Source organism: Microbacterium sp. PA5 (genome assembly GCF_049860775.1).
GTDB lineage: Bacteria > Actinomycetota > Actinomycetes > Actinomycetales > Microbacteriaceae > Microbacterium.
Map to the genome: position 1 here is coordinate 3,107,269 of NZ_CP187567.1, position 110,330 is coordinate 3,217,598.

The following is a 110,330-nucleotide window of genomic DNA, read 5'->3' on the forward strand; positions in this document are numbered from 1 at the left end:
CCCCCACAGAAGGGCACCCCCCATGCTCCGTTCGCTCTACGCCGGCATCTCCGGCCTCCGCTCCCACCAGACCATGCTCGACGTGACCGGCAACAACATCGCCAACGTCAACACCATCGGCTTCAAGGCGGGCTCCGTCCAGTTCCAGGACACGCTCTCGCAGATCGTGCAGAACTCCCGCGCCCCGCAGGAGGGTGCCGCGGGCTCCAACGCCGCGCAGGTCGGTCTCGGCACCCAGATCGCCGCGATCCGCACCAACTTCGCGCAGGGATCCGCGCAGACCACCGGCGTCCCGACCGACCTGATGGTCGCCGGCGACGGATTCTTCGTCGTCCGCAAGGGCGCCGAGACGCTCTACACGCGCAACGGCGGCTTCTCGTTTGACTCCGCCGGCCGCCTCGCGACCGCCGACGGCGCGCTCGTGCAGGGATGGACGGCCACCGACGGCGTCATCGCGACCGGCTCCCCGATCGGCACGGTCGCGCTCCCGGTCGGCGCGACCTCGCCCGCCGTCGCGACCGGCGGCGCCACGGTCACCGGCAACCTGCCCGCCGACGCCGCCGCCGGCGAGCAGATCGTCCGCGACATCACCGTGTACGACGCGGACGGCGCCGCGAGCCAGCTCACGCTCACCTTCACGCGCACCGCCGCCGGCTGGGACGTCACCGACGGCACCGCGACGACCTCGCTCGCCTTCACGAACGGCGCGCTCACCGCCCCGGCGTCGCTCACGGCAGGGGCCGTCACCGTCGACCTGTCGGCTCTCACCGGCTTCGCCAACCTCCGCACGGTCGCGATCACCGGGCAGGACGGTCGCGCCTCCGGCGCCCTCGTCTCCTACACGCTGACCGCCGACGGGAGTCTCGTGGGCTCGTTCAGCAACGGCGCCACCGAGGTGCTCGCCCAGATCGCCCTGGCATCCTTCGACAACCCCGAGGGGCTCGAGAAGGCAGGCTCCTCGCAGTACCGCGTGGGCGCGAACTCCGGCGCCGCACAGGTCGGCGTCGCCGGCAGCGACGGACTCGGCGACCTCGTCAGCGGCGCGCTCGAGATGTCGAACGTCGACCTCTCGCAGGAGTTCACGAACCTCATCGTCGCCCAGCGCGGCTTCCAGGCGAACGCCCGCATCATCACGACGAGCGACGAGGTGCTGCAGGAGCTCACCAGCCTCAAGCGCTGACCCTTTCCGGGATCCCCCCAGGTCCCGGCTGGATCCCCGGCGATCTCCCCCAGATCACACACCGGGGATCCCCCCGCGAGCCGACACGATCCGTACGAACCCACACGCTCTGTGCGGTTCGCATCGTGTCGGCTCGCGCATTTCGTGTCGGTTCGCGGGTTGGGCGGGGTGCTACGGCGAGGGCGTGGGGCCGGCGTGCTCCCTGTCCGTGGGAGGGTCTCCCTCGGCCTGCCGAATGAGGTCGCGATCGAGCCAGACGGAGCCGAGATAGACGAGCCCTCCAAAGACGAATGGCCCGGCAAGGGTGATGATCCACCACGGGGCGAAGGGCGCCACCCACGTCGAGGCGAGGTAGTAGGCCGCCAGGACTCCAGCGACGATCAGGATGCGAGGGAGGCTTCCGAACAGAGCACGTGCCGCTGCGAGGCTGACGATTCTTCTCATCGCGATGTCCTGCTCATATGTGAGTCGGCTTTCATAGCGGCTCAGACTAGTCGCAGCGGCGCCTCGACCGCCGCGCGCCCTGTGGATAGCCCCCCCGCACCCGCCGGCAAACCGCGGCCTCCACACGCCGACCTAACGCATCCGGCGCACTGGCCGACAGTGCTCCTCGAGCCGAAGACACGATGTCGCAGGCCCGCCGTCAGCGCTCCGCGCCTCGGCTGCATCGACCAGGGAAGGGGTGCTCGTGATCGTCCTCACACGGCTGAACCGCACCCCGTTCGCGGTCAACCCCGACCTCATCGAACGCATCCAGGCGACGCCCGACACCACACTCGTGATGGTCGACGGGGCGACGTTCGTCGTCGCCGACACGATGGACGCCGTCATCGACGCGGTCGTTGCCTTCCGCGCGCGCGTGCTCTCCACCGCGCTGCGGGGCCCGTCCGCCGACCCCGCCGCGGGCGCCTCAGACAGCGCGGGGGGTGAGCGCTGATGCTCATCATCGGCGTCCTGCTCGCCTTCGCGGGCCTCTACGCGATGATCACGCTCGAGGGCGCGCACGTCGAGGCGCTCCTGCTGCCCGCGCCGATGATCCTCGTCTTCGGCGCGACGATCGCGATCGGCCTCGCCGGCGGCACGGTCCACGACGCGAAGGAGGCCGTCCGCGCGCTGCCGCGTGCGCTCCGCGGGCTCAAGGGATCCGCCGAGGACCTCATCGTCACCGTCGTCGGCTACGCCGAGAAGGCCCGCGCCGAGGGCCTGCTCGCCCTGGAGGACGCGGTCGCCGACGAGAAGGACCCGTTCCTGCGCCAGGCGCTGCAGAACATCGCCGACGGCACGGATGCCGAGGACCTCCGCGTGCTCATGGAGGATCAGGTCGCCACGGTCGCCGCCGAGCGCCGCACGGCCGCCCGGTTCTACAGCACCCTCGGCGGCTACGCGCCCACCGTGGGCATCGTGGGCACGGTGGTCTCGCTCACCCACGTGCTGGAGAAGCTGGACGAGCCCTCCACCCTGGGACCGCTCATCGCCGCGGCCTTCGTCGCCACCCTCTGGGGCCTGCTGTCGGCCAACTTCATCTGGCTGCCGATCGGAGCGCGGCTCCAGCGCCTCGCCGAGCTCGAGGTCGACCGCATGACCCTCCTCACCGAGGGGATGCTCGCCGTGCAGGCCGGAAGCCCCCACCACCTCGTCGAGGAGCGCCTCCGTGCGCTCACCCCGGACACCGGCGGCAAGCGGCGCCGCGAGAAGCCGGCGCCCGCACCGGTCGAGGAGCCCGCATGAGCGTGCCGCGCCGGCGCCGCATCCCCGCCCACAGCGGCCACGACGGCCCCGACGAGCGCTGGATGGCGTCCTATCTCGACATGATCACGGTGCTCATGTGCATGTTCATCGTGATGTTCGCCATGTCGACCGTCGACCAGGAGAAGTTCGAGGCGCTGCGCGCGTCGCTGGCCACCGGCTTCGGCGCGGAGGAGTCCGCGGCCGTCGACGTGTCCGAGGGCGTCGTCGTGCCCGCCGACCTGGTCGACGACGAGGGCGAGGCGTTCTACGAGCTCCCCCCGAACGCCGCCGAGGAGGAGTACGACAGCCTGGCGCTCCTGCGCGAGCGCCTGCAGGATGCGCTGGACGAGGAGGGCCTCGGCGACACCGCGACCTTCACGATCGACGAGCGAGGGCTGACAATGGGGCTGAAGAGCGCCGAGACGTTCTTCGCGACCAACAGCACCGTGCTCAGCGCCAAGGCCCGCGCCGTCCTCGACGCCGCCGCCACCGTGCTCGCCGACGACACGCACGACATCTCGGTGGAGGGTCACGCCGACTACCGCCGGCCCGCCCCGCCGTTCCGCGACAACTGGGAGCTGTCCTCCGCACGCGCGACGGGGGTGCTGCGCTACCTCGCGAACGAGGGCGAGGTCGACCACGGGCGCATCAGCTCCGTCGGATACGGCTCCTCGCGCCCGCTCGCGAAGGGCACCAGCGCGGCCGCGCTCGCCAAGAACCGCCGCGTCGACATCGTGGTCCTCTCGTCCGCCGCAGAGGAGGTGCGCGAAGAGCTCCCCCGCCTCGACGCGGTCGCCGCCGGCCGCTGAACCGCCGTACCGCCTCCCCGGCGCCGCCGGACCGCCCGCACCCTGCGACGCGGCCCTTACGCGGTCGCACGGGCGACCGATAGTCCCGCTCGTGCAGATCGAGGACAGCGTGCGGACGGACGACGGTGCGTCGACGACCGATGCCGGCCCCGCTGTGCCCGAGCGCTACGACTTCGGCCGCCCGGCCGCGCTGTCGCGCGAGCACACCCGTGCGCTGGCCGGGGCGTTCGACGCGTTCGCGCGACTGTGGGCGATGCAGCTCACGTCCAAGGCCCGGCTGCGCTCGCACATCACCGTCGAGCGGGTGACCCTGGAGACCTACGACGAGTACGTGTCCACGGTGCCCGCCACGACGACGCTCGTGCTGTGCAGCGACGAGGATGCCGACGCCCGCGCGATCATCGAGTTCCCGGTCTCGACCGCCCTCCTGTGGATCGTGAAGATGCTCGGCGGCGACAGCGCCCGCCCGCTCGAAGCCCGCTCCCTCACCCCCATCGAGTTCGCCCTGCTGCGCGCGCTCATGGACGAGACGCTCGGCCATCTGCGGGGATCGCTGGGCGGCCTGCTGTCGGAGCGGCTGGCCGTGACCGCCGTGCAGTACAACGCCGCGTTCGCCCAGATCGTGTCGGCGCAGGAGCTCGTCGTGGTGGCCCGCTTCTCCATGCGCCTCGCCGACCACACCGAGTCGGCGAGCATCGCGCTGCCGGCGGCGGTGCTGCTGGAGCGCCTGACCGACACGACCTCCGCACCGCACGCCGCGCCCGATCCCGACGTCGTCCGCCACCACGTCGAGGAGGCGCCCGTCGAGCTCACGCTGCGCCTCGCGTCCCGCGCCATGCTGCCCGGCGAGGTCCTCGACCTCGCCGTCGGCGACGTCCTCACGCTGCCCCACGGCGAGGACCGCCCGCTCGAGCTCGCGATCGGCGACCACGTCGTCGCCGCCGCGGCCGTCGGCGCCAACGGCGCCCGCCTCGCCTGCGTCATCACCTCATCCGACCTTTCCCGCTCCCTCGTCGAGGAGACCCCATGACCAGCACCACGACGCACGAAGCCGCCGCGGCCGCCGCGTTCGCCGATCGCCTTCCGACCACCAGCCGCACGACGGCACGGCCGAGCGCCGGGTCCGGCGAGACCGGCGACGCCCTCATGGTGTCGTCGGTGGGAGACACCAGCGCCGCCCTGGCCGTCGTGATCCTCGACGAGTCGGCCCTGCTGGGCGACCCGTCGGCGTCGCTCGCCGACCGCCTGCGGGACGCCCTCGACGCCGCGGCGGCCGCGTTCGGCCCGAGCGTGCTCGGCGAGCCCGTCCTCGGCGACGCGTCGGCGCTCTTCTCGCACCCGTCTGCACAGGTGTTCGACCTCGTCGAGGAGTCCGGTCGCACGCTCGGCCGCCTCGCGGTGCGCATCTCCCAGACGCGGGCGGCCTCGCCGCGGCGCCTGCAGCGGATCGCCGGCGTCGAGATGGACCTCACGGTCGAGGTCGGCCGCACCCGCATGACCGTGCGCGACGTGCTCGACCTCGAGCCCGGCCGCATCATCGAGCTCGACCGCTCGGCGGGCGCCCCGGCCGACGTCAAGCTCAACGGCCGACTCATCGCGCACGGCGAGATCGTCGTCGTGGATCAGGACTACGCCGTGCGCATCACGCGCATCATCGAGAGCGCGGAGGCCTGAGCTGGACGATCTGCTTCTCGGCGTCCGCGTCGTCGTCTCGCTCGCGGCGGTCCTGGCGGTCGTCTGGCTGCTGCAGCGCCGTGTCGCCCGCGGCGCGGCGAAGGAGCGCGCGCGCGACGCGGTGCGGGTGATCGCCCGGCGCGGCCTCGGTGCCAAGGCGCAGGTCGTCGTGGTCGAGATCGACGACGTCCGCTACGTCCTGGGCATCGGCGACGGTGCCGTCTCGGTGATCGACCGCGCTCCGGCGGAGGCCGCGGCCGGCGCCGCCATCGCGCCGCTCACCGCGCTCCCGGCCCGGCCCGCGCCGATCGCCGCCGCCGATCCTGCCGCTCCCCTGCCGGCGCGCCGCAGTCTCCGCGCCGAGCAGCGCACGGCCTCCCGCGCGGCCTCCCGCACGCCGTCGCTGCCGCGGGATGCCGCCCAGGCGCTGCGCCGGGCGCTCGGCGCCTGATGGGTGCCGGGCGCGTGAGGACTCCGGGGCGCCGAACGGCCGCGCGGGCCGGGATGGCCACGGCGCTGTCGCTCGGACTGATCGCGCTGCAGGCGGTGACCGTGCCGGCCGCCCACGCCGACGCGATCGATCCCACCCCGGCGCCCCCGACCGGGGTGACCGTCGACATCAACGGCATCGACGGCACGCCGTCGGCGTCGATCCTCACCCTCATCGGCATCACGCTGCTGTCGGTGGCGCCCGCGCTCCTGCTCATGATGTCGTCGTTCACGAAGATCTTCGTGGTGCTCGCGATGACGCGGAACGCCCTGTCGCTGCCCACGATCCCGCCGAACCAGGTGCTCGCCGGGCTGTCGCTGTTCCTGACGCTGTTCATCATGTGGCCGGTCCTCACCGAGATCAACACGATCGCCGTCCAGCCCTACACCGACGGCGGCCTCACCTTCACAGACGCCGTCACGGCCGCCTCGGATCCGCTGCGCACCTGGATGCTGGCCTACACGCGCGAGGAGGACCTCGCCCTGATGACGAGGTTCTCGGGCGGCGAGAACCCGGACGACCCGGCGAGCACCCCGCTCATCACGCTCATCCCGGCGTTCATGATCTCGGAGCTGCGCGCCGCCTTCATCATCGGGTTCGTCATCTTCGTGCCGTTCCTGGTCATCGACCTCGTCGTGGCCGCCGCGCTCATGTCGATGGGCATGATGATGCTGCCGCCGGTCATGATCTCGCTCCCCTTCAAGATCCTGCTGTTCATCCTGGTCGACGGCTGGGGCCTGATCCTGCGCACGCTGATGCAGAGCTATGCGGGGGGCGGATGAACCCCGAAGCCGTCCTCGACATCGCCCTCGAGGGCGTGATGATCACCGCGAAGCTCGCCGCGCCGCTGCTGGTCACCGCGCTCGTCGTCGGCTTCGCGATCTCGCTCCTGCAGTCGATCACGCAGATCCAGGAGGTCACGCTCTCGTTCGTCCCGAAGGCGATCGCCGTCGGGGTCGCCCTCGTGGTGTGCGGCAACTGGATGATCACCGAGGCCGTCACCTTCACCCACGCCCTGTTCGACCGCATCCCGCAGCTGCTGAGCGGCGGATGACGGGTCGATGACGATGCGACAGATGACGGGCCGATGACGTGGACATCCCCATCGACTTCGCGTGGCTGGAGGCCACGGGCCTCGCCGCCGCACGGATCACCGCGTTCCTCTGCCTCGCACCGCCCTTCTCGTACCGCGGCTTCCCGACGCGCATCAAGGCGGCGCTGGGCGTGGGCCTGGCCGTCGCCATGAGCGGCACCGTCGCGCCGGGCTACACGCCGCTGGACTCGGGCGCGTTCCTCCTCGCCCTGCTCGCGCAGCTCGTGACGGGCGCCCTGCTCGGCTTCCTCGTGACCGTGTGCTTCGCGGCCGTCCAGTCGGCGGGCGGCCTCATCGACCTGTTCGGCGGATTCCAGCTGGCGCAGGCGTTCGATCCGCAGATGAACGTCAGCGGCGCGCAGTTCACCCGGCTGTTCCAGATGGTGGCGCTCGCGCTCCTCATCTCCTCGAACGGCTATGCGCTGATCCTCGCCGGACTCGCCCGGAGCTTCTCGGCCGTCCCGGTCGACGGCATGCTCGCCCTGGAGCGGCCCGCCGAGCTGCTGATCGACACCGCCGCGCAGCTGCTGCTGGCCGCCGTCCAGATCGCCGGGCCGCTCCTGCTGGTCCTGTTCCTGGCCGACATCGGCCTGGGCCTCGTCAGCCGGGTCGCCCCGGCCCTGAACGCGTTCGCCATGGGCTTCCCCGTGAAGATCATGCTCACCCTGGTGCTGGCCGGCACCGTGATCCTCGCGCTCCCCGCCGTCGTCAGCGCGCTCACCGAGGATGCCGTCGGGCTGCTGATCGGGGGTGCGCGATGAGCGATGCCGACAGCGGCGAGCGCACCGAGATGGCCTCGCGCCGGCAGCTGCGCGAGGCCTACCGCAAGGGCCGGATCACCCGGAGCCAGGACATGTCCGCGTGGATCGCGATCGGCGCGTTCTGCGTCATGCTGCCCGCCCTGATCGGCGCGGGCGCCGACGCCGGCACCGAGCAGTTCGTGGGGATCGCGTCGATCATCCGCAGTCCCGACGTCGACGACGCGCTCGCGCTGCTGTCCTCGGCCCTCGGGCACATCCCCGCGATCATCGGCACGACGCTCGGGACCGTCTCGATCGTCGTGCTGATCATCTCCGTGGTGCAGGGCGGGGTGCACCTGCGCGGCGTGCCGGCGCGGTTCGAGCAGTTCAATCTGATCACGGGGATCCAGCGGCTGTTCGGGCTGCAGGCCCTGTGGGAGGGCGTCAAGGCGCTGCTGAAGACGGCGGCGATCGGCCTCGCGCTCTACGTCGTCGTCGCGGGCCTCATGCCGCTGCTCGTCACCAGCGGCGCCGCGCCCGTCAGCCGCCTCCTCGAGGTGGCCGCCTCGGGCATCGCGGGCCTGCTGATGACGGCTGTGGCGGTCGGCATCGCCCTCGCCCTCGCCGACGTCCTCGTCGTCGCCCGCCGCAACCGCAAGCACACGCGCATGACCAAGAAGCAGGCGCGCGACGAGCACAAGAGCAGCGAGGGCGACCCCCTCATCCGCAGTCAACGCCGCGCGCGGCAGATGGCCATGAGCCGCAACCGCATGATCGCCGCCGTCGGGGACGCCGACGTCGTGCTCGTGAACCCGACCCACGTCGCGGTCGCCCTGCGCTACGAGCCCGGCAAGGCGGCGCCCCGCGTGGTCGCGAAGGGCAAGGGCGTGGTGGCCGAGCGCATCCGCGATCGCGCGACCGAGGCCGGCGTGCCCCTGGTGCGCGACATCCCGCTCGCCCGCGCGCTCCACAGCGCGTGCGAGCTCGGCCAGGAGATCCCGGCCGACCTGTACACCGCCGTCGCACGCATCCTCGTGTTCGTCGACGGCCTCAAGCGTCGCGGCTCGGCCCGCGGCGTGCACACCGTCCCGGAGAGGAAGGCGCCATGAAGGGCATCCTGAAGAAGTCCGCGATCCCGGTCGCCGTCGTCGGCATCATCATGCTGCTGATCGTGCCGGTGCCCCCGCCGGTGCTCGACGTGCTGATCATCACGAACATCCTGTTCGCGCTGCTGATCCTCCTCACGACGATGTTCGTGCGGAAGCCGCTCGACTTCTCGGTGTTCCCCTCGCTGCTGCTGGTCGCCACGCTGTTCCGGCTCGGGCTCAACGTCGCCTCCACCAAGCTCGTGCTCGGCGAGGCGCACGCCGGCCAGGTGATCGACGCGTTCGGCGCCATCGCCGTCGGCGGATCGCTCGTGATCGGCATCGTCGTCTTCCTCATCCTCATCGTGATCCAGTTCGTCGTGGTCACCAAGGGCGCTGAGCGCGTCGCCGAGGTGGGTGCGCGGTTCACCCTCGACGCCATGCCTGGCAAGCAGATGGCGATCGACGCCGACCTCAACGCCGGACTCATCACCGACGCCGAGGCCCGCGCCCGGCGCGCCGAGATCGCCGCCGAGGCCGACTTCTACGGCGCGATGGACGGCGCATCGAAGTTCGTCAAGGGCGACGCGATCGCCGGCCTGGTGATCATCGTCATCAACCTCGTCGGCGGCATCGCCATCGGCCTCATGTCGCACGGCATGGAGATCGACGAGGCGCTCAGCACCTACGCGATCCTGACGATCGGCGACGGCCTGGTCACCCAGATCCCCGCGCTGCTGATGGCCGTCGCGACCGGCATGATCGTGACGCGCTCCAACGCCGAGGCCGACATGGGCACCTCGGCGGCGGGCCAGCTCGGCCAGTCGCGCACGGCGCTCCTCATCGCCGGCGGCGCCGCGATCGCCATGTCGTTCATCCCCGGCATGCCGATGCTCGCCTTCCTCGTGATCGGGGGTCTGCTGCTGCTCATCGCCCAGCGCGTCGGGGCGGCGGAGCAGCGGGCGCAGGAGGAGGCGCCGGCGGCCGAGACGCGGGCCGCGGACGCGCCGGAGGAGCTGGCCGAGCGCATGCGCGTGCACACCCTCGAGATCCTGCTCGCGCCCGACATCGTCGACCTCGTCACCGGCGGCCCCGACGACCTGCTGGGTCGCGTGAAGTCGCTGCGGCGCAAGACCGCCGTGGAGATGGGGCTCATCGTCCCGCCGGTCCGCACGCGCGACAGCATCGAGCTTCCCGCGTCGACCTACGTCATCCGGGTCGCCGGCGTCGAGGCCGGTCGCGGCGTGGCGCCGCGCGGATCGATGCTCGCGCTCGGCACCGCGCTCGACGCGCTCCCCGGCGCCGCCGCCCCCGACCCGGTCTTCGGCATCGAGGGCAAGTGGGTCCCGCTGCAGATGCGTCACACCGCCGAGCTGTCGGGCGCCACGGTCGTGGACCGCGCGAGCGTGATCATCACGCACCTGTCGAGCATCATCCAGGCCCACGCCTCCCGGCTCCTCAGCCGCGAGGACGTGCGCCAGCTCACCGAGGGCTTGCGCCAGACGAGCCCCGCCGCCGTCGAGGAGCTCACCCCGGCGCTGCTGTCGCTGGCGGAGATCCAGCGCGTGCTGCAGGGGCTGCTCGCCGAGCGCGTCGCCGTCAACGACCTGGTGCGGATCTACGAGGCGCTGGCGCTGCGCGCCAAGACCTCCACCGAGCCGGAGGGGCTGATCGAGGCGGCGCGCGCCGCCCTCGGCCCGGCCGTCGCCGCCCGCTTCGCGGAGAACGGGCGTCTGCGCATCGTGATGATCGATCCGCTGCTCGAGCAGTCGATGCTCGAGTCGCTGCGGCCGGCCGAGGACGGCATGCACATCGCCCTCGACCCGCGCCGGCTCGAAGCGGTCATCGCGTCGACGAAGGCGGCCGTCGAGGGCGCCGGCCCCGGCGCCGAGCCGGTGCTGGTGTGCGCGCCGTCGCTGCGCACCGCCGTGCGCCGACTGGTGTCCACCCAGACCGACGGTCTGCCGGTGCTGTCGTACACCGAGGCGACCGCCGGGGGTCTCGCGATCGACACGATCGGGATCGTCCGCGACGCGGTCCCCGAGCCGCACGCGATCGAGGCGGGATCGTCGGCGGGCGCGGTGGGAAAGTAGTCTGATCGAGTGCTGGTTCTGACGAGACGGATCGGTGAGCGTGTGCTCATCGGCGACGACATCGAGCTCACGGTGGTGGAGATCCGCGGCGACAGCGTGCGCCTCGGCATCCAGGCCCCCCGCGAGACGCGCATCCAGCGCGCCGAGATCGTCGCCGCGGTCGAGACCGAGAACCGGTCGGCGGCCGAGGGCTCCGCGGAGCAGGAGCAGGCGCTGCTCCAGGCCCTCGCGGCACGACGAAGCCCCGCCGCAGACGCCGACTGACGTCCGCGGCGGGACCGCGCCCAAGGGGGTTCCGGCTCAGCCGGCCAGCACGCCCGCGAGCTCGTCGATGTTGTTCGCCATCCAGGTGAGGTAGCTCTCGCCCTCCGGCAGGATCTCGGAGAACTCGATCACCGGGATGCCGTCGGCCTCGGCCGTCTGGATCACCTGGGTCGTCTCGGCTCCGCCGGTCTGGGAGTTCGCGATCAGCACCCGCACATCGCCCGCGCCCAGCAGGGTGGTGGCTTCGAGCAGCGTCGCCGGCGGCACGTCCTGTCCCTCCTCGACGGCTTCGCTGAACGCCTCGGGGGTCACGTTCTCGAGCCCCGCGGCCGCCGTGAGGTACAGCGGCACGGGCTCGGTGACGAAGACCTTCTCGCCCTCGTGGGCCGCCGCGATGTCCGAGAGCGAGGTCTCGAGGCCCGCGACGCCGTCGACGAAGGCGGCCAGGCCGCTCTCGAAGGTCGCGGCCTCGTCCGGGACCAGCTCGGTCAGCTCCTCGGCGATCGCCTCGGCGACGTGCTCGATGGTGTGCGGGTCGTACCAGACGTGCTCGTTGAAGCCCTCGACGTGGTCGTGCCCGGCGTGATCGTGGTCGTGGTCCGCCTCTTCGGTGGCCTCGGCATCCTCGTCCGCGTGATCGTGGCCCTCGTTCTCCGGCCAGTCGTGCGAGTACTCGGCGGCGGTGATGACGTGCGCCTCCGAGCCGGAAGCCTCGATCAGCGAGTCGATGAAGGAGTCGTAGCCGCCGCCGTTCTCGACGATGAGGTCGGCGCGCGAGATCGTCAGCTGGTCGCTCGCCGACGCCTCGTAGGAGTGGGGGTCCTGGCTGGACGAGGTGACGATCGAGGTGACCTCGACGGCGTCGCCCGCGATCGCCGACACGATGTCGCCGTAGACGCTGGTCGAGGCGACCACCTGCACGGCGTCGCCGTCCGCGGCGTCCGTCGGCGTCGACGCGCAGCCGGCGAGGACGAGGGCGGTCGCGCCGAGCAGCGCGCTGATCGTGAGGGTCTTCCGTGCCATGCTCCGAGTTTAGGGGCTAGTGATAATCATTCTCAAATCCACCCCGCGTGCCTCACCCCGCGAGGCGACATGCTGCCGCCGAGCCGACACGCTGCGCCCGCGCATAGCGTGTCGGCTCGCGCGGGGCGTGTCGGCTCGGCGAAAGGGGCGTCGGCTCGCGCAGGACGCCGCGCATGGGGAGCCGATCTCTGCGGCTCCCGAACTGGTGTCCTCGCATGGCGCGAGGCCCAAAACTCTTGGCACATATGATGTATGATCTTCTCAAACGAGGGGGTTTCATGCGTCAGCGAGCCATCGCCAGCTTGTCGGTGTCCGAGGTCGGCTTCGGCGCGGCGCAGCTGGGGAACCTCTACCGGGAGACCTCGGACGACGAGGCCTCCGGAGCCGTCGACGCCGCCTGGCAGCGGGGCATCCGCTATTTCGACACCGCGCCGCACTACGGCGTGGGCCTCTCCGAGAGACGATTGGGCGCCGCGCTGCGCACCCGTCCGCGCGACGAATTCGTCGTGTCGACGAAGGTGGGCCGTCGGCTGGTGCCGACGCCCGAGCGCGCCGCCGCTGGCATCCTCGACCTCGACGACGGCTTCGCCGCCCCCGCGACACACCGGCGGGAGTGGGACTTCTCGAGGGACGGCGTGCTCCGCTCGATTGAGGGGAGCCTCGACCGCTTGGGCCTCGACCGCATCGACATCGCCTACCTCCACGACCCCGACGACCACTGGGACGACGCCTCCTCCACAGGAGTCAGTGCGCTCATCGAACTTCGCGACCAGGGGGTCGTGCGGGCGGTCGGGGCCGGGATGAACCAGGCGGCGATGCTGGTGCGCTTCATCGAGCGGTGCGACATCGACGTCGTCATGGTCGCCGGCCGGCACACACTTCTCGACCGGAGCGCGCAGGATCGACTCCTCCCTCTCGCGGCGGAGCGCGACGTGGCGGTCGTCTCGGCGGCGGTCTACAACTCGGGCCTTCTCAGCAACCCCGTTGTACGGGACGACGCGACCTACGACTACGGCCCTGCGCCGGCCGACGTGATCGCTCACGGCCGGCGGCTGGCCGAGGTCTGCACCCGGCACGGCGTCACGCTGCCGGAAGCCGCCGTCCAGTACCCGCTCCGTGACGCGGCCGTCGCCTCGGTCGTCGTCGGGATGCGCACGGCCGACCAGGTGAACAGCACGGTCGACCGGTACGAGGCCCCGATCTCCGCGGAGACCTGGCAGGAGCTCGAGCGCGCATGATCGTCGACGCGCACCTCCATGTCTGGGACCCCTCCCGGGCCTCGTACCCGTGGCTCACCGCCGCGCTCCACCCGCTCGATCGCACCCTCCTCCTCGACGACGTCTCCGCCGAGCTCGAGCGTGCGGGAGTCGACCGCGTCGTGCTCGTGCAGGCCGTGGACAACGCGGGCGACACCGCCGTGATGCGTGCGGAGGCGGAGCGGCATCCGGAGCGCGTCGCCGGCATCGTCGCGTGGCTTCCCCTCGACGATCCCGACGCCGTCGCGCGCGGCCTCGAGGACGCGGGAGGCGACCCGCTCTTCGTGGGCGTGCGCAATCTCATCCACGACCGGGAACCGGGGTGGCTCTCGCAAGCCAGGCAGAGCGAGTCCCTGGGTCTCCTCGCCCGCGCCGGCGTGCCACTGGATTTCGTGACGGCGTCGGCCGATGCCCTCGCGGAGATCCCCGAGATCCTCGATCGGCATCCTGACCTGCGGCTCGTGATCGACCATCTCGGCAAGCCCCCGATCGGCGGCTCCGACGCCGACCGGACCGCGTGGCGCCAGTCGCTGCGCGTGGCAGCCGCGCACCCGCTCGTGCACGCCAAGGTCTCGGGCCTCTATCCCCCGGTCGGCGATCCGCGCGCGTGGGTGGCCGACGATCTGCGCCCCTTCCTCGACGACGCGGCCGCTGAGTTCGGCGTCGACCGGCTCATGTACGGCAGCGACTGGCCGATCGTCGAGCGCGCAGGCGGTCACGGACTCGTCCACGCCGCCCTTGTGGAGCTCACGCGGGGATGGAGCGTCGCCGAGCGCGACGCGCTCTTCGCGGCAACAGCCACGACCTTCTACCGGCTTCAGCCCCCTATCCCCGAGAGGACCGCATGAACGGCATCGCCTACGTCGGAGACCGCCGCCTCGACCCCGTAGAGCTCACCTGGACCGCGCCGGCCGCCGGCGAGGTCCAGGTGGAAGTCGCCTACACGGGCCTCTGCGGAACCGACCTGCACATCTTCCACGGCAACATGGACGCGCGCGTGAACAAGCCCCTCGTGTTCGGCCACGAGATGAGCGGCACCGTCGCGGCTCTCGGCGAAGGCGTGACGGGATGGTCGGTCGGGGATGCGGTCACGGTGATGCCCCTCGACTGGGACGGCACGTGCCCCGCATGCCTCGCGGGCAACGAGCACATCTGCCAGAACCTCGACTTCATCGGGATTGACTCGCCCGGTTCGCTCCAGCAGCGATGGAACGTGCCCGAGCGCACTCTTGTACGGGTGCCGGCCGGCACCCCGCTCGACCACGCGGCCCTCATCGAGCCCGTCGCCGTCGCGGTGCACGACGTGCGTCGCAGCGAGCTGCGCGAGGGGGACAAGGCCGTCGTCATCGGCGGCGGTCCGATCGGGCTCCTGATCGCCAGCGTGGCCAGACACTTCGGCGCCGAAGTGCTCGTCGTCGAGCTCGACGAGCGGCGCCGCGCCCAGATCGAGTCGCTCGGTTTCGCCACCCTCGACCCGCGCGAGCGGGACCAGAAGGCCGTGGTGGAGGAGTGGACCAGCGGCGCCGGAGCAGACGTCGTCTTCGAGGTCTCCGGAGCCGCGCCCGCCGTCCTCGGGGCGACCGACCTCGCCAAGGTGCGGGGCACGCTCGTCGTCGTCGCGATCCATCCGACGCCGCGTCCCCTCGACCTGCAACGCGTGTTCTGGCGCGAGCTCCGCATCCTCGGCGCCCGCGTCTATCAGCGCGTCGACTTCGAGACCGCCGTCGAGCTCGTGGCAGAGGGAGTCATACCCGCCGACGAGCTCATCACCCGCGTCGTGCCGCTCGGAGCCACCGCCGACGCGTTCGCCGACCTCGAAGCCGGCCGTGCGATGAAGATCCTCGTCGATGTGGCGGGCACGGCATGAGCGACCTGTTCGACCTCACCGGAGCGACCGCTGTCGTCACCGGTGCACGGCGGGGCATCGGCTTCGCGATGGCCGTCGCCCTCGCCGAGGCGGGCGCCGACATCATCGGCGTGAGCGCATCGCAGTCGGCGGACGGGAGCGAGATCGAACGTGCCGTGACGGCCGCCGGCCGATCGTTCGACGGCATCCCGTGCGACTTCTCCGACCCGGATGCCGTCGCCGCTCTCGGGCGCACGCTCGCCGAGCGCCGCATCGACATCCTGGTCAACAACGCGGGGACCATCGAACGCGCTCCGGCCGCCGAGCACCCGTTGGCAGCCTGGGATCGTGTCCTGCAGATCAACCTCACGAGCCAGTTCGCGCTCACGCAGGCCGTCGCCGCGCAGATGCTCGAGCGCCGGCGCGGGAAGGTCATCTTCACCGCGTCTCTGCTGAGCTTCCAGGGGGGAATCAACGTTCCCGGCTACACGGCGGCGAAGTCGGGGATCGCGGGACTCACGAAGGCGCTGTCGAATGAGTGGTCGGCGCGCGGCGTCAACGTCAACGCGATCGCGCCCGGCTACATCGCCACCGACAACACGGAGGCCCTCCGCGCCGACCCCCACCGCGCCGGTGCGATCCTCGATCGCATTCCGGCCGGTCGGTGGGGCGAGCCCGGTGACCTGGCCGGTGCGACCGTGTTCCTCGCCTCCCGCGCCTCGGACTACATCGACGGGATCACCCTCCCCGTCGATGGCGGATGGCTCGGCCGGTGAGCGGCGAGCGCGACGTGCTCGAAAGGGTCGAGCGGATCGGGATCGTCCCGGTGGTCGTGGTCGACGACCCGGCCCACGGCGCTCCGCTGGCCGAAGCCCTCCTCGCCGGCGGCATCGCCTGCGCCGAGTTCACGATGCGGACCCCCGCCGGCCTCGGGGCTCTGCAAGCCGCTGCGAGGGTCGAGGGATTCCTCGCCGGTGCCGGCACGGTGCTGACTCCCAGCCAGGTCGATGCGGTGGCCGCGGCGGGCGCCCGGCTCCTCGTCACTCCCGGGTACGCCCCGAGCGTGAACGCCCGCGCCCGGGAGCACGGCGTCGTCGCGGTCCCCGGTGTCGCCACGCCCACCGAGGTGCAGCGCGCACGCGAAGACGGCTACTCCCATGTGAAGCTCTTCCCCGCCGCGTCGCTCGGCGGCCCCGCGTACGTCGACGCGCTCGCCGCGCCCTTCGCCGACGTCCGGTTCCTCCCCAGCGGCGGTCTCACTCCCGAGAATCTCGGCGCGTACCTGCAGCGCCCCTCGGTCTTCGCCGGCAGCGGCAGCTGGATGGTTCCCCGCGCCGCGATCGCAGAGGGCGACTTCCGCGCGATCCGCGAGCTTGCCCGCGCATGCCGAGATCTGTGCGACGCCGTCCGGAACGACGCATGAGCGCCGCCGTGCGCGTGCTGACGCTCGGGGAGAGCATGGGGGTCATCCGCGGGGATGCCGTCGGCGGCTTCGAACGGCTCGCGTCGGCATCCGTCGACACGGGCGGGGCGGAGGGCAACACCGCGGTGGGGCTTGCCCGGCTCGGCGTCGACGTCACGTGGCTCGGCCGTGTGGGAGACGACGCGCTCGGCAGGCGCGTCGTCGGCGACCTGCGGTCGGAGGCCGTCGATGTCGTCGCGGTCACCGACGCCGCCGCGCCGACGGGGCTTCTGCTCAAATCGACGCCCCGCGCCGGCGCCACCATCGTCCACTATTACCGTGCCGGGAGCGCCGGCAGCCGACTGACGCCCGGCGACCTCGACCGGGTGGACATCGCCGCATTCGGCATCCTCCATGTCACGGGCGTCACGCTCGCGCTGTCGACGAGCGCGCGCGCCACGGTCCTCGAGGCGGTCGCTCGTGCGCGCACCCTGGGCCTCCTGGTCTCGTTCGCGGTCAACCACCGCTCGAAGCTCTGGACCGCCCCGGAAGCACGCGACGCATATGAGGAGCTGTTGGCCCTCACGGACATCCTCTTCGCCAGCGAGGACGAAGCCCGCTTGGTCACCGCGGCCGAGACGGCGGTCCCCGCCGAGGACCTCGCCGGGCTCCTCGCGCGGCGCGGACCACGCGAGGTCCTCGTCACGAGGGGAAGCCTCGGCTGCGTCGCGGCGATCGACGGAGGCGTGCGGCACGTCGCCGCAGAGCCCATCACGGCCGTCGACACGGTCGGTGCGGGCGACGCCTTCGCGGCGGGTTATCTGGCCGCACGCGCGTGGGGCGAGCCGGTCGTCGAGCGACTCCGAGTCGCGACGCGGTGCGGCGCCTACGCATGTCTTCACCCGAGCGATTGGCAGGGCGCGCCCCGCCGCGCAGACCTCGGACTCGCGCACGGCGACGCCGTCGCACGCTGATCCCCCGGCTCCCGATCCCCCGACCCCCGCCCCCGCCCCCTCGACCCCTCCAGGAACAGCCCATGAGCATCGCACGCCTCGGCCCCGTCGGCCAGGAGATCCCTGTCCTCTGGCACGACGGCGCCGCCCTCGACCTGCGACCGCTCACTGCCGACATCGACGGCGCATTCCTCGCCGCCGGCGGCGTGGCGCGAGCTCGCGGCGCCGGGCGCGCGGGAGAGCTCGCTGCGCTCCGTGATGCGGAGTCCCTCCGCGTCGGGGCTCCGATCGCCCTCCCCGGCAAGATCGTGTGCGTCGGGTTGAACTACCACGACCACGCGGCAGAGACGGGCGCGACCCCGCCGACCGAGCCCGTCGTGTTCATGAAGGACCCGAGCACGATCGTCGGCCCCTTCGACGACCTGGTCCTCCCGCGGAGGTCGGTCAAGACCGATTGGGAGGTGGAGCTGGGGGTCGTGATCGGATCGACCGCGCGGTACCTCGACTCCCCCGACGAGGCGCTTCGCCACGTCGCCGGCTACGTGGTCTCGCACGACGTCTCCGAGCGGGAGTTCCAGCTGGAGCGCGGCGGCCAGTGGGACAAGGGCAAGAGCTGCGAGACGTTCAATCCGCTCGGTCCCGTGCTCGTCCCTGCCTCCGACGTCGCCGATCCGCAGGAGCTCGGACTGCGACTCTGGGTCAACGGCATCGCCCGGCAGAACGGGTCTACGGCGCAGCAGATCTTCTCCGTCGCCCACGTGATCTGGTACCTCTCACAGTTCATGGTGCTGCGTCCCGGGGACCTCGTGAACACCGGCACCCCCGCGGGCGTCGCGCTCGGCCTGCCCGGCCATCCGTATCTCCGAGCGGGCGATCTCGTCGAACTGGAGATCGACGGTCTCGGCCGTGCCGCCCAGCGGGTGGTGTCGGCATGAGCGCGGGCGAGTTCGACGGCCTCGTCGCCGTGGTGACGGGCGGCTCCTCCGGTATCGGCCTCGCGACGGTGCAGGCGCTCGCGGCCGCCGGTGCGCAGGTCGCCGTCCTCGACCTGACGCGGGGCGACCTGCCGGACCATGTGCTGCACCGCGTGGCGGACGTGACCGATCGCGCCTCCGTCGATGAGGCCATCGATGCCGCGGCCCGCCACTTCGGCGGCATCGACGTGCTCGTCAACAGCGCCGGCGTGAGCTGCGTCGGAACGGTCGAGGAAGCGACCGAGGCCGACTGGGATCGCGTGCTCGACATCAACGTGCGCGGCACCGCGCGTGCCAGCGCCGCAGTCCTCCCGTTCCTGCGTCGCTCCGCGCACGCCGCGATCGTCAACGTCTGCTCGATCGGCGCCCTCAACGGCCTCCCGCAGCGGGCGGTGTACAACGCTTCCAAGGGCGCGATCCTCGCGCTCACCTACGCGATGGCGACGGACCACGTCGGCGAAGGCGTGCGGGTCAACTGCGTGAATCCCGGGACGGTGTCGACCCCGTTCGTGGACCGAATGCTCCGACAGTTCGCCGACCCTGTCGCCGAGCGCGCCGCGCTGGACGCTCGGCAGGCCACGGGCCGCATGGTCACCCCCGCGGAGGTGGCTGGCGCGATCCTCTATCTCGCCAGCCCGCGCTCCGGATCGACGACGGGGACGGCGCTCGATGTCGACGGCGGCGTCACCCACCTGCGAGTGCGCAGGGGTCAGACCTGACTCCCCGCTCATCGTTCATATGATGTATGCTCTTTGTGAGAGTTCTCCGAGAATGTCAAGGTTGATATGAAGATCACGGGCTACCGCACGGTTCGCACCCACCGCGACTGGGGGCGACCCGTCGGCGACGTCAACGGATTCATCGCCTCCGGCATCACCGAGGTGCCCATCGTGATCGTCGAGACCGACGAAGGAGTCGAAGGTGTGGCCATCGGGTCGGACCACGACATCGACCGCATCTTCCCCGCTCTGGAGGGGCAGGATCCCCGCGGAGTCTCATCGCTGTACGACGCCATGCTCGCCCATGTGTTCAAGGCGGGCCACAACGGCGCGACCTTCGGCGGTGTCGCCACGCTCGATGCGGCGCTCTGGGACATCAAGGCGAAGCTCCTGGGCGAGCCGCTGTGGCGCTTGCTCGGTGCGCGCGAGCGGTTCGTGCCGGGCTACGCCTCCGGACTCGACATCGCTCTGACCGACGAGCAACTCGCGACGTTCTACGCGACGATGGCCGACCGCGGCTTCACGAGCGGCAAGCTCAAGGGCGGGCGCGACCTGGAAGCGGACCTGCGCCGGCTCGAGATCGTGCAGTCGTCCCTGTCGCGCAACTCGCCGCATCCCGCACTGATGCTCGACGCGAATGAATCGTGGAACCTCAAACAGGCCGTCCGCTACGTCTCGGCGGTCGAAGCGGAGCTCGACCTCGCCTGGATCGAAGAGCCCCTGCGTCGCTGGGACGCCCACGGCCACGCGCGTCTCACCCGTTCCGTCAAGGCCGCTGTCGCGACCGGCGAGAACCTCACGGGCCTCGAGCAGTTCCGCACGCTCTTCGATCTCGGCGCCGTCGACATCGTCCAGACGGGTGCCGTGTGGGGCATCACGCACTTCCTGCGACTCGCTTATGCGGCGCATGCGCGCGATCTCCCCATCAGTCCGGTCGGGCTCACGAGCAATCCCGCCGTGACCCACGCCGCTGCCGCGGTTCCGAATCACCTCACCGCCGAGGTGCAGGACCTCGGCGCCCCGTTCGGCGTCTCCCTCGACGAGCACATCGCGGACGGCGGCATCGTCCTGGGCGACCTGCCTGGCGCCGGCGTCGCGGTCGACGAGGCTGCCATCTCCGCCGCCCGGCACGACGGCAACTGGCTGCAGTCGGCGGGCCCGCACGTGCGCCCCCTGCGCGCCGGCCTCACCCTGACCGGCGGCGCGACCCCGGCGCTCCCCGGCGCGCCCGCGCACAGCGCCTAGAATGTTGCGATGAATGATCTTCTTCGCGCGACCGACTCCCCCGCGCGCGTCTTCGATCGACAGTCCGCACGAACCCCCGTCTCGCGCCTCGGTGTCGCCGTCGTTCACGATCTGGTGACCGCGGTCATCACCGCGGAGATCGCAGAGGGAGCGATGCTCCCGCCCGAGATCGAGCTGAGCGCTCACTTCGGCGTCAGCCGAACGGTCATCCGCGAGTCGATCAAGCGCATCGAGGAGAAGGGGCTGGTCGCCGTCGTCCAGGGCAGCGGCACCACCGTGCGCGCGCGCGAGTTCTGGAACGTCCTCGACCCCGTGGTCCTCCAGGTGATGCTGGAGAACGACGCCTCGCTGGGCGTTCTGGACGATCTCGCCATCGTGCGCGGCGCGCTGGAGGGAGCCATGGCGGCGGCGACGGCCGGGCGCCGCTCCGAAGAGGAGCTTGCGGCGCTGCGGACCGCGTTCGGGCGGATGGTGGAGACGATCGACCACGAGGACGAGTACAACGAGGCCGACATGCAGTTCCACCTCGTCGTGATGAACCAGTCGCAGATCCCGCTCGCAGAGAGCATCACCCGCACCCTCTACTCCCGCGCCCGCGAGTCCGCGCGGTTCACGACCAACCCGTCGAAGGACGTCTTCCACCAGACTCTGGAGGAGCACCGCCGGGTGCTCGAGGCGATCGAGCAGGGCGACAGCGCTGCCGCCGAGGCCGCGATGCGCGCGCACATCCTCGATGCGTGGCAGCGCCGTCGTCAGCCCACGTCCCGCAAGCCCTGAACGCGCCGCGGAGGGTCACCCGCCGCCGGCTCGAGTGAGCTGCCCGCGCGTCAGTCCTGGTGCCACACCTCGTCGAACTGCTCCCAGTTCGGGCTGTCGGAGCCCTCACGGAACGGAAGCTGGCACGGTGCCGTGTACGACCACCACTCACGGGTGACGGGATCTTCTGCCATGCGTGCCTGGTCGGCGTCGTAATCGTCGCCGACATATTCGTAGTAGCCGAGGATCACGTCGTCGAGCACGAAGATCGTGAAGTTGCGGATGCCGCAGCGCGTGATCGTCGCTTCCACCCCCGGCCACACGTTCGCGTGCAGTTCGAGGTACTCGGCACGCTTCTCCGGCGCGAGCCTCGCCGCCATGCCGAACCGGCGGATGGCCGGCGAGTCGGACGCGCTCACTCCTTCGTCCCACCTGCCGTCATGCCCGTCACGAGGAATCGCTGCGAGAACAGGAAGATGATGAGCACGGGGCCGACCGACACCAGGGTCGCCAAGGCGAGCACGGGGAGCGAAATGGTGATGGATGCCGAGCTTGTCGGATTGAACAGGGGAACGTTCGACAGCAGCTCTGCCAACCCCACCTGCACGGGCGACTTGCGGCCGGGCGCCATGACGAACGGCAGGAAGTAGTTGTTCCAGTTGCCGACGAGGTTGAAGAACCCGACGAGAGCGATCACCGGCGTCGCGAGCGGCATGGCGATGCGGCCGAACACCCGCCACTCCCCCGCGCCGTCGATCCGAGCGGCGTCCAGCAGGTCTTTGGAGACACTGGTGGAGAAGTAGATGTAGGTGAGGTAGACGCCGAACGGGAAGAACGAGAACGGCAGGATGACCGCCAAGGGGTTCCCGACGAGCTTCAGCGCCGACATCTCCAGGAACACGGGGAGCACGAGGGCTGTGCTCGGGATGAGCATGACCACCAGGGTGATCACCAGCAGCGCTTTGCGCAGGCGGAACTCGGTCATCGCCAGTGCGTAGCCTGCCGGGATGGTGACGATCAGCGTGAGGATCAGTGCCGCGCCGGTGTAGAGCACCGAGTTGCCGATCCATGTCCACACGATGCCGTTCTGGAACTGGACGAGCTCGTTCCAGTTGCTCGCCAGGGTGCCGAAGCCGCCGAAGCTGAATGGTCCGTCCAGGAGCAGCTGACGAGCGGTCTTGGTCGGCGCCAGCAGCAGCCACACGATCGGCACGGCGAAGAAGAGCACGAAGGCGATGAGGACGACCGTCACGAGCGCCCGACTCATCCAGCCTGCGGGCGAGGGCTGCCGTTCCTTCTTCGCACCGACGATGGTGCGGGTGTCAGTCGCGCTCAAAGAGTCCTCCTCGGAAGACGAAGATCGCCGACAGCACTGCGGCGACCACCAGCAGCAGCAGCGAGATCGCGGCGGAGCCGTTGAAGTCGCCCTGTCGGAACGCGTAGAGATACGCGAGCTGGTTGATGGAGTAGTCCGGCGGCACGACGCCCTTCGACGCCTGCGACAGCACGCGCGGCTCGACGAAGAGCTGAGTCCCGGCGGCGAGCGACATGATCGCCATGTACGAGATCCACTTGCGCAGCAGGGGGATCTGGATGTGGATGGCTGTCTGGAGCGCGCCGGCGCCGTCGATGCGCGCCGCCTCCAGCACGTCGGCCGAGATGTTGTTGAGCGCGCCGTACATGATGACGATCCAGCCGCCCGCGCCGGTCCAGAAGGCGATGACGGTGAAGATGATCGGCAGGTTGTCGATCGAGACGGTCTGGACGAAGTTCTCGAAGCCGAACGCCCTCAGGAGGAACGCCACCGGGCTCACCGTCGGGTCGAGCAGGAACAGCCAGAGCATCACGCTCGACGCCCCCGCCAGCGCTCCCGGAATGTAGAAGACGAATCGGTAGCTCGTCGAGAGCCAGCGGCGGCCGATCGCGTGCACGAGCAGCGCGAGGAGCACGACGAAGAAGAGCAGCGACAGCAGGTAGAAGACCAGGTAGACCGCGACGTGCATGACGGCAGGCAGGAACCGGTAGTCGCTGAAGATCCGCACGAAGTTGTCGACGCCGGAGAAGGCGCCGTCCTTCGTGAAGGACAGGTAGACGGCGTACAGCGTCGGGAGGATGCCGAAGGCCAGCAGCAGCAGTCCGTATCCGGAGATGAAGACGTAGCCGATGCGGCTCTGCGAGCGATCGAGGCGACGCTTGACGCGAGGCTCCCGCCCCCGCCGGGCCTCCGAGGAGGCCGCGGCGGCGGCGGGAGCGGTGAGCGAGGTAGTGATGGGAGTTTCCTTTGCTCGCGGGGGCGGCTTTGCCGACCGCGTGGACCGGACTACTTGACGGTGTAGCCCTGCACGGTGGCCTGGTTCTGGTACTCCTTCTGGAGCGCCGGAACGAGGTCGGCCATGGTCTTGCCGGCCGAGATCCCGGGGATGACGATCGAAGCGTACGCTGTCTCGGCGCTGAAAGAGGGGTAGCTCCACCCGCTCCAGACGCTCGCTGCGGCCGTCGAGACCGCAGCCGCGAAGTCGCCGACGTAGTATCCGGAGCTGGCCTGCTCGGAGAGCCAGGTCTTGGCGGCGGAATCGTACGCGGGCAGGCCGGAGGCCAGCTTCACGGCGTCATCGGAGCTGGTGACGAACTCAAGGAACTTCGCCACTGCGGCAAGGTTGGCAGAGTGGCTGGAGCCGTACCAGACGCCGCCGCCGACATTGCCGGTGACCTTCTCGCCTCCCTCCCAGTACAGCGGTGCCGACGCGCCGATCGTGCCTGCGGGGGCGTTGAGGCTGTCCTTGTTCTGGAACAGGGCCCCCGAGTACCAGGCCGGGCCGGGCATGCCGAGCACTTTGTCGCCGTACTTCTGCACGAACTCGGCTCCGAACACGCTGTCGTTGACGAGGGTCTTGTTCGCGATCATGTGGTCGAGCAGCGCCGTGACCTTCTCGGACTTGGGGTCGGAGAAGTTGCTCGAGAACGTGTCACCGTCCACCTGGAAGACGGGCGCCTCGCCACCCCAGTAGTAGATGTACGGCCCCTGGAAGCTGTCACCCACGGAGCCGAGGATGTAGCCGGGGTGCTCCGCGGCGACCTTGTCGCTAAGAGCCTGGTAGTCCTCCCACGTCTCGGGGATGTCGTAGCCGAACTCCTTCATGAGCGCGTCGTTGTACCAGTAGACGACGGGAGCGAGGTCGTTGCGCACGCCGTAGACGTTGCCGTCGACGGTCATCGGACCGAGCGCCCCCGTGGTGAAGCCGTTCAGGAAGTCCTCGGAGAGCAGGCCCTTGTTGAGCACGGCCGCGAACGGCTGGCCGCCGTTGTTGGACACGCTCGCCCACGAGGTGTCGTTCTGCTGCGTCGAGAAGACGACGTCGGGCCAGCCGGAGCCGGACTGGTCGAACAGGGCGATCTTCGTCTTGAACGAGTCGCTTCCGCCCGAGTTGCCGTCGTACGTCTCGACGTTCACGGTGATGTCGGGGTTGGCATCCTGGAACGCCTTGGCGATGGGCTCGCGGGACGAGTCGACCCAGACGGTGATGGGAGCGTCGGCGTCCTGCTCGACGGCGTCGAAGCCGTACTCGGAGTCGGAGGTGCCTTCTGGTGTCGCGCCCGGCGAGCAGGCGGTGAGCGCCACGACTGCGGCGATACCGGTGGCGAGGGCGATGGTGCGGGGAACGAGGCGTGAGCGTCGGAGCTGTGATGCCATTGCGCGTCCTTTTCTGGTCGGCGTCCTTGACGACAGGGCCGTCGGGCGACGGCGAGTGCTAGTACATCATACATCTCACCTAATCGCAATCCACGCAGCCGGCCGAGCCGACAAGCTGCGCGCGAGCCGACACGCTGCGGACGCGCATAACGTGTCGGCTCGCGCAAAGCGTGTCGGCTCGGCGCAGGGGCGCGTCGGCCCAGCCACTGCGCATGCAGCCCCCACCGGCGACTAATCGAGGTGGATCGTCTGGACGTCGCATCCTTCGTTACGCACTGTGCGGTCTGCGTCTGCATACAGCTGTCTGCACAGAACGATCCCCAATGGGTAGTCGATCGTTGAGGTCACACCATGTGACTCATAGGTCACGCGGACTCCCCTCATGGTGCCCGCATCCGGATCGGCCCTTGAGACTTCGAATCCGAACACGGCTTGCCCCTCGCCATCCGACCATGCCGCGTCATCGACGGGGCATCGCAGGTTCACAACCGCCGGGCCTTCAACGGGAAAGCCGGCGTCAGCCAGCGACTGATCTGATCCTTCGAGGTAACCGCTGCTGTCTGCATCAGAGGGCAAGACGGCGAAGCGTGTGATCTCCATCCCACCGGTTGGATCTATGGGCTCCGCGTCCACGACCGTGACAGTGCCGTCGTCCTCGACGCACATGCGTATGTCGTCGAAGGAGTAGTTCGCGTCAGAAGTCGTCCGGTCCAGGGCGATGCTCCCGCCCGATCCTGGCGGATACTCTGCGAGTTGCGCGCCCCCTCCTGCGCAGCCGCTCAATGTCATGACGATCAACGCGGAAGCAAGGACAGGAAGACGACGCACGCTGCCAATCATCCACGTGATTCATCTATCGAGCGCTCGGCGCCGTGCGGGCTCCGGCCCGAGCGTACAGAGAGCACGCTGTCGCCCGCCGCCTGCCACCGGTGCGATGCGCGGCAGGCGACGGGTCTCTGCATCGTGGAGCAGTCGGCGCCTACCGCGCTGCCTGGCGGATGACGGACAGCACCGAAAGCGGTTTGCTGATCATCGGTACGTGCGACGAGTTCACCTCGACGGTCCTGGAGCCCGCGCGACTCGCCATTGCCCGCTCCGCGACGGGCGGAATCGTCCGGTCCTGCTTCGCGACGATGTACCAGCTGGGAATCGTCTTCCACGCGGGAACGCCCGATGGTGTGCCGAACGCGGCAAGTGCGGCGGGTCGCTGAGACGCAGCCATGACGGCCGCCAACGGCCGCGGGACGTCCTGGGCGAAGATCGAGCGGAAAGCTCTCACGTCGATGTACGCATCCGCATCCCCTTCCGAGGCCCCAGGGAACGGGCGGATCACGAGGTTGGCGCCGAGATCCGACTGGCCGCCGCCCAGAGTGTTGGCGTCCTGCACCGTTTCTCCTTCATCGAGCGCGTACGCCGCGACGTAGACCAGCGACTTCACATCCGGGTCTCCGGTGGCGGCGTTGGTGATCACCGCCCCGCCGTAGGAATGTCCCACCAGCACGATCGGTCCGGCGATCGTGTCGAGGAATCTGCGCAGGTACTCGCTGTCGTATTGCAGGCCCCGCAGAGGGTTCGGGAACGCAAGAACCGGGTAGCCCTCGGCCTGGAGCGCCGGGGCCACGAGGGACCAGCCACTGGAGTCCGCGAACGCACCGTGGACGAGAACGACGGTCGGCTTCGGCGACGAGCCGCCATGCGGGCGCACGTCGGACGGCGGCGTGGCACCTGCGGGAAAGCTGACCACGCCGATGCCGAGCACGGCGACGGCAAGGGCAGCGATGGTCAGTCGGAAACTCCTCCGCTTGTACATATCTCTTCTTCTCTCGCGAAAGGCGCAGCGTCAGGCGTGCAGCGCGCGGACGATGAATGCCGCGACGGCGGCGGGCTGTGCGATGAAAGCGACGTGGCTGCCATCGATGTCTTCCACGGTCGCGTTCATCCGCCCCGCCATGAACCGCTGGGCGTCGGGTGAGATGGCGCGGTCCTCGTTGGAGACGAGGTACCACGTAGGGCTCTCCGCCCACCCCGAATGGGTGAGCGGCTCGCCGGCGGCCGCGGCGGCAAGCGGACGCTGCGAGACGGCCATCACCTCGGCGATGTCCTCAGGAAGGTCCGCGGCGAACGTCTCCTGGAACTGGCCAGGGTCGATGACGAGGTCAGGTCCTCCCACGGCTCCGACCGCGTCGAAGGGTGTCGGCCGGACGGTGCTCGCCAGCAGAGGCGCCGGGAACGGCTCCTGGACGCTGCTCACGCTCTCGCCGGCAGCGGGAGCGAAGGCGGCGATGTAGACGAGGCCGGCGAGGTTGGTCAGTCCGTCGGCGGCTTCGGTGATGACGGCGCCACCGTAGGAGTGACCGACAAGGAGGACGGGACCGTCGATAGCGGCGGCGACCGAGCGGATCGCGCGGGCGTCATTCGAGATCCCTCGCAGCGGATTCGCCGGTGCGACGACCGTGATGTCGGCAGCCTTCAACTCGCGGATGATGCCAGCCCAGCCTGACGCATCGGCGAAGGCGCCGTGAACGAGGACGACGGTGGGAGTGGGACTGTCGGACATGATCTTCCTTTCAGATGGTTGTCGGCTCGTCGGGCGACGATGCCGACCTGTGCGGCGGAGGCGCGCGCCTCCGAACGGCGATGAAGGGCGAGACCCGGGCGCGTCAGCCTGGCTTACGGGCGCCGTCGAGTAGCCGCAGTGCGCGCGGTGTCGTGACCGCGAAGATGAGCAGGCCGAGGATCACGAAGATCAGTCCCACCCACGAGGTGGCGAGCACACCGAAGCCGGCGGTGAGCGCAAAGGCGCCACCGACCGCTCCCAGCGCATTGGCCAGATTCAGCGCTGAGAGGTTCAGGGCGCCGACCAGGGTGGGGGCGTCGGGGGCGAAACGGGCGAGCAGGGTCTGAATGGTCGGGATGGCCATCATCGCGCTCGCGCCGACGCCGAACAGACCGACGAAGAGGACCGGGAGCGAGGCGCCGCCGAGGGCGACGACGACGAGGAACACGCTGACGAGCGCGAACCCGCCGGTCAGTCCGCGTGAGGTGAACTGGTCCGCCAGACGGCCGCCCACAGCATTGCCAACCGCCATCCCCACACCGAATATGGCCAGAGCGACAGGGACGACGACCGGGGCCGCCTGGGCTGCGTCGGTGACGATCGGAGCGATGAAGGTGTACACCGCGAAAATGCTCGAAATGCCCAGAGCCGCGACGGAGAAGATGACCCAGACCATGGGTCGAGCCAGCGCGCGCAACTCTGTCGTGACGGGGCCGCCTGCGAGGTCCGCTGTTCTCGGCACCCACATCAGAATGGCGACGCCCGCAAGGAGTCCGAGAATCGCCACCGCCACGTATAGCCACTGCCATCCGAAGACCTGTCCGACGAAGGTCCCGGCCGGTGACCCGAAGATGGTCGCGATGGTGAGGCCCGTCATGACGGTTGCGAAAGCCTGCCCGCCGCGACCTGGGCCATAGGTGTAGGCCGCGACGACGGCGCCGGCGCCGAAGTAGGCGCCCTGAACGGTTCCGGTGAGGAAGCGGGCAGCGATGAGCACCGCCATGTTCGGCGCGAGAGCGGAAACGAGATTGCCCACGAGGAACACGATGATGAGCCCCAGGAGCAGGGTTCGCCGGTTCAGTCGGGCGGCCGCGATGGTGATGAGGGGAGACCCGATGACAACGCCGAATGCGTATGCGGTCACCGCCCACGTGGCGAGAGGGATCGTCGCGTCGAAGTCCTCGGCGTACAACTCGATGATCCCGTTGGTGCCGAACTCGCCGGTGCCGATGGCAAACGTGCCGAACGCCAGCGCGAAGAGCGTCAGCGCCTTGTTTCTGCGCGACGCTGCCGCCGGAGTGTGTGTGGTTTCCGCGGCCACACACTGGGCCGCGTACGCGGTCTCTTGCATCAAGGCTTCTGCCCTTTCCACTGCGGGGGCTGGGTCGCTTGTGAGCTGAGCGACTCGAGGATGGGTGTGCGGCTCACGCTAGGTACCGCCGAGGCCCGGCGGTGTCGGGATGCGACGGCACCGTGTTGCGTTCAGGTCTCCCTCACTTGGGCGGGAACCCGCCGGCGGCGGCGACGGCGACGGTGGTGATCACTGCGGCGAGAATCACCAAGACGCTGATGATGATGCCCGCGATCGCCAGCTTGTTGCTCACGTTCGCGCGGCGGCTCTGGTTCACGGCGATGATGCCGAAGATCAGGCCCAGCACCGGAAAGACGAAGGCGAGCACGAAGGCCCATATGCCCAGTGCACGGCCTGGTGGGACGACGGTGTCGGCTCGATAGTTCATCGTTCTGCTCCCTGGGGTCGGTGTTGCCCCACCGTGGACCGGTTTTCGAGGGAACGCGATGCGCGGCCGGCTATCAGCGCGGATCGCGACAGGAGTCCGGCGGAACTCGACATCTCGGCGCCGCACAGCATGGAAGCGTGAACACCGTCGAGGGAGGGCGTCGTCATGTCGCAGAGTCACGAAGCGCGGGAGGTCACGCAGGAATTGGCGGCGGGGGTCCCGCAGAGGGCGGTGTCGCTTGCGTACGGGCCCACGCGCAGCGTGAACGGCGCCGAGCTCATTCCCGTCGCGCTGGTCACCTACGGTTTCGGCGGATCGGACGAATCGCAGCGTTGGGGAGTCGGCGGCGGCGGAGGAGGAGTGGCGATACCGCTCGGCGCCTACGTCAGCGGTCGGGACGGTCTGCGCTTCCGACCGAACCCCGTGATGCTGCTGGGCGTGGCGATCCCGCTGGTGCTCGCCGTCGGACACGTGCTCCACAACCTCGTCCGTCGCCGCTGATCCGTGGCGAATCCTTCGAAGCGGCCGTGACCAGATAGGGGAGGAACGTTCATGAGTCGAACGCCCGCGCTGACTGCGCGACGGACCTGGTTGATGCCCATCATCCTCATAGCCGTGCTGGCAGCCGCCTTGCCCGCGGTGTATCTCGCGGCCACCGTGGATCCGCGCGGGAATCTCTCGGGCATGCCCGTTGCCCTTGTCGTCCAGGAACAGCAGTCGACGGGTGGCGGGTACGCGGATGCGGTGGGCGACGCGGTCGCCGCGAGTCTGGGGGATGCAGTCACACTGCTGAGGATGACGAGCGCAGAACTCGATTCCGCGATGGCCGAGGACAGGGTTGCCGGAGCGATCGTGATCCCGGACACGTTCGACGCCGGCATCATGAGTCTCCTGCCTGAGGGCGCGGATCCCTCTGTACCGACGGTGCGTATCGCGACGAATGCCGGCGACGGGGGGCTGAGCAACGGACTGGTCGTCTCCACCGTGACGCCCGTGCTCGCCGAGATCTCAGGCGAGCTCGGCGCGCGGATCACCGGCACCCTGACGTCCGAGGTGACGCCCGAGGAGAGCACTCTCCTCTCCGAGCCGTTCGCTATCGCGTCGGGACCGTACGCCGAGCTGCCCTCCCCCTCCGGTCTGGGAACGAGCGCCTTCTACTACGCACTGATCCTGGTCCTCCTCGCGTTCATCGGCGCGTCTCTCGTGAATCCGCTGGTGGATACGTCGCTGGGGGTCATCCCCGGGGAGGTCGGGCCGCTGGTTTCGCGGGCGCCGTACACGTCGGTCAGCCGGGTGAGAACATTCCTCGTGAAGGCCGCCATCCTCACGACGGCATCGCCCGTGGCCGCGACCATCCTGCTGGGCCTAGCCGCCTGGTTGGGTGTCACGGCACCCGACCCTTTCATGCTGTGGCTTTTCTCGGCGGCAGTCATCGCCGCCATCGGAACCAGCGCTCTGGCGATCTTCGCCGCCCTCGGATCGGGTCTCGGATCGCTCGTGAACACGTTGTTCTTCGTGGCGCTGGCCATGGTGTCCTCCGGCGCCATCGTCCCTCTGGAAGCCACCCCGCCCTTCTTCCAGCTCGTGTCGTGGCTTGCCCCGTTCCGGCACGTGGTCGACGGCACACGGGCGTTGCTCTACTTCGACGGCAACATGGCAGCGGGCCTCGGTGAAGCGTGGTGGAGCGTCCTTCTCGGTGGAGTTGCAGGGGTTGCCCTCGGCGTTGCCGTGACCTCCCTCTACGGGCGGTTCCGCCGCTTCACGCGTGATCCGCGCCCTCTTGCAGAGCCGGCAGCCTTCGACGCCGTCGTCGCGCCACCGGAGGGCACTGCTCGGTGAGGACCGGGAAGTGGCCCTACGCCCGATGAACGACCTCGTCCTCAGCCCCTCGCAGTTTCGTCGACTCGCGGCTTACGGCGCCCGGACTCCGGTCGAGGAGGGGCATGTCCTCTACCACTCCGGAGACGCGGACTACGATCTCTTCTTGGTCGACACCGCCCGCGTGGCCGTCAGCCGCGACCGCTCGACTGCCGACGATGAGCACATCGTGTACGAGCGTGGACCAGGGGACTTCCTGGGCGAGTTGAGCTTGCTCACGGGGCAGCAGGTATTCCTCTCGGCTCGCGTCGTTCAGGCGGGGGAGGTCATACGACTCACTCGCCCGCGGTTCCGTCAAGTGCTCCAGGAGGAGCCGGATCTTGCGGATGCGTTGCTCGAGGAACTGGTGCGCCGGCGACAGCTGATGTTGTCGGCGGCGACAAGCGCTCTCGAGATCGTCGGGGAGTACGACGACTCGCGTACTCGGGACATCCTGGCCTTCGCGGAGAGAGCGGCGCTCCCCCACCGCCACTACGACCCGGCATCGGCCGAAGGGGAGGCGCTCCTCGCCGCACACGGCGCGCCGTACAGCCGGCTGCCCGTCGCCTTCGTGAGTTCACGCGCCGTTCGGGACGCCACTCCGGCGAAAGTCGCCGGAGAACTCGGTCTCGCAGGCCGTCTCCCGGACGGGGAGGTCGACGTAGCCATCATCGGAGCGGGGCCCGCGGGACTCGCGGCGGCGGTGTACGGCGCATCCGAGGGGCTCTCCACACTCCTCATCGATGGCATCGGCGCGGGCGGCCAGGCGGCGACGAGTTCGCGGATCGAGAACTATCTGGGGTTCCCGATGGGCGTCAGCGGGTCAGCACTCGCGCATTCCGCCATGCTCCAAGCACTGAAGTTCGGAGCGCATTTCACCGCGCCCTGCGTCGCGACCGCCATCGAGACCGACGACCACGGGGTGCGCATCACGCTGTCCGATGGGGCCACGGCGCGTGCACGCGCCGCCATCCTCGCGCTCGGCGCGCAGTATCGAAGATTGCCGTTGCAGGGATTGCCCGCGTACGAGGCCACCGGGTGCGTACGCTACTCGGCGACCGAGCTGGACGCGCGGGACGTCCGGGGTCGCCGAGTCGCCGTCGTGGGAGGAGCCAACTCCGCGGGACAGGCCGCGCTGTTCCTTGCGTCCCGTGGAGCAACGGTGGAGTTGCTGGTGAGGGGCGGGCGGCTACAGGACCGTATGTCGGACTACCTCCTCCGCCGCATCGTGGCGGAGCCGGGTATCACGGTGTCGGTGCGCTCTCACGTGCGGGAGCTCATCGGCGACGGCCATCTCCGCGGCATTCGAGTCGAAGGCCCTGACGGAGTGCGACACCTCGCGGTCCAGAACCTCTTCAGTTTCGTAGGAGCCACCCCTGTCACCGAATGGCTGAACGGACCAGAACTCGACGAGCATGGATTCGTCCGCACCGATTCCGCGCTGCGATCGCACGTCAAGGCATTGCCGTATCAGACGTCTGTCCCCCGGGTCTTCGCCGCAGGCGACGTCCGCTCCGGATCTATGAAGCGCGTGGCCTCCGCCGCCGGCGAAGGTGCCGGCGCCATCGCCTCCGTGCACGCATACTTCGCGCAGCAGTAGTCCTCACGCCGACATCTTGACAGCCGGGGTCGGCCCCGCTCCGCGAGCCCCCCTGCTCTCGGGCGAGCCTGTGCGCGACTGGCGCCGATCCCGGACGGCGTAACTGCGTGGGGTGACGCCGTGCCGGGCACGAAATTGGCTGATGAAGTGTGAAACGCTCGAGTATCCGACCCGGTGCGCCACCGTGGTCACGTCAAGATCTGTGTCCTCCAACAGCTCACGCGCTCTCTCCAGCCGGCGGTCCTTCACGAACTGGTACGGCGGTCGACCGGTCGCCGTAGTGAAGAGTGCGGTGAGGGCGGACACACTGAGCCGCGCGACCGCCGCGAGGTCTGCGACGGCGATCGACTCGTTCAGGTGATGATCGATGTAGTCGAAGACCGCCGTCAAAGGCTGCTCCGATCTGCAACCTCGCGCCATGTCGAGGAGACGGTGACGCTGGTCCCCCTGCAGCAGCCGATAGAGCACCTCGTAGCGATAGATGGGCACCAGCACCGCTCGGTCCCGCGGGCTGCGGGTGGCCTCCAGCATCCGCGTCAGAGCGCCCTGCAGGTCAGGGTTCGAAAGCGAGGGCCCCGCGCCCACCGCCACCCCCGTGCTCGCGCTGACTCCTACCACGCTCGCGATCTTCTGAACCTCCACGCCGTCCAGCGCGAGGGCGACGGACACGAACGGCTGCGCGGGAGATGCGTCCGCTATGCGCCCCCGGGGTCGACGCCGTCCGTCGACAACCACGTACTCGGATTCCCGGATGAGACGGTCCTCGCCAGACACCATCAGGCGAAGGGAACCCTGAACCACGAAGATGACGCACATCGAGGATCCGTCGCTGAGCAGCAGTTCCGTGCGGGCCCCCTGTACGCGCACACTGAGCCCGTCGATGCTGGGCCTGCGGGCTGCGCTCATGGCGCTGACTGCCAGTCCGGTCGCGAGGCCTCGCCCAGTGACTCCCATCGGTGTTCGACTTTGCGGGACGTCACCGACTCGCATCTCCGTCTCCCGTCTCACTTCTGCTCCGCAGCTCCGCCGAACGCCTTGCCCGCGTATCCGGCTCAGCTTCCTTCATACGCATCCGTTGTGGAGCGGCTCTGGAAACGGTGTGGAACACCACGCGCGCGATGGCTCACTCCATCGCCGATCACTAGAGCGTGACTCTAGTTACAATGGGGGGACTCTATCCACTCGTTTGCAGCATCGCGGAGCCCGGTTCAGCCATGGCGTCTCGCTGGCTACAATCCCGGACAAGAAGCTCATCCGAGGGATCTCCCGGCTGGCGTCACGGCGCTCGGCCACTGATGTGAGCGGACTATCGACATGGCGCCGACCCCCGAGACCGACCCCGCGACGCGGGAGTCGACCCTCCCCCCGGCCCTCAGGGTGCACGTCCTCGGCGCCGTACGAGCGTGGCGAGATGGCAGTGAGGTCGATCTGGGCGGTCCGCGATGCGCTGGACTCCTCGCCGTTCTGATCGCTCGCGCGCCGCACCCCGTCAGCACCGCGGAGCTGGTCGCGCTGTTATGGGGCGAGGCGCCCCCGGCGAGCGCGGTCAACACGATTCATCGCTACGTGGGTACCCTCCGCCGGGTGCTCGAACCGGGTCTCCCGCTTCGAGCGACCGGAACTCTCCTGCGGGGCCGAGCCGGAGGCTACTCGTGGGCGGGAGACGATGACCACCTCACGAGCGACCTCCGCTCGTTTCGCGTCGCCGTCCACCGCGCGGCGAGGGCGGCTCAGTTGGGGGAACGTCGGGATGCTCTCGCCGACTACGCAGCCGCACTCGAACTCTGGAGCGGTCCGGCGGGGGATGACGTCAGGTCGGGCGCGCACATCCAGACCCTGTTCGCGACCATCGACAACGAGCTGTACGACGCCGCCGTCGCTGCGACTCGGATAGCCGTAGAAGTGGGGAGACCACAGGACGTCGTGCAGAGTGTCAGCTTTGCCGCTTCTCTGTCGCCCCTGCACGAGCCCTTGCAGTCGAGCCTGGTCACGCTCCTGGCAGCAGCCGGTCTGCAATCCGAGGCACTGGCGCTCTACCACCGCGTCCGCGACAGGCTGAAGGACGACCTGGGGGTGGATCCGAGTCCGGTCCTGCAAGCGGCCTTCAAGGAGGTCCTCGCTGGCGCGCCGACGGCGACAACGCGAGACCGCAACGACGTGCGGGTCGCGCGCAGCATCGTGGGCCGAGAGGCAGAACGAAGCGCTGTTCGATCCGCGGTCGACGATGCTCTTTCGGGCGCGTCGAGCATCCTCCTGTTCGAGGGCGAGCCCGGGATCGGGAAGACCCAGCTGCTGGATTTCGCCGCCGAGCTGGCGCAGCGTGAGGGCGCCACTGTTGTCAGGGGCCGCTGCATCGAGGGAGCGGGCGCGCCCGCGATGCACCCGTGGCTGCAGATCACCGAGTCGCTGCTTCGGGACCCGACAGCCGGCCAGGAGACGCGGGCGGGTCTGGCCGGAGTCCTCCGTCTTCCGGAGGACGCTGCGCCCCTCGCGTTCGTGCTGCCGGACCTCGGCACGCAGTTCCGGCTGTTCGAGGCGATCACAGCCCTGTTGACTCAGGCCGCCGCCCACCGTGCCGTCGTGGTCATCCTCGACGACCTTCATTGGGCGGACACCGCGACGTCGGAGATGCTGACGCACCTCAGCAATCAGCTGCCCACCGGTGTCGCGATCTTCGGCGCATTCCGCGACCGGGCCCCTGCACCCGACTGGGAGCTGGTCCGGACCCTGGCGCACATCGGTCGGCATCCGCGTAGCCGGAGGTACAAGCTCGCTCCCTTCCAGCCCTCGGAAACCGCCTCGCTCATACGGCAGGAGGCCGGTGACCAGAGTGATCCTTCGGTCACCGAGCGGATCCATGCTCGAACCGGCGGCAATCCCTTCCTCGTGCGAGAGTTGGCGCGGATGCTCGGCGACGGCAGGCTCACCGAGCCCGCGAGCCCCGAGTGGGAGCTTCCCTCGAGCGTCGTAGACATCGTGCGAGACCGCACGCGCAATCTCCCGCCCGACGCCAGGCGCATGCTCGAAGTGGCAGCACTCGTAGGTCGCGTGGTCGACATTCAGCTGCTGGCTGCGGTCTGCGCGATCGACCTGGAAGCATGCCTGAAGCACCTCGACCTCCTGAACGCGGAGGGTCTGATCCACCTGCCGATTGCGGACCCGCGCATCTTCGAGTTCACACACGACCTGTTCCGCGAAGCAGTCCTCCAGGCTGCGGGTCGGGAGGGCACGGCCCGGCTTCACTTGGCGATCGCTGCCGCTCTGCCGCAGACGGACGCCGCCGGGGAAGCCATCGCCGACCATCTCTGGCAAGCCGGCCCGCTAGCCGACGAGCAGCGGACGGTGTCGGCTCTCATCCGCGCCGCTGAGATCGCGACGTCGCGGTCTGCGTTCGATACCGCAGATCGGCGACTGAGGGATGCGGCACGCCTCGCAGAGCGCAGCGGTCTCCTCGAACTCGAACTGACCGCTCTTTCTCGCCTCACGGCGATCGTCGGAATGCGAGCGGGGTACGTGGGTGCGGCCGTCACCTTGCTCGAACGCGCAGAAGCGCTGGCGCGACAACTCGGTCGAGAGCGCGCTTCGGCTGACTTCCTCTTCTCCCGCTGGGCGGCGTACTCGCAGGGCATCGATCTGACGAGGGCAGAACCGCTCGCCGAGAGGCTGAGGGAGTGGGGTCGGTCGTCCGCCGATCCGATCGTCCAGGCCTACGGCTGGCACGCGTGGGGCTTTCACCAGTGGGATCTCGGCAACATCGATGCCGCGTTCGAATATCTCAACCGTGCGAACGCTGCCGCCTTCGAGGACGACAAGGACGACACACCCGACCCGCTTCGTCGTGACTTGCAGCTCCTCTGGCCGGTGATGCTGGCGCTGGTCACGGGACTGCACGGCGATGTCGCCGGCGCGAAGAAGCAGTTCGAGCGAAGCGAGCACGCCGCCGGCGATGACCCCTACGCCGTAACCGTCTGGTCCGCCTTCTCGGTCATGACCGCCGCGCTCGCCGGTGACGTGGCGTGGGTGAGACGGGCATCGGCACGGGGGATCGCGGCCGATCCCGACCATTCCTTCACCTTCCTCGGGAGCTACCAGCGGTTGGGCGCGCTGTGGGCTGCGGCAATGCTCGATGACGACCCCGGCGGCGCGTCCCTTCGAGCTGAGGCGATCATCGAGTCGGTCTTCGCCGACCCGCCGAGGTCAGGCCTCGCGACCTGGTACTGCCTCCTCGCGGAGATGATGCTCCGAGCGGGAAGGGTGGATGAAGCCGAACGAGCTCTGGAGCGCTCCGCGGAATTCATGGAACGGTTCGATCAACGTTACGCGGAGGCGTTGCTGCTGCTTCTTCGCGCGGAACTACTCGCGGCGCGAGGCGAGACGTCGGATGTGGTGCGCACCGCCATCCTGCGGGGAAGGGAGCTCGCCACCGCGCGAGGCGCCCATCTCTTCGTCCACCGCGCCGACAGCATGCTGAGTCGGCGCCACCTCAGGCCGGCCGACGACAACCGATAGGCTCGATCTCCCATGTCAGCCCCCGCAGAAGATGGCCCGGCACCCAGCCGGCGCAGCGAGTACGCAGCACAGACGCGCACGGCGATGGTAGAGGCCGCACGCAAGCTGTTCGTCCGAGACGGTTACGCGGATACGACCGTCGAGGCCATCGCGCGCGAGGCTCGCGTCTCGCCCGCCACGGTGTATGCACAAGCCGGCGGAAAGCAGGGCCTGCTCAGGAGCCTGCTGCTGGAGTGGTCCCTCACCGGCAATGTGCCGAGCGCGCCCGAGCGCTGGGCTCAGATCACGGACCCCCGCGCAAAGCTCGCACAACTGATTCGCGGCACCTTCGACGTTTACCGCACACATGGTGACGTGATTCTCATCGGGCGGCGGGCGGCGGACTCCTCCGCAGACGCGTCTGAGTTCGTGTCGATGACGAGTCACCTCTTCCGAGAGCTGCTCGAAGAGTTCGTGGGTCAACTCCGCAAGACGGGCGACGTCGCCGCTGACCTCGACGACAAGCGCGCCGCCGATCACCTGCAGTTCTTCCTGCGATTCGAGCAGGTTCGTCTCCTCCTCGCGGATTTCCGCTGGAGTGAGGAGGAGGCTCAAGGCTGGCTCGAGGCGACTTTGGCCGGGGCGGTACTGCGCGACCCGGGCCACACGACCAGCGCGTGAACGGCCCTTCGAGGTCATGGCTGCACGCGGCGAGGAGGGCCGGGTAAGCGGCGAGGATTCCGACACAAAGCGATTGGATTCAGACACTGGAGGACGTGCCTCCATGGGACCGTCGATCAGATCGAGTACGCCGCCGATGTCGAGTCGAGAATCCAGCACCTACTGAAGGGAACCATGGTGGCCCGCCCGCAGCCTGAGTCCGACGACGACCGCAATGTGACATACGACCCGGCGGAGTCTGCGTACCCGCGCTTCATCGCCCTACCGCTGTTCCTGATCGGCATCCCGACACCGCGGCGCCGGAAGAGTGCTGAGAACTCGCAGGGCGAGGGGTAGCCCGGCCCCGACCCGCCGTGCCGCATCGCACGCGCCCCGCCCGCACCCCGCCGAAGCACCGCCGCCGAGCCACCGCCGCCGAGCCGACACGCTGCCGCCGAGCCGACACGCTGCGGACGCACATAGCGTGTCGGCTCGCGCATAGCGTGTCGGCTCGGCGAAAAGGGGCTCGCGCCGCAACGCAGCGGGGCGGGAACTGCCGCGCGCGGCACCCGGCTTGTCGCGCGGTCGGCTACTCGCCCGTGTCCAAGAAGTGGACGACGGTGTTCTCGACGTCCATCACGGACAGGGTGCTGCGGTCGGCCGACACGCGGAGGTGACGCAGGTACCCCGGCAGCACGTGCTCGTCGGTGATCGCGCCGCTGGAGGCGACCATCTTGGCGACGCCGTCGTTCGGCACTCCGGCGACGTAGAGGCTGCGACCGTCGCCGGCGGCCACGACTCCCCGCGGCTGCCCGACGCCGCGGACGTCGATCGTGCGGGCGAGGGTCGCCTCGGGGATGCGGTAGACGAGGATCCGGTCGTTCGCGACGGCGTCGCCCGCCGGGATGTACAGCGCTTTTCCGTTGCGCGAGAAGGTCGCGCCCGCGTCGATGTTGCCCGTGCCACCCTGGGTGAGGTCGATGCGCTTGCCGATCGCGCCGGTCTTCGCGTTGATGGCCCACAACCGCGGCTTGCCGTCCATCCAGCTGCAGTCCGTGACGTAGAGGCGGCGTCCGTCGCTCGTCGGCAGGACATCGCAGGGGCTGTCCACGGCGAACTTCGGGAAGCTCGTCAGATCGCGGACCGTGCCCGTGCGCGTGTTGAGCAGGCGGACCTTGTCGGTGGCGGCCACGTAGACGCCGACTCCTCCCGGTCCGAAAGCGAGCACCCCGGACTTGGCGACGGAGGCCGTCCGCACGATCTTGTTGGTCGCGGTCGAGATGATGTGCACCCGCGCCTTGCCGGCGGAGGAGAAGCTGGCCACGAGCACCCGTCCGTCCGGAGACAGCGCGGTGCTGCCGACCTTCGGCATCGCGATGCGTCCCGACATCTCGCCCGTCGTCGTGTCGACGATGTCGATGCCGCCGCGCGAGGTCGCGAGGTAGGCCGTCGTGCCGTCGTTGCTCAGCTCGGCGTCGATCAGGTCGGTCGGCTGAGGCAGCGCGTACGAGGCGCGAGGCTGGATGCCGTCAGCCGCAGGAGCCGCGGCCTGCGCCGGGATCACGCCCGCGCACAGCAGCACCGCGGCGGTCGTGGCGATGATCGATCGGGTGCGGACGTGCATCGGTGAACTCCTTCGTCGGGGGTTCCTTGCAGGGTAGCCGACAGCCCTGCGCATCCGAGACACCCCGGAGGCCACGCACGGCAGTTCCCCTTCCCCCTGCCTGCTGTCATCTCAGTCGAGGAGCAGTGCGGGCTCTTCCAGGATCGAGGCGATGTCGGCGATGAAGCGGCTCATGCCGTCGCCGTCGATCACGCGGTGGTCGAACGAGCCCGAGACGGTCGTGACGAAGCGCGGGCGCACCTCACCGTCGACGACCCACGGCTTCTGCCGGATCGTGCCCATCGCGACGATCCCCGACTCCCCCGGGTTGATGATGGGCGTCCCGGCATCCATCCCGAACACCCCGATGTTCGTGATCGTGATCGTGCCGCCCTGCTGGTCGGCGGGGCTCGTCTTCCCCTCGCGGGCGGTGAGCGTCAGCTTCTCGAGCGCCTTGGCGAGCTCGCGCATGTTCATGTCCTGCGCGTCCTTGATGTTCGGCACGAGGAGCCCGCGCGGCGTCGCGGCGGCGATGCCGAGGTTGACGTAGTTGCGCACGCGGATCTCGGCGGTGCCGTCCTCGCGGTCGATCCACGCGGCGCCGACCAGCGGCGTGCGGCGGACGGCCCAGATGACGGCGCGCGCCATGATCAGCAGCGGCGACACCTTGATGTCGGCGAAGTCGGGCGACGCCTTGAGCCGCTTGACGAGCTCCATGGTGCGCGTGGCGTCCACGTCGGTCCAGACCGACACGTGCGGTGCGGTGTAGGCGGAGCGGACCATCGCCGACGACGTCGCCTTGCGGACGCCCTTGACGGGGATGGCCTCCTCGCGGCCCTCGACGAGCGCCGGGGCGGGAGCGGATGCCGCGGGCACCGGCGGCACGGGGATCGTCTGCTCCCGCTCGACCGGCCGGTCCGGGGTCGCGATGTTGCGGAAGACGGAGGCCTGGTCGGCGTGGCGCACGACGTCGTCTCGCGTCACCTCGCCGGCGGGTCCGGAGGGCACCACCTGGGCGAGCTCGACACCGAGATCGCGCGCGAGCTTGCGCACCGGCGGCTTCGCCACCACTCCGGCCGAGGCGCGGACGGCCTCTTCGCGCGGAGCGGGCTTGCTGCGACGGGACTTCACCGCGCCGCCGGTGCCGTAGCCGACGAGCACCGCGCCCCCGGCGTCCGCCTCGGCGGGCTTCTCGCCGTGCTCGCTCTGCCCGGCCGACACGTCGGCGGCGCCGCCGCTGATCGTGATGATCGGCGCGCCGACGGTGACGGTGTCGCCCTCGGCGACCAGCAGCTCGCCGATCGTCCCCTCGAACGGCGACGGCAGCTCGACGAGGGACTTCGCGGTCTCGATCTCGACGATCACGTCGTTGACGGCGATGGTGTCACCGGGGCCGACGCGCCACTGCACGATCTCGGCCTCGGTGAGGCCTTCGCCGACGTCCGGCAGGTGGAAGGTCTGAGTGCTCATGGCAGCTCCTTCGTCAGGCCTCGGTGGTGGACCGAGAGTACGACATGTCAGTAGGCGAGGGCGCGATCGACGGCCTCGAGGATGCGGTCGGCGTCAGGGAGGAACAGCCCCTCGAGCTTGGCCGGCGGGAACGGGGTGTCGAAGCCCGAGACGCGCAGCACGGGCGCCTCCAGTGCGAAGAACGCCTTCTCCATGACGGTCGCGGCGACCTCCGAGCCGACCGACGTGAAGCCCGACGCCTCCTGCGCGTAGACCATGCGGCCGGTGCGGCGCACGGAGTCGAGGATCGGGCCATAGTCGATCGGCGAGATCGAGCGCAGGTCGATCACCTCGCACGAGGTGCCCTCGCCCTCGGCGAGCGCGGCGGCCTGCAGCAGGGTCGTGACCATCGCGCCGTGGCCGACGAGGGTGACGTCGGTGCCGCGGCGGACGACGCGCGAGGCGTGCAGCGGCAGCGCGCGGGCGGAGGTGTCGACCTCGCCCTTCATCCAGTACTTGGCCTTGGGCTCGAGGAAGATGATCGGGTCGTTCGAGGTGATCGCGTCCTGGATCATCCAGTACGCGTCGTTGGGCGTCGACGGCGACACCACCCGCAGACCCGGGGTGTGCGCGAAGTACGCCTCGGGGCTCTCCTGGTGGTGCTCGACGGCGCCGATGTGCCCGCCGTAGGGGATGCGGATGACCACCGGGAAGGGCAGGGCGCCTTCGTGCCGGTTGGTCAGCTTCGCCAGCTGCGAGGTGATCTGGTCGAAGGCCGGGAAGACGAAGCCGTCGAACTGGATCTCGCACACCGGGCGGAATCCCGCCATCGCGAGGCCGATCGCGGTGCCGACGATGCCCGACTCGGCCAGCGGGGTGTCGAGCACCCGCTCGGCGCCGAACTCGGCCTGAAGCCCCTCCGTCACCCGGAACACGCCGCCGAGCGGGCCGATGTCCTCGCCCATGAGCAGGACGTGGTCGTCGGCGGCGAGCGCGGCGCGCAGCCCCGCGTTGATCGCCTTGGCGAACGGCATGGTGACGACGGATGCCGGGGCGGCGCTGGTCTCCTGGTCGACGACGCTCATGCCTTGCCTCCCTCGAAGGACGCCTCGTAGTCGGCGAGCCAGCGGCGCTGCTCGTCGATCAGCGGGTGCGGCTCGCTGTAGACGTGCCCGAACATCACCTCGCGGTCGAGGTCGCCGAGCGCGTTGGTGCGGATGCGGACGTCGTCGGCGTACGCCGCGGCGTCCTCCTCGACTCCCGCGAAGAACTCGTCCGAGGCGCCGCGTGCGCGCAGGTACGCGTGCATGCGGGCGATCGGGTCGCGCCGCGCCCACGACTCCTCCTCATCGGAGGTGCGGTACTTCGTCGGATCGTCGCTCGTGGTGTGGGCGCCCATCCGGTAGGTCAGGGCCTCGATCGCGCGGGGGCCGCCGCCGGCGCGCGCCTCGTCGAGCGCGGTCTTGGTGACGGCGTAGCTCGCGAGGACGTCGTTGCCGTCGACCTGGATGGAGGGCATGCCGTAGCCGGCGGCGCGCTGGAAGAGCGGCGTCCGCGACTGGGTGCTGACCGGCACCGAGATCGCCCAGTGGTTGTTCTGCAGGAAGAAGACCTGCGGCGCACGGTAGCTGGCGGCGAAGACCATCGCCTCGTGCACGTCGCCCTGGCTCGACGACCCGTCGCCGTAGTAGACGATGAGCGCCTCGTCCTTCTCGGGGTCGCCCGTGGCGGTGCGCTTGTCGAAGACGAGGCCCATGCCGAAGCCCGCCGCGTGCAGCGTCTGGGAGCCGAGCACGAGCGTGTAGATGCGGGTGTTGCCGTTCTTCGGGTCGGTCGGGTCCCAGCCGCCGTGAGTCAGGCCGCGCATCAGCCGGATGATGTCGATCGGGTCGACGCCGCGGATCGTGCACACGACGTGCTCGCGGTACGACGGGAAGAGGTGGTCCTGGGGGCGAGCCGCTCGGGCGGAGCCGACCTGCGCCGCCTCCTGCCCGAAGGACGGCGGCCACAGGGCCAGCTGCCCCTGGCGCTGCAGGTTCGTGGCCTGCCGGTCGAAGGCGCGCACCACGACCATGTCGCGGTAGAAGGTCTCGAGCTCGCTGTCGGCGAGCGCGTCGATGAGCGGCAGGTAGCGCTCCGCTCCGGGCGTGGGGGCGAACGTCCCGTCCGCCGCCAGGACGCGCACGAGGGCCGGATCGTCAGGCGGGGTCATGTACCCACGCTAACGCTCCCCGCATGCGTGCCACTGCATGAGTTCGACAACGGATGCCGCGATTCGCGGTGCCGCCGAGACAATCGGGCCGGGAGAAATCCGCCTCGGCGGGGGCTCACGGCGCGGGGAGGACGTTCTCCTGCGCCAGCGCGCCCAGCCAGGCGAGGCTCGGCTTCGGGGTGCGGACGAACGTGTCGCGGTCGACGCCGATGAGCCCGAAGGTCGGGCGGAACGAGCCCCACTCGTAGTTGTCGAGCAGCGACCAGTGCAGGTACCCGCGCACGTCGCAGCCGTCGGCGACGGCCGCCGCCAGCCCCTGCAGGGCACCGGTCGTGTAGTCGATCCGCCGACTGTCGTCGGCGGTCGCGATGCCGTTCTCGGTGACGAGCATCGGGATGCCGCCGGTCACCTCGTGCGTGTGGCGGAGCGCGTGGCCGAGGGCCTCGGGGTAGTACTCCCACCCGGTGAGGGTCCGCTCGACGTCGTCGGGGAACGGCACAGGGCCGTCCGGGCCGATGATCGTGCGGAGGTAGGACTGCACGCCGATGAAGTCGTCGCCGCGGGACTGCTCGAGGTAGAAGTCCTCCCGCCAGTAGCCCCACTCGTCGCGCTCCTTCTCGTACCCCGGCACCGCCTGGTACACCTGGTTCGCGACCGTCCAGCCGGACTTCACGTGGCCGAGACCACGCAGCACGTCGACCGAGGCGTGGTGGGCGTCGGCGATGACCCGGGCCACGTGCGGCGAGGGCCCCGGGAAGTTGACGCCGTTCTCGGTGTCGATCTTCGCCTCGTCCTGGTTGACCATCATGTTGGGCTCGTTGATGGTGACGACCCAGTCGACGTCGTCGAGGATGCCGGTGGCGACCTCGGTGTAGCGGCGGAAGCGGTCCACGACGTCGGCCGCGTACCAGCCGCCGTCGCGGAACTGCCAGCGCGGCACCGTGAAGTGGTGGAGCGTCACGATCGGCTGCACCCCGGCATCCCGGCAGGTGTCGATCATGCGGCGGTAGTGGTCGAGCTGCGCGCGCGAGACGACGCCCTTCTCGGGCTCGATCCGGGCCCACTCGATCGAGAAGCGGTACGCCGTCAGGGCGCCCGCCGCGAGGAGGGCGATGTCCTCGGGGAAGCGGTGGTACGAATCGAGCGCGTCGCCGGAGGGCTCCTCGACGGTGGTCCCCTCGGAGTGCTCGTACTCCCAGTGGCTGGTGTTCACGTTCCCGCCCTCGACCTGGTGGGCGGCCGTCGCGGCTCCCCAGATGAAGCCCTCCGGGGCGGGGATCGTCTCGAACGGTCGGTTCGTCGCGGTCATGCGCGGCTCCTCTCGGGAGTGGTCGGTGACGGGGGTGGTCAGCGTTCGGTGGGGGTCGGCACGGGCGCGAGGTCGACGACGGCGCAGCCGAAGGCGTCCAGGCGCAGGATGCCGCCGGCGATCTCGGCGCGGAAGGCGACCGGGAGGGTCGCATCGGTGTCGCCGATGTCGCCGGAGAGGTCGACCTCGCGCGGGGTGTCCGACGGATTCAGTGCGACCAGCAGCGAGCCGCGCGTGAAGACGAACGGGTATCCGGTCGTTCGCACCGCGACGGGAGCGCGCGCCGAGAGCCGCTCGTCGGCGCGGCGCACCGCGATCGCGGCACGCACGAACCGCAGGAGCGACTCGGGGTCCTCGAGCTGGTCGGCGACCGTCGGCCGCAGCGGGTCGGGGTCCTGCGGCAGGTAGCGGGACTCGAAGGCGGGCGCAGCCGTGCCGGGAAGCTCGCCCCACTGCATCGGCGTCCGTGAGCCCGCGCGCTCGTAGGTCGGCCCGAGCGATGAGCCCTCGAGCGAGGCGAGGCCCGGCACGTAACGCATCCCGATCTCGTCGCCGTAGTAGATCGACGGCAGCGCCGGCCACGTGAGCGCGAGCAGCAGCGCGCTCCGCGCCTGCTCCGCGTCCCTCCCGCCGGCGACCAGGCGCGTGAAGTCGTGGTTGGCCGTCGGCAGGCCCGGGATGCCGGTCGAGCCGGCCGCGGCGATGGCGGCGGCGGCACGCTCCCAGGCGGCGACGAAGACGGCGGCGTCGCCGGTGCCCGCGGCATCCGCCCACGCGGCGGGCTCGCCCCAGGCCTCGTGGACGGTCCCGGCGCCGTTGTTCCACAGCGACTTGAGGGGCGCTCCGTCGTCGTCCCCGCCGAACTGGAGGAAGAAGTCGACGTCGAAGCCGGCGGGCACCGCGCGGGCGGGGTCGCCCCACTCCGAGATGAGGATGTTGCCCGGATGCCGGGCGTCGAGCCGCGCGCGGACCTCGGCCCAGAGCCGGCCGGTCTCGACGTGGCCGGGGTCGTCCTTCACGAGCGAGGCGGCCATGTCGACGCGGAAGCCCTGCACGCCCCGGTCGTACCAGCGGGAGATGATCTCGACGAGGGCGTCGCGATTGCGGCGCGGCCCGGCGGCGTCGACCGGCTGCCGCCAGGGCTCGGACGGGTCGGTGCGGGCGAATCCGAAGTTGAGCGCGGGCTGGAACTCGAAGAAGTTCGGCTTGTAGAAGTGTCCCCGCGCGCCCGGACCCGCCACGAACCCCGGCGCCGGCGTGGGGCTCCAGACGTAACGGTCGTCGGCGGGATCGTCGGCGGAGGCGAGGAACCACGGATGCCGGTCGGAGGTGTGCCCCGCGACGAGGTCGAGCACGATCGCGATCCCGCGCTCGTCGGCTGCCGCGATGAGGCGATCGAGGGCCGCGTCGCCGCCGTAGCGCGGGTCGACGTGATCGAAGTCGGCGACGTCGTAGCCGGCGTCGCGCATCGGGGACACGAAGCACGGATTGAGCCACACGGCGTCCACCCCGAGCCAGGCCAGGTAGTCGAGCCGCGCGGCGACGCCGTCGAGGTCTCCCATGCCGTCGCCGTCGGCGTCGGCGAAGCTCTGCGGATAGGCCTGATAGAGCACGACGCGGTCGAGTCGATCCCGCAGCGTGAGCATCGTCGGTGATGCGGTCATCGGAGACTCCTCTTGATGTAACCGGTTACACTGCGTTACAGTACCCGATGTATCCGGTTACATCCACCAGGATCACCGCGATTCACCGACACCGACCCGCCGCAGACGACGGGCGACGAGGAAGGGAGGGCGACATGGCGAAGCGGCCGACGAACCCCGGCAAGCCGACCATCCGCGACATCGCGCGCGAGGCCGGTGTGTCCGTCGCGACGGTCTCGCGCGTGACCCATGACGATCCCCGCGTCACCGTCGACACCAAGCTCCGCGTGCAGGAGGCGATCGACCGCCTCGACTACCGTCCCTCCGCGCTCGGCCGCGCGCTGTCGTACCAGCGCACCAACACGCTCGGCATCGTCCTCCCCGGCCTCGGCGGCCCCTACTTCGCGCAGCTCATCGAGGGCGCCGAGTCGGTCGCCGTCGCCCGTGGCGTCGTCATCAACGTGCTCGGCACGCACCTGCGCCCCGATGCCGTCGCCGCCGTCCGCCAGCTCGCCGAGCGCACCGACGGCCTGATCATCGCCGGCGGGACGATCCCGGACGACGAGCTCGCCCGCCTCGCCCGGACCGTGCGCGTCGTCCTCGTCGCCGGCGAGGCGCCCGGCGTGCCGTGGGTCCGCACCGACGGCCGCACCGCCGCCGCCGAGATCACCGCGCACCTGATCGAGACCCACGGCCACCGCCGCCTGCGCTTCGTCGGCGAGCCGACCGGCTCCCCCGACACCACCGAGCGCTACGCCGGCTTCCGCGCCGCGCTCGCCGCGCACGGCCTCGAGGAGGCGGGCGAGCCCCTCCGCTACGGGCTCGACGTCCCGAGCGGTGCGGTCGCCGCCCGCGACCTCGACCGCTCCGGCGCCCTGCCCGACGCCCTCGTGTGCGCCAACGACGAGCTCGCGATCGGCCTGCTGGCCACCCTTCCCGGGCTCGGGCACCGCATCCCCGCCGACGTCGCCATCACCGGCTTCGACGACACGGCGCTGGCCGAGCTGGCCTCCCCGCGTCTCACGACGGTCCACCAGCCCATCGTCGAGCTCGGCGCCCGCGCCGCCGCCGGCGCGCTCGACGACGCCGCATGGGGAGAGCCCCTGGCCGATGGCGCCGCCCCTGTCAACCTTCTGGCCACGACCCTGGTGATCCGCGAATCTTGCGGATGCGCCGCTGAGGGAGTGGCCGGCTGAAGCCCCCCGCCGGGTGCTTCCCGGCCCAACGGAACGAGGAGGTTCCGATGAAGAAGCGAACGAGGACGATCGTGTGCGCCGCCGCGCTCACGTCGCTGGTCGCCACGTCGGGCTGTGCCAACATCGGGCTCGAGCCGCCGCCCCCGGCGGAAGAGGGCTACATCGCCGAGATCCGGATGCCGTCCGAGGCGACCTCGTCGGTGCAGGGGCTCATCAACTACAACTACCTCGCCCCGAACGCGACGGTGCAGACGTGGCTGTTCGAGCCGCTGATGATCCGCGACCGGTTCACGTGCGAGGCGGTGCCGTGGCTCGCGACCTCGTACGAGTGGCCGAGCACCGACCGGATGATCGTGCACCTGCGCGAGGGGGTGGAGTGGAACGACGGCGAGCCGTTCACGGCCGACGACGTCGTCTACACCTTCAACGCCGGCAAGGAGTTCCCCGCGGCGGACCGCAACGGGGTCTGGGGCGAGTTCTACGGCGCCGCCGCGACGTCGGTCACGGCGCTCGACGAGCTCACGGTGGAGTTCCGCTTCGGCGGCCCCGCCGTGCCGAAGACCGACGACATCCTGCAGAACACGAAGATCCTCCCCGAGCACGTCTACGCCGATCAGGGCGACCCGACGGCGTTCGTCGACACCGAAGGCGTCGGCACCGGGCCATTCGTGCCCAGCGAGTACAACGGCCGGCGCCTCGTCATGGAGCGCAACGACAACTACTGGGATGCCGAGAACCTGAAGATCCAGCGGATCTCGATGGAGGGGCAGTACGACGCCAACTCCGGTGCGCTGAAGATCCGCTCGGGCGCGCTCGACATGTACCGCGGCGACATCCCGAACCCGCCGCGCTCGATCGTCGCGGCGGACCCCGACAACGCGCACTACTTCTTCCCGCCGGACTCCTCGACGGTCATCGCGATCAACAACGAGCGACCGGTCCTGAGCGACCCCGCGTTCCGCGAGGGCATCGCGTACGCGCTCGACCGCGAGGCGCTGAGCGAGCGCGCCAGCTACGGGATCATGGAGCCCGCCAGCCAGACGATGCTCCTCCTCCCCTTCCAGGAGGCGGAGGTGCCCGAGAAGTGGAAGGGCAAGGAGTACATCCCCTACGACCCCGACGAGGCGAACCGCCTGCTCGACGAGGCCGGGTACGAGAGGAACGCCGACGGCTGGAGGGTCGACGAGAACGGCGAGCCGCTCTCGTTCGTCTTCAGCGTGCAGGCCGGGTGGATGGACTTCATCGCCATGGCCGACGTGATCGTGCGGAACCTCCGCGACGTCGGCGTGCAGATCAAGATGGTCGCCACCGACCCCAACGCGGTCGACGGCATGCAGCGCTCGGGCGACTTCGACATGGTGCTCGACTTCGTCGGCGGCGGATGCCAGCGCGCCCGCGATCTCGGCTCGCGCCTCGTGTCGACGCAGATCTCGCACGACCAGGAGCTGCTCCTGAACCGCGCGCGCTTCGAGGACCCCGCCATCGACGCCCTGGTCGCCGAGTGGTCGAACACGACCGACGAGGCCGAGGCGAAGGCGTACCAGGACCGGATCATCGACGTCTTCATGACCGAGTTCCCCTACATCGCGCTGCAGTACGCGCCGAGCCGCCTGATCTACCGCACCGACAACGCGGTCGGGTGGCCCACCGAGGAGGAGCCGTACCCCGTCGACCAGCCCCTGCGGCTCGCGACGAAGCTCCGACCGCCCGCCGACGGCGCGGATGCCGCGCAGAGCGGGGAGTGAGCCATGGTGTACTACGCGAGGAAGATCGGCTACTTCGTCCTCACGCTGTGGGCCGCGGTCACGCTGAACTTCATCATTCCACGCCTGCAGCCCGGAGACCCGGCCGAGATCATGGTCCGCCAGCTCACCGGGAAGGGCGAGGTCGACCCCGCCCAGGTCGCGGCGATCCGCACGATGCTCGGCTACGGCGACGAGAACGTGCTCGTCGCATACGTCAAGTACCTCGGGCAGATGATCCGGGGCGACTTCGGCATCTCCTTCACGTACTTCCCCTTCCCGGTGACCGACGTGATCTGGAAGGCCCTGCCGTGGACGCTCGTGCTCGTCGGACTGACGCAGCTGCTGTCGTTCGTCCTGGGGACGCTCCTCGGCGCGATCGCGGCGTGGCGCCGCAACAGCCGGTTCGACGCGACCATCTCGGTCGGCTCCACCTTCGTCGGCAACCTGCAGTCGGTCTGGATCGGCCTGATGATCCTGTACGTCTTCGCCTACCAGCTGGGGTGGTTCCCCGCCTCCGGAGGGTACGGGTACACCGACGAGGAGTTCAGCCTCATCCACGCCGCCGACGTGATCTCGCACGGGTTCCTCCCCGCGCTCACCCTCATGATCACGGCGCCGATCGGCTTCATCCTGTCGATGCGGAACACGATGGTGCAGGTGCTCGGCGAGGACTACATCCGCCTCGGCGCGGCTGCCGGCCTCAAGCAGCGCACGCTCGCCCTCGGCTACGCGGCCCGCAACGCCCTGCTGCCGGTCGTCACGAGCTTCGCGCTCTCGCTCGGCGTCCTCATGGGCGGCTCGATCCTCATCGAGACCGTCTTCGACTACCCCGGCATGGGCCGGCTCATGGGCGAGGCGACCGCCGCCCGCGACTTCCCGCTCATGCAGACGATCCTGCTCGCGACGATCGTCATCGTCCTGACGGCGAACTTCATCGTCGATCTCCTCTATCCGCTCATCGACCCGCGTGCGCGCCGGGCGAAGGCCTGAAAGGCAGGTGACAGCGATGTCCCCCGACGACATGGAGCAGGTGCCCGAAGCGCGCGCCTCGATGCCCACCGCCACGCGGCCCACGCGCACCTACCGGCGCAGCGTCACCGGCGACGACGCCTCGACGAGCGAGGTGGTCGCCGTCGTCCAGCCGCCGCGCTGGTACGCCGTCATCTGGTCGAGCCCGAAGGCGCGGATCGGCATCGTCATGCTGACCTTCTTCGTGCTGGTGGCCGTCTTCGCCGACGTCATCTCGCCGCACAGTCCCACCGACGCGAGCTTCGCGCCGGTCCAGGACCCGAGCGCCGATCACTGGCTCGGCACCAACACGCTCGGCTACGACCTGTGGGCCCAGCTCGTCCACGGCACGCGGCTCTCGCTCGCGATCGGTGTCCTCGGCGGCCTCGCGACGATCCTCATCGCCCTCGTGGTGGGACTCATCGCCGGTTACACCGAGGGGTCGGTCGTCGACGACGGCCTGTCGTTCCTCACGAACCTCGCCCTCGTGGTGCCGGTCCTCCCCCTCATGATGGTGATCGTCGCCTACAGCGAGACCCGTGGCCTCATGCTCCTCGTCTTCGTGGTGGCGATCACGAGCTGGGCCGGCGCCTCGCGCGAGATGCGCTCGCTGATCATCTCGATGCGCAACCGCGACTACGTCACCGCGGCGCGCTTCGGCGGCGACCGGATGTTCCGGATCGTCTTCCGCGAGATCATGCCGAACATGTCCTCGCTCATCGTGTCGGGGTTCATCGGCGCGGCGACCGGGGCGATCGCCGCCGAGGCGGGGCTCTCGTTCATGGGCTTCGGCGACCCCAACACCGTCAGCTGGGGCCAGATGCTCGCCCAGGCCGACGCCAACGGCGCGCTCGTCCAGGGTCTCTGGATCTGGCTCGTCGCTCCCGGCCTCATGCTCGCCCTGCTCATGACGTCGCTGACGTTCGTGAACTTCGGCGTCGACATGCTGAGCAACCCGCACCTGCGCGAAGAGGAGAAGTGACCATGGATACGGATGCCACGACGCACACCCCCGTGCTCTCGGTCGAGAACCTGTCGGTGCGCTACGAGCCGAAGATCGGCCACGCGGTCGACGCGGTGCGGAACGCCTCGCTCCGGGTCGCGCCGGGCGAGTTCGTCGGGCTCGCCGGCGAGTCCGGGTCGGGCAAGACGACGTTCGCGCAGGCCGTGCTCAAGCTCCTGCGGAGCCCCGGTCACGTGACCGGCGGCCGCATCCGCTGGGGCGAGCTCGACGTCACGGATCTCGACGAGGACGCCGTGCGCCCCTACCGCTGGTCGTACGTGTCGACGGTGTTCCAGTCGAGCATGAACTCGCTGAACCCGGTCGTCCGGGTGCGGAAGGTCTTCGAGGACGTCATCGGCGAGCACCGCGAGGGCGGCCGCGACGACCGGGCCGCGCGGGAGCGCGCCGAGGAGCTCTTCGACCTCGTCAGCGTCGACGAGAAGTTCCTCGACATGTACCCGCACGAGCTGTCGGGCGGCATGCGCCAGCGCGTCAACCTCGCCCTGGCGCTCGCCCTCAAGCCGCAGCTGGTGCTCTTCGACGAGCCCACCACCGGCCTCGACGTGGTCGTGCAGAAGTCGATCCTCGACAAGATCCGCGAGCTGCAGGAGCGCGAGCGGTTCGGTGCGGTCCTCATCACCCACGACATGGGGACGCTGCTGGACTTCTCCGATCGCGTCGCCGTCATGTACGAGGGCGAGATCGTCGAGGACATCGGCGCGCAGCAGGCCGTCATCGAGGGCCCCCGGCATCCGTACTCCATCCACCTCGTCGGCTCGTACGCCGAGCTCCTCGGCGAGGACGTCGCCGGCTACGAGGGCGCCGCGCTCGACGACCCCGACGAGGTGGCGCAGGAGGCACCCGTCGAGCACCACCCCGTGCTCGAGATCGCGGGGCTCGGCCGGCGCTTCGAGAAGCGGCGCGGCTTCCGCGTCGAGCACGTCGACGCGGTGAAGGACGTGTCGTTCACCCTCGAGGAGGGCGTCGTCACGGCGCTCGTCGGCCAGTCCGGCTCGGGGAAGTCGACGATCGCGCGGATCCTCACCCGCATCGACTCGCCCACGGCCGGCTCGGTGCTCTACCACCCGCTGCGCCGGGGCGAGGGCTCCGAACCCGAGCCGGTCGACGTGACGAAGCTGCGCGGCACGCTCTCGCGCGAGTACCTGCGGAGCGTCCAGTACGTCTTCCAGGACCCCTACGCGGCGCTGAACCCGACGCTCACCGTCGGCTACTCGCTGGCGCGCCCGCTCATGAACTTCCTGCACGTGGGCAAGCGCGAGGCCATCGAGCGGGCCGCGAGCCTCCTCGAGACCGTGGGACTCACCCCGGCCGGCCGGTACATCGGCCGCCTGCCGCACGAACTGTCCGGCGGACAGCGCCAGCGCGTCGTGATCGCCCGCGCGCTGGCCGCCGAGCCCCGGCTCGTCATCGCCGACGAGCCGATCGCGAGTCTCGACGTCTCGATCCGCGCCGAGATCCTCGAGGTGCTCCAGAGCCTCGTGAAGGACCACGGCGTCGGGATGCTGTACATCACCCACGATCTCCTCAGCGCGAAGAGCCTCGCCAACCACGCCCTCGTGCTGCGCGACGGCGAGCTGATCGAGTCCGGGCCCGCCGACGAGGTCATCGACAACCCCCGCGAGGACTACACCCGGCAGCTGCTGGATGCCATCCCCAACCCCTTCGAGAAGAGGAGCGCTGCATGACCGCCCCCCTCCGGGTCGCCGACCTGGCCACCGACATCCGCGAGCTCACCGAGGCCGAGGTCGACGCCTCGATCCGGTGGCTCTGGGCCCACGCGACCCCGGACGGCGACGGCTGCGGCCTCGTGCTCGATCGCGACGACCTGCCGGGGGTCGCGACGGTCGCCGCCACGGGCTTCGCGCTGGCCGCGTGGTGCGTGGGCGTCGAGCGCGGGATCCTCGATCACGACGAGGTGCTCACGCGGGCGCGCGGGACGCTCCGCACCCTCGAGGAGTCGGTGCCGCACCGCAACGGCTTCCTCGCGCACTTCGTCGACGCCGCCACCGGCGAGCGTCAGGGCCGGTCGGAGTACTCGACGATCGACACGACGCTCGCGCTCTGCGGGGCGGTCGTCGCGGCATCCTTCTTCGGAGATGCCGACCTCGACGCGCGTCTGGAGCGCCTGCTCTCGCGCATCGACTGGCGGTGGCTGTCGGCAGAGCGCGACGGCCGCACCGTGCTGCGGATGGCGTGGGTGTCGGACCGCGAGGACGACTACGCCGACGGCGCCGACGAGGCCGGGTTCGTGAGCGCGTGGTCGATGACGGCCGAGCAGCTGACGATGTACCTCCTCGCCGCGGGTCACGCGGACGTCTCCGAGGGGCTCGCCCGCGATCTCTGGCGCGGCTTCGACAAGCCGATCGGATCGTACGGCGGGCACGAGTGCGTCTACGAGCCCGGAGGGACGCTCTTCACCTACCACTTCCCGCTCGCGTTCTATCCCTTCCAACGGGTGCGCGACCTCGACGGCCGCGACTGGTGGGCGAACGCCCGCGAGGCGTCGCTCGCCTCGCAGGCGTGGTGCGCCGACCAGGCGGATCGCTGGAAGACCTACGCCGCGGGGCTCTGGGGTCCGGCGGCGGGGCTCGGACCCGCCGGCTACGTCGTGAACGGCGCGCGCCCCTCGGCACGCGAACCGCACGCCGACGGCACGATCCCGCCGGTCTCGCTCTTCGGCGCCCTGCCGCTCGCGCCCGACGCCGTGGCGCCGGCCCTCCGGCTGCTCCGCGACGAGCACCCGGGCGCGTGGAACGAGTGGGGCGCGACCGACGGCGTCAACCTCGAGGGCGACGCGCCCTGGTACGCACCGCCGCGCTACGGCCTGAACAAGGGCGCGACCGCGCTCCTCGGGGCGGCGGCGCTCGGGTCGACGCTCGTCTGGGACGCGTTCTCGCGGCATCCCTGGATCGCCCGCGGCGCCGACAAGCTGGGCTTCACCCCCGCGTGATCCTCACGTCGGCGAGCCGACACGCTGCGTACGAACCGACACGCTCTGTGCGGTCCGGATCGTGTCGGCTCGCGCGGATCGTGTCGGCTCGGCGAAGGGGGGTAGCTCAGGTGGTGGCGGCGGTGGCGGTGGCGGTGGCGACGACGCGGTCGAGGGACTCTTCCTCGCCCACGGAGACGCGGATGCCGTCGCCGGGGAAGGCGCGCACGATCAGCCCGGCGGCCTCGAACGCGGCCGCGACCTCGACGGTCCGCTCCCCCGCGGGGAGCCAGACGAAGTTGCCCTGCGCCTGCGGCACGTCCCACCCGGCGTCGCGCAGCCGCGCTGCCAGGCGATCACGGCGCTCCGCGATCACGCGCACCCGGTCGAGCAGCTCGTCCTCGGCGTCGAGACTCGCGAGCGCCGCCTGCTCCGCCGCCGCGGTGACCGAGAGCGGGATGCCGGTGGCGCGCGCGGCATCCAGGATGCGCGGATGGCCGATCGCGTACCCGACGCGCAGTCCGGCGAGGCCGTACGCCTTCGAGAACGTCCGCAGCACGACGACGTTCTCTCGTCCGGACGCCAGCACGCGGCGGCCGTCGACGGCGTCCGGATCGGTCACGAACTCCGCGTACGCCTCGTCGAGCACGACGAGCAGGTCGCTCGGCACAGCGTCGAGGAACGCGTCGAACTCCGCCTGGGTGACGACGGGACCGGTCGGGTTGTTGGGACTGCAGACGATGACGATGCGCGTGCGGTCTGTGACCGCGGCGGCCATGGCGACGAGGTCATGCCGTCCGTCCGGCGTGCACGGCACCGTGACGGCGGTCGCGCCCGCGACGACGGCCAGCCCGGGGTACGCCTCGAACGAGCGCCACGCGAAGACGACCTCGTCGCCCGGCCCGCTCGTCGCCTGCGTGAGCTGGTACAGGATCGAGACCGATCCCGCAGCGACGTGCACGCTGTCGGATGCCACGCCGAACCGCTCCGCGAGCCGCGCACGCAGCCGCGGCGACGAGGCGTCGGGGTAGCGGTTGACGCCGGTCGCCGACTGGATCGCCGTGACGACCGACGGCAGCGGATCGAAGGGGTTCTCGTTGCTCGACAGCTTGAACGCGTCGGCGCCGGCCTGCTTGCCCTGCCGGTAGGCGGGGAGGGCGGCGATCTCGGGGCGGAGGCGGACGGGCAGCTCGGTCACGCGTCGAGTCTACGGACGGCGACGCGCTCCCGTCGTCGGCGGTCGCGCGCCCGCCCGTCGACGCCGCGTTCGAGCTGGTGCTCGCAGTGGCTCCGGGCCAGGTCGCGCCGGACGACATCGCTGATGCCCTCGGCGGGCACTCCGTGCCACAATGACGTCACCATGAGATTCCTGATCCGGGTCATCGTCAACGCGTTCGCCATCTGGGTCGTCACCCTGATCCAGCCGCTGAACGTCGACGTCATCGCGTTCGCACCCGGCGAGACGCTGCAGCTCGTTCTGACGCTGCTCGCCGTGGCCGCCGTGTTCGCGATCGTGAACACCTTCATCGGCACGGTGATCAAGATCGTCGCCTTCCCGCTCTACATCCTCACTCTCGGCCTCATCTCGCTCGTCATCAACGGCCTGCTGCTGTGGATCACGGCATGGGTGACGCACTGGTGGTCGTGGGGTCTGCGCGTCGAGGACTTCTGGCTCGGCGTCGTGGCGGCCCTCGTGATCTCGCTGATCAACTGGATTTTCGGGATCATCCTCCGCCCCCAGCTGAAGCGCCGCTGACCCCGCGCCGGGCGGCCGTCGCCGGCGTCCCGTGGTCGCGGCGCGCGCCGTAGACGATCGCGGTCGCCGCCCCGGCCGACGCCAGCCCGGCCAGGTGCGCCCGGACGGCGTCGACTCGCGGGTCGTCCGACGCGTCGACCATCGCGGCGGTCCGGCGATAGGCGTCCATGTGGTGCACGCCGAGCGCGAGGTCGCCCACGCGGGGCTGCGGATCGGCGACCCGCTCGACCACGAAGCTCCCCGGCGCGCCACCCGCCACCGGCACCCCGCCCGCCGACAGTGCCACGACCGGATCGTCGGTGTGCCGCACGGTCACCGTCAGCACATCATCGAGCTCTGCCTCGATGGGGCTCGCGAACGTGATGAGCGTCCCGACGTCGTATCCGCTCTCGCGGGCGAAGCGGGTGGCGATCATGGCGCCCTGCGAATGGCCCACCAGATGGATGCGGTCGCCGGCCAGCGCGCCGGCCGCCGCCAGGGCCCGGCCGGTCGCGTCGTAGGAGGACGAGGCTTGGCCGAGGTAGAGCTCGCCGTTGGACGCCATGTCCCACGGCTCGGCGTAGGGCGTTCCCAGGTCCTTGGTGCCGGCGATGTAGACGACGTGCTCGCGCCGGCCCGGCGCCGTCTCGTACGTCTCCACTCGGACCCGGTCGTCGCCCCCTCCCGGGATCCGCGCGGCGACCTCCGCCAGCGTCCGCGGCGCGGACACCTCCGAGCGGGCGAGCTCGGTGACCACCGTGGTGCGCGCCGCCGGCACGAGCGGCGGATCGTCACGCCGGATCGTCCCCCGGTCGATGATCCGGATCAGACCGCCGACGCCGCCGAGCAGAGCCGCCGCCATCCAGAGGGGCGCCACGGCACCGGAGAGCTGGCGACCGACTTCGGCATGGCGTCCGTCACGCCAGGCGTCCCACAGCGCCGCCGCCTCGACGGCGACGGTGTCGGCGCCCGCGTGCAGCTCGTCGAGGGCTCGCGCGGCGTGCCGCTCGAGCCGCTCGTAGACCTCCGCCCGGTGACGCAGCGCCCGTGCGAGTGCCGCGGCGCGTTCCTCGGCCTCCTCGGCCGTCCCCGCCGGGTCGGGGAGCAAGAGTCCGCCCTCCCGCGACACGAGGCCCGCCCGCCGCAGCAGGGCGGACACGGCGGCGCACTCCGCCGCGAGCAGGTCGAGGACCCCCGCGACGTGTCGCAGCGCGCCGGTGTCGACCGCGATCAGCCCCCCGGCCCGGATCTCGAGGTCCCCACCGCCGCTCCCGCCGCCGCCGCTCCCGCCACCGCCCCCGTCGCCCCTCACCCGGACGCGCCCGTCGACCCTGCCGCTCGCGCCTGCGCCGCCGCCAGCGCGGCCTCCCACCGGTCGAGCTCGTCGTCGATCCGCCGGAGGCTCCGCGTCCACTCCCCCAGCGCGTCGGCGAACTCGTCGGCGGCCCGGGAGCGCCATCTCGTCGCGGCCTCGAGCCCCGGCACGCGGGAGCGGATCGCTCCGAGCTCGTCGCGAGTGCGCAGCAGGATGGCGCGCGCTTCGGTGAGCATCTCGGAGTCGGTCATCCCCCCAGCGTCGGCCGCGCGGCGCCGCGGGATCCGCGATCCGCACCTCATCGTGGACACCCGTCCGGCGCCGCGCCCTGTGCAGGAGTCGCCGGCTCCCCCACAATAGGGAGGTGGCTACGCGTGACGACCCCTTCCGGGTGGTGTTCGTCTGCACCGGGAACATCTGCCGCTCGCCGATGGCCGAGGTCGTGTTCCGCTGGTTCGCCGATCAGGCGGGTCTGGGCGATCGCGTCGTGTCCACGAGCGCGGGCACGGGCGACTGGCACGTCGGCGAGCGCGCCGACAGCCGCACGCTCGCGGCGCTGACCGGCCGCGGGTACGACGGCTCGCGACACCGGGCCCGGCAGTTCACCCTCGGCGACTTCGACCGCCACGACCTCATCGTCGCCCTCGACCGCTCCCACGAGCGCATCCTCGCGGGGTGGGCGCGCACGCCCGCCGACACCGACAAGCTCGCGCTCCTGCTCTCGTTCGACCCGTCTGCCGACGGCAACCTCGACGTGCCCGACCCCTACTACGCGGGCCCTGCGATGTTCGACGAGGTGCTCGGTATGATCGAGAGTGCGAGCCGGGCGCTCTTCCGGCAGCTCGAGCCCGCTATCCGCCCGACGTCCTGAGCGCCCGTTCTTCCCCGATCGGAGCTGTTCCTGTGACTTCTGCGTCCTCTCTGCCGCCTCAGCCCCTGAGCCCCCTCGACGGGCGCTACCGCGCCGCCGTGTCGGGTCTCGGCGACTTCCTCTCGGAGGCCGGCCTGAATCGTGCGCGGGTCGAGGTGGAGGTCGAGTGGATCATCGCGCTGACCGACCGCTCGCTGTTCGGCTCGTCGCCGCTGACCGACGCCGACAAGGAGGCCCTGCGCGGCCTCTACCGCGACTTCGGGCAGGCCGAGATCGACTGGCTCGCCGAGAAGGAGGCCGTCACGCGTCACGACGTGAAGGCCGTCGAATACCTCGTGCGGGACCGGTTGGCATCGCTCGGCCTCGACGGCGTCGCCGAGCTCGCGCATTTCGCCTGCACGAGCGAGGACATCAACTCCGCCTCCTACGCCCTGACCGTCAAGCGCGCGGTCGAGCAGGTCTGGCTGCCGAAGCTCCGCGCCGTGATCGCCGCGCTCGGCGAGCTGGCCCGTGAGCACCGCGACGCCGCCATGCTGTCCCGCACGCACGGGCAGCCCGCGACGCCGTCGACGATGGGCAAGGAGCTCGCCGTGTTCGCGTGGCGCCTCGAGCGCGTCGCGGCCCAGATCGAGGGCGGCGAGTACCTGGCGAAGTTCTCCGGCGCGACCGGCACCTGGTCGGCGCACCTCTCCGCGGCGCCCGACGTGGACTGGCCCGCGCTGTCGCGCTCGTTCATCGAGGGCCTCGGCATCGACTTCAACGTGCTGACCACCCAGATCGAGTCGCACGACTGGCAGGTCGAGCTCTACGACCGCGTCCGGCACGCGGGCGGCATCCTCCACAACCTCGCCACCGACATCTGGACCTACATCGCGATGGGCTTCTTCGCGCAGATCCCCGTGGCGGGCGCGACCGGGTCGTCGACCATGCCGCACAAGATCAACCCCATCCGGTTCGAGAACGCCGAGGCGAACCTCGAGATCGCGGGCGGGCTGTTCACGACGCTGGCCTCGACCCTCGTCACCTCGCGCATGCAGCGCGACCTCACCGACTCGACGACCCAGCGCAACATCGGCGTCGCCTTCGGGCACTCCCTGCTCGCCCTCGACAACCTCCAGCGCGGGCTCACCGAGATCTCGCTCTCGCGGGATGTGCTGCTGGCCGACCTCGACGCCAACTGGGAGGTGCTCGCCGAGGCGATCCAGACCGTCGTCCGCGCCGAGATCGTCGCCGGTCGCTCGCAGATCACCGACCCGTACGCGCTGCTCAAGGAGCTCACCCGCGGACGTCGCGTCGGCGGCGCCGAGCTCGCCGAGTTCGTGCGCGGCCTCGACGTCGGCGACGAGGCGAAGGAGCGGCTCCTCGCGTTGACGCCCGCGACCTACACGGGCCTCGCCGACCGTCTCGTCGACGAGCTCGGCTGACACGGCCGCGACCGGCGATCCGCCGACGCCACGCTGATCGCGTCGGCTAGCGCTGCGGCGGGTCGGCTCCGGGATCGACCCCGCGGGCGGCGCCGTCGCCGGCGGCGGAAGCACCCGGTCCGGACGCCGGCTCCTCGTCGGGGAGCAGGACCGGCCGGTCGATCTGCTTGGTCAGCTGCGCCGGGTCGACCGCCAGCAGCAGCAGCGCGATCGTCACGAGCGTGACGATGAAGACGATCCCCGCGACCACGCCCGCCACGACCCAGGCCTTCAGATGAGGGTGCATCTCGCCCGGGGGCACGGGGCGCGGCTCCTGCAGGACTCCCATCGACATGAGGGTGATCACCCCGCCGAACAGCGCCGCGGCGAAGGCGAGGCCGATCAGCTGCGCGGGCTTCATGAGCTCGCGCCGGCTCGGTCGCGGATCTGTCATGCGTGCTCTCCTGCCGCGTCGGTGCCCGGGGGCGCGGCCGCGACCTCGGCGGGTCCGCTCTCGCGCCGCGGCGAGAAGCCCGCGATGCCGAGGAAGACCGCGATGACCGCGGCGTACCCGCCGAACAGGCCGACGCCGATCGTGATGCCCGTGAGGACGAAGCTCTGCCGCGCCTCGGTGATGAAGTACTCGAGGCTGTAGGCGGGGTTCACCAGCAGCAGCCCCACGCCGAGCGCGAGGGTCAGCGCGCCGATGAGGATGGCGTCCCGCGCGTACTCGTCCGTGGCGCGTCGGCGGATGCCGATCAGCAGTTCGAGGAAGCCGGTGAGGAGGGCCCACGCGATCACGAGCACGAAGAAGAGGGTCGTGGAGCGGAGGCCGGGGAGACCGGCGACCATGCCGGCGACGAGCGTGGGCACGCCGATCGCGATCGCGGCCGCGCGCTCTCCGGCGGGATGGACCAGCCAGACCGAGAGCAGGAGCACCAGGGCCGTCGCGATCGCCCATCCGCTGAACACCGCGAGCCCGACCTCGGCCGAATGATCGGGCGAGAAGGTGACCATGAGGGCCGCCATCGCCGCGAACAGGGCGCGCGCGAGCTGCACGTGACGCACTTCGAAGGTGCGGGTGGGGCTTGCGGACACGGTGGAGCTCATCAGGTCGGCGGACGCGGGACCGTTCCAGTCTAGTTGCGGTTACCGTGGGGTCATGAGGCGAGCGGATGCCGGGCCGGCCACCACCACGACGGCGCTGCTGGCGGGCGCCCTCCTGCTGAGCGGGTGCGGGGCGGAGCCGAGCTCGCCCGCGCCGACCAGCCCGGCCTCCGCCAGCCCCGCGCCGGCCAGCGCGTCGCCGACGCCCACGCCCACCGCGTCGCCGGTTGCGCTCCCGGAGGAGGCCGAGACGTTCGCGAGCGGCCTGGACGCGCCGTGGTCGATCGCGTGGACCGCCGACGGCACCCCGCTCGTGAGCGAACGCGACACCGGACGCATCCTGGAGCTCGACGCCGAAGGCGACGCGCGCGAGGTCGGCGTCGTCGCCGGGGTGAACCACGGCACCGAGGGCGGCCTGCTCGGTCTCGCCGTGCACGAGGGCGACCTGTTCGTGTACTTCACGGCCGACGACGGCAACCGCGTCGTGCGCTACGACCTGCGCGGGACGGCCGGCTCGCTCGCTCTCGGGGAGCGCACGACCATCCTCGAAGAGCTCCCGTACTCACCGGTCCACAACGCCGGGCGGATCGCCTTCGGTCCCGACGGCAAGCTCTACGTCCCGGTCGGCGACGCCCGCAACCCCTCGGCGGCACAGGACCCGGACGTGCGGCGGGGGAAGATCCTGCGGGTCGAGGCCGACGGGTCGGTGCCCGCCGACAACCCCACCCCGGGCTCGCCGGTGTACAGCCTGGGTCACCGCAACGTGCAGGGTCTCGTGTGGGACGCCGACGGCACCCTGTACGCCAGCGAGTTCGGTCAGAACGCGTGGGACGAGCTCAACGTGATCGAGCCCGGCGGCAACTACGGCTGGCCGCTGGTGGAGGGCACCGGCGGCGAGGGACGCGGCTTCATCGATCCGATCGCCACCTGGCCCACCGAGGACGCGAGCCCGAGCGGCATCGCCCTCGCCGGAGACACGCTGCTCATCGCGAACCTGCGCGGCGAGGTGCTGCGCGCGGTCTCGACGGCCGACCCGGGGGTGCAGAGGGAGTACTACGCCGGAGAGCTCGGCCGGCTGCGCGATGTCGCGATCGGACCCGACGGCGCCGTCTGGTTCCTGACGAACAACACCGACGGCCGCGGCGACCCGCGCGAGGGCGACGACCGCATCCTGCGGGTCGATCCCGCCTCGGTCACCGCCGACTAGCGGCGCGAGCTCAGCCGACGGCCTTCCGCACGAGCTCGCGGATCCGCTTCTCCGCCGCGTCGGTCATCTCCAGCAGCGCGTAGGACACGGCCCACATCTCACCGTCGTCCAGGTGGGCGGCCTCGTCGAACGAGACCGTGCCGTACCGCGTCTGGAACTTGGACGCCGGCTGGTAGAACACGACGATCTTGCCGTCGCGCGCGTAGGCCGGGAAGCCGTAGAAGGTCTTCGGCGCGAGGTCGGGCGCCTCCTCTGCGACGATCGCGTGCAGCCGCACGCCGATCTCCCGATCAGTGCCCTCGAGGGCGTCGATCGCGGCCACGCACGCCTCGAGCTCCTTCGCCAGCTTCGCGGCGCCCTTCAGGCCCTTCGTCGACCGCAGCTCGTCGGCGCGCTGCTGCATCGCGGCGCGCTCCTCGTCGCTGAAGCCGCTCTTCGTGTCGCGCTTCTCACTCATGTCCGTGCTCCTTCCGGGGTGTCTGCTGGAGGCGCAGGAGGTTTCCCGCCGGGTCGCGAACCGCCGCGTCCCTCACGCCGTAGTCCTGCTCGATCGGCTCCTGCACGATGTCCGCGCCCGCCGCCTCGATGCGCGCGAAGGCGGCGTCGAGATCGTCGGTGGCGAGGTTCACGCCGAAGTAGCTGCCCTTCGCGATGAGCTCGAGCAGCAGGGCGCGCTCCTCGTCGGTCACCTCGTGCCCCACCGCCGGCGGGTGCAGGACGATCGCCGTGGACGGCTGGCCGGCCGGACCGACGGTGATCCACCGCATGTCCTCGTAGCCGACGTCGAGGCGCACCTCGAAGCCGAGCACGTCGCGGTAGAAGGCGAGGGACGCCTCGGGATCGGTGTGCGGCAGGAAGCTCGAGTGGATCGTGATCTCCATGGCCAACACGTTACGACCGGGGCGCCGACGGCGCTTCTCGATTCCTGATCGGTCTGGTGACCTGCTTGGCGATGCACGGCAGCATGCCCGGACGGAACGGGGCGCCGCGCTCGCGGTACACGCTCGGGGGCACCCCGACCAGCTCGGTGAAGCGCGTGCTGAAGGTGCCGAGCGACTGGCATCCCACCGCGAAGCAGACCTCGGTGACGGACAGATCGCCGCGGCGCAGCAGTGTCATCGCCCGCTCGATGCGACGCGTCATGAGGTACGCGTAGGGCGACTCCCCGTAGGCGAGCCGGAACTGGCGGCTCAGATGGCCGGCCGACATGTGCACGCCCCGGGCGAGGGACTCGACGTCGAGCGGTCTCGCGTACTCGCGGTCCATCCGGTCGCGCACCCGGCGCAGCGCGACGAGTGTGTCGAGGTCCTGACCGGTGGCCACGGCTCGATCATCGCACGCGTCGCCGCGACCGGGTGTGCGCGCCGGCGCGTGAAGACGCTCAGCCGTCGACGCCGACGGGACGGCGGCGCAGCAGGGGCTCCTGCCGCACGGCCGGGGTGACCGTGATGTCGGTGGTCGGGTCGGCCCAGGAGTACGCGCCGCGGTTCCCCGCGAGGCGGCGCCGGGCGAGGAGGACGGCGCGCAGGGGCACCCCGACGGCCAGCGCCACGATCCCGGCGAGCGAGCGGTCCTCGTGGCCGAGGACGGTCTTCCGCTCCCATGCCACCCGCAGCGCACCGCCGCGCCGTGCGGGCTGGCGACGCTCGGGCAGCAGCCCCCGGCGCCGCAGCGCCACGAGCTCGGCGACGTCGTGCCACCAGGTGGCATCGACCGGGTCGTGGAAGTAGTTCTGGGTGAGCCAGCCGGGTGCGGGATGCCGGAAGCGCCGCGCGATGACCGCCTCGCGGTCGCCGAAGAGCCCCGAGCCGCGGAACACCGTGTTGAGGTTCTCCTTGCTGACGCCGAAGGTGTCGAGCGCGATCACCGGAACGCCGACCGCGATCGCCTCGACGGCGGCCGTGGAGCTGACGGTGACGAGCCCCTCGGCCGAAGCCAGCGCGGCCCGCATCGGCTGGTACGAGAAGACGAGGTTCTGCGGCCGGTCGCGCAGCAGCCCCTCGTACGACGCGCGGTCGTAGTGCGTCTCGTTCTCGCCGGCGCGGGAGCGCAGCTTCACGACGACGCGGCGGTCGGGACGGGCGAGGGCCGCCTCGCGGAGCATGTCGGCCACCACCGTGCGATCGGCGGTCGTGAGCGGGACGAGCGCCTGCGCGGCGAAGACGAGGTCCGTCCCCCCCACCACCGGCGGGCGGGGCGCGGCGAACGGGAGGCTGGCCAGGCCGAATCGCAGGTCCGCGTTCAGGCGCGTCGCCAGGTCGCGGAACGCCCGCTCCTCACGGTGGGAGTGCACGAGGAACAGATCCGTCTCGCGGCGGTAGGTGACCGCCCCGCGCTGGGCGGGGATCGAGATCCCGGGAAGACCCGTGACCACCACGGGGCGCGGATGCACGCGGTCGACCTCGCGCATCACGAGCCGGGCGAGCGGCCCCTTGCCGGCGATCACGACGACGTCGGCTCGCTCGCGGCTCAGCCATCCCGCGAGCGCGGCCAGCGGCAGCCGCGTCACGTCGTCGGAGGTGAAACGCGTGCCGTCGAGCGCGGACTGCTCCTGCGCCGCGCTCACCGTGAGCGGGGTGCGCACGAGCGCGATGCTGCTGTCGGCCTCCGCGATGGAGTCCAGGAGCGCGGCGGCCCACTTGACGAAGGAGTCCGCATCGGCGACTGCGACCACGCGCAGGCGCGGCGGCGTCGCGCCCGGGATCATGCCGGGACGCGCCGCAGCTTCGCCATGGGGGCGAGCTCGCCCGGGAAGACGCGCTTGACGCCGTCGCCGAGAGCCTCCTCGATCACGCGGATGTCGCGCACGAGGTGCTCGAGGCCGGCCGGCTCCAGCGAGGCCGAGTGGTCCGAGCCCCACATGGTGCGGTCGAGCGTGATGTGCCGCTCCACGGCCACGGCACCGAGGGCGACGGCGGCGAGGGAGATCTGCAGGCCGCGCTCGTGCCCCGAGTAGCCGACCGGCACGCCCGCGTAGCGCTCCCGGAGGGCGGGGATCACGCGCAGGTTCGCCTCGCCCGGCTCCATCGGGTACGTCGAGGTCGCGTGCATGAGCACGAGGTTCTCGCGGCCGAGGATCTCGACGGCGCGGTCGATCTGCTCCAGCGTCGACATGCCCGTCGAGAGGATGATCGGCTTGCCCGTTGCGCGCAGCGCCTCGAGGAGGTCGGTGTCGGTCAGCGACGCGGACGCCACCTTGTGCGCGACGACGTTGTGCTCCTCGAGGAAGTCGACCGACGGCACGTCCCACGGCGAGGCGAACCAGTCGAGGCCCGACAGGGTGGCGTAGTCGCCGATCTGCACGTACTCGTCGTGACCGAACTCGACGCGGTAGCGGTACTCGAGGTACGACATCGTGCCCCAGGGCGTCTCGCGCGGCACGTCGCGCATGTGCGTCGGCGTGGCGATCTCCGGTGTGCGCTTCTGGAACTTGACGGCGTCGGCGCCGGCGCGCTTGGCGACGTCGATGAGCTGCTTCGCGATCTCGACGTCACCGTTGTGATTCAGCCCGATCTCGGCGATGACGTAGGCGGGGTGCCCGGTGCCGAGCGTCCGCGATCCGATGGTGACGGTCATGGTGGTGGTCCTCTCGTGACGGCGCCCTGCCGACGCCCTCGTGCCGCCAGTGTCCGCTCGCAAGGTGAACGGACGGCCACGCACGGGTGACGCGGGAGTCGCACCGCGGTGTCGAATCGGCGCGGCATCGGCACCCCCGGTCGTCGTGCGAGCGCGGCGGGGCGGGGCGACGGCGCTCAGCCGCCGAGCACCAGTTCCGCGAGCTCGCGCACCGCGCCCTCGCCGCCGCGACGGCTCAGCACCCGCCGCGCGATCGCCCTCGCCTCGGGTCGCGCGTCGGCGACCGCGATCGGCCAGCCGACGAGCTCCATCGCCGGGACGTCGTTGACGTCGTTGCCGAGGTACGCGATGCGCGACAGCGGGATGCCGCGCGCGCCCGCCCAGCGCCGGATCGCGGCCGCCTTGTCGTCGATCGACTGCAGCACCTCGACCTGCAGCTTCGCCGCCCGCGCTCCGACGACCGGGTGCGTCTCGGTCGAGAGGATGAGCACCGGGATGCCGGCCCGCCGCAGCCGGGCGACGCCCATGCCGTCGGAGCGGCTCACGCGCACCCGCTCGTCGCCGTGCGCGTCGATGAGGGCCGTGTCGTCGGTGTGCACGCCGTCGAAGTCGGTGACGACGGCATCGACGTCGATGGGCTCCGATCCGTCGTCCACGAGCGGCGCGATCGCCCGGGCGAGAGCGAGCTGGGCGTGATCGTCGATCTCCACCGCCGAGAGCTCGGGCACCTCGACGATCCCCACGCGGCCGAAGAACCGGTGCTGAGCGCGGCGGAAGCCCGCGGCGTCGAACGCGTAGAAGGCACCGGTCTCGAGGTAGTGCGGCTCACGGTCCTGCCGGCGCGGCCGGTGCGCGGCGTCGTGGTTGATCGCCGCGGCATCCGCGTCCGCGTCACGACGCCACAGGAAGCCGTAGGTCTCGAAGGCGGAGAACGCGGCGTCGTACCCGCCGCCGTCGACCATCGCGACGGCCTCGTCGATGCCGCGCGCGTCGATGAACGGCGACGTCGCCTGGAGGAAGACCACCGTCGCCACCCGGATGCCGCGGCTCTCGAGCACCTCGAGGGTGTGCAGGAGCGCGCTCTCGGAGCTCGCCGTCGCGCCGGCGATCTCGGCCGGCCGATCGATGACGAGCGCACCGGCGTCCTCGGCCACGCGGGCGATCTCGGCGTCGTCGGTCGAGACGACCACGAGGTCGACGCGCTGCGACGCCCGCGCGGACGACACGGCGCGCGCGACGAGGGGCACCCCGCCGACGGGAAGGACGTTCTTGCGGGGGACGCCCTTCGACCCGCCCCGCGCGGGGATGATCGCGACGGTGACCCGCGCGGACGCGTCTTCGGTCACGGCGATCTCCTCCCGGCGCGCGCAGTCGCGCGTCACGCTGCCCAGCGTGCGCGGTGCCGGTGACCGGCGGGGGAACCGCGGGTGAACGGCGGGAGTCCGCTCACCCCTGGGTCTGCCGCTTCCCTGGATCAGCCGGCTCCGGATCAGCCGGTGCCGCGGATCTCCTCCACGGCGCGCAGCACCGCCAGCGTGCGCTGCTGGTCGGCGGTGGGGTCGTCCTCGCCGCGCACGAGCTCGGCGAAGCGCGCGACCTCGTACGTCATGTTGTTGTCGTCGCCGTCGATCCGGTGCTCCTCGGGCTCGCCGCCGAGCGGCGTGAACACGATGGTGCGGGGGTCGGTGATCCGGTCGATCGTGAGCGTGCCGAGCTCGCCCTGGATCTCGCTCGGCCGCGACGACGCGGTGATCTTCGAGAAGCCGATGTCGGCGACGAAGCCCGGGTACAGGAGCAGTGCGGTGCCCGCGCCGTCGGCGCCCGTGGCGATCGTGACGGTCGCTCCGGTCACGGCGTCGGGAGCCCCGAAAAGCGCGATCGCGGCGCTCAGCGGGTAGACCCCGAGATCGAAGAGCGCGCCGCCCGCGAGCGCCGGATCGAAGATGTTGGGGGTCTCCCCCTGCAGCACGAGGTCGTAGCGGGCCGAGCGCTGACAGAGCGCGAACGACGCCCGGCGGACGACGCCCACCCGCGGCAGCAGGTCGCGCATCGCGACGAGGCCCGGGTCGTAGGCGTTGCGCATCCCCTCGAACACGACGACGCCCCGCGCAGCGGCCGCGTCGACCAGGTCGGCGAACTCGGCGGACGTGGGCGTCGCGGGCTTCTCCAGGAAGACGTGCAGCCCGGCCTCGATCGCCGCGCGCGCCTGATCCGCGTGGGCGCCGTTCGGCGAGCCGACGTAGACCGCGTCGACGCGTCCGGCGAGCGCGGTCAGCTCGTCGACGGCGTCCGGCACCCCCTGGCGCTGCGCGAAGGCCCGACCACGGGCGAGATCGCGGGAGTAGACGACGTCGACGCGCACGCCCTCGACGCGCGACACCGCCTCGATGAAGCGCTCGGTGATGGTGCTGGTGCCGATGGTGGCGAGTCTGATCACCTCTCCACGGTACGGGGAATGCTCACGGCCGCGCGCCGGTTGCGCCTCGGCATGAAGGCACTCGTCTATCGCGACTTCGGCGGCTCCGACCGCCTCGAGCTCACCGACCTCCCCGAACCCCACATCGGCCCCGACACCCTCGTGGTGCGCGTCGTCGCTGCGGGCATCAACCCGGTCGACTACAAGGTGCGGGAGGGATACCTCCGCGGCCTCATCGACACGTCGCTCCCGGCGGTCCCGGGCTGGGACGTCGCGGGCGTCGTGGAGAAGACCGGACTGGACACCCCGGAGTTCGCCGTCGGCGACGAGGTGCTCGCCTATGCCCGCGCCGACGTCGTGCAGCACGGCTCGCTCGCCGAGCTCATGCCGGTGCCCGTGCGCACCGCCACACGCAAGCCCGACGGCATCTCGTTCGAGCAGGCCGCCGCCCTCCCCCTCACGGGACTGACCGCCCTCCAGTCGATCGAGCGGTCCGGGCTCGGCGACGGCTCGACCGTCCTGATCCACGGCGCGGCCGGCGGTGTCGGCTCGTTCGCCGTGCAGCTCGCCTCCCTCCGCGGCGCCCGCGTGGTCGGCACCGCCTCGGAGCGCAACCACGACTACCTGCGCGACCTCGGCGCCGAGCCGATCGCCTACGGCGAGGGACTCGTGGACGCCGCGACGGCGCTCGCTCCGGAGGGCTTCGACGTCATCCTGGACTTCGCGGGCGGATCGTCGCTCGACAGCACCGGAGCGCTCCTGAAGGCGGGCGGCCGCGTCGTGTCGATCGCCGACCCGCGTGCGCGCACCGAGTTCGGCGGCGAGTACGTGTGGGTGCGGCCCGATCCGGCGCAGCTCGGCGAGCTCGCCCAGCTCGTGGCCGACGGCGCCCTCCGCGTGGAGCTCGCCGCGACCTATCCGCTCGACGAGGCCGTCGCCGCGTTCGCGCAGCTGGAAGAGGGCCACACGCGCGGCAAGATCGTCGTCACCGTCTGATCCGCGCCCGGCTGTCGGCGCTCAGTTTCGCGCTGCGCGGATTCGGAGTGTGCGCGTGGATTCGGATGCCGGCGGGCCCTGGCTCCGAATCCGATGCCATCCTCCGAATCCGCCACCCGGCTGGACCACTCGATCAGCTCATCGCCTGGTCGAACAGCCACAGCGACAGGATCAACCCTCCGACCGTGACCGCGACGCCGATGAGCGGCACCCAGGCCAGATCCTTCTCCCGGCGCCACGCGATCAGCAGGGCCACAGCGGTGATCGCGAAACTCGCGACGACGAAGGTCGCGTACACCATGCCTGCACGGTCTGCGCCGACCCAGTCGCAGGCGGGCGAGCAGGCGTTGCCCGCGAACATCGTGCGGAAGATCCAGACGACCGTGGTCACCACCGCCGTCACGATCTGCAGGACCGCGACAGCCACCACCGCCGCGACGGCTCTGCGTCGGGACCTGTCGGGTGCAGTGCGCTCTGCCATGGTCAGCTGAAGTTATCAGTGAGGTAAATGAACCAGTTGAAGACATCCTGCGTCTTCCCCGTATACGCGTTGTGCGCGGCGTTGCTCCACGCACCCGTGACGGGGCTCCGGCAGGCCCAGTCGCCGGTATTGCAGTAGGCGCGGACTCGGGGGAAGTATCCCGGTGTGGTGCTGGACCCATCCGCGCGCGGTGATGAGGACGGCGTATGCGGAGTATTTGCTGGTGGCCACCTGCGCCGTGGCTGGAGATCCAGCGCCGAACGCCGCAATCAGACCGATGAATGTCGCCAGCATTGTGAACGAAACGACTCGGCGCCGTCGTGAAGGTACGCCTACGGCGTTTTGTGGGTGAACTCGCAGCATGTCTGCACGCCAATCTTGAATTCCTGCGTTGTGCTCCCAGGAGTTGGTTCGAATGGCGTTCCCGTCTCGCCTGCCCCGAACGTAGCGGCGCGCACAGTGCACGACAACGTCTCTGCGGCGAGAAGACCCCCATCCCACAGACTCGGATGCCATCGAGCCCTGGGGCCAAGCCAGAGCCATCCCCCGAATCTGGCGCGAGGTTGGGCCACTGGATCAGATCGTGCCCGGACCGTTGGGATGACGGCGCTCGGCGGCTGCCTCGGAGATTGCCTATCGATCTGCCCTCGTCGCTACTTCGCACTCGCCGTTGAGGTGCCCCGAAGACGGCGTCCAACTCGCGTGATGCGTCGACAACCAACCGGTAGGCGAGGCCGAACGTGTCGGCGCGACCCGGAGCGTCGCCCGTGGCGGACACCACCACCGCGAGGCTGCCGGTCGGTCCCGAATCGTCCCGACGCCCGCGCACCCGGTCGTGCACTCAGCCGGCGAGGAACTCCACGGCGGCCTCGCGGAAGACCCGAGATCCGGGGGCGTTGAAGTGGTGGCGGTCGGGGATCTCGAGGAACCGGCCGGCGGGACAGGCGGCCGCGAGCGCCTTCGAGCCCTCGATGATGCCGTCGAGCGACCCCGTGGCGAACAGGACGGGCTGCTGCGGGGCGTGCGCGGGGTCGGGATCGACCTGCTTCGACGCGCGCAGCCCCGTGGCGATCGCCAGGAGAGCCTGCAGGTCGTTGCCGGGCACCCGCTCGGTGAGCTTCACGTAGTTCTGGGTGACGGGGTCGGTGACCGGGGTGCCGTGCTCGGCGAGCGCGCGCACCTGGTCGAGGTCGAGCCGGGCGAGCGGGATGCCGTCGGGCACACCGCCGAGCACGGCTCGCGGGATGCGCGGCGCGATGTCCTGCAGCACCTCCCAGCCCACGCGCGCGCCCAGGGAGTAGCCGACGTAGCTGGCCTCGTCGACGAGGTAGGTGTCGAGCACCGCCTCCACGTCGGAGGCGAGCTGGCGCAGGTGGTAGTCGCGCGACTCGTGGGGCTTGTCGCTGGCGCCGTGTCCGCGCTGGTCGAGCGCGAGCACGCGGTACCCGGCGCGCTGCAGGTCGCGCACCCAGCCGGTGCTCACCCAGTTGTCACGGGTGCTCGAGGCGAAGCCGTGCACGAGCACCACGGTCGGGAGGGTGTCCTCCCCCCACGAGTAGGTCGCGATGCGATGCCCTTCGCCGACCATGATGTACTGCGGATCGGGCATCTCGGTCAGCTGGGGCAGGGAGGTGGTCACCCCTTGATTCTGCTCCTCTTCCGCGGGCGCCGACGTGCGAGGATCCGCACGAGGTTCCCGCGCTGGGTCGCCGACGGCTGCTGCGGCAGGGCGATCGGCTGCGTGACGATCGCGTCGACGACCATCGAGCCGTCGCTCGGGCCGACGACGGGGATGGCCGACGTCGGCGTCGGGACGGCGGGCGTGACCGGCATCCGCCCGAGCTCCCGGTGGGCGCGCAGATAGGCCGGGATGAGGATGACGACCGCCCCGAACCAGGCGAGCGGGTTGCTCCAGGCGACGCCCACGAAGCCGAAGAACGCGCCCAGGACCACGGCCGCCCCCGTCCGCGCGAACAGCTCGACGACGCCGGTGACGGTGGGGATCATGGTGTGCCCGAGCCCCTGGAGCGCGCCGCGCAGGATGAACAGCACCGCCAGCGCACTGTACGTCGCACCGTTGATGACGAGCATGAGCGCGGCGAGGTCGACGACCTCGTCGGACCCCTCGCCGACGAACAGCCGCACGATGCCGGCGCCGAACACGATGAGCAGCGCGCCCAGGACGACCGCTGCGCCGAGCGCGAGCCAGGTCGCCTGCACGACCCCGCGCCGGATGCGGTCGGGGCGACCTCCGCCGTGGTTCTGCGCCACGTACATCGAGGTCGCGAGTCCGAGCGACATGAGGAGCGCCACGGCGAGTCCGTCGACGCGGGAGGCCGTCGTGTACGCGGCGACGTCGGCCGCGCCGAGGCGGTTGAGCGCCACCTGCACCGCGAGCGTGCCGATCGCGATGATCGAGGCCTGGAAGCCCATCGGCAGGCCGAGCCGCAGGTGCTCGGCGAGGTCGCGCCGCGTGACGCGCCAGTCGTGCCGGCGCACGTGGAGCACGGGCACGCGCCGGCGCACGTACTCGAGGCACAGCAGCACCGAGACCGCCTGCGACAGGACGGTGGCGAGCGCGGCGCCGGCGACGCCCCATTCCCAGGGCCCGACCATCAGCACGACGAGGCCGACGTTCAGCACGCACGCGAGCGTGAGGAACAGCAGCGGCGTGCGCGAGTCGCCGATGGCGCGGATGATCGCCGAGAGGAAGTTGAAGAACATCATCGTGCTCGCGCCGAGGAAGCTGATCTGAGCGAAGACGACGGCGTCCTCCATGAGCTCGGGCGGCGTCTGGAGCAGCTCGAGTCCCGGACGGGCGAGCATCGGGGCGAAGAGGGTGAGGATGACGCTCGTGATGCCGGTCAGCACGGCGCCGGCGGCCACGGAGCGCCGCACCGCCGCGTGGTCCTGCGCGCCGAACGCCTGCGCCGTCGGGATCGCGAATCCGGAGGTGAGACCCCACGCGAACCCGAGCAGCAGGAAGAGCAGGCTGCCGGTCGCGCCGACCGCCGCGAGGGCGTCGACGCCCAGCCAGCGGCCGACGACGATCGCGTCGGCCACCTGGTAGAGCTGCTGGACGACGTTGCCGATCAGCAGCGGCACCGAGAACGCGAGGATGACGCGCCACGGGCTGCCGGTGGTGAGTGTTCTGGCCATGCGAGTGCTCTCGGGAAGATCAGGGGGTGGGAGCGCGCCGCGACCGCGGCGACCTCGAGTCTATCGAATCGATTCGGAGTCGCGGAAGGGTCGACGGTGCTTTTCACCCGTCCGGGCTCAGCCGGCGAGCGCGCCCTCGACGATTCCGCGGAGCGCCGAGCGGATCCCGGCCGCACGCTCGGCGAAGCCGCGCTGGTGCGCGACGTACTCGGCCTTGCCCTCGGCCGACTCGATCGCCACGGGCGCGTACCCCCAGCCGACGAGGTCGTACGGCGAGGCCCGCATGTCGAGCGTGCGGATGTCACGGGCGAGCTCGAAGGCGTCGAGGAGCAGGCGCCCCGGCACCAGCGGTCCGAGCTTGACCGCCCACTTGTAGAGGTCCATGTTGGCGTGAAGGCATCCCGGCTGCTCGGTGTCCACCTGGCGAGCGCGGGTGAGGGCCTCGCGGTTCCGCGGCACGGCGTCGGGGGTGAAGAAGCGGAACGCGTCGAAATGGGAGCAGCCGAGCGGGTGCGCGTCCACGACCGCATCCGTCCCCTCGCGTCCCAGGCGCAGCGGCACGGGATGACGATGCTCGGCCTGACGGTAGACCATCGCCCACTCGTGCAGGCCGAAGCAGCCGAACTGCGCCTTGCGCCCCTCGGTCGCCCGGAGGATCCCGGCGATGCCACGGAGCATCAGCGCCTTCTCGCGGACGAACCCCGCGGTGTCGACCAGTACGTCGCCGCCGTCGGTCCGGTACCCGCGCCAGGAGGCCCGCGGGGTGGTCGCGGCATCCTGCAGGCGCACCCCCGCTCCCGGGTGCCAGCGGCGCAGCAGCCCCGGCTTGTAGCTGTAGTAGGTGTAGAGGAAGTCGTCGACGGGGTGGGTCTCGCCCCGTGCCACCCGATGGCGCCGCCCCGCGGTGAGCGCGTCGGCACGCACCGCATGCGCGTGCTCGAGCTCCGCCCACTCCGGCGCCGTCAGCACGCGCGCCGACACCGCGCGGGGCTGCTCGGCGACGTCGTCCACGCCACGAGGATACGCGGGGAGCCCCGACGTGCCGTAAGTTGGCTCCGCTGGAACACCATTCGGGGGTCGCTGTGTCCGTAGGTCTGCTCGCCGTCGTCGACGACATCCTCAGCGCCGCGCTCAAAGCGTCGGCGAAGTCGGCGGGGGTCGTCATCGACGACGCCGCGGTCACCCCGCAGTACGTGCAGGGCATCACCCCCGCGCGCGAGCTGCCGGTCGTCGGCAAGATCGCGCTCGGCTCGCTGGCGAACAAGTTCCTGCTGATCATCCCGGCGGCCATGCTGCTGACGGCGTTCGCGGACTGGGTGCTCCCGTGGCTCCTCATCATCGGCGGCGCGTACCTGTGCTTCGAGGGCGCCGAGAAGGTGCTGGAGTGGTTCGGCTTCCACCACGGCCACGAAGAGGAGGGCGGCCGCGACGAGAAGCGGCTGGTGGCGGGAGCGATCCGCACCGATCTCATCCTCTCGACCGAGATCATGCTCATCTCGCTCTCGAACATCGATCCCGATCTCGGCGTCTGGATGCGCCTGGCGGTGCTGGCGCTCATCGCCCTGCTCATGACGGGCATCGTCTACGGCGCTGTCGCGCTGCTCGTGAAGATCGACGACATCGGCCTGCGGATGGCGAAGAACCCGTCGGCGCGCGTGCGCCACACGGGCATGCGCATCGTCCGGTCGATGCCCGCGGTCTTCCGGGTCATCAGCATCGTCGGCACGGTCGCGATGCTCTGGGTCGGCGGGCACCTGCTGCTCGTGAACCTGGGCGAGGTCGGCTGGCATTTCCCCGTCGACGTGCTGCACGCCGTCGAGCACGCGCTGGAGCCGCTCGGCGGTCTCGTCGTGTGGCTGGGCGACACCGCCCTGTCGGCCGTCGCCGGGTTCGCGGCGGGCCTCGTGATCGTGGGGGTCGTGCTCGGGATCGGGAAGCTGCTCGGACGCCGCCCGTCGTTCACCGAGGGCGGCGAGACCCCGCACGCCGCGCACTGACCGCTGCCCCGGACCTCGCCTGGCCCGACCGCTCGGGCCGGGAGGGCAGACTGGAGGCATGAGCTCCGCGACCCCCGGCCTTCCCGCCGCCGCCGTCCGCGTCCTGATCGACAGCCTCTCGGCCGAGGGTCTCGACCCGCACGCTCTCGCGATCGCACGCGGGGGCACGATCCTCGCCGAGCATTCCTGGGCGCCCTGGTCGGCCGACCGGCCGGCGCTGTCGTACTCCGCGTCGAAGACCTTCACCTCGCTGGCGATCGGACTGCTCCGGAGCGAGGGACTGCTCTCGCTCGACGACTCCGCGGGCGCGCTGCTCGGGCTGCCGGACCCGCACGGCATCACCGTCCGCCACCTCCTCACCATGAACACGGGCCACAGCCAGGCGCAGGCCGACACGTTCGACTTCGACGTGCGCACGCTGCTGTCCACGCCCCCGGCCGCCGCCCCGGGCACCTCCTTCGCCTACAACTCGGACGCCACCTACGCGCTGTCGTGCATCGTCACCGCGGTCACCGGCCAGCGGCTGACGGACTACCTCCGGCCACGGCTGCTCGACCCGCTCGGCATCGGACGGCGATGGATGAAGCCCGCGTTCGGGATCGAGCAGGGCGCATCGGGGTTCCACCTGACGGTGCACGATCTGGCACGCATCGGCATGCTGCTCGCCGACGGCGGACGGTTCGGCGGCGCGCAGGTGGTGCCGGCCGACTACGTCGACGAGCTGGCGCGGCCGTGGTCCGACACCCGTGACCCGTCGCAGCCCGCCGATCCCGAGAACGACTGGACCTACGGCTACGGCTATCAGGTGTGGCGGGGGCGCCACGGCTTCCGGGTCGACGGCGCCTACGGCCAGTTCGCGGTCGTGCTCCCCGAGCACGGGCTCGTCATCGCGTACCAGGGCGCGACGCTGGAGACGCAGCGCACGATGCGGGCGTTCTGGCGGTTCGTGGAGGCCGTCGAGGTCGCCGATGCCGCGGAAGACGACGCCCCGGACGCCGCGCCCGCCGCCGGCGCGCCGTCCTCGCTCGACGCCTGGGACGCCCGCGCCGCCCTCGCGCCCGCGCCGGACGGGCAGCCGGACGCCACCGGCACGGAGGTCGTGGCGGCACCTCACGGCTGGACGGTGACCCTGCCGCCGGCGATCACGGGGGGCGCCGCGCAGACGGTCCCGGTCGGCGACTCCGGCTGGACGCGCACGGTGCTCGACCTTCCGGTTCCGGCCGAGTCGCGCGAGCCCGTCGTCGTCGGACCCCCCGTGGACGACGGCACGCACGTCGCCGTGGCGGCGCGCGGCGCGGCCGACGCCGAGGGCACCCTCATCCACGTGGTGGTGCCGACCTCGCCGCACCGCCTCATCGTGCGGCGGGCCGCCGACGGCACGGTGACGGCCGCCTGGCACACCGTCCCGCTGCGGGGCGGCGCCTTCGCGACGCTCGCGGTCCCCGCCTGGCTCGCGCACGACGCCGGCTGACGCGCGGCACCACCCCCGCCCGCGTAGGCTCGTTCGTCATGGCCATCGGCGCGACTATGCACACCTTCACCGTCCAGCTGGCCGACGTCGACCGCGGCGTCTACGAGGAGCTGTCGCTGCGGACGGCCCGGCAGTCGGCCGAGACCGACGCCTTCATGATGACGCGCGTCCTCGCCTACTGCCTGGAGTACGAGGAGGGGATCGCCTTCAGCGAGGGCATCGCGTCGGCCGACGAGCCGGCGGTCTCGGTGCGCGACCTCACGGGGCGGCTCCTCGCGTGGATCGAGGTCGGCGCGCCCGACGCGGCGCGCCTGCACCGCGGCAGCACCTCGGCCGAGCGCACGGCCGTCTACACGCATCGCGACCCGGCGAAGGTCGCCGCCCAATGGACCGGCAAGCGGATCCATCGCGGCGACGAGGTGGTGCTGCACAGCTTCGAGCCCGGCTTCGTCGAGCAGGCCGCCGCCCTGGTCGAGCGACGCAACGACATGACCCTGTCGGTGACGGAGCGACGGATCTACCTCGAGCTGAACGGCACGACCCTCTCGTCGGCGATCATCGACCAGCCCGCCCAGTGACGGGCCCGATCACCCCGCCGCCGTCCGGTGCGGCCTCCGCACCGCGATCGACAGCACGGCCGCGATCGCGCACAGCGCCGCTCCGCCCCACCAGGCGTAGGTGTACTCGCCGAACGCGTCGCGGATGACACCGGCGCCGAGGGCGGCGAGAGCGGCGCCGATCTGGTGGGCGGCGAACACCCATCCGAAGACGATCGTCCCCCTGTCGCCGAAAATCTCCCGGCACAGCGCCGCCGTCGGCGGCACCGTGGCGACCCAGTCCAGCCCGTAGACGACGATGAACAGCACCATGCTCGGGTGCACCGTCTCGGCGAGCAGCCACGGCAGCAGCAGGAGCCCGACGCCGCGGAAGCCGTAGTAGAGCACGAGCAGCTTGCGGGGGTCGTACTTGTCGGTCAGCCAGCCCGACGCCACCGTGCCCGCGATGTCGAAGACGCCGACCACCGCGAGCAGCCCGGCCGCGGTGGTCGTGGGCATGCCGTGGTCGTGCGCCGAGGGGATGAAGTGGATGCCGATCAGCCCGTTGGTCGTCGCTCCGCAGATGGCGAAGGCGATGGCGAGCGCCCAGAACGAGCGGTGCCGCGACGCGAAGACGAGCCCGTCGAGGGCGCGACGGGCCGCGTTCCCGGTCGCGCGCGCGGGCGCGGCGTACGTCGCGGGGTCCGCGCCGAACGGCAGCACCCCGCGGTCCTCGGGGTGATCGCGCAGGACGATCCAGACAACGGGCACCGCGGCCAGCGCCGCCACGGCGACCAGCAGCGACGCCTCCCGCCAGCCGACCGACTCGGCGACCACGGCGACGGGGGGCAGGAAGATGAGCTGACCGGTCGCCGAGCCCGCGGTCAGGACGCCCATGACCAGTCCCCGGCGCCGCACGAACCAGCGCTGCGCGATGGTCGCGGCGAACACGAGCGCCATCGAGCCCGTGCCGAGTCCGATGAGGAGACCCCAGAAGACCAGGAGCTGCCACGATGCGGTCATGAGCACGCTGCCGCCGGCGCCGAGCGCGACGAGCGTGAGCGCCGCCGCGACGACCTGGCGGATGCCGAAGCGATCCATGAGCGCGGCCGCGAACGGCGCGGTGAGGCCGTACAGGAGCAGGTTCACGCTGACGGCGAGGGACATGACGCTCGTCGACCAGCCGAACTCCTCGTTGAGCGGCACCATGAGCGCCCCGGGCGCGGCCCGGAATCCCGCGGCCGCGAGCAGCGCGACGAACGCCACCGCCGCCACGAGCCATGCGGGGTGGAACCGCCGCGGCGGCGACGGCGGGCCGGCCGGATCGAGGGCCTCGGCCTCGGCGGTCATGCCGACGCCGCGAGGGTGAAGGGGGCGCCGCCCATGCTCCGCCGCGACCACATCGCGGCGTCGGCGTCGAGCACCGCGTCGCAGTGGGTGCACCAGTCGGCGGACTCCGCCACCGTGCCGCATCGAGCGCAGGACACGGTGAGTCCCCACGGGCCCTCGGGGTCGACCTCGCGGGTGAACCTCGCGTAGGCGTGGAGGATCGGCAGCGTCGCGCGGCCCGCTGCGGTCAGCGCGTACCCGCCGGTGTCCACGCGGGTGAGCACCCCCGCAGCCTCCATCGCCTTGAGCCGACGCGCCAGCACGCTGTCGGCGGCCCCGGTCGCGGACCGGAGCTCGTCGAACCGGGTCCGGCCCGAGAAGAACTCGCGCAGCAGCACGAGCACCCATGGGTCGGCGAGGACGTCGGCGGCGTGGGCGATCGGGCACGTGGTCGACGACCAGTCGGAGCGGAGCGGCATGCATCCACTTTCTTGAAGAAAGTAGGCCGCGTCAAGAGGGACGCCACGACGAGGAGGCGACCCCGGGCGGCGGGGGAATGCGGGGCGGTCTGGAACCCTGGGAAGTCCGACCGCCCCGCCCGATCCGCCCCCCACACCGAGGGGCCGATCTCGCGCCACCACTCCCCCCGGAGTGGACCACCGCCTCCCACGGGAAGAGGCGGAGGGCCATAGAGGTGGCGCTCAGGGGGAAGGACTCCCCCGGGCTCCGGTCATGACGCGATGAGGGGAAGTTTGCCGGAGAAAAGTCTGTCTCTTTGGCGAGGTCGGCGCCGGCAGTACGGTGGCGGCATGAGCACGTACACCGTCACCCGTTCGGTCGAGACCACCGCCGCGCCCGCTGAGGTCCATGCGTTCGTCGACGACTTCCACAAGTGGTCCGCCTGGTCGCCGTGGGAGGACATCGACCCGACCATGCAGCGCTCCTACAGCGGGCCGGATGCCGGCGTCGGGGCTCACTACGAGTGGAAAGGCGATGGCAAGGTCGGGCAAGGGGAGATGACGATCGAGACCTCGACCCCGCAGTCGATCGGCATCCGCCTCGCCTTCCTCAAGCCGTTCGCGGCGGTCTGCCCGACCCGCTTCGACTTCGAGCCGGTCGGATCGGGCACGCGCGTGACCTGGACGATGCAGGGCGAGAACCGCGGGATCATGGTGCTGCTGGCGCCGCTGCTGCGCATCCAGCAGTCCGTCGGGAAAGACTTCGACCGCGGGCTCGCCCGGCTGAAGGCCGCCGCCGAGTCCGCCTGAGTCACGCGAGGCGCAGCGGGGGATCCGCGATCCGGGGATGAGCGCGCCCTGAACGTCGGCGGATCCGCCGACGAGCATGGACATCGCGGCGCGCACGCGCCCCGGAACCGCGAGGAGCAGCCATGCCGAAGACCATCGACATCACCGTCCCCGACCTCACCGGCCGACGCGCCGTCGTGACCGGCGCCAGCGACGGCGTCGGCGTCGAGATCGCCCTGCGCCTGGCGCGGGCGGGAGCCGAGCTCGTGCTGCCCGTCCGCACCGCGCGCAAGGGCGAAGACGCGGCGTCCCGCATCCGGCAGCAGGTGCCGGGAGCGCGCGTGGACGTGCGCTCCCTCGACCTGGCGTCGCTGGAATCGGTGGCCCGGTTCGCCGGCGAGCTGATCGAGGAGGACCGACCGCTCGACCTCCTCGTCAACAACGCGGGCGTCATGACCCCGCCGACCCGTCAGCAGTCCGCCGACGGCTTCGAGCTGCAGCTCGCCACCAACCACCTCGGGCACGTCGCCCTGACGACCGCCCTCCTGCCGCTGCTGCGTGCGGCACGCGGCCGGGTCGTGAGCCAGGTGAGCATCGCGGCCGACGAGCGATCCGTCCACTGGGACGATCTGAACTGGGAGAGCGGCTACGACGCGATGGAGGCGTACAGCTCGTCGAAGATCCTCTTCGGACTGTTCGCCGTCGAGCTGGACCGCCGGAGCGTCGCCGGCGACTGGGGAGTGCGGAGCATGCTGTCCCACCCCGGCATCACGCCGACGAACCTCCTCTCGGCCCAGCCCGGACTCGGGCGGAGCGAGGACACGCGCGCCGTGCGCGTGATCCGCGCGCTGTCGCGGTGGGGCATCATCGTCGGAACCCCCGCGTCGGCGGCCCTGCCGGCCGTGATGGCGGGCACCGATCCCGCAGCGCGGGGCGGGATGCTCTACGGGCCGAGCGGATGGCGCCACCTGGGCGGCCCGCCGGCCGAGCAGCCGCTGTACTCCCGGCTGGCGGGCGACGACGACGCGCGCCGGGCGTGGGACGCGACCGAGCGCCTGCTCGGGGCTCCGCTGCCCGTCTGAGGCGACCGCCCGCTGAGGGCGACGGCTCGCGCGCGACCCACCGCTGAGGGGGATCGGCGATCCCTTGCAGCCGCAGCGCCCCGACCGGAGACTCGGAGTATGGACAGACCGCAGCTCGCCGACTTCCTGCGCAAGCGCCGGGAGGCGCTGCAGCCCGAGGACGTGGGGCTGACCCGCGGCCCGCGCCGCCGCACCTCGGGCCTGCGGCGCGAGGAGGTCGCCGCGCTGTCGGACATGTCGGTCGACTACTACAGCCGGCTGGAGCAGCAGCGCGGACCGCAGCCCTCGGAGCAGATGCTGGCCGCGATCGCCCGGGGCATGCGGCTGACCCTCGCCGAGCGCGACCACCTCTTCCGCCTCGCAGGGCACCGCGCCCCGGAGCGTACGGTGCGCACCGACCACGTCTCCCCCGGTCTCATGCGCGTGCTGGACCGGCTGGCCGACACCCCGGCGCAGGTCATGACCGCGCTCGGCGAGACCCTCGCGCAGACGCCGCCGGCGCGGGTGCTGTTCGGCGACGAGACGCGCTTCGAGGGGGCCATGCGCAGCATCGGCTACCGCTGGTTCCTGCATCCGCCCACCCGCGACGTGTATCCCGCCGAGGACCATGCCCGCCATTCGCGCGCCTTCACCGCCGACATCCGCGCCGTGTTCGCGCAGCACGGACCGCGCTCGCGCGCGGGCGCGCTGGTGGCCGAGCTGCTCGAGCGCAGCACGGAGTTCGCCGAGCTCTGGGAGCAGCACGAGCTCCGCGATCACCACGTGCTCGACAAGCGGCTCCAGCATCCCGAGACGGGGGTCATCGAAGCGCAGTGCCAGATCCTCGTCGACCCCGACCAGGGACAGACCCTGCTGGTGATCACCGCGCAGCCGGGGACCGAGAGCTACGACAAGCTGCGGCTGCTCTCGGTGATCGGAACGCAGCGCATGGAGACGGACGCTCGGACCGGTTAGCCGGCGCCGCCGTCGAAGCGCTCCCAGTTGCCCGCCGAGATCACGTCGACCTCGCCGTCGACCACCGAGATGGCCGTCTGGTCGTCGATGGCGTACGACGGCACACCGATCGCCGCGGCCCATTCGCGGGCCCGCGCGAGGGTGTTCGACTCCCACCCCGGGTAGTCCAGGTGCGGGAAGATCGAGAAGTCCACCACGCCCAGGGTCTCGTCGCCGCCGTGGGTCTCGTCGCCGCCGTGAGGCTGCCACTCGACGAAGAGCGGGCCGATGCGCGGCGTCATCACCATGCTGCCCGCGCTCACGCCGACCCACACGGTCTCGGCGAGCGACGGGAAGAGCGCCGCCAGCCCGGACTCGCGCAGCCAGTGCGCGAGGAACACGGCCTCGCCCCCGTCGACGAGGAGGACGTCGGCCTGCCGCACCCACGGCATCCAGCGGTCCGCGCCGATGCTGGCGAGGGCGGTGAGCTCGAGGACCCCCACCGACTTCCAGCCGAGCCCTCCCAGGCCCGGGCCGTGCTCCCCGGCTCCGGTGATCGTGCCCCACACCGACTCCGGCCCGCACATCGGATGTCCCCACTGCGCCGTGGGGATGAACAGCGCCCGCGACTCCTCGATCGGCTTGCCGAGCAGCTGGACGAGTCGTTCCCGGATGGCCTCGTTGGTGACCCCGCCCGAGGTGAGCAGCAGCTTCATCGTGTCCGCCTCTTCGTCTGTCGGCTCGTGCCGGCCCCCACACTAGGCCACCCCTCCGACCCGGGCTAGCGTGGAGGGAGACGACCGAAGGAGCTCCCCCATGAAGACCGTCCCCGTCGGGCCCGACCTGCTGGCCCCCAATGTGGTCCTCGGACTCATGCGCATCACCGACAAGTCCGACGACGAGATCCGCGAGCTCGTGCGCGTGGCCCGCGACGCCGGCATCGACTTCTTCGACCACGCCGACATCTACGGCTCCCACATGCACCAGTGCGAGGAGCGCTTCGCCGAGGCGATGCAGCTCACGCCGTCCGAGCGTGCCGAGGTCACCATCCAGACCAAGGCCGGGATCGTGAAGGAGGGGCCGTACTTCGACTTCTCATACGAGCGCATCGTCGGCCAGGTCGAGGGGTCGCTGCGCGCCCTGCGCACCGACTACATCGACATCCTGCTGCTCCACCGCCCCGATGCCCTCGTCGAGCCCGAGGAGGTCGCGCGCGCGTTCGACGAGCTCGAGGCCGCCGGCAAGGTGCGCGCCTTCGGCGTCTCCAACCACACGCCCGGGCAGATCGACCTGCTGAAGTCCGCCGTGCGGCAGCCGATCGTGGCGAACCAGCTGCAGCTGTCGATCACCCACGCGCCGATCATCGCGCAGGGCATCGCGGCCAACATGCAGGGCACCGACCAGGCCGTGACCCTCGACGGCGGCGGGATCGTGGACTACTGCCGGCTGCACGGCATCACCATCCAGGCGTGGTCGCCGTTCCAGGCGGGGTTCTTCAACGGGGTCTTCCTGGATTCGCCCGACTACCCCGAGCTGAACGCGGTCATCGACCGCCTCGCGGCGCAGTACGACGTGCCGCCGATCGCGATCGCGACGGCGTGGATCACCCGCCATCCCGCGAAGATGCAGGTCGTCCTCGGCACCACCACGCCCGAGCGGGTGAGTGCGGCGGCCCAGGGATCGGACATCCCGCTCACCCGGGCGGAGTGGTACGAGCTGTTCCGCGCCGCGGGCTACCGCGTGCCCTGAGCGCCGATGCCGGCGCCCGCTCCGCTCAGCGCTTGCTGTCCGTCGACTCGCCGACCACGAGGGCGGTGGGGAGGGCGACCTTCCGCACCGCGCGGGGCTGGCGGATGAGGTCGAGGGCGAGGTCGACGGCGGCCTCGCCCATCCCTTCCTGATCCTGGCGGATGTGGGTGAAGCGGTAGTGCAGCGGGTCGTAGAACGCGTCGGGGTGGTCGAAGCAGACGATCGACAGGTCGCCCGGGATGTCCCGTCCGACCCGGAGGGCTGCCGCCCGCAGCATGGCGGCGATGTTGTACTCCGTCGCCACGACCGCGGTCATCCCCGGGCGCGCTCGCAGGTAGGCCTCGAGCAGGTCGATGTCCTCGTCGGGCGATGCGGTGCTGCCGGGCGTCGTGGAGTGGACCAGGTCGAACACGAGCGCGTCGTCGTGCGGGATGTGGTGCATCGCGTGCGCCTTGACGTAGCCGTCTCGGCGGTCGCGCAGGGTGGACACGGTGCTGTCGGAGCTGACCAGGCCGACCGCCTCGTGGCCGAGCGAGAACAGGTGCTCGGTGGCCTGCTGGCCGGCGACCACGTTGTCGGAGCAGACCGTCGCCACCGGCACCCCGTCGAAGACGCGGTCGAGGATCACGACGGGGAAGTCCTTGGTCACCAGTTCGAGCACGGCCGGCGGGATGTAGACCGACGAGCTCGGCTGCAGGATGAGGGCGCGCACCCCGCCGTCGACGAGCGAGCGGATGAGCCGGTCCTCGGCCGAGGCGTCGCCGAGGCTGCGCTTGACCAGCAGGTTGGCGCTCGCGTTCGCCCGGTCGAGCAGGCCGCCGATGATCCGGGTGCCGAAGGTGTCGTCGAAGTTGGTGACGATCAGCCCGACGAGCGGATGGGTGAGCGAGTGCGAGGCCGGTGCGACGGTGGCGACGTCGCTGATGACGATCGTGCCCACCCGGGGGCGCCGGCTGATGAACCCGTCGCCGCGGAGCAGGTCGAGCGCCTTCTTGACGGTGATGGCGCTGACCCCGTGACGCTCCGAGAGCTCCGCGTCGGAGGGGAGCCGCTCCCCCACCGGGTGGTCGCCGCGCTCGATCGCGGACCGCAGGTCGTCGTACACCGCCCGGTACAGCGCCGTCATCCGGTTGCCCCCCACTCGCGAATCAACATATTTAATGTATCACCGAGCGGGGGGCGCCGTCGGGACGGACTCAGCGGGCGGCGCGACGCGCGCGCAGTTCGAGCGCCATGATCGCGCTCAGCTGCGTGGAGAAGTCCACCTTGTCGCCCGCCGGGGCCGACCAGTCGTCGCTGGCGAGGAGCCTCCCGTCACGCACCGCGCTGCGCCACAGGGCGTCGGTGCTGGTCCGCACGAACCCGTCCAGCTCCCGGGCGGCGTCGGAGTCGGGGTCGAGGGCATCGAGGAGCGTGCCGATGTACCGGTAGTAGACGCCCTTGAACAGGCCCTCGTCGCCGCCGGCGCCCTCCTGCCGGAAGATCCCGTTCTCCGACAGCTCGGCGAGCGCCGTGAGCGCGGTCCGCGACGCGTCGTCCAGGTAGCGCTCGTCCCCGGTCGCGCCGGCGAGCGCGACGCCCGCCCCGACGTAGAGACCCTGGTTGTAGGTGAAGCGCCAGTGGAGGTCGAGCTCGCCGTCCTCCTCGCGGTTGATGCCGTCCTCGACGAACCCGTCGGGCCGGACGACCGTGTCGGTGAGCCACCGGTAGGCGGCGAGTCCGTAGTCGAGGTAGCGCGCATCGTCGTCGCGCGCGCTCAGGCGGGCGGAGAGGATGACGAACGGACCGTTCGCGGGGGTGTTCTTGTAGTAGAGCTGCTGCTTGCGCCACGCGACACTCGGGCCCATGGTGTCGTTCCAGCCGTGGTCGACGACATGGTTCCAGATGGCGATCGCGTCGCGCAGGTAGGCATCGTCGCCGGTGGCGTCGTGAAGACGCAGGATCGCCAGCGCGTACCAGAGCATGTCGTCGAAGTAGTCGTTGAACAGCGACCCGCCGTTGCGTTCGAGGATGTTGCGGTACGCCGCCTCGGCCTTGTCCAGCCACTGCCGGTCGCCGGTTCGCTCGAACGCGTCGACGCGCACGTCGATCAGGTGCGCGAGCCACCAGTAGTTGAAGGTGGCGTTGTCGCCCGCGGGGTGGCTGTTGTTGAGCAGCTGCGGTCCGTCGACGCCGAAGAAGTGGTCGAGGCTGTCCTGCGCGAGCGACGCGCGGTCGTCCCATTCGGTGTGCGGGGCGGTGCGCGATGCGGTGGTCATGAAGGCTCCAGAGCGGATCGGGGTGAGGGGATCGGTGTGAGGGGATCGGTGTGAGGGGATCGGTGCGGCGGACGGGGGTGCGCCCCCCGTCCGCCGCGTGTCGGTCAGCGGTTGTCGGCGAGGATCTGGTCGCCGAGGCTCTGAGCCTCCGCCAGGGCGTCTTCGGCGCTGATCTCGCCGGCCAGGAAGCGCTCCAGCTGCGGGATCAGGGCCTTGCCCTCCACGTCGGAGGCGCCGGGGATGCGGGAGCGGACCTTCGCGAACTCGAGCGTCTCGATGAACGCGGAGTACTTCGGGTTGTCGGTGAAGTACGGGTCGTTGGCCGCCTCGATGTTCGCGGGGATCCAGCCGGAGATCTCGCCGAACGACACGCCGTTCTCGGGCTGCGTCGTCCACCAGGTGATGAAGTCCCAGGCGCCTTCGGCGTTCTTCGCGCCCTGCGGGATGACCAGGCCGAACCCGCCCATGCCTGCGCCCTGCCCGCCGTCGGGGCCCGACGGCGGCGGAACGATGCCGTACTCCACGCCGGCCGCGTCGAGGCCGCCCAGGGCCCACGGACCGTCGAGCTTCAGGGCGACGTTGCCCTCGGCGAACGCGTCGACGCCCTCGCCGAAGCCAAGCTCGTAGACGCCCGCGTCGAGCAGGCTCTGCCAGAACTGCAGCACCTCCAGCCCCTCCGGGCTGTTGAAGGCGGTGGCCTGCTCGTCGTCGCTGTACATCTGGCCGCCGGCCTGCGTCAGCCACATGTTGAACAGGCCCGGATCGTTGAGCTGGAAGCCGGCGCGCGCGAGCGAGCCGCCCTCCGAGACGGTGGTCGCCTCGGCGACCGCGGCGAGCTCGTCCCAGGTCGTGGGCGGCTCGACGCCGGCCTCCTCGAGCGCCTCGACGTTGTAGAACAGCGACCGGTTGTCGACCAGCAGCGGGATGCCGTAGGTGACGTCGTCGATGACGAGCTCGCTCAGCGCCTGGTCGTAGAACTGGCTCATGTCCACGCCGTCCGCCTCGATGTACTCGTCGATGGGCGCCAGGGCGTTCTTGTCGACGTAGATCGGGGTGTTGTAGCGGTCCCAGAGCACCACGTCGGGCACGTCGCCCGAGGCCAGACCGGTGAGCAGCTTCTCCTCGACGAGTTCCTGCGGCACGTAGGTCACCTCGTAGGCGTCCTGGGCGGCGTTGTAGGCGGCGGCCTGGGCTTCGAGCTGAGCGACCTGGTCGCCGGACCAGGAACCCCAGAACGTCACCTTCTCGGGGCCGTCGCCGGAGTCGCCGGAGTCGGTGGTCGTCCCGCTGCAGGCGGCGAGCGCGATCGCGGCGACGGTGACGACACCGAGGGCGAGGAACCGCCGGGGTGATGTCTTCATTGCATTTCTCCCTTGAATGTTGGTGCGGGCCGTGCGGACCGGGTGCGTCCGGACGTGGTGGAGGCCGTCATTTGACGGCCGAGCCGGTGAAGTTCTGCACGATGTACTTCTGTGCGAGGACGAAGACCAGCAGCACCGGCAGGCTGGCGACGATCGTGCCGGCCATCAGCGGGCCGTAGTCGGTCTCGTACTCGTTGATGAAGGCCGACAGTCCGATCTGGACGGTGTACATCTCGGGGTTGTTCAGGGCGATCAGCGGCCAGAGGAAGCTGTTCCACCCGGCCTGGAAGGTGAGGACGGCGAGCACGGCGGCGCCCGCCGTCGACAGCGGGAAGTAGACGCTGAGGAAGATGCGGAACTCCCCCGCGCCGTCGATGCGCGCCGCGTCGCCGATCTCGTCGGGGAGCGACTCGAAGAACTGCTTCATGAAGAAGACGGCGAACGCCCCCGCGGCGAAGGGCACGAGCACGGCCGCGTAGCTGTTGATCATGCCGACCCCGCCCTGGCCGAGCAGGTCGTTGCCGCCGGCGAGCGGGAAGTAGCGCAGCACCAGGAACGTCGGGATCATCGTCACGATCGCGGGGACCATCATCGAGGCCAGGAACGTGGCGAACACGCTGCTGCGACCCGGGAAGCGGAGCTTGGCGAGCGCGTAGCCGGCGAGGCTGCCGAAGAACACGTTGGTCAGGGTGCCGCCGACGGCGAGGACGAACGAGTTCACGAGGTAGCGCCCGAAGGTGCCGTCCGCGAAGAGGGCGACGTAGTTGTCGAAGGTGGGGCTGCGGGGGATGATCTCGAGCGCCCCGGAGAGCACCTCGCTCTCCGGCTTCAGCGACGTCGACAGCGTCCACACCAGCGGCAGGACCGTCGAGATGCTGACGAGGACGACCGCGACGTACCAGAGCGCCGAGCGGAAGAACCGTCGCCGCGTGGCACGCTGCTTCGGCGTGAAGGTGGCGCTCATGAGAGGTCCTTCCGGTTGGTGATGCGGGCGTTGGCCAGCGAGAACACGAGGATGATGAGGAAGAGGATGAACGACAGCGCCGAGGCGTAGCCCATCTCGAGGCGTCCGAAGCCGCGGTCGTAGATGTAGTAGACGAGCGTCAGCGTCGAGTTGCCCGGACCGCCCTTGGTGAGCACGTAGGCCTGGTCGAACACCTGGAACGCGGCGATCAGCAGCAGCGTGACGACGAGGAACATCGTCCGCGAGATGGCGGGCAGGGTGACGTGCCAGAAGACCCGCCAGCTGCTGGCGCCGTCCAGGCGTGCCGCTTCGATGAGCTCCGATGGGACGCCCTGGAGGGCGGCGAGGAAGATCAGCATGTTGGCGCCGAAGCCCGCCCACACGCTCATCATGACGATCGCCGGCATGGCCCACTGCGAGTCGTAGAGCCATGCGGGACCGTCGATCCCGAACCAGCCGAGCACGACGTTGAACAGGCCGTACTGCGGGTTCAGCAGCCAGAACCAGATCGATGCCGTCGCCACGGTCGACGAGATGACGGGGATGTAGAAGAGGGTGCGGAAGATGCGGACCGCGCGGCTGCGGCGGTTCAGCAGCAGGGCGGTGCCGAGTGCGACGATCACTCCGAGCGGCACGAACAGCGCCGTGTAGTAGGCGGTGTTGCGCAGCGCGATCCAGAAGATCGGGTCCTGGAAGACACGGGCGTAGTTGTCCATGCCGATCCACTCGAAGTCGCCGACCACCGCGTAGTCCGTGAAGCTGACGACGATCGCCACGACCAGCGGGATCAGCAGGAAGGCGACGAACAGCAGGACCGGCACGGCGAGGAACACCCAGCCGCTGATCGCCTGCTGCCGGCGGGTGGCGCGCACGGCGCCGTTCTCGCCGCGGCGGCCTCGCCACCAGCGCGGCGGCTGCTGCGCCTGCGCGGTCTCGGGGTCGCGCACCGTCTCGTTCAGACGCGTGAGAGTGGTCATCCCGCCACCGCCTCGACCGGCGTGCGGCGATGCGTCCGCAGCCCGGCGATGTCGAGCACCAGCTCGCAGAACATCGCGTTCGCCCACGAGAACCAGGGGCGCGTGAAGATCGTCGGGTCGTCCTTGTGGAACGACTCGTGCATCACGCCGGTGCCGGCGTGGGTGCGCAGCAGCGTGTCGAGCACGGCCCGGCGCTCGGCGTCGTCCCGCGCGGTCAGGCCCTGCACCGCCAGGGCGATCGGCCACACCGTGTCGGGCGGAGTGTGGGGGCTGCCGACGCCCGAGGCGGCCGATCCGATGCAGTAGTACGGGTTGTCGGCGCTCAGGATGAACGCCCGGGTGCGGAGGTACAGCGGATCGTCGATCGCGCACCAGCCGTGGAGCGGCAGCGAGAGGAGGCTCGGGGTGTTCCCGTCGTCGGCGAGCAGCGCGCCGCCCCGTCCGTCGACCTCGTAGGCCCACACCTCGTCGCCGCTCGGGGCGGCGGCGGTGGCATGCTCGGCGAGCGCCGCCCCGAGGTCGTCGCGCAGGGCGAGGGCCGACGCGGCGAGCTCGTCGTCGTCGAACACCTCCCGGGCGATCTCGGCGATGTGCCCCAGCTCGACGTGCGCGAACATGTTCGCCGGGATGTTGTAGGGGAACGAGCAGACGTCGTCGCTCGGCCGGAAGGCCGACCAGGTGAGCCCGGTCACCGCGACCGGCGCTCCCCGGCCGTCCCGGGACAGCGTGTCGGTGGGCGCGCCGTCGAACCGCTGGAATCGATAGGGCGACTGCTCCTCGTGGTGCTGCTCGGTGCGCCACAGCTGCACGATCAGGCGGGCCGCCTCGGGGAAGTCCGCCAGGTGATCGGTCCGACCGGTGAGGGTCCACAGGTCGTGGGCGAGCTGGATCGGGTACGCGAGCGAGTCGACCTCGTACTTCCGCTCCCACACCCACGGCGACATCTCGGTCAGGTCGCCGTGGTGCCCGGCCCCGCTGGCCGAGGCGTTGAACGCGTTGGCGTACGGGTCGAGGCGGACAAAGGCCAGCTGGCGCCGGGACACGGCGACCGCGGTATCGGCCAGCGCGGGATCGTCGGCGAGGAAGTGCAGGTAGGGCGTCAGCTGGGTCGCCGAGTCGCGCAGCCACATCGCGGGGATGTCGCCGGTGACCACGAACGCCGAACCGTCCGGCAGGAGCTCGATCGTCTTCTCGAGCGTGTCGAGGTAGCAGCGGCGGAAGATCGCCGCCACCTCGTCGCCCAGCTGCTCCGCGATGCGGGCGGTGAGCCGGTCGGCGTGGGAGGGGGAGAAGAGGTCCACGGGTCTCCTGAGGGTCGGGTGCGGTCGAGGGGAGGGAGCGATCAGTGCTGCACGTACCGCAGGGTGAGGTGATCGAGGTTCAGCCAGTTGCTGCTGCCGTTCGACGTCTCGAAGATCAGCGAGATCGTGTTGGCGCCGGCTGTCAGCGCGACGTCCTCGACGGTCACCGTCCGCCACTGCCCCCACGATCCCGTCGACGGGAAGGCGAGGTTCGACACCACGGAGGCGCCGTTCACGAAGAGGTAGCGGGAGGCGTTCCCGGCGCCGGCGGCGTAGCGGAAGGTGAGGTCGTAGCGCCCTGCCTTCACGACGGTCGCCGACAGGTCGACCCACTGGCCGCTGCCGTTCCATCCGGCGAGGTAGCCGGACCCGGTGTACCCGGCGGTCGAGGACTCCAGGCCGATGCCGCCGTGACGGGTGCCGTCCTCCGCCTCGCGCTGCTGCGACACGACCAGTCGGTCGAGGTTCAGGAACTGGCTGCTGCCCGACCCGCTCGCGTACTCGACCCGGATGGTGTTGTGCCCGGCATCGAGGTCCACGTTGTCGAGGTCGGTCTCGGCCCAGGTCGACCACGAGCCGGTGCCGGGGAACAGATGGTTCGCCCCGACCGCCACCCCGTTCACCAGGATGCGGCGGGTCGCGTCACCGGCCGCGGCCGCGTAGCGCAGGCGCAGCTCGTGGGCGCCGGCGGCGGCGGTGTTGACGTGGAAGGTGACGGCCTGGCCGTCGCTGCTCCAGCCGGCGAGGTAGCCGCGTCCCAGGAACCCGGTGCTGGTGCTCTCGGCGTTCAGGTTCGTCGTCACGGCGTTCTCGGCGTCGTGGATGCCGGTCCCCGGCTGCGGTCCCGAGTATCCGTTCGCGGGGACGATCTGCAGGGCGCTGACGACGGCGGCGGCCGTGAGGCTCTGCAGCCGGCCGGCCGGAGTGGGCATCGACCAGTTCGATCCGACGAGGTCGTCGGAGGTGCGCCGGTGGTCCCACGCCTGCGTCACGTTGGCCTGCAGGAGGGGCAGGTACTGCGTCTGCCCGTGGACGGTCGCCAGCCGGGCGAGGTGGCGGATCAGGATGGTCTTGAACCCGGCGCCGTCGTCGATGCCCTCGTCGTTGAAGGTGCCGCCGTTGGTGAGGAAGGTCGTGGTCCAGTCGGCCGCCGCGATCGCCTTGTCGAGGTAGGTCGCGTCGTCCGTCGCCTCGTAGAGCGCCATGGCCGCGCCGATGTAGTTGCCCGAGTTGTACGTGAAGTCCCACTTCACGAGCGTTCCCGAACCGGGTCCCTCGAGGTGGTCGTACACGTGGCCGTCGACCTGGAGCCGGTCGTCGACCCAGTCGAACAGCTGCTGCGCCTTCGTGAGATAGGCGGGGTCGGAGGTCGCCTGGTACAGCTGCGTCGCCGTGATGGCCGCGGGAGCGTTCGTCGCGACGTTCTTCTGGTCGTGGGGATCCTTCCGCCACCAGATGCCGCCGCCGTAGGTCGTGTCCCACTCCGCCCAGATGCCGTCGAAGAGATCCTCGGACCGGTCGAGGTAACGCGGGTCGCCCGTGAGCTCGTACGCGCGGATGGAGGCCTTCGCCCACCATCCGATGTCGTCGTTGTAGTTGTTGGCGAACGTCGGGTAGAACGCGACGAACCCGTCGTACACGTCGTCGATGAGGTCGCGCTGCCCGGGGTCGCCGGTGCGCTCGTACGCATCCATCACCGTCTCCCACAGCTGCGCCTCCCACCAGAAGTCGGTGTACAGTCCGTCCTCGGGTCCGTAGGCGTGCGCGGGGTCGATGACGTGGTCGCTGTTGGTGAAGAAGTACTTCTCGCTCGGGTCCCAGAACGCGTCGATGAACGCGTCGAAGGCGACGTCCGCATCGGCCGCGGTCGACGCGGACGCCGGTGCGGCGAGTCCGGTCAGCGCGAGCCCGGCGGCCAGGACGATCCCCGCGGCCGCACGGCGGCTGGGACGGCGGACAGTGCTCATGAATATCTCCGTTGATAGTCGTGATCCGGGGTGCGACCGCACCGTCGGATATCGACACTCTACTGAGTATATTCAATGCTGTCTACAGAATATTAGACATACTTATTGATCCCAGGCGCGGGGATCAGTCGCCGTCGCCGTCGCCGTCGCCGTCGCCGTCGAGCAGCATGCCGACCGACGTGGCGCAGGCGTCGCCGCGCCACGCCTCGAGGCCTTCCCGCACGGCCATCCCCGCGATGAACAGGCCGGCGAGGGCATCCACCCACCACCATCCGAACAGGCTGTTGAGCACCAGTCCGACGAGCACCGCCGCCGACAGATAGGTGCAGATCAGCGTCTGCATCGAGTCCGCGACCGCCGTGGCCGAGCCGAGCTCACGTCCCGCCCGGCGCTCCGCGAACGACAGGAACGGCATGACGGCCACGCTCAGGGCGGTGAGCGCGATCCCGACGGGGGAATGCCCGACCTCGACGCGGACGAAGAGGGCGATCAGGGAACTCGCGGTCACGTAGCCGGCGAGCGCGAAGAAGGCCACCGCGATCACCCGCAGCGTCGGCTTCTCCCAGCGCTCCGGGTCGCGCCGCGTGAACTGCCAGGCCACGGCCGCCGCCGACAGCACCTCGATGGTGGAGTCCAGGCCGAAACCGATGAGCGCCGCCGACGACGCGATGGTGCCCGCCGTGAGCGCCACGACCGCCTCGACGACGTTGTAGGCGATCGTGGCGGCGACGATCCATCGGATGCGTCGCTGCAGCACGTGGCCACGACTGCCGGTGGCGGGTGCGGTGCTCATGCGCAGCGGCACCCGGAGTCGGCGCAGCAGTCCGGCTCGACGACGAGGGCGACGCGGAGGAGCTCCGCCAGCGCGGGCGCGAGGTGCTCATCGGCGAGGCGGTACGCGGTGCGGCGACCCTCCGGCGTGGCGTCGACCAGACCGCAGCCGCGCAGGCACGCCAGCTGGTTCGACATCACCTGGCGCGAGACGCCGAGGGCTTCGGCCAGGTCGGAGGGATACGCGGGCCCGTCGCGCAGGGCGAGCAGGATACGGGCGCGCGTGGCGTCGGACAGCGCGTGACCCATCCGGGCGAGTGCGGCGGTGTGGGTGAGGGTCGCCGTGGTCATACGCCGAGAGTACACGGACCGCTGTACTGTCCGCCGAGGAGATGGCCGCAAGGGCGATGTCGGAGGGGGTGACTAACCTGAAAGACATCGCCCGCGCCATTCATGCGGGCGATGTGGGTAGAGCAGGACGAAGCCTCCTGACGCATTCGACGTCAGGAGAGCCATGGATCCGATCACCCAGCCGCACCGACCGCACGGGGTTGATCCGCACCGCGTCGATCCGCACGGGGTCGATCCGCACGGGGTCGATCCGCACTGGGTCGATCCGCACGGGGTCGATCCGCACTGGGTCGAGCTCGACGCGGTCGTGGCGCGTGCGGAGCACATCCGCCGCGAGATCTCGCGACTGCACGCCGAGCGCGCGGACCTGTGCGCCGAAGCGCTCGACCTCGTGGCCGTGCGCGTCGATCAGCGCGCCGCCGCGGGTGTGGAGCACCGCGGCGCGCTCGGCGATGACATCCCCCTGCGTGAGGTGGTCGCCGAGCTCGGCGCCGCACTGCGGGTGGGCGACCGGACCGTCCACGGCTGGCTGGACAGCGGGTCCGCCCTCGTCCACCGCTACCCCGCGACACTGCGCGCGCTCCGGGCGGGAGCGATCGACGAGCGTCACGCCGCGGCGATCCTCGATGCCGGCGCGGCCGTGGAAGACGACGGACTGCGGGCCGAGTACGAGCGCCGTGTGCTCGAGGTCGCGGTGGCGGAATCGGCCGCACGGGTGCGGGCGGCGGCGCGGACCATCGCCGCACGACTGCAGCGCGACCTCGTCGACGACCGTCAGCGTCGAGCGCACGAACGCCGCCGCGTGCGGCTGTACGACATCGAGGACGGCCTCACCCGGCTGGTGGCCGATCTGCCCGCCGCCCTCGCGCGGGCCGCGTTCGAGCGCGTCAGCGACCTCGCAGCGGCGGCCGACGACGACGGCGATGTCGACGAGGACGGGGAGCGCGACGACCGGTGCCTCGACGAGCGCCGCGCCGATGTGCTGTGCGATCTGCTGATCGGCGGCGCACCGGCCGCGCATCCCGACCTCCGCGCGGGAGGCACAGCCGTCAGGGTCACGGTGCCCCTCCTCACCCTCGCGGGCGTCGACGACGATCCGGCGATCCTCGACGGGCACGGTCCGATCGACGCCGGAACCGCCCGGCGACTCGCGGCCGCCGCTCCGGGGTGGGAGCGTGTCGCCCAGCATCCCCTCACCGGTGAGGTGCTCGCCTGCGACCGCTACCGGCCGTCCGCCGCGCTCCGCCGGCTGATCGACGCGCGTGACGAGCACTGCCGGTGGCCGGGATGCCGTCTTGCCGCCCGCCGCTGCGACGCCGACCACACCGTCGCCTATGCCGAGGGCGGCGACACCGCGGCATCCAACCTCGCGCTCTTCTGCCGCCGGCATCACCGGCTGAAGCACGCCTCCCCGTGGCGCGTCCGGCAACTGGGCGGCGGTCGCCTCGAGTTCCGCTCGCCCACCGGACGCACCTATCTCAACGACGCTCCGACCGTCGTCGCGTTCGTGCCGCACGACCGGGTCGCGCCGGAGTCCGACGACCCACCGCCGTTCTGATGCTTCATCCGAGGCGATCCCTCCGTCGGAACGTCAGCTCACTCGTCGTCGCCGGGTTCCCATCGCAGAAGGTCGCCGGGCTGACAGTCGAGTGCCTCGCACAGCGCGTCGAGCGTCGTGAAGCGGACCGCCTTCGCGCGCCCGTTCTTCAGCACCGCCAGGTTCGCGGGAGTGATCCCGACCCGCTCCGCCAGGGTCCCCACCGCCATCTTGCGTCGCGCGAGCATGACGTCGATGTCGATGACGATGGGCATCAGACCACCTCGTCCAGCTCGGCACGCAGCGTGCGCGCCTCGGCCTCCCGGTCGATCGCCTGGCGCAGCAGCGCCCTCATCACGACGACGACCAGCGCGACGCCGCCGAACACGAGCGCCGCGCCGCAGACGAGGCCGACCACCCCCGGGGCCGCCTCCCCCGCCGCCATCAGCGCCGCCAGCCCGAACACGACGACCGCTGCGGCCGCGAGGGACACGATGACGGCATCCACGTAGCCGAACGAGGACCGCGAGAACACCGACCCCTGCCGCACCTTCGTGAGCAGCTGCCAGACGCAGACTGCGATGACCTGCATCGCCCCGACGAACAGGGCGAGCAGGGTCACCAGGACCACCCGACGCCACAGCTCGGTGCCCTCGGTGTCTCGCCAGACGGCCGGAAGGATCATCGCCTGGACGATCACCGAACCGGCGAGCGCCAGCGCGATGATCCCGCGGAGGACCGCGATCGTGGGGTGAGTCATGACGACACCTCTCATCGATGGACGAGAGAAATCTATCGTTTATCGATCGATCTGGCAAGCGCGCGAGCGGCGATGCGCGCGCCTGTTAGTGTTCGGGCAAGCTCTCTCCCCCCGACGACAGAGGACCCCGTGAGCGACTCCGTGACTCCCCCCGAGCCCGCGTTCCACACCGCCCAGGCGCCGCCCCCGGCGCGACCGATCCGCGGGCTCGCGGCCGCGGTCCGCTGGCTGATCGTCGCCGCCGCCGCGACCGCGGTTCTCACGATCGCCGTCGAGGTCTACGGCATCGTCGCGATCGACGCATTCCTCTCGGGCTCCGCCGAGCTCGGGGCGCTCGAGGCGTACGACGGCATGTTCCTGGGCGTCGCGATCCTGTCGCTGCTCGTGGTCGTTCCGGCCGGCATCTGCTGGGCCGTGTGGCAGTATCGCGCGGCCGCGTCGCTTCCCGCCGGGTCGGTGCGCCGCTCCCCCGGCTGGCACGCAGGGTCGTGGTTCATCCCGATCGTCGCGTGGTGGTTCCCGCTCCAGAACGTCTCTGATCTCGCCGGAGCGTCGCGTGCCGCACTGCGCCCGCCGATCCTCGGCGTGTGGTGGACGCTGTGGCTCGCATCCAGTGTCATCGGCACCGTCGGCGCGATGGTCATGCCGTCCTCGACTCTCCAGGAGATCGCCGCCGCCTCCGTCGTCTCCATCGTGAGCGAGGCGGCGCTCCTGGCCGCCGCTCCCCTCGCGTGGCTCATCGTCACGCGCATCAGCGACGCGATCGAGCCCCAGCCGCCGGCACGGTGACCGCAGCCGCCGGCACGGTGACCGCAGACGCGTACCGTCCGGCGAGGGTCGCGAAGGCGGCGCGGAGCTCGGGCGGTCCGACCACGTCCATCGCCGCCTCGAACCGTCCGAACCACGCGGCGAGGGATCCCCACGACCACGACCCCGCCTCCAGGGTGCAGGTGTGCTCGTCGATCGCGGTGACACGTCCTTCGCCGGCGAACGGCCGCACCTCGTGGGCCGGAAGGTGGAGGACGACGCTGCCGCGGCAGGGCCATTCGTTCACGTCCGAGCCCCGGAAGCGCGCAGCGACGAACTCGTCCACGTCGCCGCCCGGGACGGTCCGCGGCGCGAAGCGCGCTCCGTGGGGGATGCGCGGGCGGATGCGATCGGCACGGTAGAGCCGCCAGTCCTCACGGTCGAGGTCCCACGCGACGAGATACCAGCGGCCCTCCGACGTGACGAGGTGGTGGGGTTCGGCCCGCCGAGGAGTGAGCGTCTCCGTCTCCGCGTCGGCGCCGCCTCGCCCGGGATAGTCGAAGCGCAGCGTCTGGCGATCGCGGATCGTCTGAGCGAGCGCGACGAGGACCTCCAGCGAAACGGTGGCCGGCGTCGCCTCGCCGGGCTGCCTCACCGTTATCACCGCGAGGCCGTCGAGGCGATGACGAAGCCGTGACGGCATCACCTGACGCATCGTGCCCAAGGCGCGGATCGCCGCCTCGCCGATGCCCGCACCCAGGGCCGGGGCCGTCCGCAGCGCGATCGCCACGGCGAGCGCTTGGTCGTCGTCGAACAGGAGCGGTGGCAGCTCCTCGCCGGACTCCAGCCGGTATCCGCCGTCGGGACCCCGCGTCGCATGGATGCGGTACCCCATCTCACGCAGGCGCTCGATGTCCCTTCGGACCGTGCGATGACTGATCCCGAGCCGCGAGGCCAGCGCCGACCCCGGCCAGTCCCGCCGGGTCTGCAGCAGCGAGAGCACGGTGAGCAGCCTCTCCGTCGTCGCCATGCTGTTCACCCTAGATCCGTTATAGGCCATGAACAGACCTATACAAGCGGGAGAGTCAGGACGTCACCCTTCCGACCGCATCCTCAGGAGCACAGATGACCATCCAGACCACCACCCACCTCAACTTCCGCGGCGACGCGCGCCCGGCGCTCGAGTTCTACCAGTCCGTCTTCGGCGGCCATCTCGTCGTCACCAGCTACGGCGACGCCGGCATGCCCGCCGACCTGCCCGGAGCGGACGCGGTCCTCTTCGGTCTCGTCGCCGCCGACAGCGGGTTCCGCATCATGGGCTACGACATCCCCGGCGAGGCCGAGGGAGGCATCGCCGGCGGCGGCGCGACCCGTCGCGAGAACGGTACGACGATCACCGACCAGGCGATGTTCGTCTCCCTCGGCGCCGACAGCCTCGACGAACTGAAGGGCTACTGGGATGCACTGGCGTCCGGAGCCACGGTCATCGAGCCGCTCGCCGCATCGGCATGGAGCCCCGGGTTCGGCATGCTCACCGACCGCTTCGGCGTGACGTGGAGCGCCAGCGTCACCCGCTGACGGGTTCCGGGCCCCCGCCGTCGTGCGGGTCGGTCCGGTGGCGCAGGGGCGAGGCCCACGCGACGAGCGCCGCGATCGCGAAGAGCAGCGCGACGGGCACGAGCGCGGGCCTCTCCCCCACCACGCCGACGAAGATCCCCGCGAGCAGCGCGCCCGCGGCGGCCAGCGTCCTATTGCCGGCTCGTCGGGTGGCGTTCGATCGACCGAGGATCCCGTCCGGGGTCAGTGTCTGCCACAGGTACTGCTCGGCGGCGTTCTCGGAGCCCATCGCGAGGCCCTGCAGGGCGAGCGCGGCGAACAGCATCGCGGAACCTGCCGCAGTGCCGGGCGCCGCCACGACGAGCAGCCAGGCGATCGGGTACGCGCCGCGGGCGAGGATGATCGTGCGGCCCGCGCCGAGGCGGGTGCTGATCCGCGGGGCGAAGAAGGCGCCCACGAGGCTGGCGAATCCGAACACCGTGAGGAGCAGCCCGTAGGTGTACGCGGTGAACCCGAGTGCCCGGAGGGCGAGCAGGGACAGGACCGTCATCGCGGCACCGTTGGCGAGGAACCACACGTGCGTGGAGACGGTCAGCGGTCCGAGGATGCGCTGCCGATAGGTCCAGCGGAGTCCCTCCACGATGTCGGCCCGGAGATCGAGGCGCGTGCGGACGGCCGGTCGCTCCTGCACGCGGATGACGGCGACGAGCACGGCGTCGACGAGATAGCTGACGGCGTTGACGACGATGGCGACGGGGGCGGAGAGGAGGCCGACGAGCGCACCCCCCACCGTGGGGCCGAGCGTCTGCGCCGCGGCATCGCTCTGGTCGAGGCGTGCGTTGGCCGTGAGCAGACGGGAGCGCGGAACGAGCCGCGGCAGGAGGGACTGGGTGGCGGCGAAGCCGAAGACGGAGAACGCGCCGAACAGCAGCAGCGCGACGATGAGCATCCACGTCTGCAGGATCCCGGTGAACCAGAGCACGGGGATCGAGCCGAGAGACAGTGCCCGTCCCACGCTCGCCCACACCAGGATCGGCTTGCGTCGCCAGCGGTCGGTGTACACCCCGGCGATCAGTCCGAGCAGCGCGTACGGCACGAACTGCGCCGCGTTCACCAGCCCCACCTCGAGCGGCGTCGCCGCGAGCAGCTGCACGACGAGCACCGGCATCGCCACGGCGGTGACCGTCGCCCCGAACGAGCTGATGGTCGCCGCCGCCCAGTAGCGCGCGAACGCGCCGGGCGGGTGCGTCTCCGGACGATCAGGCATGCACGTGGACGGCGAGCAGAGCGTCGAGCAGGGCGGTCTGGCGCTCCGGCGGGTAGGCGTCGGGGTCGAGCACGGCCTGAACCGTCATGCCGAGGACGAACGCGTGCAGGGTCTGCGTGATCCGATCGACGCTCTCGTCGTCGCGCTCCCCGCCCGCGAGGGAGTCCGTCACGAGGGCGGCGATCTTCTTGCGGCTGGCGCGGTATCGTTCGGCGTGCTCGGCGGCATGCCGCTCGTCGGCGAGGGCGGCATCCCACGACGAGACCCAGATGCGGTTCGCCGTGCGCGAGGCCTCGTCGAGAGGGAGCATGCCGCGCAGGGCGGCCCGCAGCGCGGCGAGCCCGGGCGGGGCCGCGGGGCGTTCGCGGGCCTCCGATCTGTCCGCCAGCAGCTCCAGGGCGAAGCTCGTCAGCTCCCGCTTCGTCGGGAAGTAGTGCGTGACGATGCCGGTGGTGCCGTCGAGTTCCCGCGCGACGGCGCGCATCGACAGTCCCGCGAAGCCGGCCTGGTCGAGGACGCGCCACACCGCCGCCGCGACATCCTCTCGCCGGCGCTGGTGCGCATCGGGCCCGGTCACCGGCTCAGTATGGACGACATAACGAGTGTTATGCAAGGCTGTGGGCCATGTTCCGACTCGACCTCGGCCCGAACGCCCACCTGCGACCCCTCGAGGTCTGGCACGCCGAGGAGTTCGCCGAGCACCTCGACCGCGCGCGGGAGCACATCCGCCCCTGGGTCGGCCCGTCGTTCGTCACCACCTCCGTCGACGGTGCCTCCGCGACGCTGGCGCGCTACGCGAACACCGCCGCCGGCGACGGAGGGCGCCTCTACGGAATCTGGGTCGACGACGTGCTGCGAGGCGGGGTGATGTTCGTGAGCTTCAGCGCGGCCGCCGGGGTGTGCGAGATCGGCTGCTGGCTCGAGCCCGCCGCCGAGGGACGAGGGCTCGTCACCCCCGCGGTCACCGCCCTCCTCGACTGGGCCCTGATCGAGCGCGGCCTCAACCGGGCCGAGTGGCGCTGTCGAGCCGACAACGTCCGCAGTGCGGCGGTCGCCGAGCGGGTCGGGATGCGCCTCGAGGGCACCCTGCGCGGGGCGTGGCTCAACGGCGGAGCCTTCCACGACAAGCAGGTGTGGGCGATCCTCCGCTCCGAGCACGCCGCCCTCCGTTCCCGGACGCCGGCGTCTGCGCCTACTGGAAGTCGCCCGCCATATCGGTGAAGCGAGAGAAGTGGCCCTGGAAGGCGACGGTGATCGTGTCGGTGGGGCCGTTGCGGTGCTTGGCGACGATGAGGTCGGCCTCGCCCGCGCGAGGGCTGTCCTTCTCGTACGCGGCCTCGCGGTGGAGCAGGATGACGATGTCGGCGTCCTGCTCGATCGAGCCCGACTCACGCAGGTCGCTGATCGCGGGCTTCTTGTCGGCGCGCTGCTCGGCACCACGGTTCAGCTGCGACAGCGCGATCACCGGCACCTGCAGCTCCTTGGCGAGGAGCTTGAGCGCGCGAGAGAACTCCGAGACCTCCTGCTGGCGGGACTCGACGCGCTTTCCGCTGGTCATGAGCTGCAGGTAGTCGATGACGACCATCTTCAGTCCGACGCGCTGCTTGAGCTTGCGGCACTTGGCGCGGATCTCGACGAGCGTCATGTTGGGGCTGTCGTCGATGTAGAGCGGGGCGTCGTTGATACGACCCCGCGTCGAGGCGATCGTCGTCCAGTCGCGGCTGTCGAGGTTTCCCTTGCGCATGCTCTGCAGCGGCACAGCGCCCTCGGCGCTCATGAGGCGCATGGCGATCTCGCTTTTGCCCATCTCGAGGGAGAAGAAGATCGTCGGCTGGTTGTTCTTGATGGCCGATGCCCGCGCGAAGTCGAGCGCGAGCGTCGACTTTCCCATGGCGGGTCGGGCGGCGACGACGATCATCTGGCCGCCGTGGAGGCCGTTGGTGAGCTGGTCGAGCCCCGCGAACCCGGTGGGGATGCCGGTCATCTGTCCGTCGCGGCCCCGCGCGGCTTCGATCTCCTCGACGGCGGCGTCGACGGCGATCTGGAGCGGCACGTAGTCCTCGGCCTGCTCGGCGCCGGTGACCGAGTAGATCTCGGCCTGTGCGTTGTTGACGAGGTCGAGCGCGTCGCCCTGCCCGTTGTAGCCCATCTGCACGATGCGCGTGCCGGCCTCGACGAGGCGGCGCAGCAGCGCGCGCTCCCGGACGATCGAGGCGTAGTAGGCGGCGTTGGCCGCCGTGGGCACGATGGAGGTGAGCGAGTGGAGGTAGTCGGCGCCGCCGGAGCGCTGCAGATCGCCGGTCTTGATCAGCTCATCGGTGACGGCGATGACGTCGGTCGGCTCGCCGTGCGAGTACAGCGAGAGGATCGCTTCGAAGATGAGCTCGTGCTTGGGCACGTAGAAGTCGGTGCTGCGCAGCGCCTCGATGACATCTGCCACCGCGTCGCCCGACAGGAGCATGCCGCCCAGGGTGCTCTGCTCGGCGAGAAGGTCGTGCGGCGGAGTGCGATCGGGTTCACGCCGTCCACCGAGGCGCTCTTCCGAGATGTCGGCGATCGACATGCACACTCCTTCCACGGCCCTCACTCACCGAGCCTCACGACACGCTAGGCAGGGGGTCTGACAGTCGCAAACCGGCCTGTGGATAACTGTGTGGACAAGATGCGCGAAACGCCGGAGAGGCTGTGTACAGATCCTGTGGAAAACGCCCGGGAAGTCGCTTCAGTCGCTTCCCTTTTTCCCTTTGGGTCTGGGCTTTTACTTCCCACAGCCTGTGGACGACGAAGCTGTGTGAAGTGCCGCTTGAAGGTTGCGCCTTCTGGGGATGGCTGGGGACAACCGAGGGTATGTCGTCGTCGTTTGTCAAGTACGAAATCGCCCCGTCCTGCACCATCTTCGTCACTTCCAGCGCTCGCGCCGGGGCTCATCCCGGCACGGTGGACCACTTTCGGCGAATTTTCGCAACCCCCCTAGACAACCTCCGCCCCGCGGTCCTATTTTCGAGCGCACCAGGCACCCCTAACGCAGCCTCACCCCCCGGGGCTGTGACGACGTCGATTGCGACGGAGGTGAACGTGGACACGGTGCGACCGCTCGGTCCGGCCCTTCGGGTCAGGCTGCTGCTGAGCGCCCTCGGCGTGGCCGTGGGCTGGCTCGCGCTGTCGTTCGCGCTCGGAACGGGTGCCACGGCCAGCCACGCGGCTGACGACGACGGGTCGGGCGGCCTGCTGGGCACGCTCGTCGACACGGTCGAGGACGCCGCCGGCGTCCTCCCGGACGACGTGGCCGAGCCCGTCGTCGAGGTCGTCCACACCGTCGAGAAGGTCGCCGCGAAGACGGTCACGCAGGTCGCGGAGCCGGTTCGCTCCGTCGAGAAGGCGAAGCCCGTCGAGAAGGTCACGGACGCAGTCTCGAGCACGGTCGAGAAGACCGTCGGCAGGGTCCCCGTGGTCGCCGACGTGGTCGACGACCTGGGCGTGACCGAGCTGGTCGACGCCGTCGGCGATGCGACGAGCGATGTCGTCGAGGAAGTCGGCGGTGCTCTCGACGAGACCGTCGACGTCATCGTCACCTCCCCGGTCGTCGAGCCCGTCTCCCCCGGCGAGCCGACCGATCCCCCCGGCCCCGCTGCGTCGGCGGGTGGCCCCGGCACCTCCGCGTCCGCGCCCGCGGGTCCCCCCACCCCGGGTGCCATCGCTACCGCGGAAGTCCCTTCGGTGCCGGCGACGTGGCGCGCGGTCGAGGCGGCACCTGCCGCGTCGACCGCCGCCACGTCCGCAGGGCGCGCCGACCAGCCGGGACGTCATCCTGCCGCGCCCTCGTCAGCGCCGGCGGCGGCCCCCCTCGCTTCCCTGATCTCCTCGGGCTCTTCCGGAGCCTTCGCCGCGGCCGGATTCGTTCCGTCCTCCGCCCCGCCGCACGCGCACAACGCCTGGTTGCGCGGCAGCGGGAACGACGACGAGAACGGACCTCCCGGACCGCCCGCCGCCCCTGACGTCGCTCCCGACTGAGCCGGTCCCCTCGCGCCCCCGCATCCGCGGCCCCGGCGCGAAGACGCATCGGCGTGCGCTCGCGCGCCGGTAACCGACTCAGCACAAGGAGAGAATCATGCGGAAATTCATCACGCGCGCCCTCTGGGGCACGCTGCTGGCGGGCGGCCTCACGCTCGCCGGCGCCTCGGTCGCGATGGCGGCCGAAACCGACGGCGACGACGGGTTGCTGTCGGGCACGCAAGCACTCATCGACGTCGCCGTCCCCGTCACGGTCGAGGGCAACAGCATCTCGATCCTCGGCGACTCCTCATCGGAGTCGACCGCCGACACCGACAGCGACAGCGATTCCTCGGCGGGGGAGTCGGCGACCACGAGCGGCTCCGACGGCACCGCGTCGGGCACGCAGGCGCTGGTCTCCGTGAGCGTCCCCGTCACCGTCGAGGACACGGCGGTCTCCGTCGTCGGCGACAGCTCGTCGTCGCGCAGCGCAGACGAGGGCGACGCGGCGAGCGAGCCGGCACAGCCGAGCGAGCAGGCGTCGACCTCCGGCGAGGACGGCACCGCGTCGGGCACGCAGGCCGTCGTGCCGGTGTCCGTGCCGGTGACGGTGAGCGGAAACGCCATCTCCGTCCTCGGCGACAGCGAGAGCACCTCGACCGGCACCAGCGGCACGGGCGGCTCCAGCGACGGTGGAGACACCACCGACGCCACGACCGGCGGCGAGGACGGCACCCTCTCGGGCAGCCAGGTCATCGCACCGGTCGACGTGCCGATCACCGTGGGCGGCAACGCCATCTCCGTCCTCGGCGACAGCGAGAGCACCGCGACCGGCACCAGCGGCACCGGCGGCTCGAGCGACGGTGGTGACACCACCGACGCCACCACGGACGGGACCGACGGCACCGCGTCGGGCACGCAGGTCATCGCACCCGTCGGCCTCCCCGTGACCGTCGGAGGCAACGCCATCTCCGTCCTCGGCGACAGCGAGAGCACCGCGACCGGCACCAGCGGCACCGGTGGCACGAGCGACGGTGGTGACACCACCGGCGGCACCACGGACGGGACCGACGGCACCGCGTCGGGCACGCAGGTCATCGCACCGGTCGGCCTGCCGATCACCGTGGGCGGCAACGCCATCTCGGTCATCGGCGACACCACGACCACGACCCCCGGTGCGACCGACCCGACCGATCCGACGGACCCGACCGACCCGACCGACCCAACGGACCCGACCGATCCGACGGACCCGACGGACCCGACCGATCCGACGGACCCGACCGACCCGACGGACCCGACCGATCCGACGGAACCGACTGACCAGGGCGCCTCTCCCGGCTCGAGCACGCCGAACGGCGGCGGGACGACCGTCGTCGGCTCCCCGTCGGCGTCGGGCGACGCGGTCGTCCTCGCCGAGACGGGCGGCGGATCGGTCCTGCCGATCGCACTGCTCGCCGCCCTCCTCCTGATCGCGGGCGGGGTGATGCGCATGACGCGTCGCACGGCCTGACCGACCTCGGGGATGCCGGCACTGCCTGGTCCGGCATCCCCGACCCCTCGTCGGGAACACGGGACGGCCGCGGATTCGGTCCCGCGGCGACGGTCCTCGCGCTCCCGGCCGGCCGGGAATCGGGGCGCCCGGAAAAGCGGAAGGGCCGCGGGATCTCTCCCGCGGCCCTTCTGTCTCACCGGCGAATCACTTCGCGGCGACCACCTGGAGGGTGATCACGGCGGTGAGGTCGTCACGCAGGCGAACGGTCGCCTCGTGCTCGCCCACCGACTTGATCGTCGAGGTGATGTGGATCTTGCGCTTGTCGAGGTCGCCCAGACCGGCGGCCTTGACGGCGTCGGCCACGTCGGCGGTCTTCACCGAGCCGAACAGGCGGCCCTCGGCACCGGCCTTGACGGCCAGCTTCACCTTGGTGGACTCGAGCGCGTCCTTGAGCGCCACGGCCTCTTCGTGGTCGTGGATCGCACGGGACTCGCGGGCGGCGCGGATGGACGCCACCTGCTTCTCGCCACCGCGGGTCCAGGCCACTGCGAAGCCCTGGGGGATGAGGTAGTTGCGGGCGTACCCGTTCTTGACCTCGATGACGTCACCGGCGCTTCCGAGCCCGGCAACCTCGTTCGTGAGAATCAGCTTTGCCATGATGGGTGCTCCTTAGCGGCCGGCGCCGGCGTAGGGCAGGAGCGCCATCTCGCGCGCGTTCTTGATCGCCTTGGCGATCAGACGCTGCTCCTGCACCGAGACACCGGTGATACGACGGGCGCGGATCTTCCCGCGCTCCGAGATGAACTTGCGGAGGGTTGCGACGTCCTTGTAGTCGATGACGCCGACGCGGATCGCCTTCGCGGGAGCGGCGTTCTTCGCGCCCTTCCGCGGCTTGCGGCGATCGCCGGTAGCCTTTCCAGCCATGTGTCTTCCTTAAGTGATGAGTTCGGGCGTTTCGTCTCGCGCCTGCGGCGCTCGCTCAACGACCGGGAGAGTGTTGATCAGAACGGGGTGTCGTCGCCGTAGCCGGCGCCGGGAGCGCTCCAGGCGTCCGGGGCAGCGGAGCCGGGGGTCGCCCACGGCTCCTCCTGCTGCACCTGAGGACGCGACTGGCCACCACCACCACCGGAGGCGGCGCGGGTGACCTGGGCGGTCGCGTAGCGCAGCGAGGGGCCGATCTCGTCGACCTCCAGCTCGATCGCCGTGCGGTTGTTGCCCTCGCGGTCCTGGTAGGAGCGCTGCTTCAGACGGCCGGTCGCGATGACCCGCATGCCCTTGGTGAGCGAACCGGCCACGTGCTCGGCGAACTCGCGCCAGACCGACGCGCGCAGGAACAGCGCTTCGCCGTCCTTCCACTCGTTCGCCTGACGGTCGAAGTTGCGCGGAGTCGACGCGATCGTGAAGTTCGCGACGGGCAGGCCGTTCTGCGTGTAGCGCAGCTCGGGGTCTGCCGTGAGGTTGCCCACGACGGTGATGACGGTCTCGCCGGCCATCGTCGTTACGCCTTCGCAGCCTTGCGGGCGGCCTTGGCCTCGGCACGCTCCTTTTCGGCGGCGACCTGAGCGATCGCCTCCTCGGCGCGGAGGACCTTGGTGCGCATGATCTGCTCGTTCAGCTTCAGCTGACGGTCGAGCTCCTGCGTGGCGGCGCTGGTGGCGGTGAAGTTGACGACGGCGTAGATGCCCTCGTTCTTCTTCTGGATCTCGTACGCGAGACGGCGCTTGCCCCACACGTCGACGTTGTCGATCGAGCCACCATCTGCGGTGATGACCTTCAGGAAACCGTCGAGCTTGGGAGCGACCTGGCGCTCGTCGACCTCGGGGTCAAGGATGACCATGAGTTCGTACTGGTGCGTGTGCGTCACTAACCCACCTCCTTCGGACTAGAACGGATGCCGGGCGGTTCCCGGCATCAGGAGGGTTGATGCACGTGTCGCGGACTTCCGCACACAGGGGTGCAGCCGGACAACCACAACAGTCTAGCCGACGCCCGGTCAGAGGCCCAATCGGCGATGTCGGCGCCCCGGCGCGCGGCTGCGGGCCCGGTAGCGTGGCGACATGGAGTGGACTGCGGACGTCTCGGCCGGTGACTGGCTGCGCGAGCGGCTCGACGACGTCGAGGCGTGGAGCGGCAGCATGCACGGCGTCGTGCCGCGGGGGTTCGCCGCCTACGCGCGCGTGTTCCATCCCGCCTCGCGCGACCGGCCCGTCGGCGCGGAATGGCCGGCGCAGCCGTACTCCGACCACCGGGCGTGGGACGCGTTCCACGCGGCGCACCCCGACGTCGAGGTGCGCGAGGAGCGCGTGGACTGGGCGACCACGGCCGCCGCGATGGGCACGACGATGCACCCGCTGGCGCAGTGGGGGAGCCTCGTCGGGATCGACCGGTACGCGAACCGCGAGAACGACCCTCGGGATGCGGAGGGCTGGCGCTACCACGACCCCGAGGAGGGCGGGATGCCGGCGGACGTGTCCGCCGCGCTGCGGGAGGTGCTGCGGGGTCACACCGCGACGCCCGCGGACGGCTACGCCGCGCTCTGGGAGGGCTACGGCGGCCTCGTCGGGCACCTGGGGACCTCGGCGTCGCGCACCTTCCTGCAGATCGGCGACGGCGACCCCGAGCTCGACCGGCACAACGCGATGCTCGGCCGCTCCTTCACCGACCGCTTCAACAACGTCTTCCGGCGCCAGACCTGGCAGGAGGGCATCCTCGACCGCACCGTGTCGGAGGGCCCGCGCCTGGAACTCCCCGGCCGCCGTCACGTGCTCTTCGTCGGCGACCTCGCGGAGCTGGCATCACCGGACTGGGAGCTCCACGTCCCGTGGCGCGATCGGATCTCGGAGGAGCACGGGTTCCCGCCCAGCGCGCAGAGTCCGAGCATCGTGTGGCCCGCCGATCGCGCGTGGGTGTCGGTCAGCGAGGTGGACTACGACACCACGATCGTCGGCGGCTCCCCGGAGCTGGTGGCCGCACTGGCCGCCGACCCGAGACTGGAAGTGCACGAGATCCCCGCCGACGCCTCGCTCTCCTTCGACGCCGACGAGGTGAACCGATGACCGCGCCCTTGCCGTTCGACGCCCGTCCGCTGGTGGAGCCGGTCGACCGGGCCACCGCCCGCGCCTATGTGAAGGAGCTCCGCCGCACCGGCCGGGCCCCCGCCGGCATCGGGACGGCGGGGATCGTCGTCGGCATCGTGGTCGGCGCCGTCTTCCTCTTCATGTTCGGAAGCGTCTTCGTCGGGATCATCGGCAGCATGTTCGCGATGCTCTCCAGCCCGGGCTTCGGCGGCACGGGTGCGGGCGTCTTCGCCGTCGTGCCGCTGGTGTTCGTGGTCCTCGTGCTCGTCGGGATCGGCTTCGGCGCCTGGCGCCTGCTGAACGGCAGCGGCGCCGAGCGGTGGTACCGCCTCGACCGCTTCGCCCGGGCCAACGGGATGACGTGGCATCCGGTGTCGGACAATCCGCCGCTGCCGGGCATGGTCTTCGGGCAGGGGAGTGCCCGGAAGGCCACCGACGTCGTGCGCGGCGCGCGGCCGCGGTTCGTCGAGTTCGGCAACTACCAGTACACGACCGGATCGGGGAAGAACCGCACCACCCATCACTGGGGGTACGTCGCGGTGAAGCTGTCGACGCCGCTGCCGCACATCGTGCTGGACGCCACGAGCAACAACGCGCTGTTCGGCTCGAACCTGCCCGCGTCGTTCGACCGCGACCAGCGGCTGAGCCTCGAGGGCGACTTCGACAGGCACTTCGCGCTCTACTGCCCCACGGGGTACGAGGCGGATGCGCTCTACCTCTTCACGCCCGACATCATGGCCCGCTTCATCGACCACGCCGCCGCCCTCGACGTCGAGATCGTCGACGACTGGATGTTCCTGTACGCCAAGCGGCAGTTCTCGACGCTCGATCCCGGCACGTGGGCGTGGCTGTTCTCGGTCGTCGGGGCGTTCCTCGACAAGTTCGCGCAGTGGGAGCGGTGGCGCGACGACCGGCTCACCGCCGGAGCCGGGGCCGGGGCCGCCGGATCGGTGCCCGCCGGCTCGCCGGCCGGGGTCGCCACTCCGGACGGGGCGACGCCGCTGCCGTTCGCCGCGCCGACCGCCCTGCTCCGCCCGCCGCCGGGGGTCGCTCCGCAGGGGCGGCGGCTCAAGCGGGGAGTGCCGTGGGGCGCGATCATCGTCGTCGCGGTGTTCGTCGGGATCTGGCTGCTGATGCAGAGCGGCCTGCTCGGCGCGATCCTCACCGGCTTCGCGCGCTGACGGCCCCCGGGCCGAGCCCGAAGTGCTCGAGCTCGGCCTCGGTGAGCATGCGCGAGCGGACGATGAAGCGCATGCCCGTCGGGCCCTCGACGCTGAATCCCGCCCCGCGGCCGGGCACGACGTCGATCGTGAGGTGCGTGTACTTCCAGTACTCGAACTGCGCCTCCGAGATGAAGACGTCGATCGGGTCGTCGAGGCCGACGTCCAGCGCGTCGAGCTTCACGTCGCTCGGTCCGGTCAGGAACATGCCGACGGGGTAGCACATGGGTGCGCTGCCGTCGCAGCATCCCCCCGACTGGTGGAACATCAGCGGGCCGTGCTGCAGGGTGAGCGTCCGCAGCAGCGCCGCCGCGTCGTCGGTCACATCGACCCGGGTGTACCGGTCGCCATCGGTCGTCGTCATGGCATCCTCCTGTTCGCCCGTGGGTAGGGCACCATGTCCCACTTTCGGTCGATTTGCGGGGGGTCGACCGACCGAAAGTGGGACATGCTTCGCCGATAGTGGGACATGACCTGCGGGAACAGGCGGGCTGAGCTCAGAAGAAGCCCATCGCGCCTTCGGCGTAGGAGACGAGCAGGTTCTTCGTCTGCTGGTAGTGGTCGAGCATCTTCAGGTGGTTCTCGCGGCCGATGCCCGACTGCTTGTACCCCCCGAACGCGGCGTGCGCGGGGTACTGGTGGTAGGTGTTCGTCCACACGCGGCCGGCCTCGATCCCGCGCCCGGCGCGGTACATCGTGTCGGCCGAGCGGCTCCAGACGCCCGCGCCGAGGCCGTAGAGGGTGTCGTTGGCGATGGACAGCGCGTCGTCGAAGTCGTCGAAGCTCGTGACCGACACCACCGGCCCGAAGATCTCCTCCTGGAAGATGCGCATGTCGTTGGTGCCCTCGAAGACCGTCGGCGCGACGTAGTAGCCGCCGCTCAGCTCGCCGCCGAGGTCGACCCGCTCACCGCCGGCCAGCAGCTTCGCGCCGCCCGCCTTGCCGATGTCGATGTAGGACAGGATCTTCTCCAGCTGGTCGTTCGACGCCTGCGCGCCGATCATGGTCGCCGGGTCGAGGGGGTTCCCCTGCACGATCTTGCCGACGCGCTCCAGGCCGTCGGCGAGGAATCCGTCGTAGATCGAGCGCTGGATGAGCGCGCGCGAGGGGCACGTGCACACCTCGCCCTGGTTGAGGGCGAAGAACGTGAAGCCCTCCAGCGCCTTGTCGTAGTAGGCGTCCTTGTCGCGGGCGACGTCCTCGAAGAACACGTTCGCGCTCTTGCCGCCGAGCTCGAGGGTCACCGGGATGAGGTTCTGCGACGCGTACTGCATGATGAGGCGCCCGGTCGTGGTCTCGCCGGTGAAGGCGACCTTGCGGATGCGCTTGTGCTGGGCCAGCGGCGCCCCCGCCTCGATGCCGAAGCCGTTGACGATGTTGACGACGCCGGCGGGCAGCAGGTCCCCGATGATCTCGAAGAGGAAGAGGATCGACGCCGGGGTCTGCTCGGCCGGCTTGAGCACGACGCAGTTGCCGGCGGCGAGCGCGGGAGCGAGCTTCCAGGTGGCCATGAGGATCGGGAAGTTCCACGGGATGATCTGCCCCACGACGCCCAGCGGCTCGTGGAAGTGGTAGGCCACCGTGTCTTCGTCGATCTGGCTGAGGCTGCCCTCCTGTGCGCGCAGGACGCCCGCGAAGTAGCGGAAGTGGTCGACGGCGAGCGGGATGTCGGCGGCGAGGGTCTCGCGCACCGGCTTCCCGTTCTCCCAGGTCTCGGCGACCGCGATCTTCTCGAGGTTCTGCTCCATGCGGTCGGCGATCTTGTTGAGGATCACCGCGCGCTCGGCGGGCGTCGTCCGCTTCCAGGAGTCGAACGCCTTCCACGCGACGTCGACGGCGCGGTCGATGTCCTCCACGGTGCCGCGCCCGACCTCGGTGAACGGCTTGCCGGTGACGGGCGTGATGTTCTCGAAGTACCCGCCCTTGATCGGCTCGACGAACTCGCCGCCGATGTAGTGCCCGTACCGGGCGCGGTACTCGGCGACCGAGCCGCGCTGGCCGGGTGCGGCGTAGACGCTCGAGACGCCCTCTTCGACGATGGTCATGTTGTCTCCTTCGACGGCATGAGTCGCGGCAGCTGTGC

General features: G+C 70.7%; 113 protein-coding genes. 54 read left to right on the forward strand and 59 right to left on the reverse strand.

The window, feature by feature from the left end; translation table 11 throughout:
- Positions 1–22 precede the first annotated feature (22 nt).
- Positions 23–1,180, forward strand: a complete 1,158-nt coding sequence (locus tag ACPWUT_RS14650) for a flagellar hook protein FlgE (protein WP_284528341.1) — start codon at positions 23–25, stop codon at positions 1,178–1,180.
- A gap of 171 nt (positions 1,181–1,351) precedes the next feature.
- Here ACPWUT_RS14650 and ACPWUT_RS14655 read toward each other — a convergent pair whose 3' ends face one another.
- Entirely contained in the window at positions 1,352–1,624 is a 273-nt protein-coding gene (locus ACPWUT_RS14655) for a hypothetical protein (RefSeq protein WP_425839011.1), read from the reverse strand.
- Positions 1,625–1,868: 244 nt separating this feature from the next.
- Here ACPWUT_RS14655 and ACPWUT_RS14660 point away from each other — a divergent pair, with 244 nt between their 5' ends.
- From ACPWUT_RS14660 to csrA, 12 genes are all read left to right on the forward strand, one after another.
- On the forward strand, positions 1,869–2,117 hold the full coding sequence (locus tag ACPWUT_RS14660) for a flagellar FlbD family protein (protein ID WP_284528343.1): 249 nt from the start codon (positions 1,869–1,871) through the stop codon (positions 2,115–2,117).
- On the forward strand, positions 2,117–2,908 hold the full coding sequence (locus ACPWUT_RS14665; RefSeq protein WP_284528344.1) for a motility protein A: 792 nt from the start codon (positions 2,117–2,119) through the stop codon (positions 2,906–2,908). The genes ACPWUT_RS14660 and ACPWUT_RS14665 overlap by 1 nt, the downstream gene beginning before the upstream one ends.
- The gene (locus ACPWUT_RS14670) at positions 2,905–3,717 is read left to right on the forward strand and encodes an OmpA/MotB family protein (protein WP_425839015.1); all 813 of its coding nucleotides are present in this window, start codon (positions 2,905–2,907) and stop codon (positions 3,715–3,717) included. The genes ACPWUT_RS14665 and ACPWUT_RS14670 overlap by 4 nt, the downstream gene beginning before the upstream one ends.
- Before the next feature lie 91 nt (positions 3,718–3,808).
- The gene (locus ACPWUT_RS14675; protein ID WP_425839018.1) at positions 3,809–4,747 is read left to right on the forward strand and encodes a flagellar motor switch protein FliM; all 939 of its coding nucleotides are present in this window, start codon (positions 3,809–3,811) and stop codon (positions 4,745–4,747) included.
- Entirely contained in the window at positions 4,744–5,391 is a 648-nt protein-coding gene (fliN, locus tag ACPWUT_RS14680; RefSeq protein ID WP_425839021.1) for a flagellar motor switch protein FliN, read from the forward strand. Before ACPWUT_RS14675 ends, fliN begins: the two co-directional genes overlap by 4 nt.
- A 70-nt stretch (positions 5,392–5,461) precedes the next feature.
- Entirely contained in the window at positions 5,462–5,842 is a 381-nt protein-coding gene (locus ACPWUT_RS14685) for a flagellar biosynthetic protein FliO (protein ID WP_425842310.1), read from the forward strand.
- Positions 5,843–5,895: 53 nt separating this feature from the next.
- Entirely contained in the window at positions 5,896–6,663 is a 768-nt protein-coding gene (gene fliP, locus ACPWUT_RS14690) for a flagellar type III secretion system pore protein FliP (protein WP_284528348.1), read from the forward strand.
- The gene (gene fliQ, locus ACPWUT_RS14695; protein WP_284528349.1) at positions 6,660–6,935 is read left to right on the forward strand and encodes a flagellar biosynthesis protein FliQ; all 276 of its coding nucleotides are present in this window, start codon (positions 6,660–6,662) and stop codon (positions 6,933–6,935) included. The genes fliP and fliQ overlap by 4 nt, the downstream gene beginning before the upstream one ends.
- A 38-nt stretch (positions 6,936–6,973) precedes the next feature.
- The gene (locus ACPWUT_RS14700; protein ID WP_425839025.1) at positions 6,974–7,735 is read left to right on the forward strand and encodes a flagellar biosynthetic protein FliR; all 762 of its coding nucleotides are present in this window, start codon (positions 6,974–6,976) and stop codon (positions 7,733–7,735) included.
- Positions 7,732–8,823 (forward strand): EscU/YscU/HrcU family type III secretion system export apparatus switch protein, encoded by a 1,092-nt coding sequence (locus ACPWUT_RS14705; RefSeq protein ID WP_284528351.1) that lies wholly within the window; start codon positions 7,732–7,734, stop codon positions 8,821–8,823. Before ACPWUT_RS14700 ends, ACPWUT_RS14705 begins: the two co-directional genes overlap by 4 nt.
- Positions 8,820–10,892, forward strand: coding sequence for a flagellar biosynthesis protein FlhA (locus ACPWUT_RS14710; protein WP_284528352.1), 2,073 nt, complete (start codon positions 8,820–8,822; stop codon positions 10,890–10,892). Before ACPWUT_RS14705 ends, ACPWUT_RS14710 begins: the two co-directional genes overlap by 4 nt.
- Before the next feature lie 9 nt (positions 10,893–10,901).
- Positions 10,902–11,156 (forward strand): carbon storage regulator CsrA, encoded by a 255-nt coding sequence (csrA, locus tag ACPWUT_RS14715; protein ID WP_425839030.1) that lies wholly within the window; start codon positions 10,902–10,904, stop codon positions 11,154–11,156.
- Between the two features lie 36 nt (positions 11,157–11,192).
- On the opposite strand, the gene ACPWUT_RS14720 is transcribed toward csrA, so the two are convergent.
- Complete coding sequence (locus ACPWUT_RS14720; RefSeq protein WP_425839033.1) at positions 11,193–12,179, reverse strand: metal ABC transporter solute-binding protein, Zn/Mn family; 987 nt, start codon at positions 12,177–12,179, stop codon at positions 11,193–11,195.
- A gap of 278 nt (positions 12,180–12,457) precedes the next feature.
- On the opposite strand from ACPWUT_RS14720, the gene ACPWUT_RS14725 reads away from it, so the two are divergent.
- The 10 genes from ACPWUT_RS14725 to ACPWUT_RS14770 all read left to right on the forward strand — a co-directional run bounded on the left by ACPWUT_RS14725 (position 12,458) and on the right by ACPWUT_RS14770 (position 21,351).
- Entirely contained in the window at positions 12,458–13,417 is a 960-nt protein-coding gene (locus ACPWUT_RS14725; RefSeq protein WP_425839036.1) for an aldo/keto reductase, read from the forward strand.
- Complete coding sequence (locus tag ACPWUT_RS14730; protein WP_425839039.1) at positions 13,414–14,283, forward strand: amidohydrolase family protein; 870 nt, start codon at positions 13,414–13,416, stop codon at positions 14,281–14,283. Before ACPWUT_RS14725 ends, ACPWUT_RS14730 begins: the two co-directional genes overlap by 4 nt.
- Positions 14,280–15,302, forward strand: a complete 1,023-nt coding sequence (locus ACPWUT_RS14735) for a zinc-dependent alcohol dehydrogenase (protein WP_425839042.1) — start codon at positions 14,280–14,282, stop codon at positions 15,300–15,302. The genes ACPWUT_RS14730 and ACPWUT_RS14735 overlap by 4 nt, the downstream gene beginning before the upstream one ends.
- Positions 15,299–16,057 (forward strand): SDR family oxidoreductase, encoded by a 759-nt coding sequence (locus ACPWUT_RS14740; RefSeq protein ID WP_425839045.1) that lies wholly within the window; start codon positions 15,299–15,301, stop codon positions 16,055–16,057. The genes ACPWUT_RS14735 and ACPWUT_RS14740 overlap by 4 nt, the downstream gene beginning before the upstream one ends.
- The gene (locus ACPWUT_RS14745; protein ID WP_425839048.1) at positions 16,054–16,704 is read left to right on the forward strand and encodes a bifunctional 4-hydroxy-2-oxoglutarate aldolase/2-dehydro-3-deoxy-phosphogluconate aldolase; all 651 of its coding nucleotides are present in this window, start codon (positions 16,054–16,056) and stop codon (positions 16,702–16,704) included. The genes ACPWUT_RS14740 and ACPWUT_RS14745 overlap by 4 nt, the downstream gene beginning before the upstream one ends.
- Positions 16,701–17,657, forward strand: a complete 957-nt coding sequence (locus ACPWUT_RS14750; protein ID WP_425839051.1) for a sugar kinase — start codon at positions 16,701–16,703, stop codon at positions 17,655–17,657. The genes ACPWUT_RS14745 and ACPWUT_RS14750 overlap by 4 nt, the downstream gene beginning before the upstream one ends.
- Positions 17,658–17,719: 62 nt before the next feature.
- Entirely contained in the window at positions 17,720–18,571 is an 852-nt protein-coding gene (locus ACPWUT_RS14755; protein ID WP_425839054.1) for a fumarylacetoacetate hydrolase family protein, read from the forward strand.
- Positions 18,568–19,329, forward strand: coding sequence for an SDR family NAD(P)-dependent oxidoreductase (locus ACPWUT_RS14760; RefSeq protein WP_425839057.1), 762 nt, complete (start codon positions 18,568–18,570; stop codon positions 19,327–19,329). Before ACPWUT_RS14755 ends, ACPWUT_RS14760 begins: the two co-directional genes overlap by 4 nt.
- Before the next feature lie 66 nt (positions 19,330–19,395).
- On the forward strand, positions 19,396–20,574 hold the full coding sequence (locus ACPWUT_RS14765; protein WP_425839060.1) for a mandelate racemase/muconate lactonizing enzyme family protein: 1,179 nt from the start codon (positions 19,396–19,398) through the stop codon (positions 20,572–20,574).
- Positions 20,575–20,583: 9 nt separating this feature from the next.
- Complete coding sequence (locus tag ACPWUT_RS14770; RefSeq protein WP_425839063.1) at positions 20,584–21,351, forward strand: FadR/GntR family transcriptional regulator; 768 nt, start codon at positions 20,584–20,586, stop codon at positions 21,349–21,351.
- A gap of 50 nt (positions 21,352–21,401) precedes the next feature.
- Here the strand turns inward: ACPWUT_RS14770 and ACPWUT_RS14775 are convergent, their stop codons facing one another.
- The 9 genes from ACPWUT_RS14775 to ACPWUT_RS14815 form a co-directional block, all read right to left on the reverse strand.
- Positions 21,402–21,749, reverse strand: a complete 348-nt coding sequence (locus ACPWUT_RS14775; protein ID WP_425839066.1) for an L-rhamnose mutarotase — start codon at positions 21,747–21,749, stop codon at positions 21,402–21,404.
- On the reverse strand, positions 21,746–22,666 hold the full coding sequence (locus ACPWUT_RS14780) for a carbohydrate ABC transporter permease (protein WP_425839069.1): 921 nt from the start codon (positions 22,664–22,666) through the stop codon (positions 21,746–21,748). The genes ACPWUT_RS14775 and ACPWUT_RS14780 overlap by 4 nt, the downstream gene beginning before the upstream one ends.
- Positions 22,653–23,372 (reverse strand): carbohydrate ABC transporter permease, encoded by a 720-nt coding sequence (locus ACPWUT_RS14785; RefSeq protein WP_425839072.1) that lies wholly within the window; start codon positions 23,370–23,372, stop codon positions 22,653–22,655. Before ACPWUT_RS14785 ends, ACPWUT_RS14780 begins: the two co-directional genes overlap by 14 nt.
- A gap of 278 nt (positions 23,373–23,650) precedes the next feature.
- Positions 23,651–25,021, reverse strand: a complete 1,371-nt coding sequence (locus ACPWUT_RS14790) for an ABC transporter substrate-binding protein (RefSeq protein ID WP_425839075.1) — start codon at positions 25,019–25,021, stop codon at positions 23,651–23,653.
- A 231-nt stretch (positions 25,022–25,252) separates the two neighbouring features.
- On the reverse strand, positions 25,253–25,861 hold the full coding sequence (locus ACPWUT_RS14795; protein ID WP_425839078.1) for a hypothetical protein: 609 nt from the start codon (positions 25,859–25,861) through the stop codon (positions 25,253–25,255).
- 139 nt (positions 25,862–26,000) lie between these two features.
- Positions 26,001–26,831: an alpha/beta fold hydrolase gene (locus ACPWUT_RS14800; RefSeq protein ID WP_425839081.1), complete on the reverse strand. Its 831-nt coding sequence runs from the start codon at positions 26,829–26,831 to the stop codon at positions 26,001–26,003.
- Between the two features lie 30 nt (positions 26,832–26,861).
- Positions 26,862–27,578, reverse strand: coding sequence for an alpha/beta fold hydrolase (locus tag ACPWUT_RS14805; RefSeq protein WP_425839084.1), 717 nt, complete (start codon positions 27,576–27,578; stop codon positions 26,862–26,864).
- A gap of 103 nt (positions 27,579–27,681) precedes the next feature.
- Positions 27,682–28,929 (reverse strand): MFS transporter, encoded by a 1,248-nt coding sequence (locus ACPWUT_RS14810; RefSeq protein WP_425839087.1) that lies wholly within the window; start codon positions 28,927–28,929, stop codon positions 27,682–27,684.
- 142 nt (positions 28,930–29,071) lie between these two features.
- The gene (locus ACPWUT_RS14815; RefSeq protein WP_425839090.1) at positions 29,072–29,317 is read right to left on the reverse strand and encodes a hypothetical protein; all 246 of its coding nucleotides are present in this window, start codon (positions 29,315–29,317) and stop codon (positions 29,072–29,074) included.
- Between the two features lie 165 nt (positions 29,318–29,482).
- On the opposite strand from ACPWUT_RS14815, the gene ACPWUT_RS14820 reads away from it, so the two are divergent.
- The 3 genes from ACPWUT_RS14820 (at position 29,483) to ACPWUT_RS14830 (ending at position 32,774) form a co-directional block, all read left to right on the forward strand.
- Positions 29,483–29,818 carry a hypothetical protein gene (locus ACPWUT_RS14820; RefSeq protein ID WP_425839093.1) on the forward strand — a complete coding sequence of 112 codons (336 nt, stop codon included), beginning with the start codon at positions 29,483–29,485 and terminating at the stop codon, positions 29,816–29,818.
- A 93-nt stretch (positions 29,819–29,911) separates the two neighbouring features.
- The gene (locus ACPWUT_RS14825) at positions 29,912–31,156 is read left to right on the forward strand and encodes a YhgE/Pip domain-containing protein (RefSeq protein ID WP_425839096.1); all 1,245 of its coding nucleotides are present in this window, start codon (positions 29,912–29,914) and stop codon (positions 31,154–31,156) included.
- Positions 31,157–31,181: 25 nt separating this feature from the next.
- Complete coding sequence (locus ACPWUT_RS14830) at positions 31,182–32,774, forward strand: FAD-dependent oxidoreductase (RefSeq protein WP_425839099.1); 1,593 nt, start codon at positions 31,182–31,184, stop codon at positions 32,772–32,774.
- Between the two features lie 3 nt (positions 32,775–32,777).
- On the opposite strand, the gene ACPWUT_RS14835 is transcribed toward ACPWUT_RS14830, so the two are convergent.
- On the reverse strand, positions 32,778–33,680 hold the full coding sequence (locus ACPWUT_RS14835) for a helix-turn-helix domain-containing protein (protein WP_425839102.1): 903 nt from the start codon (positions 33,678–33,680) through the stop codon (positions 32,778–32,780).
- A 408-nt stretch (positions 33,681–34,088) separates the two neighbouring features.
- On the opposite strand from ACPWUT_RS14835, the gene ACPWUT_RS14840 reads away from it, so the two are divergent.
- Together ACPWUT_RS14840 and ACPWUT_RS14845 are read left to right on the forward strand one after the other, a co-directional pair.
- Positions 34,089–37,283: an ATP-binding protein gene (locus ACPWUT_RS14840; RefSeq protein WP_425839105.1), complete on the forward strand. Its 3,195-nt coding sequence runs from the start codon at positions 34,089–34,091 to the stop codon at positions 37,281–37,283.
- A gap of 12 nt (positions 37,284–37,295) precedes the next feature.
- On the forward strand, positions 37,296–37,943 hold the full coding sequence (locus ACPWUT_RS14845) for a TetR/AcrR family transcriptional regulator (protein WP_425839108.1): 648 nt from the start codon (positions 37,296–37,298) through the stop codon (positions 37,941–37,943).
- Positions 37,944–38,511: 568 nt separating this feature from the next.
- Here ACPWUT_RS14845 and ACPWUT_RS14850 read toward each other — a convergent pair.
- The 6 genes from ACPWUT_RS14850 to ACPWUT_RS14875 all read right to left on the reverse strand — a co-directional run bounded on the left by ACPWUT_RS14850 (position 38,512) and on the right by ACPWUT_RS14875 (position 46,159).
- A complete protein-coding gene (locus ACPWUT_RS14850) occupies positions 38,512–39,546 on the reverse strand; it encodes a hypothetical protein (RefSeq protein WP_425839111.1) in 1,035 nt (344 codons plus the stop codon).
- Between the two features lie 111 nt (positions 39,547–39,657).
- Positions 39,658–40,995, reverse strand: coding sequence for a dihydrolipoamide acetyltransferase family protein (locus ACPWUT_RS14855; protein WP_284528356.1), 1,338 nt, complete (start codon positions 40,993–40,995; stop codon positions 39,658–39,660).
- Between the two features lie 47 nt (positions 40,996–41,042).
- Positions 41,043–42,059, reverse strand: a complete 1,017-nt coding sequence (locus ACPWUT_RS14860) for an alpha-ketoacid dehydrogenase subunit beta (protein WP_284528357.1) — start codon at positions 42,057–42,059, stop codon at positions 41,043–41,045.
- Positions 42,056–43,186: a thiamine pyrophosphate-dependent dehydrogenase E1 component subunit alpha gene (locus ACPWUT_RS14865; RefSeq protein WP_284528358.1), complete on the reverse strand. Its 1,131-nt coding sequence runs from the start codon at positions 43,184–43,186 to the stop codon at positions 42,056–42,058. The genes ACPWUT_RS14860 and ACPWUT_RS14865 overlap by 4 nt, the downstream gene beginning before the upstream one ends.
- Before the next feature lie 115 nt (positions 43,187–43,301).
- Entirely contained in the window at positions 43,302–44,495 is a 1,194-nt protein-coding gene (locus tag ACPWUT_RS14870; RefSeq protein ID WP_425839116.1) for a glycoside hydrolase family 1 protein, read from the reverse strand.
- Between the two features lie 38 nt (positions 44,496–44,533).
- The gene (locus ACPWUT_RS14875; RefSeq protein ID WP_425839119.1) at positions 44,534–46,159 is read right to left on the reverse strand and encodes an alpha-amylase family glycosyl hydrolase; all 1,626 of its coding nucleotides are present in this window, start codon (positions 46,157–46,159) and stop codon (positions 44,534–44,536) included.
- Positions 46,160–46,293: 134 nt separating this feature from the next.
- Between ACPWUT_RS14875 and ACPWUT_RS14880 the strand changes: the two genes are divergently transcribed.
- From ACPWUT_RS14880 to ACPWUT_RS14905, 6 genes are read left to right on the forward strand one after another with little or no spacing between them, the layout of a single operon-like run.
- A complete protein-coding gene (locus ACPWUT_RS14880) occupies positions 46,294–47,334 on the forward strand; it encodes a LacI family DNA-binding transcriptional regulator (protein ID WP_284528361.1) in 1,041 nt (346 codons plus the stop codon).
- Positions 47,335–47,381: 47 nt separating this feature from the next.
- Complete coding sequence (locus ACPWUT_RS14885; protein ID WP_425839123.1) at positions 47,382–49,079, forward strand: ABC transporter substrate-binding protein; 1,698 nt, start codon at positions 47,382–47,384, stop codon at positions 49,077–49,079.
- A gap of 3 nt (positions 49,080–49,082) precedes the next feature.
- Entirely contained in the window at positions 49,083–50,069 is a 987-nt protein-coding gene (locus ACPWUT_RS14890) for an ABC transporter permease (protein WP_284528363.1), read from the forward strand.
- Between the two features lie 16 nt (positions 50,070–50,085).
- Positions 50,086–51,069, forward strand: coding sequence for an ABC transporter permease (locus tag ACPWUT_RS14895; RefSeq protein ID WP_284528364.1), 984 nt, complete (start codon positions 50,086–50,088; stop codon positions 51,067–51,069).
- A 2-nt stretch (positions 51,070–51,071) separates the two neighbouring features.
- Positions 51,072–52,796 (forward strand): ABC transporter ATP-binding protein, encoded by a 1,725-nt coding sequence (locus ACPWUT_RS14900; RefSeq protein ID WP_425839127.1) that lies wholly within the window; start codon positions 51,072–51,074, stop codon positions 52,794–52,796.
- A complete protein-coding gene (locus ACPWUT_RS14905) occupies positions 52,793–54,061 on the forward strand; it encodes a glucoamylase family protein (RefSeq protein WP_425839130.1) in 1,269 nt (422 codons plus the stop codon). The genes ACPWUT_RS14900 and ACPWUT_RS14905 overlap by 4 nt, the downstream gene beginning before the upstream one ends.
- Before the next feature lie 106 nt (positions 54,062–54,167).
- On the opposite strand, the gene ACPWUT_RS14910 is transcribed toward ACPWUT_RS14905, so the two are convergent.
- Together ACPWUT_RS14910 and ACPWUT_RS14915 are read right to left on the reverse strand one after the other, a co-directional pair.
- The gene (locus ACPWUT_RS14910; RefSeq protein ID WP_425839133.1) at positions 54,168–55,238 is read right to left on the reverse strand and encodes a histidinol-phosphate transaminase; all 1,071 of its coding nucleotides are present in this window, start codon (positions 55,236–55,238) and stop codon (positions 54,168–54,170) included.
- On the reverse strand, positions 55,235–55,402 hold the full coding sequence (locus ACPWUT_RS14915; protein WP_284528368.1) for a hypothetical protein: 168 nt from the start codon (positions 55,400–55,402) through the stop codon (positions 55,235–55,237). Before ACPWUT_RS14915 ends, ACPWUT_RS14910 begins: the two co-directional genes overlap by 4 nt.
- On the opposite strand from ACPWUT_RS14915, the gene ACPWUT_RS14920 reads away from it, so the two are divergent.
- Positions 55,401–55,796: a phage holin family protein gene (locus ACPWUT_RS14920; RefSeq protein WP_284528369.1), complete on the forward strand. Its 396-nt coding sequence runs from the start codon at positions 55,401–55,403 to the stop codon at positions 55,794–55,796. The two genes, ACPWUT_RS14915 and ACPWUT_RS14920, sit on opposite strands and share 2 nt — an antisense overlap.
- On the opposite strand, the gene ACPWUT_RS14925 is transcribed toward ACPWUT_RS14920, so the two are convergent.
- Together ACPWUT_RS14925 and ACPWUT_RS14930 are read right to left on the reverse strand one after the other, a co-directional pair.
- The gene (locus ACPWUT_RS14925) at positions 55,765–57,087 is read right to left on the reverse strand and encodes a hypothetical protein (protein ID WP_425839136.1); all 1,323 of its coding nucleotides are present in this window, start codon (positions 57,085–57,087) and stop codon (positions 55,765–55,767) included. The two genes, ACPWUT_RS14920 and ACPWUT_RS14925, sit on opposite strands and share 32 nt — an antisense overlap.
- The gene (locus ACPWUT_RS14930; protein WP_425839138.1) at positions 57,084–57,341 is read right to left on the reverse strand and encodes a hypothetical protein; all 258 of its coding nucleotides are present in this window, start codon (positions 57,339–57,341) and stop codon (positions 57,084–57,086) included. Before ACPWUT_RS14930 ends, ACPWUT_RS14925 begins: the two co-directional genes overlap by 4 nt.
- A gap of 140 nt (positions 57,342–57,481) precedes the next feature.
- On the opposite strand from ACPWUT_RS14930, the gene ACPWUT_RS14935 reads away from it, so the two are divergent.
- The gene (locus ACPWUT_RS14935; RefSeq protein ID WP_284528803.1) at positions 57,482–57,961 is read left to right on the forward strand and encodes a low molecular weight protein-tyrosine-phosphatase; all 480 of its coding nucleotides are present in this window, start codon (positions 57,482–57,484) and stop codon (positions 57,959–57,961) included.
- Positions 57,962–57,993: 32 nt separating this feature from the next.
- Positions 57,994–59,385 (forward strand): adenylosuccinate lyase, encoded by a 1,392-nt coding sequence (gene purB, locus ACPWUT_RS14940; RefSeq protein WP_425839140.1) that lies wholly within the window; start codon positions 57,994–57,996, stop codon positions 59,383–59,385.
- Between the two features lie 46 nt (positions 59,386–59,431).
- On the opposite strand, the gene ACPWUT_RS14945 is transcribed toward purB, so the two are convergent.
- Positions 59,432–59,818, reverse strand: a complete 387-nt coding sequence (locus tag ACPWUT_RS14945; RefSeq protein ID WP_284528373.1) for a hypothetical protein — start codon at positions 59,816–59,818, stop codon at positions 59,432–59,434.
- Positions 59,815–60,462, reverse strand: a complete 648-nt coding sequence (locus tag ACPWUT_RS14950; protein WP_425839143.1) for an acyl-CoA synthetase — start codon at positions 60,460–60,462, stop codon at positions 59,815–59,817. Before ACPWUT_RS14950 ends, ACPWUT_RS14945 begins: the two co-directional genes overlap by 4 nt.
- Before the next feature lie 64 nt (positions 60,463–60,526).
- Here ACPWUT_RS14950 and ACPWUT_RS14955 point away from each other — a divergent pair, with 64 nt between their 5' ends.
- Entirely contained in the window at positions 60,527–61,678 is a 1,152-nt protein-coding gene (locus ACPWUT_RS14955) for a PQQ-dependent sugar dehydrogenase (RefSeq protein ID WP_425839146.1), read from the forward strand.
- Positions 61,679–61,688: 10 nt separating this feature from the next.
- On the opposite strand, the gene ACPWUT_RS14960 is transcribed toward ACPWUT_RS14955, so the two are convergent.
- The 7 genes from ACPWUT_RS14960 to ACPWUT_RS14990 form a co-directional block, all read right to left on the reverse strand.
- Positions 61,689–62,135, reverse strand: a complete 447-nt coding sequence (locus tag ACPWUT_RS14960) for an iron chaperone (protein WP_284528376.1) — start codon at positions 62,133–62,135, stop codon at positions 61,689–61,691.
- Positions 62,128–62,559 carry a VOC family protein gene (locus tag ACPWUT_RS14965; protein WP_425839149.1) on the reverse strand — a complete coding sequence of 144 codons (432 nt, stop codon included), beginning with the start codon at positions 62,557–62,559 and terminating at the stop codon, positions 62,128–62,130. The genes ACPWUT_RS14960 and ACPWUT_RS14965 overlap by 8 nt, the downstream gene beginning before the upstream one ends.
- A gap of 10 nt (positions 62,560–62,569) precedes the next feature.
- Positions 62,570–62,944 carry a helix-turn-helix transcriptional regulator gene (locus ACPWUT_RS14970; RefSeq protein WP_425842314.1) on the reverse strand — a complete coding sequence of 125 codons (375 nt, stop codon included), beginning with the start codon at positions 62,942–62,944 and terminating at the stop codon, positions 62,570–62,572.
- A gap of 115 nt (positions 62,945–63,059) precedes the next feature.
- Positions 63,060–64,385: a DUF6716 putative glycosyltransferase gene (locus ACPWUT_RS14975; RefSeq protein WP_284528378.1), complete on the reverse strand. Its 1,326-nt coding sequence runs from the start codon at positions 64,383–64,385 to the stop codon at positions 63,060–63,062.
- Complete coding sequence (locus ACPWUT_RS14980; RefSeq protein WP_284528379.1) at positions 64,382–65,254, reverse strand: N-acetylneuraminate synthase family protein; 873 nt, start codon at positions 65,252–65,254, stop codon at positions 64,382–64,384. Before ACPWUT_RS14980 ends, ACPWUT_RS14975 begins: the two co-directional genes overlap by 4 nt.
- A gap of 176 nt (positions 65,255–65,430) precedes the next feature.
- A complete protein-coding gene (locus ACPWUT_RS14985) occupies positions 65,431–66,600 on the reverse strand; it encodes a cytidylyltransferase domain-containing protein (protein ID WP_425839152.1) in 1,170 nt (389 codons plus the stop codon).
- 143 nt (positions 66,601–66,743) lie between these two features.
- Positions 66,744–67,691 carry a Gfo/Idh/MocA family protein gene (locus tag ACPWUT_RS14990; RefSeq protein WP_425839155.1) on the reverse strand — a complete coding sequence of 316 codons (948 nt, stop codon included), beginning with the start codon at positions 67,689–67,691 and terminating at the stop codon, positions 66,744–66,746.
- A 51-nt stretch (positions 67,692–67,742) separates the two neighbouring features.
- On the opposite strand from ACPWUT_RS14990, the gene ACPWUT_RS14995 reads away from it, so the two are divergent.
- Positions 67,743–68,666: an NADP-dependent oxidoreductase gene (locus ACPWUT_RS14995; protein WP_284528381.1), complete on the forward strand. Its 924-nt coding sequence runs from the start codon at positions 67,743–67,745 to the stop codon at positions 68,664–68,666.
- Positions 68,667–68,799: 133 nt separating this feature from the next.
- On the opposite strand, the gene ACPWUT_RS15000 is transcribed toward ACPWUT_RS14995, so the two are convergent.
- The 4 genes from ACPWUT_RS15000 to ACPWUT_RS15015 all read right to left on the reverse strand — a co-directional run bounded on the left by ACPWUT_RS15000 (position 68,800) and on the right by ACPWUT_RS15015 (position 73,317).
- Entirely contained in the window at positions 68,800–69,147 is a 348-nt protein-coding gene (locus tag ACPWUT_RS15000) for a hypothetical protein (protein WP_425839158.1), read from the reverse strand.
- Positions 69,148–69,988: 841 nt separating this feature from the next.
- Complete coding sequence (locus tag ACPWUT_RS15005; protein ID WP_284528383.1) at positions 69,989–70,786, reverse strand: alpha/beta fold hydrolase; 798 nt, start codon at positions 70,784–70,786, stop codon at positions 69,989–69,991.
- Entirely contained in the window at positions 70,783–72,306 is a 1,524-nt protein-coding gene (locus tag ACPWUT_RS15010) for an MATE family efflux transporter (protein ID WP_425839162.1), read from the reverse strand. Before ACPWUT_RS15010 ends, ACPWUT_RS15005 begins: the two co-directional genes overlap by 4 nt.
- Positions 72,307–72,423: 117 nt before the next feature.
- Complete coding sequence (locus tag ACPWUT_RS15015) at positions 72,424–73,317, reverse strand: 3-methyladenine DNA glycosylase (protein WP_425839165.1); 894 nt, start codon at positions 73,315–73,317, stop codon at positions 72,424–72,426.
- A 71-nt stretch (positions 73,318–73,388) separates the two neighbouring features.
- On the opposite strand from ACPWUT_RS15015, the gene ACPWUT_RS15020 reads away from it, so the two are divergent.
- Genes ACPWUT_RS15020 through ACPWUT_RS15030 form a run of 3 tightly spaced genes read left to right on the forward strand, consistent with a single transcriptional unit; the run spans position 73,389 to position 76,352 of the window.
- Positions 73,389–74,303 carry a DUF808 domain-containing protein gene (locus tag ACPWUT_RS15020; protein ID WP_425839168.1) on the forward strand — a complete coding sequence of 305 codons (915 nt, stop codon included), beginning with the start codon at positions 73,389–73,391 and terminating at the stop codon, positions 74,301–74,303.
- A 58-nt stretch (positions 74,304–74,361) separates the two neighbouring features.
- Positions 74,362–75,774, forward strand: coding sequence for a serine hydrolase domain-containing protein (locus ACPWUT_RS15025; protein WP_425839171.1), 1,413 nt, complete (start codon positions 74,362–74,364; stop codon positions 75,772–75,774).
- Positions 75,775–75,812: 38 nt separating this feature from the next.
- Entirely contained in the window at positions 75,813–76,352 is a 540-nt protein-coding gene (locus tag ACPWUT_RS15030) for a YaeQ family protein (RefSeq protein WP_425839174.1), read from the forward strand.
- Positions 76,353–76,361: 9 nt separating this feature from the next.
- Here ACPWUT_RS15030 and ACPWUT_RS15035 read toward each other — a convergent pair whose 3' ends face one another.
- Together ACPWUT_RS15035 and ACPWUT_RS15040 are read right to left on the reverse strand one after the other, a co-directional pair.
- Positions 76,362–77,660 carry an MFS transporter gene (locus ACPWUT_RS15035; RefSeq protein ID WP_425839177.1) on the reverse strand — a complete coding sequence of 433 codons (1,299 nt, stop codon included), beginning with the start codon at positions 77,658–77,660 and terminating at the stop codon, positions 76,362–76,364.
- The gene (locus ACPWUT_RS15040; protein WP_284528389.1) at positions 77,657–78,118 is read right to left on the reverse strand and encodes a winged helix-turn-helix transcriptional regulator; all 462 of its coding nucleotides are present in this window, start codon (positions 78,116–78,118) and stop codon (positions 77,657–77,659) included. The genes ACPWUT_RS15035 and ACPWUT_RS15040 overlap by 4 nt, the downstream gene beginning before the upstream one ends.
- Positions 78,119–78,448: 330 nt before the next feature.
- On the opposite strand from ACPWUT_RS15040, the gene ACPWUT_RS15045 reads away from it, so the two are divergent.
- The 3 genes from ACPWUT_RS15045 (at position 78,449) to ACPWUT_RS15055 (ending at position 80,922) form a co-directional block, all read left to right on the forward strand.
- Positions 78,449–78,907 carry an SRPBCC family protein gene (locus ACPWUT_RS15045; protein ID WP_284528390.1) on the forward strand — a complete coding sequence of 153 codons (459 nt, stop codon included), beginning with the start codon at positions 78,449–78,451 and terminating at the stop codon, positions 78,905–78,907.
- A gap of 122 nt (positions 78,908–79,029) precedes the next feature.
- On the forward strand, positions 79,030–79,968 hold the full coding sequence (locus ACPWUT_RS15050) for an SDR family oxidoreductase (protein WP_425839182.1): 939 nt from the start codon (positions 79,030–79,032) through the stop codon (positions 79,966–79,968).
- A gap of 99 nt (positions 79,969–80,067) precedes the next feature.
- On the forward strand, positions 80,068–80,922 hold the full coding sequence (locus ACPWUT_RS15055; protein ID WP_425839185.1) for a helix-turn-helix transcriptional regulator: 855 nt from the start codon (positions 80,068–80,070) through the stop codon (positions 80,920–80,922).
- Here the strand turns inward: ACPWUT_RS15055 and ACPWUT_RS15060 are convergent.
- Entirely contained in the window at positions 80,919–81,617 is a 699-nt protein-coding gene (locus tag ACPWUT_RS15060; RefSeq protein ID WP_425839188.1) for a Type 1 glutamine amidotransferase-like domain-containing protein, read from the reverse strand. The two genes, ACPWUT_RS15055 and ACPWUT_RS15060, sit on opposite strands and share 4 nt — an antisense overlap.
- 100 nt (positions 81,618–81,717) lie before the next feature.
- Here ACPWUT_RS15060 and ACPWUT_RS15065 point away from each other — a divergent pair, with 100 nt between their 5' ends.
- A complete protein-coding gene (locus ACPWUT_RS15065) occupies positions 81,718–82,650 on the forward strand; it encodes an aldo/keto reductase (protein WP_425839191.1) in 933 nt (310 codons plus the stop codon).
- Between the two features lie 25 nt (positions 82,651–82,675).
- Here ACPWUT_RS15065 and ACPWUT_RS15070 read toward each other — a convergent pair whose 3' ends face one another.
- The 9 genes from ACPWUT_RS15070 to ACPWUT_RS15110 form a co-directional block, all read right to left on the reverse strand.
- Positions 82,676–83,776, reverse strand: coding sequence for a GntR family transcriptional regulator (locus ACPWUT_RS15070; protein WP_425839194.1), 1,101 nt, complete (start codon positions 83,774–83,776; stop codon positions 82,676–82,678).
- Between the two features lie 70 nt (positions 83,777–83,846).
- A complete protein-coding gene (locus ACPWUT_RS15075) occupies positions 83,847–84,908 on the reverse strand; it encodes a glycoside hydrolase family 76 protein (RefSeq protein WP_425839197.1) in 1,062 nt (353 codons plus the stop codon).
- 104 nt (positions 84,909–85,012) lie between these two features.
- The gene (locus ACPWUT_RS15080; protein WP_425839200.1) at positions 85,013–86,269 is read right to left on the reverse strand and encodes an ABC transporter substrate-binding protein; all 1,257 of its coding nucleotides are present in this window, start codon (positions 86,267–86,269) and stop codon (positions 85,013–85,015) included.
- A 67-nt stretch (positions 86,270–86,336) separates the two neighbouring features.
- Positions 86,337–87,233: a carbohydrate ABC transporter permease gene (locus tag ACPWUT_RS15085; protein WP_284528398.1), complete on the reverse strand. Its 897-nt coding sequence runs from the start codon at positions 87,231–87,233 to the stop codon at positions 86,337–86,339.
- Positions 87,230–88,210, reverse strand: a complete 981-nt coding sequence (locus ACPWUT_RS15090) for a carbohydrate ABC transporter permease (RefSeq protein ID WP_425839203.1) — start codon at positions 88,208–88,210, stop codon at positions 87,230–87,232. Before ACPWUT_RS15090 ends, ACPWUT_RS15085 begins: the two co-directional genes overlap by 4 nt.
- The gene (locus ACPWUT_RS15095; RefSeq protein WP_284528400.1) at positions 88,207–89,511 is read right to left on the reverse strand and encodes a glycoside hydrolase family 125 protein; all 1,305 of its coding nucleotides are present in this window, start codon (positions 89,509–89,511) and stop codon (positions 88,207–88,209) included. The genes ACPWUT_RS15090 and ACPWUT_RS15095 overlap by 4 nt, the downstream gene beginning before the upstream one ends.
- A 41-nt stretch (positions 89,512–89,552) precedes the next feature.
- Positions 89,553–91,478, reverse strand: a complete 1,926-nt coding sequence (locus ACPWUT_RS15100; RefSeq protein ID WP_425839207.1) for a glycoside hydrolase family 76 protein — start codon at positions 91,476–91,478, stop codon at positions 89,553–89,555.
- A gap of 124 nt (positions 91,479–91,602) precedes the next feature.
- Positions 91,603–92,271 carry a cation transporter gene (locus tag ACPWUT_RS15105; RefSeq protein WP_425839210.1) on the reverse strand — a complete coding sequence of 223 codons (669 nt, stop codon included), beginning with the start codon at positions 92,269–92,271 and terminating at the stop codon, positions 91,603–91,605.
- Positions 92,268–92,600 (reverse strand): ArsR/SmtB family transcription factor, encoded by a 333-nt coding sequence (locus ACPWUT_RS15110; RefSeq protein ID WP_425839213.1) that lies wholly within the window; start codon positions 92,598–92,600, stop codon positions 92,268–92,270. The genes ACPWUT_RS15105 and ACPWUT_RS15110 overlap by 4 nt, the downstream gene beginning before the upstream one ends.
- A gap of 163 nt (positions 92,601–92,763) precedes the next feature.
- Between ACPWUT_RS15110 and ACPWUT_RS15115 the strand changes: the two genes are divergently transcribed.
- Positions 92,764–94,158 (forward strand): DUF222 domain-containing protein, encoded by a 1,395-nt coding sequence (locus ACPWUT_RS15115; protein ID WP_425839216.1) that lies wholly within the window; start codon positions 92,764–92,766, stop codon positions 94,156–94,158.
- 38 nt (positions 94,159–94,196) lie between these two features.
- Here the strand turns inward: ACPWUT_RS15115 and ACPWUT_RS15120 are convergent, their stop codons facing one another.
- Both ACPWUT_RS15120 and ACPWUT_RS15125 read right to left on the reverse strand, forming a co-directional pair.
- On the reverse strand, positions 94,197–94,412 hold the full coding sequence (locus ACPWUT_RS15120; RefSeq protein WP_284528405.1) for a helix-turn-helix domain-containing protein: 216 nt from the start codon (positions 94,410–94,412) through the stop codon (positions 94,197–94,199).
- Entirely contained in the window at positions 94,412–94,897 is a 486-nt protein-coding gene (locus tag ACPWUT_RS15125; protein ID WP_425839220.1) for a DUF2975 domain-containing protein, read from the reverse strand. Before ACPWUT_RS15125 ends, ACPWUT_RS15120 begins: the two co-directional genes overlap by 1 nt.
- A 129-nt stretch (positions 94,898–95,026) precedes the next feature.
- Here ACPWUT_RS15125 and ACPWUT_RS15130 point away from each other — a divergent pair, with 129 nt between their 5' ends.
- Positions 95,027–95,686: a DUF4328 domain-containing protein gene (locus tag ACPWUT_RS15130; protein ID WP_425839223.1), complete on the forward strand. Its 660-nt coding sequence runs from the start codon at positions 95,027–95,029 to the stop codon at positions 95,684–95,686.
- Here ACPWUT_RS15130 and ACPWUT_RS15135 read toward each other — a convergent pair.
- The gene (locus ACPWUT_RS15135) at positions 95,649–96,674 is read right to left on the reverse strand and encodes a helix-turn-helix transcriptional regulator (protein WP_425839226.1); all 1,026 of its coding nucleotides are present in this window, start codon (positions 96,672–96,674) and stop codon (positions 95,649–95,651) included. The two genes, ACPWUT_RS15130 and ACPWUT_RS15135, sit on opposite strands and share 38 nt — an antisense overlap.
- A 95-nt stretch (positions 96,675–96,769) precedes the next feature.
- Between ACPWUT_RS15135 and ACPWUT_RS15140 the strand changes: the two genes are divergently transcribed.
- Positions 96,770–97,222 carry a VOC family protein gene (locus ACPWUT_RS15140; protein WP_425839229.1) on the forward strand — a complete coding sequence of 151 codons (453 nt, stop codon included), beginning with the start codon at positions 96,770–96,772 and terminating at the stop codon, positions 97,220–97,222.
- Here the strand turns inward: ACPWUT_RS15140 and ACPWUT_RS15145 are convergent.
- A complete protein-coding gene (locus ACPWUT_RS15145; protein ID WP_425839232.1) occupies positions 97,212–98,468 on the reverse strand; it encodes an MFS transporter in 1,257 nt (418 codons plus the stop codon). The genes ACPWUT_RS15140 and ACPWUT_RS15145 overlap by 11 nt on opposite strands.
- Positions 98,461–99,045, reverse strand: coding sequence for a TetR/AcrR family transcriptional regulator (locus ACPWUT_RS15150; protein ID WP_425839235.1), 585 nt, complete (start codon positions 99,043–99,045; stop codon positions 98,461–98,463). Before ACPWUT_RS15150 ends, ACPWUT_RS15145 begins: the two co-directional genes overlap by 8 nt.
- Before the next feature lie 47 nt (positions 99,046–99,092).
- On the opposite strand from ACPWUT_RS15150, the gene ACPWUT_RS15155 reads away from it, so the two are divergent.
- On the forward strand, positions 99,093–99,689 hold the full coding sequence (locus ACPWUT_RS15155; protein ID WP_425839238.1) for a GNAT family N-acetyltransferase: 597 nt from the start codon (positions 99,093–99,095) through the stop codon (positions 99,687–99,689).
- Here ACPWUT_RS15155 and dnaB read toward each other — a convergent pair.
- The gene (gene dnaB / locus ACPWUT_RS15160) at positions 99,661–101,031 is read right to left on the reverse strand and encodes a replicative DNA helicase (protein WP_284528413.1); all 1,371 of its coding nucleotides are present in this window, start codon (positions 101,029–101,031) and stop codon (positions 99,661–99,663) included. The two genes, ACPWUT_RS15155 and dnaB, sit on opposite strands and share 29 nt — an antisense overlap.
- Before the next feature lie 512 nt (positions 101,032–101,543).
- Between dnaB and ACPWUT_RS15165 the strand changes: the two genes are divergently transcribed.
- Positions 101,544–102,479 carry a hypothetical protein gene (locus tag ACPWUT_RS15165; protein ID WP_425839241.1) on the forward strand — a complete coding sequence of 312 codons (936 nt, stop codon included), beginning with the start codon at positions 101,544–101,546 and terminating at the stop codon, positions 102,477–102,479.
- Positions 102,480–102,576: 97 nt separating this feature from the next.
- Complete coding sequence (locus tag ACPWUT_RS15170; protein WP_425839244.1) at positions 102,577–103,968, forward strand: chaplin family protein; 1,392 nt, start codon at positions 102,577–102,579, stop codon at positions 103,966–103,968.
- A 186-nt stretch (positions 103,969–104,154) separates the two neighbouring features.
- Here ACPWUT_RS15170 and rplI read toward each other — a convergent pair whose 3' ends face one another.
- The 4 genes from rplI to rpsF all read right to left on the reverse strand — a co-directional run bounded on the left by rplI (position 104,155) and on the right by rpsF (position 105,787).
- Positions 104,155–104,607, reverse strand: coding sequence for a 50S ribosomal protein L9 (rplI, locus tag ACPWUT_RS15175; protein WP_284528416.1), 453 nt, complete (start codon positions 104,605–104,607; stop codon positions 104,155–104,157).
- Positions 104,608–104,619: 12 nt separating this feature from the next.
- Positions 104,620–104,874: a 30S ribosomal protein S18 gene (gene rpsR, locus ACPWUT_RS15180; protein WP_005054609.1), complete on the reverse strand. Its 255-nt coding sequence runs from the start codon at positions 104,872–104,874 to the stop codon at positions 104,620–104,622.
- 77 nt (positions 104,875–104,951) lie between these two features.
- Positions 104,952–105,443 (reverse strand): single-stranded DNA-binding protein, encoded by a 492-nt coding sequence (locus ACPWUT_RS15185; protein WP_425839251.1) that lies wholly within the window; start codon positions 105,441–105,443, stop codon positions 104,952–104,954.
- Positions 105,444–105,448: 5 nt separating this feature from the next.
- Entirely contained in the window at positions 105,449–105,787 is a 339-nt protein-coding gene (rpsF, locus tag ACPWUT_RS15190; RefSeq protein ID WP_284528807.1) for a 30S ribosomal protein S6, read from the reverse strand.
- Positions 105,788–106,007: 220 nt separating this feature from the next.
- Here rpsF and ACPWUT_RS15195 point away from each other — a divergent pair, with 220 nt between their 5' ends.
- Together ACPWUT_RS15195 and ACPWUT_RS15200 are read left to right on the forward strand one after the other, a co-directional pair.
- Positions 106,008–107,006, forward strand: coding sequence for a hypothetical protein (locus ACPWUT_RS15195; protein ID WP_425839254.1), 999 nt, complete (start codon positions 106,008–106,010; stop codon positions 107,004–107,006).
- Entirely contained in the window at positions 107,003–108,208 is a 1,206-nt protein-coding gene (locus ACPWUT_RS15200; protein ID WP_425839257.1) for a hypothetical protein, read from the forward strand. Before ACPWUT_RS15195 ends, ACPWUT_RS15200 begins: the two co-directional genes overlap by 4 nt.
- On the opposite strand, the gene ACPWUT_RS15205 is transcribed toward ACPWUT_RS15200, so the two are convergent.
- Positions 108,189–108,611, reverse strand: a complete 423-nt coding sequence (locus ACPWUT_RS15205; protein WP_425839260.1) for a DUF779 domain-containing protein — start codon at positions 108,609–108,611, stop codon at positions 108,189–108,191. The two genes, ACPWUT_RS15200 and ACPWUT_RS15205, sit on opposite strands and share 20 nt — an antisense overlap.
- 133 nt (positions 108,612–108,744) lie before the next feature.
- Positions 108,745–110,292 carry an acetaldehyde dehydrogenase ExaC gene (exaC, locus tag ACPWUT_RS15210; RefSeq protein ID WP_284528421.1) on the reverse strand — a complete coding sequence of 516 codons (1,548 nt, stop codon included), beginning with the start codon at positions 110,290–110,292 and terminating at the stop codon, positions 108,745–108,747.
- Positions 110,293–110,330: the final 38 nt, after the last annotated feature.

Coding starts and splice junctions, on each gene's coding strand:
- ACPWUT_RS14650 (WP_284528341.1), top strand. CDS start 23: ATGCTCCGTTCGCTCTACGCCGGCATCTCCGGCCTCCGCTCCCACCAG.
- ACPWUT_RS14655 (WP_425839011.1), bottom strand. CDS start 1,624: ATGAGAAGAATCGTCAGCCTCGCAGCGGCACGTGCTCTGTTCGGAAGC.
- ACPWUT_RS14665 (WP_284528344.1), top strand. CDS start 2,117: ATGCTCATCATCGGCGTCCTGCTCGCCTTCGCGGGCCTCTACGCGATG.
- ACPWUT_RS14670 (WP_425839015.1), top strand. CDS start 2,905: ATGAGCGTGCCGCGCCGGCGCCGCATCCCCGCCCACAGCGGCCACGAC.
- fliN (WP_425839021.1), top strand. CDS start 4,744: ATGACCAGCACCACGACGCACGAAGCCGCCGCGGCCGCCGCGTTCGCC.
- fliP (WP_284528348.1), top strand. CDS start 5,896: ATGGCCACGGCGCTGTCGCTCGGACTGATCGCGCTGCAGGCGGTGACC.
- fliQ (WP_284528349.1), top strand. CDS start 6,660: ATGAACCCCGAAGCCGTCCTCGACATCGCCCTCGAGGGCGTGATGATC.
- ACPWUT_RS14705 (WP_284528351.1), top strand. CDS start 7,732: ATGAGCGATGCCGACAGCGGCGAGCGCACCGAGATGGCCTCGCGCCGG.
- ACPWUT_RS14710 (WP_284528352.1), top strand. CDS start 8,820: ATGAAGGGCATCCTGAAGAAGTCCGCGATCCCGGTCGCCGTCGTCGGC.
- ACPWUT_RS14720 (WP_425839033.1), bottom strand. CDS start 12,179: ATGGCACGGAAGACCCTCACGATCAGCGCGCTGCTCGGCGCGACCGCC.
- ACPWUT_RS14725 (WP_425839036.1), top strand. CDS start 12,458: ATGCGTCAGCGAGCCATCGCCAGCTTGTCGGTGTCCGAGGTCGGCTTC.
- ACPWUT_RS14730 (WP_425839039.1), top strand. CDS start 13,414: ATGATCGTCGACGCGCACCTCCATGTCTGGGACCCCTCCCGGGCCTCG.
- ACPWUT_RS14735 (WP_425839042.1), top strand. CDS start 14,280: ATGAACGGCATCGCCTACGTCGGAGACCGCCGCCTCGACCCCGTAGAG.
- ACPWUT_RS14740 (WP_425839045.1), top strand. CDS start 15,299: ATGAGCGACCTGTTCGACCTCACCGGAGCGACCGCTGTCGTCACCGGT.
- ACPWUT_RS14750 (WP_425839051.1), top strand. CDS start 16,701: ATGAGCGCCGCCGTGCGCGTGCTGACGCTCGGGGAGAGCATGGGGGTC.
- ACPWUT_RS14755 (WP_425839054.1), top strand. CDS start 17,720: ATGAGCATCGCACGCCTCGGCCCCGTCGGCCAGGAGATCCCTGTCCTC.
- ACPWUT_RS14760 (WP_425839057.1), top strand. CDS start 18,568: ATGAGCGCGGGCGAGTTCGACGGCCTCGTCGCCGTGGTGACGGGCGGC.
- ACPWUT_RS14765 (WP_425839060.1), top strand. CDS start 19,396: ATGAAGATCACGGGCTACCGCACGGTTCGCACCCACCGCGACTGGGGG.
- ACPWUT_RS14770 (WP_425839063.1), top strand. CDS start 20,584: ATGAATGATCTTCTTCGCGCGACCGACTCCCCCGCGCGCGTCTTCGAT.
- ACPWUT_RS14790 (WP_425839075.1), bottom strand. CDS start 25,021: ATGGCATCACAGCTCCGACGCTCACGCCTCGTTCCCCGCACCATCGCC.
- ACPWUT_RS14795 (WP_425839078.1), bottom strand. CDS start 25,861: ATGATTGGCAGCGTGCGTCGTCTTCCTGTCCTTGCTTCCGCGTTGATC.
- ACPWUT_RS14800 (WP_425839081.1), bottom strand. CDS start 26,831: ATGTACAAGCGGAGGAGTTTCCGACTGACCATCGCTGCCCTTGCCGTC.
- ACPWUT_RS14805 (WP_425839084.1), bottom strand. CDS start 27,578: ATGTCCGACAGTCCCACTCCCACCGTCGTCCTCGTTCACGGCGCCTTC.
- ACPWUT_RS14810 (WP_425839087.1), bottom strand. CDS start 28,929: ATGCAAGAGACCGCGTACGCGGCCCAGTGTGTGGCCGCGGAAACCACA.
- ACPWUT_RS14815 (WP_425839090.1), bottom strand. CDS start 29,317: ATGAACTATCGAGCCGACACCGTCGTCCCACCAGGCCGTGCACTGGGC.
- ACPWUT_RS14820 (WP_425839093.1), top strand. CDS start 29,483: ATGTCGCAGAGTCACGAAGCGCGGGAGGTCACGCAGGAATTGGCGGCG.
- ACPWUT_RS14825 (WP_425839096.1), top strand. CDS start 29,912: ATGCCCATCATCCTCATAGCCGTGCTGGCAGCCGCCTTGCCCGCGGTG.
- ACPWUT_RS14830 (WP_425839099.1), top strand. CDS start 31,182: ATGAACGACCTCGTCCTCAGCCCCTCGCAGTTTCGTCGACTCGCGGCT.
- ACPWUT_RS14835 (WP_425839102.1), bottom strand. CDS start 33,680: ATGAGCGCAGCCCGCAGGCCCAGCATCGACGGGCTCAGTGTGCGCGTA.
- ACPWUT_RS14840 (WP_425839105.1), top strand. CDS start 34,089: ATGGCGCCGACCCCCGAGACCGACCCCGCGACGCGGGAGTCGACCCTC.
- ACPWUT_RS14845 (WP_425839108.1), top strand. CDS start 37,296: ATGTCAGCCCCCGCAGAAGATGGCCCGGCACCCAGCCGGCGCAGCGAG.
- ACPWUT_RS14850 (WP_425839111.1), bottom strand. CDS start 39,546: ATGCACGTCCGCACCCGATCGATCATCGCCACGACCGCCGCGGTGCTG.
- ACPWUT_RS14855 (WP_284528356.1), bottom strand. CDS start 40,995: ATGAGCACTCAGACCTTCCACCTGCCGGACGTCGGCGAAGGCCTCACC.
- ACPWUT_RS14860 (WP_284528357.1), bottom strand. CDS start 42,059: ATGAGCGTCGTCGACCAGGAGACCAGCGCCGCCCCGGCATCCGTCGTC.
- ACPWUT_RS14865 (WP_284528358.1), bottom strand. CDS start 43,186: ATGACCCCGCCTGACGATCCGGCCCTCGTGCGCGTCCTGGCGGCGGAC.
- ACPWUT_RS14870 (WP_425839116.1), bottom strand. CDS start 44,495: ATGACCGCGACGAACCGACCGTTCGAGACGATCCCCGCCCCGGAGGGC.
- ACPWUT_RS14875 (WP_425839119.1), bottom strand. CDS start 46,159: ATGACCGCATCACCGACGATGCTCACGCTGCGGGATCGACTCGACCGC.
- ACPWUT_RS14880 (WP_284528361.1), top strand. CDS start 46,294: ATGGCGAAGCGGCCGACGAACCCCGGCAAGCCGACCATCCGCGACATC.
- ACPWUT_RS14885 (WP_425839123.1), top strand. CDS start 47,382: ATGAAGAAGCGAACGAGGACGATCGTGTGCGCCGCCGCGCTCACGTCG.
- ACPWUT_RS14890 (WP_284528363.1), top strand. CDS start 49,083: ATGGTGTACTACGCGAGGAAGATCGGCTACTTCGTCCTCACGCTGTGG.
- ACPWUT_RS14895 (WP_284528364.1), top strand. CDS start 50,086: ATGTCCCCCGACGACATGGAGCAGGTGCCCGAAGCGCGCGCCTCGATG.
- ACPWUT_RS14900 (WP_425839127.1), top strand. CDS start 51,072: ATGGATACGGATGCCACGACGCACACCCCCGTGCTCTCGGTCGAGAAC.
- ACPWUT_RS14905 (WP_425839130.1), top strand. CDS start 52,793: ATGACCGCCCCCCTCCGGGTCGCCGACCTGGCCACCGACATCCGCGAG.
- ACPWUT_RS14920 (WP_284528369.1), top strand. CDS start 55,401: ATGAGATTCCTGATCCGGGTCATCGTCAACGCGTTCGCCATCTGGGTC.
- ACPWUT_RS14915 (WP_284528368.1), bottom strand. CDS start 55,402: ATGGTGACGTCATTGTGGCACGGAGTGCCCGCCGAGGGCATCAGCGAT.
- ACPWUT_RS14930 (WP_425839138.1), bottom strand. CDS start 57,341: ATGACCGACTCCGAGATGCTCACCGAAGCGCGCGCCATCCTGCTGCGC.
- ACPWUT_RS14945 (WP_284528373.1), bottom strand. CDS start 59,818: ATGACAGATCCGCGACCGAGCCGGCGCGAGCTCATGAAGCCCGCGCAG.
- ACPWUT_RS14955 (WP_425839146.1), top strand. CDS start 60,527: ATGAGGCGAGCGGATGCCGGGCCGGCCACCACCACGACGGCGCTGCTG.
- ACPWUT_RS14960 (WP_284528376.1), bottom strand. CDS start 62,135: ATGAGTGAGAAGCGCGACACGAAGAGCGGCTTCAGCGACGAGGAGCGC.
- ACPWUT_RS14965 (WP_425839149.1), bottom strand. CDS start 62,559: ATGGAGATCACGATCCACTCGAGCTTCCTGCCGCACACCGATCCCGAG.
- ACPWUT_RS14970 (WP_425842314.1), bottom strand. CDS start 62,944: ATGGACCGCGAGTACGCGAGACCGCTCGACGTCGAGTCCCTCGCCCGG.
- ACPWUT_RS14975 (WP_284528378.1), bottom strand. CDS start 64,385: ATGATCCCGGGCGCGACGCCGCCGCGCCTGCGCGTGGTCGCAGTCGCC.
- ACPWUT_RS14980 (WP_284528379.1), bottom strand. CDS start 65,254: ATGACCGTCACCATCGGATCGCGGACGCTCGGCACCGGGCACCCCGCC.
- ACPWUT_RS14995 (WP_284528381.1), top strand. CDS start 67,743: ATGAAGGCACTCGTCTATCGCGACTTCGGCGGCTCCGACCGCCTCGAG.
- ACPWUT_RS15000 (WP_425839158.1), bottom strand. CDS start 69,147: ATGGCAGAGCGCACTGCACCCGACAGGTCCCGACGCAGAGCCGTCGCG.
- ACPWUT_RS15010 (WP_425839162.1), bottom strand. CDS start 72,306: ATGGCCAGAACACTCACCACCGGCAGCCCGTGGCGCGTCATCCTCGCG.
- ACPWUT_RS15025 (WP_425839171.1), top strand. CDS start 74,362: ATGAGCTCCGCGACCCCCGGCCTTCCCGCCGCCGCCGTCCGCGTCCTG.
- ACPWUT_RS15030 (WP_425839174.1), top strand. CDS start 75,813: ATGGCCATCGGCGCGACTATGCACACCTTCACCGTCCAGCTGGCCGAC.
- ACPWUT_RS15035 (WP_425839177.1), bottom strand. CDS start 77,660: ATGACCGCCGAGGCCGAGGCCCTCGATCCGGCCGGCCCGCCGTCGCCG.
- ACPWUT_RS15040 (WP_284528389.1), bottom strand. CDS start 78,118: ATGCCGCTCCGCTCCGACTGGTCGTCGACCACGTGCCCGATCGCCCAC.
- ACPWUT_RS15045 (WP_284528390.1), top strand. CDS start 78,449: ATGAGCACGTACACCGTCACCCGTTCGGTCGAGACCACCGCCGCGCCC.
- ACPWUT_RS15050 (WP_425839182.1), top strand. CDS start 79,030: ATGCCGAAGACCATCGACATCACCGTCCCCGACCTCACCGGCCGACGC.
- ACPWUT_RS15055 (WP_425839185.1), top strand. CDS start 80,068: ATGGACAGACCGCAGCTCGCCGACTTCCTGCGCAAGCGCCGGGAGGCG.
- ACPWUT_RS15060 (WP_425839188.1), bottom strand. CDS start 81,617: ATGAAGCTGCTGCTCACCTCGGGCGGGGTCACCAACGAGGCCATCCGG.
- ACPWUT_RS15065 (WP_425839191.1), top strand. CDS start 81,718: ATGAAGACCGTCCCCGTCGGGCCCGACCTGCTGGCCCCCAATGTGGTC.
- ACPWUT_RS15070 (WP_425839194.1), bottom strand. CDS start 83,776: ATGACGGCGCTGTACCGGGCGGTGTACGACGACCTGCGGTCCGCGATC.
- ACPWUT_RS15075 (WP_425839197.1), bottom strand. CDS start 84,908: ATGACCACCGCATCGCGCACCGCCCCGCACACCGAATGGGACGACCGC.
- ACPWUT_RS15080 (WP_425839200.1), bottom strand. CDS start 86,269: ATGAAGACATCACCCCGGCGGTTCCTCGCCCTCGGTGTCGTCACCGTC.
- ACPWUT_RS15085 (WP_284528398.1), bottom strand. CDS start 87,233: ATGAGCGCCACCTTCACGCCGAAGCAGCGTGCCACGCGGCGACGGTTC.
- ACPWUT_RS15090 (WP_425839203.1), bottom strand. CDS start 88,210: ATGACCACTCTCACGCGTCTGAACGAGACGGTGCGCGACCCCGAGACC.
- ACPWUT_RS15100 (WP_425839207.1), bottom strand. CDS start 91,478: ATGAGCACTGTCCGCCGTCCCAGCCGCCGTGCGGCCGCGGGGATCGTC.
- ACPWUT_RS15105 (WP_425839210.1), bottom strand. CDS start 92,271: ATGAGCACCGCACCCGCCACCGGCAGTCGTGGCCACGTGCTGCAGCGA.
- ACPWUT_RS15110 (WP_425839213.1), bottom strand. CDS start 92,600: ATGACCACGGCGACCCTCACCCACACCGCCGCACTCGCCCGGATGGGT.
- ACPWUT_RS15115 (WP_425839216.1), top strand. CDS start 92,764: ATGGATCCGATCACCCAGCCGCACCGACCGCACGGGGTTGATCCGCAC.
- ACPWUT_RS15120 (WP_284528405.1), bottom strand. CDS start 94,412: ATGCCCATCGTCATCGACATCGACGTCATGCTCGCGCGACGCAAGATG.
- ACPWUT_RS15125 (WP_425839220.1), bottom strand. CDS start 94,897: ATGACTCACCCCACGATCGCGGTCCTCCGCGGGATCATCGCGCTGGCG.
- ACPWUT_RS15135 (WP_425839226.1), bottom strand. CDS start 96,674: ATGGCGACGACGGAGAGGCTGCTCACCGTGCTCTCGCTGCTGCAGACC.
- ACPWUT_RS15140 (WP_425839229.1), top strand. CDS start 96,770: ATGACCATCCAGACCACCACCCACCTCAACTTCCGCGGCGACGCGCGC.
- ACPWUT_RS15145 (WP_425839232.1), bottom strand. CDS start 98,468: ATGCCTGATCGTCCGGAGACGCACCCGCCCGGCGCGTTCGCGCGCTAC.
- ACPWUT_RS15155 (WP_425839238.1), top strand. CDS start 99,093: ATGTTCCGACTCGACCTCGGCCCGAACGCCCACCTGCGACCCCTCGAG.
- dnaB (WP_284528413.1), bottom strand. CDS start 101,031: ATGTCGATCGCCGACATCTCGGAAGAGCGCCTCGGTGGACGGCGTGAA.
- ACPWUT_RS15170 (WP_425839244.1), top strand. CDS start 102,577: ATGCGGAAATTCATCACGCGCGCCCTCTGGGGCACGCTGCTGGCGGGC.
- rplI (WP_284528416.1), bottom strand. CDS start 104,607: ATGGCAAAGCTGATTCTCACGAACGAGGTTGCCGGGCTCGGAAGCGCC.
- rpsR (WP_005054609.1), bottom strand. CDS start 104,874: ATGGCTGGAAAGGCTACCGGCGATCGCCGCAAGCCGCGGAAGGGCGCG.
- ACPWUT_RS15185 (WP_425839251.1), bottom strand. CDS start 105,443: ATGGCCGGCGAGACCGTCATCACCGTCGTGGGCAACCTCACGGCAGAC.
- rpsF (WP_284528807.1), bottom strand. CDS start 105,787: ATGGTCATCCTTGACCCCGAGGTCGACGAGCGCCAGGTCGCTCCCAAG.
- ACPWUT_RS15195 (WP_425839254.1), top strand. CDS start 106,008: ATGGAGTGGACTGCGGACGTCTCGGCCGGTGACTGGCTGCGCGAGCGG.
- ACPWUT_RS15200 (WP_425839257.1), top strand. CDS start 107,003: ATGACCGCGCCCTTGCCGTTCGACGCCCGTCCGCTGGTGGAGCCGGTC.
- ACPWUT_RS15205 (WP_425839260.1), bottom strand. CDS start 108,611: ATGACGACGACCGATGGCGACCGGTACACCCGGGTCGATGTGACCGAC.
- exaC (WP_284528421.1), bottom strand. CDS start 110,292: ATGACCATCGTCGAAGAGGGCGTCTCGAGCGTCTACGCCGCACCCGGC.